This is a genomic window from Saccharomonospora cyanea NA-134, from assembly GCF_000244975.1.
Taxonomy (GTDB): Bacteria; Actinomycetota; Actinomycetes; order Mycobacteriales; family Pseudonocardiaceae; genus Saccharomonospora; species Saccharomonospora cyanea.
In genome coordinates this window covers 3156984-3270789 of record NZ_CM001440.1, presented here as the reverse complement: position 1 = coordinate 3270789, position 113806 = coordinate 3156984, and the positions used below count along the sequence as shown (strand labels likewise).

Below are 113806 nucleotides of genomic sequence, written 5' to 3'. Positions count from 1 at the left end.
TGAGCACCGAGGGGCCGACCATGGCCGCGGTCTGCCACGACAGCCACGCGAACGACGAGTCCACGAAGCTCACCCAGATCAGCAGCGCGCTGACCCCGGTCGCGAGCAGGGCGGCGCCGACGTAGTCGACCTGCACCTCGGCGCGTCCCCGTACGGCGGGCAGGTGCAGTGAGCGCTGCAGCACGCCGAGGGCCACGACGGCGAACGGAATGCCGACGAAGAAGCACCAGCGCCACCCGAGCCACGAGGTCTCGGTGATGACACCGCCGAGCAGCGGGCCGCTCACGGTGGCGACCGCCATGACGGCGCCGAGCAGGCCGTTGTAGCGGCCGCGGTCCTTCGGCGGGATCATCGCGGCGATGATCGTCTGCACGAGCGCCTGGAGCCCACCGACGCCGAGGCCCTGGAACGCGCGGGCGGCGATCAGCTGTCCCGCGTCCTGGGCGAATCCGCTGAGCAGTGAACCGACGAGGAAGATGCCGATCGCGATCTGGACGAGGGTCTTCTTGTCGTAGAGGTCGGCGAGCTTCCCCCAGATCGGGGTCGACGCCGTGGCCACCAGCAGAGTCGCTGTGACGACCCACGTGTACTGGGTCTGGCTGCCGTTCAGCGAGCCGATGATCTTCGGCAGTGCGACGGACACGACGGTGGAGCTGATCATCGCGACGAACAGCACGAGCAGCAGGCCGAACAGCGGCCGCAGCACGCTCGCGCGGTCGGTTTCACGCGGGGTGGGCAGGGTCGAGGAACTCACGCAGCCTCCGGGCTGTCGGTGTGGGGTGGGATCGGGCGGCAATCGAGACAGCAGACATCGTTGCCATAGGCAACTATCCTCGTGAACTTGCCCACTGTGCAAGTTTGCGCGTTGAGAATCATGTCACGTGTCGGCCTACCATCGCGGACGTGGAGACAGCGCTCGGGTTGCGGGAACGGAAGAAGATCGCCACGAAACTGGCGCTGCACGAGTCGGCGATGCGGCTGTCCGTGGAGCACGGCTACGACACCGTCACGGTGGAGGCCATCGCGGACGCGGCAGGCGTTTCACGGCGCACGTTCTCGAACTACTTCGCCAGCAAGGAGGAGGCCATGCTGCACGGCGACAGCATGCGCCTCTACGCGCTGCTCGACGCCGTGGCCGCACGCCCGGACGAGGAATCCGCGTGGACGGCCCTGCGCGAGGGGACCGCGACTGTGCTGCGCGAACTCCGGCAACGGCGACGCGACCGAAGCGACTCCCCCGACTGGCTCACCCGGGCGCGGGTGATCCGGTCGCATCCGGCGCTGCTGGCCGAACAGGTCGCCACCTACGCCTCCTTCGAACGCACCCTCGCAGTGGAGATCGCGCGGAGGACGCCGGAGGAGAGCCGGTCGGTCACCCGGGTCAGGGTGGTCGCCGCCTGCTTCCTCGCCGCCCTCCGGGTCGGCACCCAGGCATGGCTGGACCGCGGCGACGACACCTCGGCCGCGGAGTTCATCGACCAGGCTCTCGTCGAAGCGGGACAGGCCTTCCCGTGACCCGGCCCTCGTGGTGGGTACGCCTTTTCCGTGGGAGCAGTGAAGGGAGGACCGGCCATGGCGGAGTTCGCAAAGGGCGATCGCGTGCGGTGGGAGGCGGGCAACCAGAGCTCGGTCGGCACCGTCGAGGAGAAGATCACCTCCGACACCGAGGCGGGCGGACGCACGGTCAGGGCGTCGAAGGAACACCCGCAGTACCTGGTGCGCAGCGAGAAGTCAGGCAAGACGGCCGTGCACCACCCGGACAAGCTGCACCGGGTGGACTGACGCTCACGTCAGGAACGTGAACAGCGGGCTGTCCGGCTCGACCCGCTGGATGCGGTGGGGTGCGCGCTGCATCCGTTCCAGGATCGCGGCGAGGTTCTCCGCGGCACCGAGTTCGATGCCCACCAGCGCGGGCCCCGTCTCGCGGTTGTTGCGCTTCACGTACTCGAAGAGCGTGATGTCGTCGTCGGGCCCGAGCACGTCGTCGAGGAACCGGCGCAGCGCACCCGGCTCCTGGGGGAACTCCACCAGGAAGTAGTGCTTCTTCCCCTCGTGGATCAGGGCGCGTTCCACGATCTCGGCGTAGCGGCTGACGTCGTTGTTCCCGCCGGAGAGCACGCACACCACGGTGGCGCCCTCCGGCAGGCCGAGTCCACCGAGTCCACCGAGGTCACCGAGTCCCAGCGCGGCCGGGGCGAGGGCGCCCGCGGGTTCGCTGATGACGCCGTCCGACTGGTAGAGGTCCAGCATCTCCACGCAGATGCGCCCCTCCGGCACGGCGACGAGACGGGGAGCGTGGCGCGCGGCGAGCGCGTGCGTGTGTTCGCCCACCACCCGGACGGCCGCACCGTCGACGAACGGGTCGAGCGTGTCCAGTGGTGTGGGCCCGCCTCGTTCCAGTGCCAGCGCCATGCTCGTCGCGCCCTGCGGCTCCGCGCCGAGGACCTCCACGTCGGGGTACCGCTCCCGCAGCCAGGCCAGCGTGCCGCCGAGCAGTCCGCCGCCTCCCACGGGGACGACCACCACGTCGGGTGCGTACCCGAGCTGCTCGACGATCTCCTTCGCGACCGTGCCCTGACCCGCGATGGTGCGCGGGTCGTCGAACGCCGGGATGGGCACCGCGCCCGTGGCGGTCGCGTACGCGCGTGCCGCCGCTGCCGCGTCGTCGTAGGTCTCGCCCTCGACGACCACCTGGACGTGCTTGCCACCGAGCCAGGCCACCCGCTCGCGTTTCTGCCTCGGTGTCGTCCTCGGCAGGTACACGCGCGCGTCGACCCCGAGGGCCGCCGCCGCGTACGCGACACCCTGGGCGTGGTTTCCCGCGCTGGCGCAGACCACGCCGTGGGAGCGCTGTTCCTCGGAAAGGCGGCTCACCAGGTTGTAGGCGCCGCGCACCTTGTAGGAGCGGACGGAGTTCAGGTCCTCCCGCTTGAGCCAGACGTCGAGACCGTGGCGGCGGGACAACCGCTCGTTGCGGTGCAGGGGAGTGGGAGGAATCACGTCGGCGAGCCGCCGGGCCGCCGCCTCGACGTCGTGTGCGGTCACGCTCGGAGGCGTCGGTGTCTGCTCGACCACTTCCAACTCCCTGCGACTCGACAGCGGCGGCGTACCCGTCACCTGCTGTTTTTCACGCTAGCAGGAGCTCCATGGCCCCTCGTGCACGGATGAGGAAACCATGCGTGGTCGGCAACACGCGCACAGTGCCTACCCGCGCGTCGGATCGCCCGGTGGAGGGGATACCGTGCCAGGGCTGCATCAGCTCGGGTTGCGCGAGGCCGCCCGAGTAGGTACATGGGAGGACCTTCCGGCGATGACCACGTTGCGGGAACCCCTGCGGGAGGACAACGCGTCCGCGCCACCGCCGCCGCGACCACAACGCAAGTTCCGTCCCGAACTCCAGGGGCTTCGCGCCCTGGCCGCCGGGCTGGTGGTCGTGTACCACGTGTGGCTCGACCGCATCTCCGGAGGCGTGGACGTCTTCTTCTTCGTCTCCGGCTTCCTCATCACCGGCCAGTTGTTCCGCGCGAGCCTGCGCGGCCGTATCGAGTTCCGGCCCTTCTGGGGCCGGATGTTCAAACGGTTGTTCCCCGCGGCGCTGACGGTCATCGTCGTCTCGATGGGCGCGGCACTCCTCTGGCTGCCCGAGCACCGATGGGTCCAGACAGCCAAGGAAGTCGTCGCGTCGGCGCTGTACTACGAGAACTGGCAGCTCGCCGCCGACTCGGCCGACTACTTCGCCCAGCACAGCTCGGCCAGCATCATGCAGCACTTCTGGTCGCTGTCGGTGCAGGGGCAGTTCTACCTGGTCTGGCCACTGCTGATCGCCCTGCTCATGCTGGTCGTCCGTCGGCTGGGCTGGAGCATGCGGAAGACGTTGTTCGCCGCGATGGCGGTGTTGTTCGCGGTGTCGCTCGCGTACTCGGTGTGGCTGACGGCGGTGGACCAGCCGTTCGCCTACTTCAACTCGCTGACGCGGGTGTGGGAGTTCGCGCTCGGCGGACTGCTCGCCCTGACCATCGACCGGATCGCGCTGCCGCGCTGGCTGGCGATCCTGTGTGGCTGGCTCGGTGTGGTCGGGCTGGCCTCGTGTGGCCTGGTGCTGCAGGTCGGCACGATGTTCCCCGGGTACGTGGCGTTGTGGCCGATGGTGTCGGCCCTGCTCGTCCTGCTGGCCGGCGCGACCGGCAGCAGGATCGGCGCCGACCGTTTCCTGTCGTCGCGGCCCCTGACCTACCTCGGCAACATCAGCTACTCGCTCTACCTGTGGCACTGGCCGGTCCTGCTGTTCTACCTGGTGGTGCGCGGTCGGAGCGAGATCGGACTGGTCGGCGGCGCGGGTGTGATCGCGCTGTCCGTCGGACTCGCCGTGCTCACCTACCACCTCGTCGAGAACCCGGTCCGCAACTCCAAGATCGGCGTGACCACCCGGTGGGGCGCCTACCGGTTCGCGGTCATCGTGCTGGTACCCGTGATCGTGGGCGCGGTGGTGTGGCAGAACGTGACCAACCAGCGCGCCCAGTTCGAGTTCCGGGCCGACGACCCGAAACACCCCGGTGCGGGTGTCGTGGCGACCGGTGCTCCCGTCTACGATCCCGAGGTTCCGGTCATCCCGCCGTATGCCGCGCTGCCCTACGAGTGGATCGGCTGGAAGCCCGGCGAGTGCGTCGAACGCATGGAGCAGGGCGTCGAGGTCCGAACCTGCACGGTGAAGCCGCTGAAGGGCGCCGAGCCGACGCGGCACGTGGTGGTGGTCGGCGACTCGCACTCCATGCAGCTCATGGGGGCGTTGCGCCCGATCTCGGAGCGGCTGGACTGGCAGCTCACCGTGCTGGGCAGGCCGGGCTGCCCGCTCACCGCCACCGAGGTACTGCCCAACAACCAGGTGTGTGTCGACTGGAACCGCGTCGTCCTGCCGAAGATCCTCGATCTCCGGCCCGACGCCGTGGTCACCATGGCGACGCGGGACGTGCGCGTGGGCCTGCGGGAGTGGACCCCGGAGGGATACGTGCGGCAGTGGCAGCGACTTGACGAGGCGGGAATCCCGGTGGTCGCCATCCGGGACAACCCCCGGTTCGACTTCGAGCCCTCCGAATGTGTGCAGCTCAAGGGGCTGACCTCCGAGGAATGCGGCCACCCGCGCGACGAGATGTACCACGCGGTGCCTCCGTACGAGAGGGCGCCGGGGGTCCCGCCGAACACCGTGTTCGTGGACCTCAGCGACTACTACTGCACCTCGACGGCGTGCCCGCCGGTGATCGGCAACGTGCTCGTCTACATGGACGACAACCACGTCAGCGACACCTACATGAACACCCTCTCGCCTTTCCTGCAGGAGAAGATGCTGGCCGCACTGGGTTGGGAGGACCACTCCGCGCCCAGGTGACGGCTCGTCACAGCAGCGCGTCGAACAGCCCGAGGCGCCACGCGGCGTCTCGGGCCAGCAGGAAGCCCACAATCGCCAGGACCCAGCCCGTCGCCGACCGCGCGTGGCGGGTCAGGCGACGGTCGAACGCGGCGAGCCACGGGAGGACCCGGTCACCCCAGGCAAGCCGCGTGGCGAGCAACGTCCACGCCGGTGCGGTCATCACGAGGCAGTAGGCGGCGAGTGCGGCGGCCACGGCCCACCACGTGAGGTCCGCACCACCGAGAATGCTCAAGGCACCCAGGTAGGGCAGCATCGTCGCGAGTTCGACCGTGCCCGCGGCCAGTGCCAGCCCCACCACGGCGCCGGCGCCGCTTCGGCCGGTGGAGAGGCGGTGCCGCCACCGGACGAGCCGACCCGGTCTCCCGTCGTCGGCGCTCTTCCCGCTATCCCCGAAACGGAACGACCACGAGAACAGCAGCACGCCGGCGGCGAGTTCGGCCCAGAGCCCGACGTCGTGGTGGGCCAGTGTTCCGAGAAGGGGCGCGATGCCGGACATCCCTGCGGACAACGCGAGGCCCACCGCCCAGTAGAAGGCCGCGATCGTGATGAGGTAGCACACGATGCGGCGGGCGCGCAGCTCCCCGGGAGTGGTGAGCAGCCACAGCGGGACGAGCAGGGTGCCAACGCTGGTCGCATCGAGCAGCGACAAGCCCAGCAGTGGCAGGACGATGTCGAGGGTCACGTGAGCTCCCCGGCATCGTCAGGCGAGGAAACGGGGTGGCGCAGGGCGTGCTCGACGGCGGCGGCCAGGGCTCGTCGTCCCCAGTCGGCGTCGCACAGCCCCGGCATGGTGGCGAGTTGCGTGACCAGCCCGTCCAGGAAGGCCATCACGAGAGCGGCGGCTGAGTCGGCGTCCACGGTGGACTCGGCCTCGCCGGTGCGTTGCGCTGCTCGGACGGCCTCGGCGATCAGTTCCCGGCCGAGCCGGGTGGCGTCCTCGTGAGCGCGGGCGAGCACGGGATCGTGCTGGGTCTCGGCCAGGAAGGCCAGCCAGACGGCGGCCTCCGCCCTGCGCCACTCGTCGAGCGGCAGCAACACCGACAGGCTGTCGACGAGACGGGCCGTGACGTCGCCCGTACGCGGCCCGACCTCGGAGAGGCGCCGCATCGTGGCGTCGTGGAGGTGGGAGAACGCGAACCGGAGCAACTCCCGCTTCGTGCGGAAGTAGCGCTGCACGAGTCCGGCCGACACTCCGGCCTCGGCGGCGACCCGGCGAATACTCGCGGCTGCCAGCCCCTCGCGTGCCACGAGGCTGATCACAGCCTCGGCCACCTGACGTTTCCGTTCCTCGCTCGCCTGCTCGCCCGCCGTGATCATGATGCGAGAATACAACTGTATTTGTGGCGAGTGGTCGAGATGTCCGTAGGCTGGCCTCATGGGTGTACTGGGTTGGATCGTCCTCGGACTGCTCGCCGGCGCCATCGCGAAGCTGCTGATGCCGGGTCGCGATCCCGGCGGATGCCTGATCACGATCTTGCTCGGTATCGGCGGCGCGCTGCTGGGCGGCTGGCTCGGCAGGACGGCGTTCGACGTCGACCTCGGCACCTTCTTCGATCTCCGCACGTGGGGCCTGGCGATCCTCGGTGCCCTGGTGATCCTGTTGCTCTACCGGGTGGTGATCGGCGCGGGGCGCCGCCGCGACTGAAGCCGTGTCGGACACCACATCCGTGTCGCTGTGGTGAGCGCTTGCTCAGTAGAGTGCGGCCTGTCGCACCCCGACGAAGGAGTCACGCATGCGAGCAGCGCAGATCACCACACTCGACGGTCCCTCCGCGGTGAGGGTGACGGAGGTCGACGAACCGTGCGGCGGTGACGGAACGGTGGTGATCGACGTGCACGCGGCCGGGGTGACGTTCCCCGACCTGCTCCAGACGCGCGGGCTCTACCAGTACCGGCCGGAGCTGCCCTTCGTGCCGGGTACCGAGGTCGCCGGGGTGGTGCGCTCGGCACCGGACGGTGTGCCCGTACGGGCCGGTGACCGTGTCGCGGCCTTCCCCGGAATCGGCGGGTTCGCCGAGACGGTGGCCGTGCGGGCCGACGCCGTGTTCGGCATTCCCGACACGGTGTCCTTCGTGACGGCGGCGGCCCTGCCGATGAACTACCTCACCGTGCACTTCGCGCTGACGCGCCGGGGCGGGTTGCGGGAGGGCGAGACGGTGCTCGTGCACGGCGCGGGCGGGGGAGTGGGCACGGCCGCGGTGCAGCTCGCCTCGGCGCTCGGGGCGCGGGTGATCGCGGTGACGTCGTCGCCCGGGAAGGGCGAAGTGGCCCGTCGAGCCGGCGCGCACGATGTCGTGGCACCCGACGACTTCCGTGCGGCGGTGAAGGACCTGACCGGTGGGTCCGGTGTCGACGTCGTCGTCGATCCGGTGGGCGGTGACCGGTTCACCGACTCGCTCCGCTGCCTCGCGCCCGAAGGACGGCTGCTCGTCATCGGTTTCACGGCGGGGGAGATCCCCACCGTGAAGGTGAACCGCCTGCTGTTGAACAACATCTCGGTGGTCGGCGTCGGCTGGGGCGCCTTCTGGGCCACCCGGCCGGACTATCTGCGGCGGCAGTGGGCGGAACTGCGCCCGCTCGTCGAGCGGGGTGTCCTCGACCCGCCGATCGGAGCGACGTACCCACTGGACGACGTCACCACGGCCCTGACCGAACTGGACACCCGCTCGGCTAAGGGCAAGATCGTCCTGGCGGTCCGCTGACCCGAGACATCGTGTCCGCAGCCTGTGCACGCGTGTTCGCAGTACCGGTACGGGCATCGGCGAACCTGCGTACGCGAACCGCGAACACGCGTTCGCCAGGTGCGGACACGGCTGTGCCGGGTCGGGAGGGCGGCTAGCGTCGAAAGACATGGAGACCATCGAGGTGACGCCGCGCCTGCATCTGCTGAGGTTCGAGGTGGGGCAGTGCTACGTCTGGCGGGACGACGACGGCGCGACACTCGTGGACTCCGGACCGCGGGGGCACGGTGACGACATCGCCCACGCGCTCGACACCGTCCTGGGTTCCCGCGCCGCCCTGCACACCGTTGTCGTGACGCACTGCCACGGCGACCACACGGGCTCGCTCGCGGAGATCCGGCGTTGGAGCACCGCTTCCGTGTTCGCGCACGAACTCGACGCTGCCTGCGTCCGGGGTGAGCGGGCGCCCGAGCCACCCGTGTTGGAGGAGTGGGAGCGGCCACTGTTCGCGCAGGTCGGCGCCCACCTGGCCGGACCCCCGGCCGAGGTCGACGCCACCGTGGCGGATGGCGACGTCCTGCGTGGCGGGCTGCGCGTACTGCACGTGCCGGGTCACACCGACGGCAGCATCGCACTGTACGAGCCGGACGCCAGGGTGCTGCTGACCGGGGACACGATCGCGGGGCACGACGGTGGGGTGATCCTCGGAGTGTTCAACCGGGATCGCGCCCGCTTGGCGGAATCGGTGCGACTACTGTCCGCACTGGACGTCGAAGTCGCCTGCTTCGGTCACGGTGACCCGGTGGTCGCAGGAGCGGGCGAGGTACTGCGTGCACTCGTCCGCGACCTGTGACATGCCGTCAGCCGGACTCGCGGACGGCCTCGGAGCGAGCGAGTTCGGCCCCGTGCTCGTCGAGCGCCACCGCCACGAAGAACGGGCCCTCGTCACCCGCCACCACCGCCGTCTCGAACCCGCTGTAGCGTGCCTGCGCCACCGGGGTCAGCTCCGCCGGTGAGGCGCCCGCGAGCACGCGCCACTGCGCCACCTCCGTGGAACCGTTCCAGCTCGTGTACACGGTCCGCCCGCCCGCCTTGTTGCGGCCGACCGTGACGGCGGGCTTCTCCGCGGGCGTGCCCGTCCAGGCGAAGGTTCGCGCTCGGTAGGACTGGTCAGGCTCCGGGAAGCGACTGTCGAACACGAGTTCGCCGTCGGCGTCGAACTGGGACGTGTGTGGTTGCGAGCCCCAGCCCACCAGCGCGCCGCCGCTCTCCAGTAGCTGCATGCTGCCCTGGTTGTCGGCGCGCAACCTGGCGGGATGCACGAACTCCTGCTCCAGGCTCACCTCGCGGCGCCGGTGGTCCGCCCGCAGGACGAGCCCGCGGGAGTGCGGTCCCTGCGGGGGCGACGAGGAGTTGTCGAACAACGCCACCCGGTCGCCGTCGTGCAATCGGGCGTCGTGCTGCCACGAGAACCGAGCTCGTTCCGCCAGCGAGTAGTCGGACGCACGACCGCCCATCCGCCACTCGACCTCGCCCGTGGAGCGCGACACCCGGTACAGCGCCCACGTGTTACGAGCGGACAGGACCAGACCGTCGCCGTCGACCTCGATCGAGTTGAGGTGGATGTAGTCGAACGGGGCCTCCTCTGTGCCGGTGTCACCGAGCTCCTGATACGTCTCCTCGATTCCGACGTGGTCGAGGCTGTTCCACTCGAACAGGACCTCACCACTGGTGATGTCGACCTCCTGCACGACGCCGGCGTACACCCACCCGTCGTGAGGCCCGCCGATCGGCGTGAGGTCGGCGGGCGCGGGGTGGTAGGCCATCAGTAGCGCGGTGTCCCGCTCGGTGATCAGGAACTCGTGCAGGTCGGCCTGCATGCCGTTGCCCATGCGCACCTCCGCCACCTGGCGGTAGGAGCTGTCGTAGACGACACCGACCCCCTGGCCGTACCCGGCGAGCACACGGCCCTGCCACCAGGTGAGCACGGGCTCGCCGCGGTAGGTCTGAACCCGGAAGTCCATGGGCACCGACTCGGGTCCCTCGCTCGGCAGGAACCACACGGGACGCCCCTGCCGGTCGGCGATGAGGAAACCGGGTTGGCTCGGGCTCCGGTCCTGGTACGCCTTTGGGGAAAGGAAGAGGTACTCGGGCTCGGCCGGGCGTTCGCCGGCGTCGGTGACCGTGAGTTTCGGGGGCCTCAGGTCCGGGCGCGAGCGGAAGTGCCGCACGTCCTCGCCGGGTGGGGGCGGTGGCGCACTCGCCGGGGGTGCCGGTTCCGCTCTGGGAAGGCGGTAGCCGACGTATCCGGACGTCAACGGAACGGCGATTCCCGCGCCGACCAGTGCGGTCCTGCGCAGGAACCGGCGGCGGGTGAGGTCACCGTCAGCCACAGCGGTCCTCCTCAGCGTGTCACTCGTTCGGGGCGCCCGGCCGAGTGTCACATGGCCTGCGGAGGAAGGCGTCGGTGGGTGTTGGGGTGGACGAGAGTGTGCTCCCGCGCACGGGAGTGGGAACTGCGCGGGAAAAGCGGAACGGGTGTGGGCGATCCTGCCGCCCACACCCGTTCCGGTTTTTGTCTCGTCGTCCGCGCGGTCACTCCACGGCGGAGGCCACGTCGACGACCTTGTCGTGACGGACCCACACCGGTTCGGTGTCCTCTCCCGCGTCGTCGGGGCGCGTGGGGAACCACAGCACCGAGGTGTACGGGTCCGAGATCGGGTAGGCGACGACTTCTCCGTTGCGGAACAGTTTCTCCATCCCGACAGGCGTTCCCGCGAGGTATGTGATCCGGTCACCGACGACGATCTGGTCGGCAGTCTTGTTCATGACGGTCCCCTCCGGACACGTATCCGGACCCCAGGCTGCGCATTTCGTGCTTCTGACGGTTGAACCGTAGGACGGCAACGCGCGAGGTGAAAGTTGCATCACGGGGACGGGTGACCACCGAACGGGCGGATTCGGTGGGAGGCATGTAACGTCGCCGAGCCGACATCGGCCACAGAGGACTGACCGGGCCGGCTCGGCGGCCTGAGTGGACTCAGCGCAGCGGGTCGACCGGTCGCAGTGCCTCGGGCTGTTTGCCCGTGACGATCTGCTCCGCGAGCAGGCGGCCGGTGACCGGTCCCTGCGTGAACCCCCACATGCCGTGGCCGCCCGCGACGTACAACCCCGGAGCCGCGGTCGCACCGATCAGCGGCTTGCCGTCCGGGGTGACCGGCCTCGGACCCACCCACTCGTCGGTGCGCTCGTCCCAGCGAACCCCGTCGAGCAGGTTCCGTGCCGACGCCACGATGGCCTCGATGCGAGCACGGTCGAGCGCGTCGTCCGGGCCTCGGAACTCCATCGTGCCCGCCACGCGCAGCGCGCCACGGTACGGCGTGCAGGCGACGCGGACGTGAGGCAGGTACACCGGGCCCGGCACGGGCCGGTCGGTGGGCACGGTGAACGAGTACCCGCGGCCGGCGCGCACCGGCACCCGCACTCCCTTGCTACGTGCCAGGCGGTTCAGCCACGCGCCGGTGGCGACCACCGCCACGTTGCCGGAGACCAACTCGCCGGTTCGCGATTCGAGCGTGACGGCGTGCTCGTGCGGGCGGATGGCGGTGACGTCGAAGCCCGTGCGGATCACACCGCCCCACTGCCTGACCGAGTCGGCCAACGCGGCGACGAAAGCTCCGGGGTCGACGTAGCGCTGTCCCTCCAGCCGGACCCCCGCGCCGATCCGGCCGGAGGCCTGCGGTGCGGCTTCGCGCAGCTCCTCACCGGTGAGGCCGCGGTAGGCGATGTGGCCGCCGGACGCGTTGACGCGCCGCAGCTCCTTCAGCAGGCCGGTGGCCTGCTTCGGGGTCTCGAACAGAGCCGTGATGGGGGCGCTGACGGTCGGCGCGGTGACTCCGGCCGAGGTCAGCGTGTCGAACGCTTCGAGACATTCGGCGTTGAAGGGCAGGTTCGCCTGTGCGGCACGCTCCCACGCCCCCCACGTGCAGTGGGCGGCGAACCGGGTCAGAAAGCGCCACAACCCGACGTCCACCGTGAAGGGCACGTGCAGCGGAGCCTTCGGGTCCAGCAGGGTACGCAGGCCGTACTTCAGCACACTGGGTTCGTTGAGGGGGATCGCCAGGCCGGGGGAGAGCCACCCCGCGTTACCCCAGGACGCTCCCGCCGCGACGTCGTCGCGGTCCACCACGGTGACCTCGACCCCCCGGTCCTGGAGGAACCAGGCCGTCGACAGGCCCACGATGCCGGCCCCGACCACCACCGCCGTGCGGGGACCTCCGTCGATGCGCGTGTGTGCGTCCATGACCGCCTGCCTCCTTGTGGGCTGCTGTGCGTCGTTGCACTTCCAGGGTGACCGACCACACGCGTGATGCATTTGTCGGATCGGCACAATCTGGCCGACGCCCTTTGTTCGCGGACGGCCACGGGGGACACTCACGGCAATGGTGACTTTGGATCGGCTGATCAACGTCCTCGGCGGATACGGTGTGCGCCCGCTGGCCGCGGTGCCGTCACGTGCCGTCGAGTTGCACAGCGTGGTCGTGCACGACCCGGTCGCCTCGGAGGTCCCGGTCGGTGACGTACTGCTCGCGGTGGGTGTGCGCGACCCGCGGCGGGCGGTGGAGCTGGCCGTCACCGCGCAGGCCACCGTGGTGCTGGTGCACGCCCCCCGTGAGCCCCGCGAGCCCACCGAGCCCACAGCCTCACCCGGTGTCGAGCGGGAGGCGGTGGAGACGGCCACCCGGTGTGGGGTCGCGGTTCTGCTCGTGGACTCGGCCGTGGCGTGGAGCCAGGTCTGCGGCGTCGTCTACGGGCTGGTGCTGGAGGGCCGTGAGACCGAGGTGGGCCGTGGGCCGAGCGACCTGTTCGCGCTGGCCGACGCGATCGCCACCACGGTGGGCGGGCAGGTCACGGTGGAGGACCGGTTGTCGCGCGTGGTCGCCTACTCCTCGTTGCAACAGGACGCCGACCCCGCACGTCTCGACACCATTCTCGGCAGGCGGGTGTCGGAGCCCGTCCGGCGGCTGTTCGAGGAGCGCGGCGTGTTCCGCCACCTTGTGACCTCGTCGGAGCCGCTGTTCGTGGCGCCCTCGCCGGAGCACGGGTTACGCGGACGCATGGTGGCGGGTGTGCGCGCGGGCAGGGAGTTGCTCGGGTCGGTGTGGGTCACCTGCGACGAACCGCTCACCGGGCGGCGGCTGCGCGCGCTCCGCGACGGCGCCGAGGCGGTCGCGCTGCACCTGCTGCGGTCGCGGGTCAGCTCGGACCTGGAACGGCAGGTGGAGTCGGAACTCGTGATCCAGTTGCTGGAGGGCACCCCCGACGCGGCCCCGCTGTGCGGCAAGCTCGGCCTGCCACCCGAGACGTTCCGGGTGGTGGCACTGCAGGCGCACGCCGACGACGAGCGGCACGCCGCCGTGCTGCTCGCCTACGACCGGGCCACCACGGGATTCGGGTGGTCGCGTCCCGGCCGCAGCACGCTGTTCGGCAACACCGTCTACACGGTGCTGCCGTGCGGGGACGACCCGGCTCCGGCGAGGGCGTGGATCGCCGAGCTGGTGCGCGACCTGCCCGACCACGTGACGGTGGCGGCGGGGATCGGAGGCGTGTGCGAGGTGACGCAGCTGCCGGCGGGGAGGCAGGAGGCCGACGAGTGTCTCGCACTGCACGTCACCCGTCCGGGCGGTGAGCCGGTGGACTACGACGCCGCCTGGTCGGAGATCCTGCTCCAACGGCTCCGCACGGCCGCCGAGTCGGGCAGGCGGCCCCGGCGCGGGCCGATCGTGGAACTGGCCCGTCACGACGCCAGGCACAACACCCACTACGTGCCGACCCTGCGGGCCTGGTTGGAGGCGCAAGGTGATCTGGGCGCGGCCTCGGCCGCTCTGGGCGTGCACCCCAACACGGTTCGCTACCGCATGCGCAGGATGGGTGAGCTGGTGCGGTTGGAACTGGACGATCCGAAGACCCGGCTCGCGCTCGTGATCGCCCTGGCCGCCGCGGGGTGAGGAGACGTCGCGGTCAGCGGTCCTCGCCGCCCGCTGTCGGCTCGTCGCGTGGGCCCGGCGTGTGGTCGGGAAGCACGTGACGTGCCTCGGTCTCGCGGTGCAGGCGCAGGAACTCGAGGTGGCGCTCGTACTGGTCGAGGACGTCTCCGATGAGTTGGTCGCGCGTGTATCCCATGACGTCGTAGTCCTGACCGCCTTCCGGCAGGTGGACCTCCACCCGCCAGTAGGTGTCGTATCCGGCCACCGACCGCATGGCGAAGGAGGGAGTGGGGCGCTCCACCGGACGGAGCCGGTAGCCGAAGTGCTGTTCGGCTCCCATCGGAACGCGCAGGGTCAGGTGGGGCAGCTTGCTGTCCGGGTCGGTCTCCTCACTGACGGTGGCGGGCACGCCCTGATCCCGCAGTTCCTCCGCCACCTCGTGCAACGCGGGGCGGCACACGTCGTCGACGAAGTGCGTCGCCGCCCGCGTGCCGGGGTAGCTGAGCGCCCGAGCCAGCCGGTGGCGCCACGTTCCGGGTGCCTGCCCGGGCGAGGTGGTGGTGCGCACGGACAGCGACGACGGCAGTGTGGTGCGCAGAGCCTCCTCGCGGAAGCGTTCCACTCGTAACGCCCGGTACAGGCCCCAGATGATCAAAAACATCACCAGGGAGAACGGCAGGCCCATGATGATGGTGGCGCTGGTGAGCGCGTCCACGCCTCCGACGATGAGCATGGCCATGGTGAGCAGTCCGGTGGCGAGCGCCCAGAAGATGCGCAACCACGGCTTCGCGTCCGTGACCGGAGTCGGCAGGCGGGAACTCAGGTTGGCCATCACGAGAGCCCCGGAGTCCGCCGACGTCACGTACAGCAGCAGCCCCACGACGGTGGCGAGGCCCGCGCTGAACGTGACTCCCGGGTACTGGGCGAGCAGCCCGTAGAAACCCTGCTCCGGGGCGTTCATCGCGGTCTCGCCGAACGCGGCGTTGCCCCGCCGGACGACGCTGATGGCGCTGTTTCCCAGCACCGACAGGAACGTGAGGGTGAACAGGAACGGCACGACGAGGGTGGCCGCCACGAACTGCCGGATGGTCCGCCCGCGCGAGATCCGGGCCAGGAACAGCCCGACGAACGGCGCCCAGGCGACCCACCACGCCCAGAAGAACAGGGTCCAGTCGTTCAGCCACTCCACCGGCTGGTCGTAGGCGAACGTGTTGAGTGTCATCGAGGGGAAGCGGCTGACGTAGTCGCCGATGTTGAGGATCAGCGTGTTCAACAGCCGCGCGGGGCTCTCCAGCACGAGGACGTACAGCATCAGCAGCGCGGCGAGGATGATGTTGAGCTGCGACAGCCTGCGGATGCCCTTGTCCACACCCGACACCGCGGAGAGGGTGGCCATGAGCACGGCGAGCGCCACCAGCCCGAGCTGGGCGGCGACTCCCTCCGGGATGCCGAACATGAACCGCAGGCCGTAGTTGAGCTGCACCACGCCGATGCCGAGTGACACGGAGATACCGAAGATCGTGCCGATGACGGCCGCGAGGTCCACGGTGTCGCCGAACCTGCCGTGGATGCGCCTGCCGATGATCGGGTACAGCGCCGAGCGGATCGCCAGGGGCAGCCGGTAACGGAACGCGAAGTAGCCGAGCGCCATACCCATCAGCGCGTACATGGCCCACCCCGTGATGCCGTAGTGGAACAACGTCCACACGACCGCCTGGCGGGCGGCCTCGACGGTCTGTCCCGGCCCTTCCGGCGGGGCGAGGTAGTGACTCACCGGGCCCGCCACGGAGAAGAACATGAGATCGATACCGATCCCCGCCGCGAACAGCATGGCGGCCCACGAGAACACGCCGTAGTCGGGCGTCGAGTGTTGCGGGCCGAGTTTCACCCTGCCGTAGCGGGACAGCGCTACGTAGACGACGAACACCAGGTACAGAGTGGCGGCGAGGAAGTAGTACCAGCCGAAGCTCGACGAGATCCACGCGACGGCGCTGCCGATGGCGTTCGACGCTCCGGTGGGAGTCAGGATGGCCCAGACCGACAACGCCACGATGAGTGTTGCCGACCCGATGAAGACGAGTCGTTTGAGCCCGTGTTCCCCTGTCCCGCCGATGTCCGGCGTGGACGGCCTCGGAGGGTTCCTGTTGTCGTCGGTGGTCGCCAAGGCCGCTCCCGGCTCGATCGGGGACCGGCCGCCTCCACCGTGCTCTCGTGCTTGTGCTCTCACGCTACGACGGGCGCGGGTGACGGCCTCCATGTTTGCGGTGAGGGTGCTTCAGGGCACGTTTCCAACGTTAGCGAGGCCGACGGCACCGTGCTGGCTACGGCGAACTCCTCGGAAGGGTCCCCTCATGTCCACTCTGTTCATCGACGGCCGCTGGGTGCCCGCCTCGGCGGAAGCCACTCGGGACGTCCTCAACCCGTACGACCAGTCGGTGGTGAGCACCGTGGCGGAGGCCGGCGCCACCGACGCGGAAGCCGCCGTGCTGGCCGCGAGGAAGGCTTTCGACGGTGGTGAGTGGCGAGACTGGACGGCCCGGCGCCGCTCGCGCCTGCTGCGTCGCATCGCGGAGCTGTTGCAGCGGGACCGAGCCGAGATCGCCAGGACGGAGACCCTCGACACCGGCAAGACGCTGGTGGAGGGAGGCATCGACGTCGACGACGTGACCTCGGTCTTCGAGTACTACGCCACCCAGGCGGAGTCCGACCCCGGCAGGCTCGTCGACGCGGGCAACCCGGCGGTGCGGAGCCGGGTGGTGTTCGAACCGGTGGGGGTGTGCGCGCTGATCGCGCCGTGGAACTACCCGCTGTTGCAGATGGCGTGGAAGGTGGCGCCCGCGCTGGCGGCGGGCAACACGATGGTGCTCAAACCCAGCGAGACGACACCGCTGACCACCGTCAAGATGGTGGAGCTGATCGAGGAGGCGGGTGCGCCCGCCGGTGTCGTCAACCTCGTGCTGGGTGCGGGGGACCCGGTGGGCTCGACGCTCGTGGAGCATCCGCAGGTGGACCTCGTGTCGTTCACGGGCGGCCTGGCCACCGGCCGCGCGATCATGGCGTCGGCGGCGGGAACGGTGAAGAAGGTGGCGCTCGAACTCGGCGGCAAGAACCCCAACATCGTGTTCGCCGACGCCGATTTCGAGGCCGCCATCGACTACGCCCTCATCGCGGTGTTCTTCCACGCCGGTCAGGTGTGCTCGGCCGGGACCCGGTTGGTGGTGGAGGATTCGTTGCACGAGCGGTTCGTCGCGGAACTCACCGAGCGTGCCGAGCGCATCAGGTTGGGCAACGGACTCGATCCCGACACCGAGAGCGGACCACTGGTGTCGGAGGAACACCGTGCGAAGGTCGAGCGGTACGTGAGTGTCGGAGTCGAGGAGGGCGCGCGCCTGCTGACGGGCGGACGCAGGCCCGACGATCCCAAGCTCGGGAGGGGATTCTTCTACCTGCCCACCGTGTTCGACGACTGCCACGGAGGCATGCGGGTGGTGCAGGAGGAGACCTTCGGGCCGATCCTGACGGTCGAGCGGTTCTCCGAGGTCGAGGACGCGGTGCGGATCGGTAACGACACCACGTACGGCCTGGCGGCGGCCGTGTGGACGGCCGAGGCGCGCAGGGCCGAGTACGTGGCCCGTGCCCTGCGGCACGGAACCGTGTGGATCAACGACTTCGGCCCGTACCTGCCGCAGGCGGAGTGGGGCGGGTACAAGCGCTCCGGCGTCGGCCGGGAGCTCGGCCACGCCGGGCTCGCGGAGTACCAGGAGGCCAAGCACATCTACGAGAACACGGCCCCCGAACCGCAACGCTGGTTCGCGCGCTGACGAAAGGGCGGTGACACGGCGGGGTGAAGCGTGACACCATGAGGGTGTGGAACGGCCGGACTGTCCGGTAAGGACGGTCCGGCAGGCCCCGGCCCCCGGGGCCGCACTGGTGGACGTGCCCCTTCCCCTCCCTCGTCGGAGGTCACGTCATGCGCGCAATCCACCGCAGGTTCTACTCTCTCGTCGTCGCTGTCGCGATCCTCGTCCTGGGTTCGGGGGCCTGCCTGCCACTGCACGTGGCCCTCGACGAGCACGTGCCGTCCCGCCCCGCGCCGATGCCACCACTGCACGGTGTCGTGCTCGGCGACGGGGTGAAGGCGTTGCGGGCCCTCGGAATCGACGAGGTCACCACCGTGCCGATCGACGGTCATCTGTTCGTGCTCAACCGCGACAACTGGATCGTGGTGCGGCAGGCGCCGCGGGCCGGTGAGACCGTCCCTCCGGGTGGGGAGGTGACACTCAGCGTGCGGAAGACGGACGCGGCGGAGTCGCGATTCTGCTTCGACGGTGACTGTTGACCCGCGCGGGGATGACCGCCGTGGGTCAGTGCAGGGCCACCGTCAGCAGCAGCGTCGCGTCGGTCAGCGCGTAGACCGAGTGCCGTTCCGGCGGCAGCGGCACGAGGTCGCCCTCCGCCAGTTCCCACTGCCTGCTCGGTGTGCGCAGCAGCACGCTGCCGCCCAGCACGTGCAGTGTCCCGGCCTGCGGTGAGTCGTGCTCGGCCAGTTCGGTGCCCGTGAGCATCGCGATCAGTGTGGACCGCAGCGAGTTGCCCGACACGAGCGTGCGTGCGGTACGGCGCGCGCTGTGGCTCTCGGCCTCGTCAAGCAGTTCGGCGGCCAGGGCGTCGACGGCTGTCACGGTGGGGTGTTCGCTCAACGTGTCCTCCGGTCATGGGCCGCTCGTGGGCGATGTGCTCGCCTGCCTGCCGCCATCGTGCTGCCCGGTGCGGCCCCGCGCCACTCACGGCGGGATCCCGCGGCCGCTCGTCCGCGCCGCGTTCGGGACGAAAGCCCCTCCCCGGCGGGCCGGGCGCGGGCGACACTCGACGCGAGAGGCGATCGACATGGAACACACGACGACATGGACGATGAACATCGTCATAGACGAACGGGACGGGCAGACCCGTGCCGAGGCGCTGCTGCGGAAGGACGACGGCACCGCCCTCACGGGAGCCGGTGTGGCCAGACGGAACCCGCGCGACACCGACGTCCCCTCCATCGGGGACGAGCTCGCGGTCGCGAGGGCGCTGGCCGAGCTGTCGCACCAGTTGCTCGAGGCCACGGTGACCGACATCGAGTCGGTGACGCACCAGCCCGCGCATCTCGTCCGCTGAGAGTCTGTTCTGCTGACCCTTCTCCGCGCGCAGGTAGCTGAGGGATCGCAGAACAGGATCTGAGGCAGGGTGCCGGACCGCAGACCCGGTGGTCGCCCCTTGTGGCGATTCGAGGCGGCCTGCGTGACCAGCGGATTGACGCCCGACCGCCCGGGTACACGCCCGTTATGCCGAGTAGCGCCGAATCGGGAGGCCGGGAGCCGGACACGCTGCGGTCCACGTCGGCCACCGGGCGGTTGGCCGGGCTCAGGCTGGACGAGCTCCTCGCCGGAGTGCAGACCCGGCTCACCGAGATCTCGCGCACGAGCGACCGCCTGCAGTCGCTGCTCGACGCGGTGCTCGCGGTCAGCGGTCAGCTCGAGTTCGACACCACGTTGCGGCGCACCGTGCGGGCCGCGCTCGACCTGGTGGACGCGCGCTGCGGCATGCTGACGGTGCTCAACTCGGAGGGCGGCCCTCCGGAACGGGTCTCCGTGGACCTCGACCACGACACCGACACCGACACCGACACCGTGGTGGAGGTGCCGCACGCCCGCGCCCCCGAGTCGCGGACGGCGCTCGCCGTGCCCGTACGGGTGCGGGAGGAGACGGTCGGCACTCTGTACGTCAACAACAAGCGCGGCGGTGGCGAGTTCAGCGCGGACGACGAGATCGTGCTGCGGTCGCTCGCGGCCTCGGCCGGGGTGGCGGTGGAGAACGCCCGGCTCTTCGAGCAGACCCGGGTGCGTGGCCGGTGGCTGGAAGCCGTGGCCGCGGTGAACGCGGAACTGCTCGCCGGTGCGTCCCCCGACCGGTCGCTGCGGCGTCTCGCCGAGGTGGCCGGGGAGTTGTCCGGGGCCGACGCGACCGTGGTCCTGCTCGACGAGGGTGGCGGCGCGTTGTCCGTCGGCGCGGTCTCCGGACCGGTGTCCCGGCTCGCGGTGGGTGAGCTGATCGCGGCGGGTGGTGTGCTCACCGACGTGCTGCGCACCGTCGAACCGACGGTTCTCGACGACCTCCGCCGCGCGGACACACCCCTGCCCACATCGTTCACCACGGCGTTCGGGCCCGCGGTGGTGGCCCCGCTGCGCAGCGCCGAAGGTGTCAAGGGAGTGCTGTTGGCGCTGCGGGGCCGCGACGCCACCGGATTCTCCCGCCGCGAGAGGTCGCTGGTGACCTCGTTCGCCACGCAGGCCACGGTGGCTCTGCGGTTCGCCGACAAGCAGGAGGGCGAGCGCACCATCGCGCTGCTCGCCGACCGGGACCGTATCGCGCAGGACCTGCACGACCATGTCATCCAGCGCCTGTTCGCCGTCGGCATGAGCCTGCAGGGCGTGCTCAGGGACCTGCGCGACCCCTACGCGGCCGAACGTGTCCGTGACGCCGTGCAGCGGCTCGACCAGACGGTACGGGAGATCCGCACGTCGATCTTCAACCTGCACTCCCTGGGCACGTCGGGAAACGACAGTCTGCGGCGCAGGCTGCTCGACATCGCGTCGAGTCCGCCGGACGGTGCGGAGGTGCCTTCGGTCCGCATCGGAGGAGCGCTCGACACTCTCGTGCCCGAGCGGCTCGGTCGTGACATCGAGGCCGTGGCCCGGCAGGGCATCGGGCAGCTCGCCCGGCAGGCCACCGACCGTGGCAGCACGCCGGAGATCGTGCTCGACGTCAACGTCGGTGACGCGGTGACCGTCGACATCGACGTCGAGGGGGCGGGTCACGTTCCCCCGCAGAGCCCCTGGCTCGAGGAGATCCGCCGCCGGGCCGACGACCACGGTGGTGAGGTGGACGTGCACGCCAGCGGCGGCGCTGTGCGGCTGGTCTGGACGGTTCCGCTGCCGGACGCCGACACCGCCCCGCCGTAGGGAACCAGGACCTTCGACTCTTCACCGTGCCGAACACACAGAGGACGCTTTTGGACCAACGGTCGGGGGAGGGAAACATGACGACAGGCGACACCGGGGACCTCGCGGAGCACGTGGCGCGGCAACTCGCGGCGGTGGTCATCGCCGCGCTACGGCCGGACACGACGTCACCCGACACGGGCCCCGATCCCCGGGTGATCGGGGCGGCCGTCAACCGGCTCGGTGGTGAGCTCGGGTCACTGCTGCGCCAGCTCGAACCCCGGCCCGCGCGTGCGGACGACACGCTGCCGGACGTGACCGGGGCGGACAGCGCTGTGGCCAGGGCGGTGAAACTGGCCGGCCAGATCATGTTGTCGGGCACGCACGACACCGGCCCGACCTGACCCGGCCCGACCTGACCCGGTTCGGCCGGCGACGTGGCGTCACCGGGACGCCGTGGGCACACGGGCCGCGAGGTACTCCAGTACGGGCCTGCTCACCACCGAGGTGTGCGTGGGCAGATGGCCACGGCCGGGGACGAGCACCAGCCGGCAGCCGGGAATCGCCGCGGCGGTGCGCTCGTACTGCGACCGGTCGAAGAAGCCGTCGTGGTCGCCTGCGACCAGCAGGGTCGGCGCCTTGATGTCACCGAGTCGGGGAGCCACGTCGGCGGAGTCTTCGGCCTCCAGCGTGGCGACCATGTCCTCGTCGCCTCGGCCGAACGCCACGGAGCCGAGGACGAACCCCAGCGCCGCCAGCAGAACCCGGGAGCGCGGGGTCGCGCCAAGGGGTGCGAACATCGCGCTGCTCATGATGCGTGGTCTGCCGCAGCGAACGGATTCCGCCACCACCCGCTGTGCCGCCCGCCCGAGTGGAGAGAGGCGGTGCGCGGCCGAGACGACCACCAGCCGCCGCACGACGTCCGGGTGTTCGGCGGCCAGCCACAGCGCCACCGACCCACCGGTGGAAAGGCCGACGACGTCCACCGGTGCGTCCAGGCGGTCCCTGACGAACTCGGCGTAGTCGCAGGCCAGGTCGGACAGCGTCACCTCACCGCGGAGGTGAGTTCCGCGGTTGACCCACCACACTTCGTGAGCGCGGGTGTAGGGGGCGATCTCGGCGAGCTGGAACCACCGGTCGGGGCCTGTGGGTAACCGATGGGTCGTCGTGATGCCGGGCAGGTACAGCAGCCGTGCACCCGAACCCGACACGAGGTAGGGCAGCCGGCCCTGCCAGGTGCCTTCGTCGCGCACCGGCGCGAGGCCCATCGTGTCTCGTACGTCCATGGGACCACCGTGTGACGGGAGCCCGGCTGGGGGGAGGGCCGGAAAGCCCCGCTGTCGTGGGACCACGAACCGGTGGTCTCGTGCGGGGTAATTCCACTGTGGACTGGTTTGGGTCGACGTCGAGGCTGTCGAAACCGCGTGGTCGCTGTGTTCCGGCGGGTGCATCGAACGTGCCGTCGCCCTGCGAACGCGGTCGGCCGGGCCGACGATGGAATGATGAGTACTTCGGCCGACGACGCGTCGCGCGGCGTGAACGACAAGGGGCCTCGCGCACCGGCGGTGCAGCGCACCAGGGTCAGCGGTGCCTGGGCGAGTGCGGTCGTGGCGATGCTGCCGCTCGTGTTCCTGCTGGTGTTCATCCTCCAGAACACCGAGTCGGTGACCGTCCAGTTCCTCTCGGTGTCCGGCGCGCTCCCGCTCGGTGTGTCGATGTTGTTGTCCGCCGTGGTCGGTGCCCTCGCCGTCGCCGCGTTGGGAGCCGCCCGCATCGCCCAACTCCGGCGTACGGTGCGCCGAAGCTCCGACGATCGGCGTGGTCACAGATGAGGAGGGACTTTCGGACCAAGTCCCTCGCTCCGGGAACTGCTTAGGTGGTGCCATGCGCAGGACGAGCACGCTCACCGTGCCGGTGGGACAGGGATGGCACGATCACACCTGCTGGTTCCACGCGGGCCCCCAGAGTTGGCGCGAAGTGCTCGTGCCGTTCTTCGCCGAGGGCGTCGCGCGCCGGGAAGCACTGCTCTACATCTCCGACAAGAGCCTGGAGGAACTGACCGAGGACTTGGAAAGGCTGCCCGACCGCGACGAGTTGTCGCGCACCGGGCAGCTGACCCTGATGTCCATGGGGCCGGCCCGGGGGATGGCGGGCGAGCAGCTCCTCGCCGATCAGATGGACACCGTGCGCCGCGCGGCGGACGATGCCGTCGCGGCCGGGTACGAGCGACTGCGACTCGCCGCCGAATCCGCACACCCCATCCAGGGCAGAGCCGACGCCGTGCGGTTCGTGCAGTCCGAGTTGGTCATGGACGAACTGGTCGCGCGGACCCCGGTGGTGTTGCTGTGCGGCTACGACGGCCGCTACGTCGACCACCGTGCTGCGGCGGCGCTCGCCTTCGTGCACCCGTTGAGACAGCGTTCGACGTTCGGGGCGGGCTCGGGCCTGTACGCCGACCCCAAGGACATCGAAACGTGGCGTGTGCACGGCGAACTCGACCTCGCCTCCCGTGAGGTGTTCGGAATCGCGCTCGACGCCCTGCCCGTGCGTGGTGACCTGCACATCAAGCTCGACGAACTCGACTTCATCGACGTGGGAGGCGTGCACGCCCTCGCCGAGCTCGCCGAACGCATCGCACCGCGCCGACTGGTGTTGCACGACCCTCCGACCGCGCTGCGACGCATCGTCGAACTCTCCCGCGACGAGTTTCCCGCGATGCGCCGGGTGGTCGCGGAAGGCTGAGACCCGCCGTCACACCGAGGCGACCGCGTCGCGGATCACGGCGATGTCGATCTTCTGCATGGGTCGCAGGGCCTCCTGCGCACGTTCGGCCTTGGCGGGGTCCGGATCGGTGAGCAGGCGCGGCAGCTCCTCGGGGACGACCTGCCAGGTGAGGCCGTAGGCGTCGGTGAGCCAGCCGCACCGCAGCTCGGTGCCGCCGTCGGTCAGGGCGGCCCACAGCCGGTCGACCTCGGCCTGGTCGGCGCAGGGGACGTAGATCGACACGGCGGGCGACAGCCTGTATTGAGGACCTCCGCTCAACGCCAGGTAGCGCTGGCCTCGCAGCTCGAACTCCACGACGAGGGCCGAGCCGTCGGGGTTACGAGAGACGTCCTCGACGCGCAGGTCGGGAAAGACCGTGCCGTAGAAACGGACGGCTTCCTCCACGTCGGTGGAGAACCACAGGCAGGTGGCGACGCGGTCCATGTCGGAATCCTCTCGGGTGGGTGAACGAAAGGCCGTGGCTCGGTGTGCGGCGTACCCCGGACGGGTTCGGCCAACCACGGCGTGCGCGCTGTGCGTATGGACGAGGACGTCACCCGGAGCGTGTGCTGGTGAACAGCACGGAAGGGAGACGCCCATGACCACGACCGACACCTCAGCCGTCGACGCCGAACGCCTGGAGGAGCTACTGCATCAGGTGGTCACCGACGTGGGCGCGGCGATGACCGTGCCACTCGCACTCATCGGTGACCGGTTGGGACTGTTCACAGCACTGGCGAAAGGCGGCCCGATGAACGCCGGCCAGCTCGCCGAGCGCACCGGACTCGACGCACGCTACGTTCAGGAGTGGCTGCTCGCCATGGCCACGACCGGCTACGTCACCCACGACGGGAGCACCGACGGCTCGTCGGACCCTGCCCAGGCGCGCTACCGTATGTCGCCCGAGCAGGCTGAGGCGTTCACCAACCCGGAGAGCCCCGCCTACGTCGCGGGTGCCTTCCAGAACCTCACCGCGGCCACCCGGATCCTCGACCGGCTCACCGAGGCGTTCCGCACGGGCGAGGGAGTGGGCTGGCACGAGCACCACGAGGATCTCTTCCTCGGCACGGAGCGGTTCTTCCGGCCGAGCTACCTGGCGAACCTGACGTCGACGTGGATCCCGGCGTTGACCGGCGTCGAGGACAAGTTGCGGACCGGTGCGCGCGTGGCGGACGTCGGCTGCGGGCTCGGCGCGTCGACGATCATCATGGCGAAGGAGTACCCGAACAGCACGTTCGTGGGTGTCGACTACCACGGACCTTCCATCGTGCTGGCGCAGCACCGCGCGGCGGACGCGGGCGTCGCCGACCGGGTCTCGTTCCGCACGATGGGGGCGGCCGATCTCGACGGCAGCTTCGACTTCATCACCTTCTTCGACTGCCTGCACGACATGCCCGATCCCGTGGGAGCGCTGCGAGCGGCATCCTCCGCGCTCGCCGACGACGGCACGGTGATGCTCGTCGAGCCGATGAGCTGGGACAGCATCGAGGAGACGCTGAACCCGCTGGGGCGGTTGCTGGCGGGCGCGTCGGCCTGGATCTGCCTGCCGAGCGGGTTGTCGGCGGAACCGGCCTACGGCCTCGGCAACCAGGCGGGTCCGGCGAGGACGTGCGCACTCGCCCGTGAAGCGGGTTTCGGCGTCGCGCGTGAGGCGGTGGCCACGGACTTCAACCGGGTGTACGAACTCCGGCGCTGACGAAGAGGATGCCGGACGGTGGTGGTCAGCCCAGTACGCGGGCGACCGCCGCTGTCCGGCCGTCGACCCGGAGTTTGCGGTAGACGTGTTCCAGGTGTTTGGCGACCGTGCGCGGGCTGAGCGCGAGTTCGTGGGCGATCGCGACGTTCGTTCTCCCCAGCGCCACGAGGCGCACGATCTCCTGCTCACGCAGGGTCAGCTCGCCGTCCCGCAGAGCCGGGTCGACGAGGTGATCGGAACGGACACGCCGCAGCATCGACGCGATCGGTTCGCGCAGCAGCTCGCACACGTCGTGTTCGACATCGGAGAAGGGGCGTGCGTGGCGTGAGAAGACCACGGTGGCGTGCAGGGTCGGGAAGGGTTCGACCGACAGCGTGACGCGGTGGGGGCGGAATCCGTTCTCCGGCGGCCCGGACAGGCGCCGGAACTCGACGTGGTGGGCCTTCCCCGTGTGGAGGTCTTTCACGTGGTAGGTGACGGAATCGGACGCGAGGAGGTCGCACATCGAGTGCAGGCATGACTCGGGGAAACGCTGCGGGTCGGTGATCCCGGCGATGGCGTCTACAACGGACAAGAGTTGTCGCACTGTGTGCAGCGAAAGGTACATGGCCGAGGTTGCTCGGGAAGGACGCGTGGCGTGCCTTTAGACCGTGCGCCGTGACCGGCGGAAAAGTCAAGCGGCGCCGACATCGGAACGGAGAACGACGATGACACGGAAGTACGTGGACTGCCGGGAGACACCCAGCGTGTCCGGCTGCACGCTGACGATGAGCGGGGAGGAGGAGGAACTGGTCCGCGCGGCGGTGAACCACGCGGTGGACGTGCACGGGCACACCGACGACGACGAACTGCGCGAGGGAGTCCGGCGGGGCCTCAAGGACGCTCCCGTGGCCGACACGCGGCCGGGCGCGTTCGTGCAGTTGATCGAGTTCCACACCGACCGGATCGACGAGGTCGAGCGGATGGCGCGGGAGTGGGCCGAGGCGATGGGAGCGAACCGCACCGCCCGGTGGGCGGTCGTCGGCGCCGACCGCGATCGCCCGGACACCTACGTGGAGATCGTGGAGTTCCCCGACCACGCCGCCGCGAGGGCCAACTCGGAGAACCCCGTCACCACGCGGTTCGCCGAGAACGTGCGCAAGGTGTGTGTCGACGAACCCCGGTTCGTGAACCTCCAGGTGCGCTACACGACCGACTTCACGTCCTGACTCCCGCGCGTCGGAGGCATTGTGATCGGGTCTTTCAGCTCGATCGTGGTGTCCGTTAGCGGAAATGGTTGGATCTTGACGGTAAGACATCCGATCTATAACCTCCGCGTGACCTGCACCATACGTACCGCTCTGAGCCGTGTGCTCGTGACCGCCCAGAGCGCCTCCGACGCGAGGGGACGGGATGATCGAACGAGGACGTGCACGACCAACCAGACCACCGTGGTACCGCGCTGCCGTGACAGCGACGACGTTGACCGTGGCAACGGCGGGTCTCCCGGCACTCGGTATGACCGCCGGTGCCGAGACCTCCGACGTCCGGGAGTCCCACGAGGACCTCACTCTCTGGTACGACGAACCCGCCTCCGACTGGGAGTCGGAGATTCTCCCGATCGGCAGCGGGGCACTCGGCGCGGGCGTGTTCGGCGGGGTGGCCACCGAGCGGCTGCAGTTCAACGAGAAGACGCTGTGGACGGGCGGACCCGGGTCGGCCGGGTACGACTTCGGCAACTGGAAGGAGCCGCGACCGGGAGCCATCGAGGAGGTCCAGGAACGCATCGACGCCGAGCAGCGGGTCGACCCGGAGTGGGTCGCGAGCAAGCTCGGGCAGCCGAAACAGGGTTACGGCGCGTACCAGACCTTCGGCGAGGTGCGCGTCAGCGGAGCCGAACCGCAGGAGGTCACCGACTACCGGCGGTACCTCGACATCGCCGACGCCGTGGCGGGCGTGTCGTACGAGGCCGACGGTGTCCGCCACACCCGCGAGTACTTCGCCACCGCGGCCGATGACGTGATCGTCGCGCGCTTCTCGGGTGACGAGACGGGGGCGGTGGACGTCACGGTGGGTGTCACCGCGCCTGACAATCGGTCGAAGAACGTCACCGCGAAGGACGGCCGCATCACCTTCGCGGGCGCGCTCGACGACAACGGCCTGCGCTACGAGGCCCAGCTCCAGGTGCTCACCGAAGGGGGTTCACGCACCGACAACCCCGACGGATCGGTCACCGTGGCCGACGCCGACACGATGACACTCGTGCTCGCGGCGGGCACCGACTACTCCGACGAGTACCCGGCCTACCGCGGTGACGACCCGCATGCCGCCGTCACCGAACGCGTCGACGCGGCGGTGGCCGAAGGCTACGACGCGCTGCGCGCCGCGCACGTCGCCGACCACCGCGAGCTGTTCGACCGGGTCTCGCTCGACCTCGGCCAGCGGATGCCCGACCTGCCAACGGACGAACTACTCGCCCGCTACCGCGACGGTGGACTCGCCGCCGAGGAGCGGAGGGCGCTGGAGGCACTGTACTTCCAGTACGGGCGGTATCTCCTCATCGCGTCGTCGCGCCCCGGCTCGTTGCCCGCGAACCTGCAGGGGGTGTGGAACGACTCGACGTCCCCACCGTGGAGCGCCGACTACCACGTCAACATCAACCTGCAGATGAACTACTGGCCAGCCGAGGTCACGAACCTCTCCGAGACGACGGACCCGCTGTTCGACTACGTCGACTCGCTGGTGGCACCCGGCGAGGTCACGGCGAGGGAGATGTTCGACAACCGGGGCTGGGTGGTGCACAACGAGACCACGCCCTTCGGCTACACGGGTGTGCACGACTGGGCGACGGCGTTCTGGTTCCCTGAGGCGGGGGCGTGGCTGGCCCAGAGCTACTGGGAGCACTACCTGTTCACTCGGGACGAGACGTTCCTCCGGGAGCGCGCCTACCCGATGCTGAAGTCGCTGTCGCAGTTCTGGATCGACGAACTCGTCACCGATCCCCGTGACGGCAAGCTCGTGGTGAACCCCAGCTACTCGCCCGAGCAGGGTGACTTCTCGGCAGGGGCGTCGATGTCGCAGCAGATCGTGTGGGACCTGCTCACCAGCACCGCCGAGGCCGCCGAGCTGGTCGGCGGCGAGGAGGCGTTCCGCTCCGAGCTCGCGGGCACACTCGCCGAACTCGACCCGGGACTGCGGGTCGGCTCGTGGGGCCAGTTGCAGGAGTGGAAGGAGGACTGGGACGACCCGAACAACCAGCACCGGCACGTGTCGCACCTGTTCGCCCTGCACCCGGGACGCCAGATCGACCCGTACTCCGAGCCCGAGTACGTTGAGGCCGCCGAAAGGTCCCTGATCGCCCGTGGTGACGGCGGAACGGGATGGAGTAAGGCATGGAAGATCAACTTCTGGGCGCGGCTGCTCGACGGTGACCACGCCCACAAGATGCTGTCGGAGCTGCTGTCCCACAGCACGCTGCCGAACCTGTGGGACACGCATCCGCCGTTCCAGATCGACGGGAACTTCGGTGCCACGGCGGGCGTCGCGGAGATGCTGGTGCAGAGCCACCGGGGTGTCGTCGACGTGCTGCCCGCGCTACCGGGTGAGTGGAGCACGGGTTCGGTGTCGGGGCTGCGGGCGCGTGGTGACGTCACCGTGGACGTCGACTGGGCGAACGGAGTGGCGACGCGGGTCGCGCTGGAAGCCGGGCGGGACGGTCAGCTCAAGGTCCGCAGTGGACTGTTCGCCGGCCGGTTCCGTGTCGTCGACGCCGAGACCGGCCGGACCGTGGACGTGAAGCGCGACGGCCAGGAGATCACGATCGACGCGAAGGCCGGACGCACGTACGTGGCGACGACCCGCGTCGAGGTGGCGCTGTCCGCGCCCGACCGGGTGGAGGACGGCACGCCGTTCACCGTCACGGCCACGGTGGCGGCCGCCGACCGCACGGTGCCGGCGAGCAGGCTCGGGCTCACCGTGCCGGAGGGGTGGACGGTCACGCCCGCCGAGCACGCGCTGCGGCCCGTCAAGGCCGGACGGTCGACCACCGTGTCGTTCGAGGTCGTACCGAAGGCGGGGGAAGGCGACACGGCGAGGGTGCGTGCGGTGCTGCACGGCGACGGCTGGCAGGCCTCGGCGGCCCGAATCGTCCACATCGAACCTCTGCCGCCGTGCACACCAGCGTCCGGGGGTGTGCTGCTGGTGGCATGGGACCCCGAGAAGGGGGCGGTGATGACCGACGCCTCGCCGTACGGGCGGGACGCGCGGGTGGAGGGCGAGGTCACGTACACCGAGGAGGCCCCGACCGAGAGCGGGCTCGTGCTCGACGGGCGAACCCATCTCCGGTCGGAGCCCATCACGCTCGGTTTCCTGCGGGAGGCGACCTTCGCCGCCGAAGTCAAGGTGACGTCGTCGGGCTCGTATCGCAGGCTCTTCGACTGGCAGCCCAGTGGCGATCCCGGTGACGACGGGGTGCTGGTGGACCTGACCCCCGCGAACACCGTGCGGTTCATCGGGGCGGGCCGTAACGTGACGACCGACGCGGTGGTGCCGACCGGCCGCTTCGTCGACCTTGTGGTCACGATGAGTGACAACGGGGAGATCGTGGTGTACGTCGACGGTGAACGGGCCGGTTCGGCGCGCGTGCCCGACGACGGGATCAACGGCTGTGCGACCCGGGAACTGCGGTTCGCGGCGGACCAGAACGGTGGTCAACGACTGACGGGCGTGGTCGACCGCATGGCAGTGATCGCCGAGAGTCTGTCCGTTTCCGAGATCGCGTCCTGGAAGGAGCGCGCGTTCGGCTGAGTGTGAAACCCCGGTGAGGCGGGGATCGCGGGAGACGGTCGTCCTCGTGATCCCCGCCTCTTCGTGTGGCGATCGGCTGTGTGGTCTAGACCGTTTGGCCTAGCGACTTCTGCTTTTTTACGTCGGAAGTTGGACGTTTTTGACCGTAGATATTTACGTCCACGTCAGAAGTGTTTACCGTCCCGACGGAAACCCATGTCGCTGGAGGCACAGACCCATGACTGGTAGGCAGGCACGGTTCCCCCGGGTAGGACAGGTGTCCCGTCGTTCGATGCTGGCCGGTGCCGCGGCCGGTGTGGTCGCACCCGTGGCCGCCGCGGCGCTCGGCGGCCCCTCCGCCGCGGCGGCTCCGGGCAGGAGCAAGCCGGGTGGCCAGGGAGAGACCAAGCGCATCACCGTCTACGCCGAGGAGCTTCCCAGCGGCCTCTACGGTTACGGACTGGAGCCGGGCAAGGCGACCGTTCCCGGGCCGACTCTGGAGATCTGGGAGGGTGACACCCTCGAGATCGAACTCGTCAACAACACCGACCGTCGGCTGTCCATCCACCCGCACGGTGTGGACTACGACACCGCCTCCGACGGCAGCCCGATGAACGACTCGTTCAACGAACCCGGCGAGACGCGCACCTACGTATGGCGGACACGTCCGCAGTCACAGGGGCCCGACGGCTTCTGGCGACCCGGCAGCGCGGGCTACTGGCACTACCACGACCACGCTCTCGGAAGCCCGCACGGCACCGAGGGCATCGCGAAGGGACTCTACGGCGCGCTCGTCGTGCGGCGAGAGGGCGACCTCCTGCCGGACCGGCAGCACACGGTCGTCTTCAACGACATGACGATCAACAACAAGATGGCGCCGCACGTTCCCGTGCTGGAGGCCAACCTCGGGGAACGCGTGGAGTTCATCGCCATCGGGCACGGCAGCAACTTCCACACCTTCCACCTGCACGCCCACCGCTGGGCCGAGAACCGCACCGGCTACCTCCAGGGCCCGGACGACCCGAGCCGCATCGTCGACAACCGCGACCTGAACCCTGGCGACTCGTTCGGGTTCCAGGTGATCGCCGGTGACGGCGTGGGGCCGGGCGCCTGGATGTTCCACTGCCACGTGCAGAGCCACTCCGAAGGCGGGATGTCCGGTGTCTTCCTCGTCCGCAACGCCGACGGCAGCATGCCCGAGGGCGCTCAGGAGGCGATCGACCGCTACCACCAGCACGGCGGTGGCCATCACACGGCCACCGGTCGCTGACATGTCGAACTGGCCTGCAACACCCTTTCAGTGAGGAGTAGAGATGGGTCGAAGGAGATTGTCAGCTCTACCCCGCAACGGGCGTGCGAGACCGACGCCGTTGCGGCGCACGATGGCGGTCGCCACGGGGATGGCGCTGGTCTTCGGACTCGCGTCGGCCCCGAGTTTCGGAGCGCCCGCGCTCCAGGAACAGGCCGCGAAGCCCGGGAAGACCGCGGACACCGCCGAGGCGGCGGCGTCGGTGCTCGTCTTCCACGGTGCCGCCGACGAACAGGACGACCCGGTGGAACGCGCCGCCGAGGCCATCGGTGAACTCGGCGCCGTGAGCGGTATCGAGGTGGACGTCACGACCGACCCGGCCGCGTTCACGAGCGAGAACCTGAGTGACTACCGCGGTGTGGTCTTCCTCTCGGCCCACGGCTCCGAACTGGACCAGTCGCAGGAAGCGGCCCTGCGGGACTACATCGGTAACGGTGGCGGCTTCCTCGGCATCCGCGACGCGGCGAGGGCGCAGGAGCGGTCGGAATGGTTCACCGGCCTCGTCGGCGCGCGACCCGCGGGCGCCCGCCCCACCCCCGCCGAGGTCGCGAACGTCAGCGCCAGCGGGGAGAACGCCCCCAACGAGTCCGCGGCACACGCGGTGGACGGCAAGGACGACACCAAGTGGCTGGCGTTCGACAGCTCGGCGTGGTTGAGCGTCGAACTCGCCGAACCCGCGGCCGTGTCGCACTACGCGCTGGTCTCGGCGAACGACTTCCCCGGCCGGGACCCGAAGGACTGGACGCTGCAGGGCTCGAACGACGGGCAGACCTGGACGGACCTGGACTCCCGGTCCGGGGAGGACTTCCCGAACCGGTTCCAGCCGAAGCAGTACCGCTTCGACAACGACACCGCCTACGCCCACTACCGGCTGAACATCACGGCGAACGACGGCGAGGACGCCACTCAGCTCGCCGAGTTCGAGCTCTACACGGGGAACGAGACCCCGCCGGAGGAGATCCGGGCCCAGGAAGCGGTGGTCAGTGTCGTCGACCGCCAGCACCCGGCCAACAAGGGTCTTCCGCTGACGTGGAAGCGCACCGACAAGTGGCTGAACTGGGAGACGAATCCGGTCGGTGAGGTCCACACCGTCGCGCAGGTCCAGGAGCACACCTACGACCCCGGCAACACCGCCAACGGGCCTTTCCACCCGATCTCGTGGTGCCACGACTACGAGGGCGGCCGGTCGTTCTACACCGCCATGGGTGGCACCGAGGACAGCTACGGCGAGAAGAACTTCCGAGGGCATCTGCTCGGCGCTCTCGAGTGGACCACCGGACTGGTCCGCGGTGACTGCCAGGCCACCATCGCGTCGAACTACGAGATCGAGCGGTTGACCGAGGAGAACCTCCCCGGAAGGCTCAACCAGATCGGTGAGCCGCACGGCCTGACCATCGCCGACGACGGCACGGTCTTCTACGTCGGCAAGGCCGCGTGCGCCACGGGCCCGATCCCGAGCTGGGAGGACGAGAACGTCGGCCTCGGCTGCGGGACCATCCACCAGTGGGACCCGGAGACGAAGCGGGTGAAGCAGCTCGCCTCCCTCGACGTGTTCGGCAACCGCGGCAGCGGTGACGAGCTCGTCAAGACCGAGGAGGGCCTGCTCGGCATGGAGCTCGACCCGGACTTCGCCTCCAACGGCTGGATGTACGTGTACTGGATGCCGTACGAGTCGATCGACACCGACAAGCGTATCGGCGAGCGTACGGTCTCGCGGTTCACCTACGACCACGACACCGCCACCATCGACCTGGACAGCCGCAAGGACCTGCTGGCGTGGGACACGCAGATCCACTCGTGCTGCCACGCGGGCGGTGGGATGGCGTTCGACGACGAGGGCAACCTCTACATCGCCACCGGTGACAGCAACTCCTCCCAGGGGTCCGACGGCTACTCGGGAAACAACTGGACCAAGGAGTACAAGGGCGTGTCGTTCCAGGACGCCCGCCGCACCTCCGGTAACACCAACGACCTCAACGGCAAGATCCTGCGGATCCATCCCGAGGACGACGGGACCTACACGATCCCCGAGGGCAACCTGTTCCCCGAGGCCGAGGACCCCGGTGACAAGACCCGCCCCGAGATCTACGTCATGGGTGTGCGCAACCCCGCTCGCATCCAGATCGACGCCAAGCACGACTGGCTGACCGCGGCCTGGGTGGGTCCGGACGCGTTCGAGCCGAACCCCGACCTGGGGCCGGCGAAGTACGAACACGCCACGATCATCACCTCCGCGGGCAACCAGGGTTGGCCGTACTGCATGGGCGACAAGCAGCCGTACCGCGACCGCAGCAACGAGGACGCGAACGTGCTGACGGGCTGGTACGACTGTGACAACCCGAAGAACACCTCGCCCCGCAACACCGGCCTGGAGGACCTGCCGCCGGTCAGGAACAACATGATCTGGTACTCGCCGCAGGGCGGCGGTCCGGTGTTCCCCGACCGGGAGGACGGCAGCGGTGTGCCGACCTACGAGCTGGACGATGCCACGTACACGTGGCCGTACCTGAAGGGCGGCGGCCAGGCGGTCATGTCGGGCCCCACGTACTACAGCTCCGAAGTGGACACCGGAAGCGGTGTGGCGTGGCCGTCGTACTGGGACGGCAAGTGGTTCATCGGGGACCAGTCGAACGCGAACAACCGCATCGCGGTGACCGTCGACCCGGCCACGGTGGACGACGGGACTCCGCCGCCGTTCGCCGAGGACCTCCGGAAGATCATCCCCGGTGGCGGGGGACCGAACGAGTTGCAGCAGTGGATGGACGCCGAGTTCGGTCCGGACGGTGCGTTGTACCTGCTCGACTACGGCGGCGGTTTCTTCAGTCTGACAGACAACCAGAAGCTCGTCCGGGTGACCTACCACGGCGGTCCGGCGACACCGGCTCCGGCGGCGCAGGCGTACACGGTGCAGAACAAGCCGCTGACGATCGGTTTCAACGGAGCGCGTTCCGGTGGCGTGTCCTACAAGTGGGACTTCGGTGACGGTGCCACCTCGACCGAGGCCAACCCCAGGCACACCTATGCCGAGGTCGGCAACTACACCGCGACCCTGACGGTGACCTACGCCGACGGGGAGAAGGCCACGGTGAAGACCGACGTGGCGGTGGAGTGCGCGGTGCCGGACACCGGCCGCACGGTTCGCTACCGGGACGACGACACGGGTGTGACCAACCACGAGGCCGCGGGAGGCTGCACGGTCGACGACCTGATCGACGACGAGAGCGGCTGGTCGGACAACGGCGCGTTCGTCGCCCACGTCCGGGACGTCACCAAGAAGCTCGATCAGGACGGCGTCATCAGCAAGGCCGAGGCGAACACCCTCGTCAAGGCGGCCAGGAACTCGGGGATCGGTGCCGACGGTGACACCGGTTACGTGGCGCTCTTCGACGGGACCCCGCAGTCGCTGCAGGGCTGGCAACAGGCACCCAGTGGCGAGTTCGAGCTGCAGCCGGACGGGTCCCTGCGCGCCGACGGTGGGCTCGGCATGCTGTGGTACTCGAAGAAGGCGTTCGGGGACTTCTCGCTGAAGCTGCAGTTCCGGGACGTCGCACCGGGCGATCATCGTGCCAACAGCGGTGTGTTCGTGCGGTTCCCCGACCCGCGGACTCCGCTGAAGGACAGGCCTGCGACCAGTTGTGGAACGCGTGGTTCCGCCAAGGACTCGCAGGCGTGGGTCGCGATCTACTGTGGACATGAGATCCAGATCTACGACGGGAAGTCGGGCGAGCCGCAGAAGACCGGGTCGGTCTACAACTTCGACCAGGTCTACCACGGGCGCGCCGGTGTGACACCGAAGGAGCAGTGGAACGACTACGAGATCCGTGTGGAGGGGCAGCACTACACGATCATCCGCAACGGCAAGGTGATCAACGAGTTCGACAACACCCCGGGCAAGCAGTCCTCCCGGGACGGCGACCCGGCGACCGGTCTGCGCCAGTTCGTCGACGGGTACGTCGGGCTCCAGAACCACGGTGGTGACGATGTGATCGAGTTCCGCAACATCCGGGTGCGGGAACTGTGAGACGCGCGGCCCGAGAAGTGGAGTCAACGATGATCCGGCGGTTAGTGACGAGCCTGCGGGCTCGACGCACGAGTTCGGTGCGCGGGGCGGTGGTCGCCGCCCTCGCCACCTCGTTGATCGCCCTCTGGCTGGTGCCGGCGGGTGCGGTTCCGGGGGCTGGCGGGGCTGGCGGGGAGGACACAGCTTCCTCCTCGGCCCAGCAGGTGCTCACCTGGACCGCGGACGACAGCGTGACGGAGTACGCCTCCGCGCCGACGACGGCGGCGCCGGGGCCGACGACCATCGTGTTCGAGAACAGCGCGGCCACCGGCAACACGACCGGCATGTCGCACACGCTGACCTTCGACACGTCGTCACCGGAGCACAACAACGACGTCCAACTGAACATCGTCGCCAGTCCCTTCGACGCCAACGGGGGCCGGTACGAGGTGGACGTGGTGCTCTCACCCGGGACCTACCGGTACTACTGCACGATCCCCGGACACGGGCAGATGCAGGGCGTGCTCGTGGTCACCGAGGGCGGCGGTAGCGAGGACACCACTCCACCTTCGGTGACCTCGGAGGTGGCCGGTGACCGGGACGGGGACGGCAACTACGTCGGTTCCGCCACGGTGAAGGTCACGGCCGAGGACCCGGAGTCCGGTGTGGAGAGTGTCGAGTACGAGCTCGACGACACCGGTTTCCGGCCCTACACCGAACCCGTGACCGTCACCGAGCCCGGTGACCACACCGTGCAGTACCGAGCCACCGACGGCGCTGGCAACACCTCGGAGACCGGATCGGTGACCTTCACCGTGGTCGCGGGTGATCCGAACGACACGGCACCTCCGGAGGTGTCCGCCTCGGTCAGCGGTGACCGGGACGGGGACGGCAACTACGTCGGTTCCGCCACGGTGGAGGTCACGGCCGAGGACAGTGGGTCCGGTGTGGACACCGTCGAGTACGATCTCGACGGTGCCGGTTTCAAGCCCTACACCGAGCCGTTGACGGTGGCCGAGCCCGGTGATCACACGGTGCGATACCGGGCCACCGACCACGCGGGCAACACCTCCGAGGAGGGATCGGTCACCTTCACCGTCGTGGAAGTCGACGAGGGGGACACCACGCCGCCCGAGGTCACGGTACAGCTCACCGGATCCATGAACTCGGAGTGGAAGTACGTGGACTCCGCCACGGTGTCGCTGTCGGCCAACGACCCCGACTCGGGTGTGCGGTTCCTGCGCTACTCCCTCGACGGCGGTTCCTACACGCCTTACGGGGAGCCGGTCGTGGTCAACACCCCGGGTGAGCACACGGTGCTCTACCACGCCATCGACCATGAGGGGAACCGGTCGGAGGACGGCAAGGTGACGTTCACCGTCGTCGCCGCCGAGGGTGACGCCTGCCCGGCTTCGGACATCCGCTCCACGGTGATGATCGGTGGACACGACAGCACCGTCGAGAACGTCGACACCGGTAACGGCTGCACGATCAACGACATGCTCGCCTCACACACCGGGCACCACGGTCACGGCGGTCCGGCTGAGCGCGCGGTGGAGCTGGCCGGTCAGCTCGCCGCCGACGAGGTGATCTCCGACGCGGAGAAGCGGCGCATCCTCCGAGCCGCGGAGCACGCACGTAGCCGGTAACGGTCGGCACACCGCGGGTACGCGGACCGTGCCCGTCGCAAGCACCGCGTTCCCGAGGCGACCCGACGCCTCGGGAACGCGGTGTACTCGCGTCCGGAAATGATGTTGCCGTCGCCTGCGGCGATCGGGGATGGTGAACGTCGTAACGGACGTGAGGTGGTGAGCGTGTACACGACGATCAAGGGCGCCAGGACGGACATTCGCCTGTGGACCGACCCGGAGACGGTGGAGGAGGCCGCGATGCGGCAACTCCGTAACGTCACCACACTGCCGTGGATCCACGGGCTCGCCGTGATGCCCGACGTGCACTACGGAAAGGGCGCGACCGTCGGCAGCGTCATCGCGCTGCGCGACGCCGTGTCTCCCGCGGCCGTGGGCGTGGACATCGGCTGTGGGATGTCGGCCGTGCGCACCTCGCTGACCGCTTCGGAACTGCCCGACGACCTGAGCACGCTACGGAGGCGGATCGAAGCCGCCGTGCCGGTGGGCTTCGATCTGCACCGCAGGCCGGTGGATCCGGCGAAGGTCCCCGGCCTCGGCGGCTGGAACCCGTTCTGGTCGGCGTTCTCGTCACTGCACCCTTCGGTGCACAAGCTGCTCGACCGTGCGCGGCGGCAGGTCGGCACGCTCGGCGGCGGAAACCACTTCATCGAGGTGTGCCTCGAACAGGGTGGCGAGGACGAGGGACGGGTGTGGCTGATGCTTCACTCGGGGTCACGGGGCATCGGCAACGAACTCGCCAAGCGCCACATGGACATCGCGAGGTCGTTGCCTCACAACGCCGACCTGCCCGACCCGGACCTGTCCGTGTTCGTGGCGGGCACTCCGGAAATGGACGCGTACCGTCACGACCTGTACTGGGCGCAGGAGTACGCGGCGCGCAACCGGGCCACCATGTTGGCGCTGGTTCAACGGGCGTTGGCCGAAACCGTGCCGGGTGTGCGGTTCGAGAAGCCGATCTCGTGTCACCACAACTACGTCGCCGAGGAACGCTACGACGGCGTCGACGTGATGGTGACCCGCAAGGGGGCGATCCGCGCGGCCGAGGGTGACCTCGGCATCATCCCCGGCAGTATGGGCACCGGTTCCTACATCGTGCGTGGACTCGGCAACGAGGCGTCCTTCCGGTCGGCCTCCCACGGCGCGGGCCGCAGGATGAGCCGGACGAAGGCGCGCAAGCAGTTCAGTGCCGCGGATCTCGCCGAGCAGACGCGGGGTGTCGAGTGCCGTAAGGACGTCGGCGTCGTCGACGAGATCCCCGCGGCGTACAAGGACATCGATTCGGTGATCGCGGCGCAGACCGACCTGGTCGAGGTGGTGGCACACCTCAAGCAGGTGGTGTGTGTGAAGGGCTGACCGCCCCTGACGACGGTCCGTGCCCGGTCGTTGCCTCTGGCGAGCGGCTCACCCACCCATGTGGGTGGTTGGTTGCGAGGCTGGTTTTCCCTGCCGGTGAGGGGTGAACGCCTGACGCAGGGTTGGACGGTTCCGCAGTTCGATCCTCCCCGTGATCACACCAACGTGAAGGGAGGCAGCGATCGTGGCAACGACACTGCGTCCGGAGGAACTGGTCGACAATGCCGTTGTCGACGTCGATGGCCGCAAGATCGGTAAGGTCGGCACGGTCTATCTGTCGGACGAGTCACGGCAGCCGGAGTGGGTCACCGTACGGACCGGCCTCTTCGGACAGAAGGAGAGCTTCGTCCCCCTGCAGGGCGCCCACATGGAGTCCGACGGTGTCCACGTGTCGGTGTCCAAGGACCAGGTCTCCGACGCTCCGCGCACCGACACCGACACCGACCTCACCGGCGAGGAGAGCGCAGAGTTGTATAGCCACTACAACCTGCCTGCCCCCAGGGCCGCGATGCCGGAGGAGACCGGCACCTCCGGAACGGCCGAAACCGCCGGAACGACCGGTGAGGGGGGCCGACCCGGTGACACGGGTATGCCGCGTTCCCGCGCGGAAGGCGAGTCGATGACGCGTTCCGAGGAGCGGCTGCGCGCGAGCACCGAGAACGTGGAGACCGGCAGGGTACGCCTCCACAAGTACGTGGTGACCGAGGAACAGCAGGTGACCGTGCCGGTCTCGCACGAGGAGGTCCGCCTCGAACGGGAGCCGGTGACGGGGGCCGAGCGCGGCACGACGCACGACATCGGTGAGGAGGAGCAGGAGGTCACCCTGCACCGCGAGGAACCGCATGTCACGAAGGAGAGCGTGCCCGTGGAGAAGGTCCGTCTCGGTAAGGAGAAGGTCACCGAGGACGAGACGATCTCGGGCGAGGTCCGCAGGGAGAAGTTCGACATCGAGGAGGAGCGCGGGCGAGGCGGCTCCGAGCGCTGACGCGCTCCGACGACGTCGTCCGGTGACGGCCACAGGCGTGACTTCCCTCCTCCGCATGTGGCCGTCGCCCCTCCCGTCGTGTCCGCGGTTCCCGCACGCGTGTCCGCACTTTCCGTACGCGTCTCGCGCTCTCGTAGAAGCGCCAACACGAGCACGTACAGGTAGGTTCGCCGCTCCCTCGGTTCCGGCGGTTCCCTCTCGGCTGTGAGCCGTCTCGCGTGGTTGCCCGGACCGTCCGAGGGAGGGCCCGCGCCGTAGGCCGCGGGCACGTGACGGTGCGTCTCGCGCTGCCGGGGTTCGCCGTGTCCGGTCGATCACGAGGGGTCCGGGTGGTACCGCCCGTAGCGGGTTGCCCCCTTGTCCGGAAACGACTGAGGTGGCCTCCGGCACGTTCGTCCCGGTCTAAACCTGATTGTTGGCATCGCCACACAGGGGAAGTGAGGACACGTCCGGGAGCCGCTGGGTAGCGTGATGACGCCGATGGCCGGCGAGTGCTCGACGACGACACCGCTCGGCCGGGTTCACACTGCTGTCGATGCGGTGGACGCCGTGCCCCTCGCGCCCCCGACGCGCGAGTGCGGGCCGCGCCCGCCCGGAGGGATTGAACATCTTGCGGCGAGATCTGCCGCCGATGCTGCGTGCGTTCTCCAACCGGAACTACCGGCTGTGGGCACTCGCGGACCTGGTGTCGGTCACGGGGACCTGGATGCAGGTGCTCGGCCTGAACTGGGTCGTCATGGAACGCACCGGATCGGCGACGTCCGTGGGGCTGTCGGTGGCGCTGTCCACGCTGCCCGCGATGGTGTGCGGCCCGTGGGCCGGCGCGCTGGCCGACCGGGTGTCGCCGCGACGCATCATCCTGGCGGGCGAGAGTCTGCACGTGATCATCGCGGTGTCGCTGGCACTGACCGTGTGGAGCGGTCTGCCGCTGGCCGTGTTGTTCGGCCTGACGGCCGCGGCCGGACTCGTGGGAACGTTCGAGGGGCCCGCGCTCGGCCGGTTCGCGAGTCAGGTGGTGCCCCGGTCCGACCTCGGCAACGCTCTGGCCTGGAACTCGGTGACGAACTCGGTCGGCCGCGTGCTGGGGATGAGCCTGGCCGGGGTGCTGGCGGCGGTGATCGGTGAGCCCGCGCTGTTCTGCCTCAACGCCGTGAGCTTCGCGGCCGTCATCGCCACCGTGCTCCTGATGCGCCCGGCGCAGTTCCACCCCCTCGCCGTGAGCGCGCCGGAGCACGCCGGGGTGCGGGCAGGCCTGCGGTACCTGCGGACGCAGCACGTGTTGCTGGTGCTGTTCGCCCTGGGTTTCGTGCTGTCGTCGCTGGGACGCAACTACCAGGTGACGATGGCCGCCATGGCGGAGGGACCGCTGAGCGCGGGATCCGCGGGCTACGGCACCTTGTCGTCGGTGTTCGCCGTCGGCACGGTGCTCGGCGGGCTGGTCGCGGCCCGCATCGGAAACTTCACCCTTCCCGTCCTGCTCGTGGCGGCGGGGGTGACGAGTGTTCTGCAGGCGATCAGCGGTTACGTCCCCGGTCTGGCCGGGTTCGCGCTGGTGCTGGTGCCGATCGCGGCCGGGGCGGTGGTGATCGACACCGTGAAGAGCACGCGCCTGCAGTTGGACGCCGCCGACAGCATGAGGGGCCGTGTGTTGGCGGTGCAGGGGACAGTCGCCGGGGGCGCGGGAGCACTCGGGGCACCCGCCCTCGGCTGGCTGTCCGAACGGCTCGGCCCGCAGGAGGCCCTTCTCGTCGCCGGTCTGGCCACCCTGCTGGTGACCGGGGCGGCGGCGCTGGTGCTGCGGTCGCTGTCGCGGCGGCCCGACGCCGTCCCGGAGCCCGCCCCGCAGCCGGTTCCGGTGCCTGCCATGGCCGCAGCGGACGAACCGGACGGCAGGCCGGGGCCTGCGCAGCCGCTGACCCCGGCGTGAGCTCAACGGTTCGTGCGGCGGGACTCCCGCCACGTGCGGACGACCGCCTCGATGTCCAGCGGGCCGAGCCGCAGCAGCGGGCCGACCTGTGGTGCGGCGTGCGCCCGGCGGATGCGTTCGTCGGGCGCCTCCACGAGCCTGCGGACCTCGCGTTCGTCACGTTGCCGCACCAGCCGCTCCGGAAGCCGTTCGACCTCTTTCGGCAGTGCGAGCGACGGCGGTAGCAGGGCGGTCGCGTCGAGGTTCTCCTTCTCCAGTTTCCGGGCCACCCATCCGAGTTCACCGTCGTTCCTGCGGGGCAGTGGCTTGCCCGCGCCGGGCAGGTCGTCGAACTCCCCGCGCTCGACGGCCCGCCGGATCTGCCGCTCCACCCACGTGTCGAACGACATACCGGGAGGCTTGCGTTCGGTCATGGGACGACGGTAACGCGGGCGCGCGGGTTCCCCGCCCTTTGGCGGGTTCCTACAAACTCCTGTGACGCGTCGTGGTGAGTCCGATCATTCCCGCGAACGGCCCCCGGCCGGGAGAGTGGTAGAGGCCGGTCGTCTCCGTCGGAGCGTCCGTGCCGGTCGCGTGTCGTCCAGGAGGGTAAGGGGAGTTCGGTGTTCCGTCGGGTCGCCATCGTCAACCGCGGAGAAGCCGCCATGCGGCTCATCCACGCCGTCAGGGAGCGCAACGCCGAGGGCGGGCCGCGGCTGGAGACCGTGGCGTTCTACACGGACGCCGACCGGGGCGCCACGTTCGTGCGGGAGGCCGACGAGGCGTACTGTCTGGGGCCGGCGTCCGCTCGGCCGTATCTGGATCTTGGGGTACTGGAGCGGGCACTGGTCGAGACGAAGGCCGACGCCGTGTGGGTCGGCTGGGGATTCGTGGCCGAGGACCCGGCGTTCGCGGAGCTGTGCGACCGGCTGGGCGTCACGTTCGTGGGGCCCAGCGCGGAGGCGATGCGCAGGCTCGGTGACAAGATCGGCGCGAAACTGCTGGCCGAGGAGGTCGGCGTACCCGTCGCACCGTGGAGCAGGGGACCGGTCGACGACCTCGACGCCGCCCGCGCCGCCGCGGAGCGTATCGGTTACCCGCTGATGCTGAAGGCCACCGCGGGAGGCGGGGGCCGGGGCATCCGGGTGGTGTCCTCCGAGGCCGAGCTGGCCGACGCCTACGAACGCACCCGCATGGAGGCGGAGCGCGCCTTCGGCAGTGGAGTCGTGTTCCTCGAACGCCTCGTGACCGGGGCTCGGCACGTCGAGGTGCAGGTGATCGCCGACGGACAGGGCACCGCGTGGGCACTCGGCGTGCGTGACTGCTCGATCCAGCGGCGTAACCAGAAGGTCATCGAGGAGTCCGCGTCGCCGCTGCTGACCCCCGAACAGACCGGGGAGCTCAAGGCGTCGGCCGAACGGCTGGTACTCGCGGTGGGTTACCGCGGTGCGGCCACGGTCGAGTTCCTCTACCACCCCGGCGAGAAGCTGTTCGCGTTCCTGGAGGTCAACACCCGCCTCCAGGTGGAGCACCCGATCACCGAGGCCACCACCGGGATGGACCTCGTGAAGGCCCAGCTGCACGTCGCGGCGGGCGGAAAGCTGGAAGGCGAGAGGCCTCGGGAGCTCGGGCACGCGGTGGAGGCCCGGCTCAACGCCGAGGACCCCGACCGGGACTTCGCGCCCGCGCCCGGCCGCATCAGCCTGCTCACGTTCCCCGCCGGCCCAGGTATCCGGGTCGACACGGGGGTGAGCGAGGGCGACACGATCCCCGCCGACTTCGACTCCATGATCGCAAAGATCATCGCCTACGGGCGCGACCGGGACGAGGCGCTGGCCCGCCTGCGCCGCGCGGTGGCCGACACGAGCGTGCTCATCGAGGGCGGCTCCACCAACAAGAGCTTCCTGCTCGACCTGCTCGACGCGCCCGAGGTGGTCGAAGCCAGCGCCGACACCGGTTGGATCGACCGGGTCCGTGGAGAGGGGCGGCTACGGGCCACCCGGCACGCCGGCATCGCGTTGGCGGTCGCGGCCATCGACTCCTACACCGAGGCCGAGCACGCCGAGCAGCAGCACCTGCTGTCGACCGCGCACGGCGGCAGGCCACAGGTCCGCCACGTCGGCAGCCGCACGGTGGACCTGAAACTGCGGGGCACGACCTACCGGGTGACCGTGGCCCGTACGGGGCCCCGGTGGTTCGGGGTGGCCATCGAGGACGGGCCCGCGACCCACAGGGTGGACCTGGAGATCGAGCGGCACGGCGAGGCGACGGGCCAGCTCGTGGCGCACGGCAGGCGGTACCGCTTCGTCACGGGCACCCACGGGCCGGTCCACGTCGTCGAGGTCGACGGCACCGTGCACCGCATCAGCCGTGACGAGGGCGGCGTCGTGCGGTCGCCGGCGCCCGCTCTGGTCGTGGCGGCCCCCGTGGAGGTCGGAGCCGAGGTCGAGGCAGGCGCGCCCGTGCTCGTGTTGGAGAGCATGAAGATGGAGACGGTGCTGCGGGCGCCGTTCCGGGCCGTGTTGCGGGAGCGGCCCGTGTCGATCGGCAGTCAGGTGGAGGCCGGGGCGCCGTTGCTGCGGCTGGAGCCGCTCGACACCGGAGACGCCGGCGGGGCCGAGGTCGCGGCAGCGGGGGAGGACCTCGAACTGCCCGCGTGCCCGACCGGCGCCGACGCCGCCGAGCGCGCCGAACGGGCCCTCGCCGACCTGCGCAGCCGGCTGCTCGGCTACGACCTCGACCCGCACGACGAGGGCCGCGCGCTGAACGACTACCTGGCCGCGCGCGCCGAACTCGTCCGTCGCGGCGGGCGTCCGGTGGAGGCCGAGCTGGAGCTGTTGCGGCTCTTCGCCGACCTCTCCGAGCTCAGCCGCAACCGACCCGTCGACGGCGAACGCTCGCCCGACACCCACGTGCACAGCCCGCGTGAGTACTTCCACACCTACCTGCAGAGCCTGGACGTCGACCGGGCGGGGCTCTCGGAGGTCTTCCAGGAGCGGCTGTCCCGGGCGCTGTCCCACTACGGCGTGACCGACCTCGAACAGAGCCCCGAGTTGACGGAGGCCGTGTTCCGGCTCTTCTGCGCGCAGCAGCGCGCGGCGAGCGACATCGGTGTGGTCACCGCGCTGCTGCGGCAGTGGTTGACCGAGCCCGCGCCCGAGCAGTCCGTGCGGGAGCCGGTCGGCCACATGCTCGAACACCTGGTGGTGGCCACCCAGGTGCGGTTCCCGGTCGTGGCCGACCTCGCCCGCAGCGTCGTGTTCCGGTGGTTCGCCCAGCCGATGCTGCGCCGCAGGCGGGCCGAGACCTACGTCGGGGTGCGCGCGCACCTCCGCCATCTCGACGCGCACCCGGACGCTGCCGACCGCGTCGAGCGGATCGCCGAGATGGTCGCGTGCACCGAGCCGTTGGTGCGGTTCATCGGCCAGCGCATCCACCGCGAGGGCGCCGACCTCGGCCCGCTGCTCGAGGTCATGACGGGCCGGTACTACCGCGAACGGTCGCTTTCGGACGTGCGGGTCCGCCCGGTGTCGGGCTTCCCGTGCGTCACGGCGGAGTACGAGCTCGACGCCGAGCGGGTGCGGTTGGTGTCCACGGCCGCCGACCCGCGGAACCTGACCGGTGCGCTGCACGCCGCCGCCGAGGCCGCCGCCGACACCGCGGGCGGCGTCGGCACGGAAGTCGATCTCTACCTGGCGTGGTCCGACGAGTTCGCCGACGACGACACGGCCGCCGCGAAGCTGCTGGCGACGCTCACCGAGGTGTCGTTGCCCTCCCTGGTGCGTCGGGTCACCGTGACCGTGGCCGGTCGCAGCGGGTCGGTCATGCACCACCACTTCACGTTCCGGGCCTCCCCGCAGGGGCTCGCCGAGGACCGGCTGATCCGCGGCATGCACCCGCTCGTCGCGCAGCGCTTTCAACTGCACCGGCTCCGCGAGTTCGACCTCACCCGCCTGCCGTCGGCCGACGAGGAGGTGCACCTCGTGCGGTGTGTGGCCCCGGACAACCCGTCCGACGAGCGGTTCGTGGCGATGTCACAGGTGCGCGACCTCACCCCGCTGCGCGACTCGGAGGGGCGTGTGCTCGCGCTGCCCGACGTGGAGGGCACGCTGGCCGCCTGCCTCGACGCCATCCGCGAGCAGCAGGTGCGCCGTCCCGCCAAGAAGCGGCTCGACACGAACCGCGTCGTCATCTACGTGTGGCCGACGATCGAGCTCACGACCGACGAACTGCGCGCCGTGGCCCGGCGCGTGGTGCCCACCACGGCGGGCGCGGGTGTCGAGCTGGTCGAGTTCCTCGGCAGGCGTCGCGATCCCGTCAGCGGTGACACGCGGGACGTCGCGGTGCTCATCACGCACACCCCCGGTTCGGGGGTGAGCGTGCGGATGACGAGCCCGTCCACCGAGGTGATCCGGCCGCTCGACGCCTACGGCCAGAAGGTGCTGCGTGCGCGACGGCGCAACACGGTCTACCCGTACGAGCTGGTCGACCTGCTCACCGGGCCGGAGGGCACGTTCGTGGAGCACGACCTGGACGGCGACGGCGCGCTCGTGCCCGTCGACCGGCCGAGGGGCGGCAACACGGCGGGCATCGTCGCCGGTGTGGTGACCACACCCACCACCCGCCATCCGCAGGGGGTGACACGGGTGGTGCTGCTGGGCGACCCCACGAAGTCGCTCGGCGCGCTCGCGGAACCGGAGTGCGCGCGGGTCATCGCCGCGCTCGACCTCGCCGACCGCATGGGCGTCCCGCTGGAGTGGTTCGCGCTCTCGGCCGGTGCGCGCATCGCCATGGACTCCGGTACCGAGAACATGGACTGGGTGGCGGCCGCGCTCAAGCGCATCGTCCACTTCACCCAGGACGGTGGGGAGATCAACGTCGTGGTGGCGGGCATCAACGTCGGCGCCCAGCCCTACTGGAACGCCGAAGCGACCATGCTCATGCACACCAAGGGCATCCTCGTGATGACACCGGACTCGGCGATGGTGCTCACCGGCAAGCAGTCGCTGGACTTCTCGGGCGGGGTGTCCGCCGAGGACAACTTCGGTATCGGCGGCTACGACCGTGTGATGGGGCCGAACGGCCAGGCCCAGTACTGGGCGGCCGACCTCGCGGGCGCCCGCGACGTGCTCATGGCGCACTACGACCACACGTACGTCGCGCCGGGCGAGACTGGGCCGCGCCGTGCCGAGACCACCGATCCGCGCGACCGTGACGTGTGCTCCTACCCGCACAACGTCGTGGGCAGCGACTTCACGTGCGTCGGGGAGATCTTCTCGCCCGAGACGAACCCCGACCGCAAGAAGGCGTTCGACATCCGCACTGTGATGCGCGCGGTCGCCGACGCCGACCATCCCGTCCTCGAACGGTGGGCCGGTATGGCCGACGCGGAGACGGCCGTGGTGCAGGACGTGCATCTCGGCGGGTGGCCGGTGTGCCTGGTGGGCATCGAGTCCCGGTCGGTGCCGCGGCGCGGTTTCCCGCCCACCGACGGGCCCGACACCTACACGGCCGGCACGCTGTTCCCCCGCTCGTCGAAGAAGGTGGCGCGGGCGATCAACGCCGCCAGCGGCAACCGCCCGGTGGTGGTGCTCGCCAACCTGTCCGGTTTCGACGGCTCGCCGGAGTCGATGCGCAAGCTCCAGCTGGAGTACGGTGCGGAGATCGGTCGCGCGATCGTCAACTTCGAGGGCCCGATCGTGTTCTGCGTGATCTCGCGTTACCACGGTGGTGCGTTCGTCGTCTTCTCGAAGGCGCTGAACCCGAACATGACCGTGCTGGCGGTCGAGGGTTCGTTCGCCTCCGTGATCGGTGGTGCTCCGGCCGCGGCGGTGGTGTTCTCCGGGGAGGTCGCCGCGCGCACGGCCGCCGACGAGCGCGTGCGGGAGCTGGAGGCACGCCTGGCGGAGGCGGGCGACTCCGAGCGGGCCGAGTTGACGACACAGCTCGCGGACGTGCGCGCGTCGGTGCGTGCGGAGAAGCTCGGCGAGGTGGCGGCGGAGTTCGACGGGATCCACTCGATCCACCGTGCTGTGGAGGTGGGGTCCGTGGACGCTGTGATCGCGCCCGAGGCTCTGCGTCCGGAACTCATCGCCGCCGTGGAGCGCGGCCTCGAACGAGGTTGATCGTGGCCGGTGCCGTGCTCGCCGCGGGCACGGCACCGGTTGGTCAGGGGGCCACGTCGTCGGAGCCGGATGCCTTCCGGTCGAACGCCGGGGGTTGGGAGGCGATGTGCCGGAACAGCTCCGTGGGCGAGGAGCCGTCGAGGTAGTCGTCGAGGTTCCCGCTTCGCAGGAGCGTGGCGAAACCGTGTGCGACGGACCAGACGGCGAGCACACCGGAGCGCACCGCCTCCTCGTGCTGGTTCCTGGGCATGGGCGACACACCCGCGCGGAAGACGCGCCGCGTCCAGAGCCTGGCGGCGAGCAACTCGGGATCGTCGCGGTGGTAGACGTCAGGGTGGTACATGACCTCGAAGTGGCCGGGATGCTCTACCGCGAACCGCACGTATCGCGTACCCAGTTCCAGCAGCGGCAGGGACGCGGTGTTCAGCGCCTCCTCCAGCGAGTCGGCGAGCATCTCGAAACCCTCGATCGCGATGGCGGTGAGCAACCCGGCCTTGTCCTTGAAGTGGTGGGCGGGTGCGGCGTGGGAGACGCCCGCCCGCCGGGCCAGCTCGCGGAGGCTGATGGCGCCGATACCGTCACGGGCGATGACCTCCACGGCGGCGTCGATGACGGCGCGCCGGAGGTGACCGTGGTGGTAGTGGCCTCGATCGGGCATAACCGGCAATTCTACGAACGATCCGGGTGGTGCACAGGCGACGACGATCCTGGCTGACCGGGTCGGGTGAGGCGGGGGAGGCCCTGGGGAGCCACTCGGCCGGGCATACTCTCGATCAAATCGGGTACGTCCTCGACCATGAGGGACTTCCAGGACGACGAGGTGCGCGGAGCGGGACCGCCGGTGGTGTGGCAGGGACCGGAGCGGGCTCCCGTGGTTCTCGTGCTCGACCCGGCAGGCGAGGCGAAGCACGACACGTTGCCCGCGACGTGGCGGCCGCTGGCCGAACACCTGCGCATCGGCTGGTGTCGGCTGCCCGCCGAGGTCGGTGACGCGCCGTCGGTCGAAGACCTGCTCGCGGGCATCACCGAGCGCGTGCACCTGGTGGCCGCGGCGACGGCCGCGGAGGCCGCTCTGCGCCTGGCCGACGAGCACACGGACCGGGTGCGCAGCGTGGTCGTCATGGACCCCGCGCCCGGTGTCGAGGGCGGTGTGGAGGCCGACGCCGCGGGCTCGTACGCGGACTGGTGGGACTCCGACACGGCGGCGGCCCGGCAGCGACTGCTCGCGCGGGGAGTGCGGGTGGCGGCGTTCGTCAGCCGGGCCTCCGACCCCGCGGTGCGTGTGGAGCCACCGGTGCCGCTCGGCCATCCCGACGTGGTCGGCAGGGTGGTGCAGTTGCTGCTGTCGTTCCAGGGTGACCGCGCCGACCCGGAACCCGTGGAACCCGAACGCGGCGAGATCGTGCAGGCGTGGCGTGCCGTGCGGGAGCGTTTCGGCCCGGCGCTGGAACGTGCGCGGCGGTCGGGCGGTTGAGCGGCGGGTTCCTGTCGGTCCTCGGCGCTAGCGTGCCGGAATCCCGACCGGAAGGAACAGACGATGGCCCACGCCCAGGCAGCGCTGACCGGCGAACGCGCCGACCTGGTGGAGACGCTCGCCCTGCACCGCGGATTCCTGCGCCACACGGTTCAGGGACTGAGCGACGAGCAGGCGGCCGCGAGGCCCACCACGAGCGCGCTCTGTCTCGGCGGACTGATCAAACACGTCGCGCACACGGAACAACAGTGGCTTCGCTTCGCGCAGGGCGACGCCGAGGCCATGGCGTCGCCGAGCACGGAGGAGGGCATGCGGGTGGCCAGGCGGGAGCGCGAGGAGCAGTTCCGGATGCTGCCGGGCGAGACGCTGGCCGACGTGCTGGCCCACTACGACGGGGTCGCGGCCGAGACCGAGCGGATCGTCGAGGGACTGCCCACCCTCGACGTGTCCTACCCGCTGCCCGACGCGCCGTGGTTCGAGCCCGGCGCCCACTGGTCGGTGCGGCGCGTGCTGCTGCACGTGATCGCTGAGACGGCACAGCACGCGGGTCACGCGGACATCATCCGCGAGAGTCTCGACGGTCAGAAGACCATGGGCTAGAGGCCCTGCCGGACGGTGTCGGCGATGGCGGCCGTCACCTCGGTGGGCCGCTCCATCGACGGCAGATGACCGACACCGGGCAGATCGAGGCGGTGGGCGTGCGGCACCCCGTCGCACAGCAGGTCGGCCACGTCCTGGATCCACGGTGCGTCCGCCAGGCCGTTCACCACGGTGAGCGGCACGGTCAGTTCGTGGAGCCGGTGTACGGCTGGGGGATGGAGCACAGTCTCCTCGTGCGCGGGTGCCGTCCACAGTCGCCGGAACACACCGTGCAGCATCGTGATCGCGCGGTCCCACACCTCCGCGGCCACCGTGCTCGGATCCCGGTCCGGTCCGGCGACCAGGAACCGAGCCTGCGCGAGAGCCATGGCCTCGACGTCGGCGGGGTCGATTCGGTCCGCGGTACCCGCGCGGTACCGGGTGAGCCGTTCGGCGGGCACAGCACTGTGGACGCGGTCGCGCACGGCGGCGAGCATGGTGTCGGGCCAGGTGTGGCCCGACAGCCCGGAGCCGAGTACCACCAGCCCGGACACCCGGTGGGGGGCCGTGAGCGCCGCGTCGACGGCGTAGGCGCCGCCCATGGACGCTCCCACGACCGTGGCCCGCTCGATGTCGAGCGCGTCGAGCAGACCGAGCAGGTCCCGGTGGTGGGCGAACCGGCCCCGGGCGTCACCGGACTCGCCGTATCCACGCCAGTCGTAGCGCACCACCCGGTGAGTCGGGGAGAGCGCGTGAAGCTGGGCGTCCCACATGCGCCGGTCGGCGATGCCCGCGTGGACGAGGACGACGGCGGGGCCGGACCCGACGTCGTCGTAGGCGATCCGCGCATCGTTGATCAGGATGTTGGCCACCGCGTGAGCTTAGAGCCCCTGACACATTGGCCTGTTCGGCTCGCGACGCCCAGACGGCGCCTCGCTGCGTTGGAGGACCGCCCACGCACCCTCCGCCTTACGATCCATCCGTCTGGCCGCCGCTCCCTGATCGAACGCCGATGTGTCAGGAGCTCTCAGGGCTCGCAGTGCTCCGGCACCGGCGAGTTCGCTGGCAGCGCACACCACGGCCGGGGAGTCCCTCAACTCACGCGCGCCTCGTCCACTTCCCGGGCAGCGGCGTGCCGTTCGACGCGTACCGAGCGGACGGCGGTGACGAGCCCGGCGGCCCAGAGGGCACCGACGGCGGTGAGCGTGAGCGTGACGACGCCCGCGCTCGCCCCCGAGGTGTCCAGCAGGCTCCGCGCGTTGGTGAACACGATCAGCCCGCCCGCCGCGGCGCCGAGCACCCTGGGCGGCAGTTTGCGCACCAGCCAGGCTGCCGCGGGAGCGGCGAGGATGCCGCCGAGCATCAATCCCGCCACGACGGTGTAGTTCAGCTCGTCCTCCTGTGACAGGGAGAGCAGGAAGCCGAGGCTGGCCGCGAGGGCGACGATGAACTCGGACGTGTCCACCGACCCGACGACCTTGCGCGGTTCGAGTCTGCCGGAGGACAGCAGGCTCGTCGTCGCGACCGGCCCCCAGCCACCGCCTCCGCTCGCGTCGACGAAGCCCGCGACGAGTCCCAGCGGGGCGAGGAACCGGACTGCCGGACGGCGCTTCGTCACCAGCGCACCGAGCCGCCGGAACGCGAAGCGGACCAGCACGTACAGCCCGAGCAACAGCAGTACCGCGGTGATCCAGACCTCGGCGAACTCCATCGGCAGGGACGTCAGGACGTAGGCTCCGAGCACCGCGCCGAGTGCGCCCGGGGCGGCGAGTGCTGCGACGGTGGGCCAGTCGATGTTGCGGAACCGCCAGTGTGCGGCGCCCGAGGCCAACGCGGTGCCGACCTCGGCGAGGTGTACCGCGGCGGAGGCGACCGCGGGTGTGGTGCCCACCGCGACCAGCGTGGTGGTGGCCGTCACACCGAACGCCATTCCGAGCGACCCGTCCACGAGTTGGGCGAGAAACCCGGCCAGGCCGAACAACAACAGCGTTCGCATGAAAGTCCTCGATTCCCCGGTGTCTGCGCCTCGCTGGCCCCGGCTGGAAGAACACGACGTCAGAAGGATTTCGATCATCGCAGCGGAATGGCGACGCGGTCACGCGATTCTCACGTTCTGAGCTGGAGGGCATATCGATCGCGATTAAGGAAAACGCTGAAAATAAATACCGAGCCCGCCTCGTGGAATGTGTTGACGACCATTGCCGTCGTCCGGTGGTCTGTAGGTGGGAGTGAGGTCGGTGTGGCGGGGAGGACGCTCGGCATGGTGGGCGCGCCGTCGGGAACGGGTGGCGGCGTCCGTGAGGCGAACGCGGCGGCGGTCCTCAACGCGGTCCGAGCGCACGGTCCGCTGTCCCGAGGAGCCGTCGCGCGGCACACGTCGCTCAGCATGCCCACCGTCAGCAGGCAGATCTCGACGTTGATCGACCTCGGGCTGCTCTCCGAGTCACCGAGCCCGCAGCCGACGGGAGAGGTCGGCAGGCCCACGGTGCCGGTGGACCTCAACGACGACGTGATCGCGGCGTGCGGGGTGCACGTCGGTGTCACCACGACCACGTACGGGCTGACCACGCTCCGCGGTGTCCTGCTCGACAGCGTGCGCATTCCGACCCCGCCGGGAACACCGGAGGAGGTTCTCCAGCGGATCGCGCGTGAGGTGGGGGGTTTCCTGGGGAACTGGCCGGAGCGGCGGATCATCGGTGTGGGGCTGGCGATCGGCGGTCAGGTCGACCCCGAACGGGGACTGCTCGACCACGGCCCCCTCGACTGGCGCGGGGTGCCCGCCAGGGCGATCGTCGAGGCCGTCACGGGACTGCCCGTCCACCTCGACGGGCACGTGCCCGCCATGGCCACCGCCGAGCTGCTGTTCGGTGAGGCCGTCCACACGCGCAGCGCGCTCTACTTCTACGCCCGGGAGATGGTCGGCGTGGCCGTGGCCGCAGGCGGCGTACTGCATCGGGGGCCAGGCCAGTCCGGCAACATCGCGCACCTGCCGGTCGGAGGTGACGTGCCGTGCCCGTGCGGCCGCACAGGGTGCCTCGAAGCGGCCGTCGCGGAGCGCGCCGTGCTGGAACGGGCGGTGCGAGCGGGGGCGCTGCACAGGCCCGACATCCGCGCGCTGCGATCCGCGGCGCGCGACGGCGACGCGACGGCGGATCGCATCCTCACCGATCGGGCTCGCGCGCTGGGCACCGCGGTGGCGCTGCTGCGGGACATCGTCAACCCCGAACTCGTGATACTGGGCGGACAGGCGTTCACCGACGCCCCGGAGCACCTGGCCGTGGTGCACGACGCGTACCGGGCGACCACCGTGCTGCCCGGCGCCGACATCGTCACGATGAGCCGGTTCGGTCCGGACGTGCAGGCCATGGCCGCCTGTGCGGGACTGCTCACCCACCTCTACGCCCACCCGTTCTCGCTGCTCCCTCCGCGGATCTGAGCCCGATCGCTCCGGCACGGGTCCGAAGTCCCGACGTGGACGGGACCAACGGCGGAGGTGCCCGCCTCGCTCACGGCCTTACGGTCGGCTGTGCCTGTCGGTGCATGGCGACGCCCGTGGGGCGAGGGGAGCGGACATGGCGGGTGAGGACGAGCGGGACGCCATCGTGGTGGGGGTCGACGGGTCGGAGACGGCCACGCGGGCTCTGAGATGGGCCGCGGAGCGGGCCGCGCACCGGAGGGCCCCGTTGCACGTGGTGTACGCCTACGGTCTCGTGGCGCGGTACTTCGCCGTCGAGGCGCCGGTCCCGCCCAGCGTCATCGAGTCCCTGCTGGAGGAAGCACAGACCATCGTCGACAACGCGGTGGACGAGGCGGTGGCGGTCGCGCCGGGTCTCGCCGTGTCACCGGAGGCGGTGGACGAACCGCCCGTCCCCGCGCTGACCCACCGGTCCCGGACCGCGGCACTGGTCGTGCTCGGAGCGTCGGGGCTCGGTGGGTTCACCGGGATGCTCGCCGGGTCGACGGCGGTCGCGGTGGCCGCGCACGCCCACGCACCGGTCGTCGTGGTGCGGTGCGGCGAGGGCCGGACCGAACCGCCCTCGACCGGGCCGGTCGTCGTCGGCATGGACGGCAGCCCACTGGGTGAGCGCGCCGTCGCCCACGCGTTCGAGGAGGCGCGACGGCGGTCGGCACCCCTGGTGGCCGTACACGCGTGGGCCGACGTCGAGGACGAGAGCGTGCTCCGCCGCGCCAGACTGTTCTTCACGAACTCGCCCGAGGAGGACGAGCTCCGAGCGAAGCTCGACGAACAGCTCGCGGGCTGGCAGGCGAGGTACCCCGGTGTCCCCGTCGAGCGCGTCCTGGTGCGCGACCGGCCCCGCAGGCAGCTCCTCGACCGGTCGGCCACGGCCCAACTGGTGGTCGTCGGCAGTCGCGGCCGTGGCGGCTTCACCGGATTGCTCCTGGGTTCCACCAGTCAGGCGTTGATCCACCACGCACAGTGCCCTGTGATGGTCGTACGGCCTCCGGGCGGTGAGAGCTGACGAGGGAGTGGCGATGCGAGCCTTTCGGATGCGGGACTGGCAGACCGATCCCGTGCTGACCGAGGTGGACACACCGGAGCCGGGTGCCGGGCAGGTGCTGGTGCGCGTCGGGGGTGCGGGTGTGTGCCACTCCGACCTGCACGTCATCCACGAGTTCCCACCGGGGCAGATGCCGTGGGAACTGCCGTTCACGCTGGGGCACGAGAACGCGGGCTGGGTCGAGTCCGTCGGTGCGGGGGTGACCGGGCTGGAGCCCGGCATGCCGGTGGCGGTGTACGGGCCGTGGGGCTGCGGTGTGTGCGACCAGTGCCTGCGTGGTGTGGACACCTACTGCGAGCGGCAGAGTGAGGCTCCGGTGGAGCGCGGCGGCGCGGGGCTGGGGCTCGACGGCGGCATGGCCGACTACCTGCTCGTGCCTCACGCCAGACACGTCGTACCGCTGCCCGACGGACTCGATCCGGTGACCGCCGCGCCACTCACCGACGCGGGGTTGACGCCGTACCACGCCGTGCGGCGTTCGTGGCCGAAACTGACTCCCGCCGCCCTGGCCGTGATCATCGGCATCGGCGGGCTCGGGCACCTGGCGGTACAGATCGTCAAGGCGACGACCGCCGCGCGCGTGCTGGCCGTCGACACCCGGGCGGAGGCGCTGGAGCTGGCACGGCGGTTCGGAGCGGACCTGACCGCTGAGCCGGGTGACGGGGTGACCGCGCTGGTACGGGAGGAGACCGGCGGCCGAGGCGCCGATGTCGTCATCGACTGTGTGGGAAGCGACGGGACGTTGACGCTGGCGTCCTCGGTGGGCCGGGTGCTCGGGGACCTCACGATCGTGGGGCTGGGGGGAGGTCAGCTTCCCGTGTCGTTCTTCTCCCTGCCGTATGAGATGTCGGTGCAGACCACCTATTGGGGGAGTCGTCCGGAACTCGGGGAGGTGCTCGACCTCGCCGCGAGGGGACTGTTGCAAACCGAGGTGATCCGGTTCCGGCTCGACGACGTGGCGGAGGCGTATCGGCACCTGGAGGAGGGGACACTCACCGGACGTGCAGTCGTGACACCGTAGTCGTTGCTCCCATGTGGATTGAAGGGGGTGGTTCGATCATCTGTTCACAACGGACAGAGCAAGCCACTGTGGACGATCGGTCGACTCGTCGACGGTGGCGGAAGCGTTCACGTCACACGATCGGGGACTCGTTCTCAGGGTTGCGGAAGAACCGTTACGCCATAGCATCTCTTCCGGTGGACGCGGAAGCCAGAAAGGACCGGAGTCCGGACTACGTCACCGGACCCGAGTCGGTCGGGACCACGGCCGAGGAGTTGCCCTCGGCGCGGGTCCGGGCCGACAATGAGACATCCCAGATGCCGACGCTCGGCCAACCCGCCGAACGGGACGAGGCGAGGCCCATGCACGCCGAAGCAGCACAGGCGTCACCGCCCCTGGAGCGGTTGCGCGCACGGGCACGACACGAGAACTTCCCGGTCGCCCTTCGCGTGCTGCCGCCCCGGTACCGGCGGCACCTGCTCACGCTCTACGCGTTCGCCCGGATGGTCGACGACATCGGTGACGCCGCCCCCGGAGACCGGCTCTCCCTTCTGGACGGCGTGTCCGCTCAACTCGACCGGGTGTACTCCGGAACCGCCGGTGACGATCCGCTGTACCGCGGGCTTGCGCACACCGTGTCGATGTGCGACCTCCCGAGGTCGGAGCTCGAACGGCTTGTCGAGGCCAACCGTCGCGACCAGGTGGTGTACCGCTACCGCACCTTCGACGAACTCCTCAGCTACTGCGCGCTGTCGGCCAACCCGGTCGGCAGGCTGGTACTGCGCGTGTTCGACTCCGACTCCGAACGGCGGCGACTGCTGTCCGACCGGATCTGCAGTGCCCTGCAGGTGTTGGAACACTGCCAGGACGTCGTCGAGGACGCCTACGCGGGCCGCGTCTACCTCCCGACCGTGGACCTCGAACGGTACGGCGTGGCGGAGGACGACCTCGTGGCCGCGCGGGCCGGTACGGGTGTCCGGGCGGCCGTCGCGCTCCAGGTGCAGCGGGCCGTGCGACTGCTGGACGAGGGTGCCCCGCTCGTGAACGACCTGCGAGGAGCGGCGAGGCTGGCCGTCGCCGGCTACGTCGCGGGCGGCCGGGCCACGGCGCGCGCGCTGGCCGACGCGGGATTCGACGTGCTCGCCCGCACACCGCGCCCCCGGCGCTCCCACGTCGCCGCCTCGCTGCTGACCTCGCTGGGGTCCGGTGGTGTGCGATGAGGACGGAACAGGCCTACGAAACCTGTGTACGCATCACCCGGGAACAGGCCCGCAACTTTTCGTACGGCATCCGGCTGCTGCCCCCGCCGAAACGCAACGCCCTCAGCGCGGTCTACGCCTTCGCCCGCAGGATCGACGACATCGGCGACGGCGACCTCTCTCCCGAGGTGAAGCTGAAGGGGCTCGAGGACGCGAGGTCGGACCTGCGGGCGGTGGAGTCGGGGCTCGACACCGGCGATCCCGTGGCGTTCGCCCTCGCGGACGCCGCCCGCCGGTTCGACCTGCCGCTGGACGCCTTCGACGACCTGATCGACGGTTGCCGCGCCGACGTGCTCGGCGTGGAGTACGCGAGTTTCACCACGCTGCGGCGGTACTGCCAGCGCGTGGCCGGGTCGATCGGGAGGCTGTCGCTCGCGGTGTTCGGCAGCCCCGACCGGGCACGCGACGAACCGATCGCCGACGACCTGGGCGTGGCGTTGCAGTTGACCAACATCCTGCGGGACGTCGTGGAGGACCTCGACAACGGCCGGGTGTACCTCCCCGCCGACGAGCTCGAACGATTCGGCTGCACGCTGAAGCGCGACGGGAACGGGGAGTTCGTCGACGACACCGAGAACCTGCTGGCACTGCTCGAGTTCCAGGTCGCCCGCGCACAGGAGTGGTACGAGCGGGGTCTGCGGCTGCTCGATGTGCTCGACGGGCGCAGCCGAGCGTGCTGCGCGGCCATGGCAGGCATCTACCACCGGTTGCTGACGCGGATGGCGTTGCGGCCGTCGCTGGTACTGCGGGGCCGAACCGGCCTGCCCGACTGGGAGAAGGCACTGGTGGCCTGTGTGGCGCTGGCGGGAGGCACACCATGACAGCCCCGTGTGTCCAGCCCCGGGCGCGTGGGTCGGGCCGGAAGGACGTCCGCGTGGTCGTCGTCGGCTCCGGGCTGGCCGGGCTCACCGCGGCCTGCGACCTCGCCGACGCCGGGATCGCGGTGACGGTGCTGGAAGCGCGCTCCCGGTTGGGGGGCGCGACGTTCTCGTTCCAGCGCGACGGTCTCACCGTCGACAACGGGCAACACGTGACGTTGCGCTGCTGCACCGCCTACCGGGCCCTGCTCGAACGGCTCGGCAGCTCCGAGGGCCTCGAGACGCAGGAGCGCTTCCGGGTGCCGGTGCTCGCGCCCGGCGGCCGGTTCACCGAACTGCGGCGTACGGACGCGCGGGCACCCCTGCACCTGGCACCCGCGATCGCCCGCTACTCGGCGTTGAGCCCGCTCGACCGGTTCCGGGTGCTGAGGGCCGCCGTGGCCCTGCGCTCGCTCGATCCGGACGACACCGCGCTCGACGCCCACAGTTTCGGCGACTGGCTCGCCCAGCACGGTCAGAACGACGCCACCCGCGACAGGTTGTGGAACCTCATCACCGTGGCCGCGCTCAACGGCGACGTGTCCCAGGTGTCGCTGGCCTCGGCGGCGATGGTGTTCCGCACCGCACTGCTGACCTCGTCCGACGGCGCCGACATCGGGATCCCCCGCTGGCCGTTGGAGGACCTGCATGTCCGTCCCGCGGAGAAGTACCTGCTGGAACGCGACGGACAGGTGCGCACCCACAGCCCGGTCCGGGGCATCACACCCGTGCGTGAGCGGTTCCTCGTGCGGATGGACGACGAGGTGCTGGACGCCGACGCGGTCGTCCTCGCCGTCCCGCCCGAGACCGCGATGCGAGTCGCTCCCGGACGGGCGGGGCTGCAGCGGTGGCGGCTCGCCGGGCTCGGAGCGGTGCCGATCGTGAACGTCCACGTCGTCTACGAGCGGCCCGTCACCGAGCTGCCGTTCGCCGCGGCCGTGGGATCACCCGCCCAGTGGGTGTTCGACCGCACCGCCGCGGCGGGACTCACCTCGGGGCAGTACCTCGCGGTGTCGCTTTCGGCGGCCGAGACCTGGCTGACCACCCCCGCGTCGGCGTTGCGTGACGTGTTCCTCGCCGAACTCGGCAGGCTCTTCCCCGCCGCCGCCACCACACCGTGTTCCCGGTTCTTCGTCACCCGGCAGCGGCGGGCCACGTTCCGCCAGGGACCGGGATCGAACAGTTTGCGCGCGGCCCAGCGCACGGCGTTGCCCGGCCTTGTCCTCGCCGGATCCTGGACCGCTACAGGTTGGCCCGACACGATGGAGGGAGCCGTGCGAAGTGGACACCGAGCCGCCGATCTCGTCACCGCTCACCTGGCGGGGGGTGTGAGCGGATGACCATGACCCTGCCGTCCGAGGTGAGCGCCACCCGGTTGCTCGTGCGACCCGCGTTGCGGGAAGCGGTCGACACCCTGGACCCCGCGATGCGACGCATCGTCAGCTACCACCTCGGCTGGACCGACGAACACGGCGCGGCCGTGGAGGGCGGTGGTGGCAAGGCGTTGCGCCCGGCACTGGCCCTGCTCGCGGCGCAGGCGGTGCGGGCGCGGCCGGAGACCGCGCTGGCGGGTGCCGTGGCCGTGGAGCTGGTGCACAACTTCTCCCTGCTGCACGACGACGTCATGGACGGGGACACCGAGCGGCGGCATCGCCCCACCGTGTGGGCCCTGTTCGGTACACCCGCCGCGATCCTGGCGGGTGACGCCCTTCTGACACTCGCCGTCGAGGTACTGGAGGCGACGGGCCTGCTCTCGGCCGGCCGTTACCTGACCCGCGCGGTGCGAAGGCTCATCGAGGGGCAGACCGCCGACATCGACTTCGAAAGGCGTGCCCTCGTCGGGGTCGAGGAGTGCCTGCACATGGAGGACGGCAAGACCGCCGCGCTGATGGCGTGCGCCGCCGAGCTGGGCGCGTTGCTCGGTGGTGGAGACGACGCCTCCGTCGCGGCGCTCGGACGGTTCGGGCGCAACCTCGGCATGGGGTTCCAGCTCGTGGACGATCTGCTCGGCATCGTCGGCAGTCCCGAGGTCACCGGCAAGCCCGTGCTCGCCGACCTCCGGGTGCGCAAGAAGTCGGTCCCCGTCGCGGTGGCCCTGAACTCGGGAACAGACAGCGCGCTGGCGCTGCGCGAGTTCTACCGCAGGGAGGATGCGCCGAGCGAGGACGACGTGCGCACGATGGCGGCGCTGGTCGACGACACGGGCGCGATCGCCTGGACCCGTGACCGCGCCCACCGCTACATCGCCGAGGCCGAGGCATCCCTCGCCGCGGTGGACCCGCCCTCGGACATTCGGGCGGCGCTGGTCGATCTCACCCGTTTCGTCGTGGAGCGTGACCGATGACCGACGTCCTGACGCGCGAGGCAACCCTGACGCAGGAGCGGGTGCGCCGCTGCGCCGACTCCGCTCGCCGCCACCTGTTGTCCCTGCAACACGCGGAGGGCTGGTGGAAGGGAGAGCTGGAGACCAACGTGACGATGGAGGCCGAGGACCTGCTGCTGCGACGGTTCCTGGGGATCTCCGACGCCCGCGTGACCGAGGAGACGGCGCGGTGGATCCGTTCGCGGCAGCGGGAGGACGGCACGTGGGCGACGTTCCACGACGGGCCCCCAGACGTGTCCACGAGTGTGGAGGCCTACACCGCGTTGCGGCTCGCGGGCGACCCGCTCGACGCCGCGCACCTGCGGCGTGCCCGCGAGTACATTCTCGACAGCGGAGGCATCGAGGCCACCCGGGTGTTCACGCGGATCTGGCTGGCTCTGTTCGGGCAGTGGTCGTGGCGCAGGCTTCCGGTGCTGCCTCCGGAACTGGTGCTGTTGCCCGACTGGTTCCCCCTCAACATCTACGACTGGGCCTGTTGGGCCCGGCAGACGGTGGTGCCGTTGACGATCGTCGGCGCCGCGCGACCCGCTCGGCAGCTGGGATTCAGCCTGCGGGAGCTGCGCACGGGAGTCGAGCGGCGGGGAGACGACTCCGTGATGTCGTGGGCGGGCGTGTTCCACGGCCTCGACGCCGTGCTGCACCGGCTGGAACGGCTGCCCCTGAAACCGTTGCGCAACATCGCACTCGATCGCGCCGAGCGCTGGATCCTCGACCGGCAGGAGGCCGACGGCGGTTGGGGCGGCATCCAGCCACCGTGGGTGTACTCGATCCTGGCGCTACACCTGCGGGGTTATCCGGTGGATCACCCGGTGCTCCGCAAGGCCCTGGACGGGCTGGAGGGCTTCACCGTCCGGGAGCACACCGAGGACGGGTGGGTGCGCAGGCTGGAGGCATGCCAGTCGCCGGTGTGGGACACGGCGCTCGCGATGACCGCACTGCTGGACTCGGGCACACCGGCCGACGATCCGGCGTTGGTCGCCGCGGCGGACTGGATCCTGCGGGAGGAGATCCGCACCGGCGGCGACTGGCAGGTACGCAGGCCGGACCTGTCGCCGTCGGGCTGGGCGTTCGAGTTCGCCAACGATCACTACCCGGACACCGACGACACGGCCGAGGTGGTGTTGGGCCTGCGGCGGGTGCGCCATCCCGAGCCGAGCCGGGTCGATGCGGCCGTGGAGCGGGCCACCGAGTGGCTCGTGGGCATGCAGTCCTCGGACGGCGGCTGGGGAGCGTTCGACGCCGACAACACCCGCGCACTGTGCGAGAAGCTGCCGTTCTGCGACTTCGGTGCCGTGATCGACCCGCCGTCGGCCGACGTCACCGCGCACGTCGTCGAGATGCTGGCGGCGCGTGGCATGGTCGACTGCGAGGCCGCACGCCGCGGTGTCCGGTGGCTGCTCGACGCGCAGGAGGCCGACGGGTCGTGGTTCGGCCGGTGGGGCGCGAACCACGTCTACGGCACGGGTGCCGTGGTGCCCGCGCTCGTCGCCTGTGGCGTGCCCCGCGACCACGAGTCCGTGCGCGCGGCCGTTCACTGGCTCACCGCCCACCAGAACCCCGACGGCGGCTGGGGCGAGGACATGCGCTCCTACGTCGACCGCGCGTGGGTGGGCAGGGGCACGTCCACGGCCTCGCAGACGGCGTGGGCACTGCTCGCGCTGCTGGCCGCGGGGGAGCGCGGTGACCTCGTGACGCGGGGAGTGGAGTGGTTGGTGACCACGCAACGCCCGGACGGCGGCTGGGACGAACCGCAGTTCACCGGCACGGGGTTCCCCGGAGACTTCTACATCAACTACCACCTGTACCGGCTGGTGTTCCCCCTCACCGCCCTCGGCCGGTACCTGGAGAGCGGCCGTGCTGCCGGGCCGGGCTGACGAGGTTCTCGTCCTGTGCCCGCTCACCGTGGAGGCGGTGAGCGTGCGGTGCGGGCTGCGCGGCGGCCGTGTCGTCCGGGCGGGGATGCGCGCGCGGCGGCGCTCGGCCGTGCGCGCGGCACTGCGACACAGTCCCGGGGTGCCCGTGGCCGTGGTGGGCGTGGCGTGCGCACTCACCACCCGCGCACGTCCGGGAGACCTCGTGGTGCCCGACGTGGTGCGCTCGCCACGCGGTTCGCGCCGGTGTCCGGCGGCGGCGGTGCTGGCCTCGGCGTTGCGCCGCGGCAACCGGACCGTCCACACCGGAGAGGTGACCGAGGCCGACCACATCGTCGGGCGCGTGCCCGAGGAGACGCTCGGCGCCGTGGCGCTCGATCTGGAGTCGGGCCTGCTGCTGGATCTTGTGGACGACGGACGACACGTCGTCGTGCTGCGCGCTGTGGTCGACACGCCGGCGCGGCCCCTGCTGAGCGCGGCGACCGTGCCGGGCGGTGTCGCGGCACTGAAGGCGCTGAAGGCATCCGGCCCGGCGCTGCGGAGCTGGGCGGCGACCGTCGCCCGAGGCAAGAACGACAGCGTTGTGAAGGAGGTGCGGCACCCATGAGCATGCCGTGGCACCAGAGTCTGCGCATCGCGCGCTATCTGCTGGCCCAGAAACTGAGGAGACGCTCGAAGTTCCCGCTCATCGTGGAACTGGAGCCGTTGTTCGCCTGCAACCTCAGCTGCCCGGGTTGCGGCAAGATCCAGCATCCGGCGAACGTGCTGAAGCAGCGGATGCCCGTGGAACAGGCGGTGGCCGCCATCGAGGAGTGCGGCGCGCCGATGGTGTCGATCGCGGGTGGCGAGCCGCTGATGCATCCCGACATCGACACGATGGTGAACGAACTCGTGCGCCGCAAGAAGTACGTCTTCCTCTGCACCAACGCCGCGCTGGTCCGCCGCAAGATCGACAAGCTCGATCTGCGACCGTCGCGGTACTTCGCGTTCGCCGTGCACGTCGACGGGATGCGGGAACGCCACGACGCCGCCGTCGACAAGGAAGGCGTGTTCGACGAGGTGATCGAGGCGATCGCCGAGTTGAAGCGCCGGGGCTTCCGGGTCACCACCAACACGACGGTGTTCAACACCGACACCCCGCAGACCCTGATCGAGGTGCTCGACTTCCTCAACGACGAGGTCGAGGTCGACCAGATGATGGTCTCGCCCGCCTACGCCTACGAGAAGGCACCCGACCAGGAGCACTTCCTCGGTGTGCAGGAGACCCGGGAGCTGTTCCGCAAGGCGTTCGCGGGTGGCAACCGCAAACGCTGGCGGCTCAACCACTCGCCGCTGTTCCTCGACTTCCTCGAGGGCAAGGTGGACTTCGGCTGCACCGCGTGGGGAGTGCCGTCGTACTCGCTGTTCGGGTGGCAGAAGCCGTGCTACCTGATGAGCGACGGCTACGCGAGCACCTACGCCGAACTTCTGGAGACCACCGACTGGGAGGCCTACGGGCGGGGCAGGGATCCCCGGTGCGCGAACTGCATGGCGCACTGTGGTTACGAGCCGACGGCCGTACTGGCCACTCTCGGTTCCCTGAGGGAAAGCCTCCGCGCCGCGAGCGGAGCCTGACTCAGCCGAACCGGCGTTGCAGCGCGTCGGTGAGGCCGGGCGCGGCACCGCGCAGCCGCGCGGGCAGCCGCAGCCACCGGGGTACGAAGACCTCCGTACGGCCGCGGTCCACCGCGCGGACGATCCCGGCGGCCACCGCGGAAGCGGGCACCGGGCGCGGGAGCCGCCGGGTGTAGGGCACGCCCCGGCGCGCGAAGAACGGTGTGTCCACCACACCGGGCACCACCACCGACACCCCGACCCCGTGGTCGGCGACCTCGTGTCGCACGCTCGCGGCGAGCACGTTCACGGCTGCTTTCGTGGCCGAGTAGACGGCCTCGTGCTCCACCGCCATGTGCCCGGCGATGGACGACACGAACACCAGATGACCGCGCCTCCGCCGCACCATGCCGGGCAGCACCGCGCGGGTGAGCCGCATCGGAGCCAGCACGTTGACGCGCACGAGCGCGTCGAGTTCGTCGGCCGCCATGTCGGTGACGTGGCCCGCCCAGCCGAGGCCCGCCGCCGCGACGAGCACGTCGACCTCGCCGACCTCCTCCACGAGGAGGGTGACCGTCTGCGGATCGGCCAGATCGGCCACGTGCGGGGTCGCGCCGGTACACCGGGCGACGTCGTCGAGCGCTCGCGCGTCGCGGCCGACCGCGACGACCCGGCAACCGCGGGCGGTGAAAGCCTCCACCGTGGCGGCACCGATGCCGGAGGAACCACCGGTGACGAGCACCCGCGTGCCGGGCCCGATCACGACGTCTCCCGCACGACGGAGCCGGTGACGAGTTCCGCCATCCGATCGGCCAGCGCGTCGGCCGTCCCGGCGGCGTCGGCGCGGGCCGTGACGCACACCGTGATCCACGGCCCCCAGGTGAGCGCACCCCACGCGAGCCCGGTGCCGGGGGCGAGCGCCAGCACGGGATAGGCCCGTGACATCACGGCGTCGTGCCAGCGCACCTCCCGCCGTGGCCCGGGCATCACTGTGCCGACGGCATTGAACCAGTCGCTGCGGTACACGCGCCGGGCCGCCGACCGGTGCAGGGGCGGCGGGAGCGCGCCGAGCGCCTGCACCACGAGGTTCGCGGCCTCGGGCACCCCGGCTTCGGTGCGCGAACGCAGGGCTTCGGCGACGCGCCGGACCCGGTCGGCGAAGTCCATCGGCCCCACGGGCAGGTCGACCGACACGGCTCCGGTGTGGTTGCCCGCCGCCCGGAGACTGTCGGTGCCGCGTACCGACCACGGCACCATGAGCCGGAACCCTCTCCCGGGCGCGCCGCCGACGTCGTGCCACGCCTGCGCGAACGCCGCGAGCACGTAGTCGGCCGCGCTGACGCCCGCGGCGCGAGCCCCCGCCCGCACCGCCCGGCCCGGCAGGAGGCCGAGGGCGTGACGCCTGCGGGGGTCGGGAACGGGTCCGTCCGTCGGGACGTCGGGGGCACGGCCTGCCGCGGCCAGTCGCCGCAGCCCCGAGAGGACGGGACGGAGCCCGGCTCGCAGTCCTGGTACCCCGCTGCCGCCCATCGGCAGTACGGGACGGCTCGCCCACGACAGCCGTCCGGCGTCGTCGGTGTCGGACAGCAGCGCCTGCAACACGGTCATGCCGTCACCGAGCGCGTGGTGCAGCTTCACCAGCAAGGCGCTTCGCCCGTCGGCCAGTCCCGTGACGATCCGGGCGGCGCCCACGATGTGGTCGGCGCGTAGCGGGGCGGAGAAGAACGCGTCCACCGCGGACGACAGGTCGGCCGCTGTCACCGCGTCGACGTTCGCCGAAGCCTCCCGGCCGGGTACGGGCACCCAGCGGGCGGGTCGTGCCGCGGTGGCGGGGGTGATCCGGCCGAGCGCGCCGGGCACCGAGGCCAGCATGGCCGCCGCCCGTTCGAGCGTGGGCGTCGGGCCAGGGTCGAACACGAGTGCCGTGCCCACGTGCTGGGGCACGGCCGGGGTGTCGACGTGCGCGAAGAGGGCGTCGGACGCCAGTAGCCTGCGGGGTCCCGGCCGGGGCGGGGTGGTGGCGAGGAGGCGCATCGCCCGGTCGAGGCCGGTCGCTCCGGTGACGGGGTCCCACGAGGCCGTGGGAAGGCCGAACCCGCGTCGCCGTCGCAGCCAGGCGAGTCCCGCGGTCACCACGGGGTGGGTGGAGAGCACGAGGTCCGGACGCACCTCGTCGAGCAGCCGGCCGAGTGCCCGCCCCGCCCGCGCGCCGACGACCGGACTCGGTGAGACGACCTCGGCGATCACGTCGGCGTCCGGCCAGACCCGCTGCGCCGCTTCGGCTGTCAGGGGCAGCAGCGGGCTCGCCGTCCCGGCGGAGACGACGAGAAGCCGAGGCGCAGTCGGGGTCCGCACCACCCCAGCCTGCCACGCGCCGCGCTCCGTCGCGGGCCGTGACGTACGGACTCACCTGCCCGGACGAGGCTGGGGAACGCGCGTGCCGCCGTGCCCGTGGTGTCGTTGCCGCGTGCTCAGCGACCGGCTGCCGGGCTCGCCTGCGTGTCGTCGCACGAGTCGAGACGGCGCACGGCCAGCAGCCCGAGCGTGAACAACAGCCGGTCGCGGGCGTTCGACATGGACCGGCCGGTGACCGACTCGACACGCTGCAGCCGGTAGATCACGGTGTTGCGGTGGCAGTAGAGCCGCTGTGCCGCACGGGTGGGGGAGCCACCGCTGTCGATCACCGCGTTCAGCGTCGTCAGCAACGTCTCCCGCTCCTGTTCGGACAGGCGGAGCAGGTCGCCGAAGGCCACCTGGGCCAGCCTGCTCGTCAACTCGGGACTGCCGACGAGCAACGCCTCGGGCAGGTTGTCGTCGAGGAGCGCCACTCCCGGAGCGCTCAGCGTTCTCGCCGCCGTGCGGGCCAGGGTGTAGGCGTCGCCGACCTGCCCGAGTGTGGTGATCACCGGTGACGCGCCCACGCGGCCCGCCACCACGGGACGCAGTGCCTCCACGGTGTCGGCCGGTGTGCGGTCGGCGAGCGCGATCAGCCCCACGACGTCGGTCGGGCGCACGTGCCACGACGACACGAGACCGTGTGCGGCGAGTGTGTCCCTCGGAGACCGGAGCGGCTCGTCGGTCGGAGCGTCGACAGGGGCCACCACGCACAGCATCGGTCCGCACGTCGGCAACCCGAGCACCGTGGAGGCCTCCTGCGCGACGGCCGCGTCCTTTCCCCGGCCGTCCAGCAGGGCATTGAGGAAAGCGTGACGTTTGCTCAGCTCCTGGCTGCGCAGGCGCGACTCCTCCAGACGGTAGGCGTCGACGAGCGCCGCCGAGCCGGCGTCGATCACCCGCCAACCCCATCCCGAGGCGTCCAGCAGCTCCCGGTCGTAGCGACCCCGGAACACCTCCCGCGAGGTCGACAGAAGTCCTTCCCAGATCACCTGGCCGCCCAGCCGGTACGCGTGCAGGACGGCTTCCAGCGGCACGCCCTCCCTGGCGCGCTTGCGGCCGGTCTCGCGGGAGGTGTCGTTGGGATCGACGCCGTCCGGGACGAACCCGCCGAGTGCCTGGACGCCGCGTTCGAGGTTCGCCCTGAGGTTCTCCCGCAGCGCGTCGGGGGCCGACACGCCGAGTTCCGCGTAGGAGGGCTCGGCACGCAGCACCATCAGGGTGAGCCGGTCGGCGAGGGCGTCGAGGTCTTCCAGCATCGCGGTGGTGAGGACGCGCAGGGCGGTCCTCGCCGACGAGGGGACCTCGTCGTCCACCGGGTGGCCCGCTGCCGTCGTCATTCGAGTGACCATGGCACGGCCGGTGGCACCGCGTCCAGCACTCTCGTGCGCCGCGCCCAAACGGAGTCGACAACTCTTGCGCGCTCGGCCCTGTGCCCCGGCTGAACTCGCGCCATACGGGTTCCGGTCCGCGTCCGTGACCCCGTGGTCCGGCCGTTGCCGGAATCGGGCGATCCGCCCAGTTCTCCGGGCAAACGCTGGGCGGTGCGCCTATGGCCGTCGTTGGGCGTTCGGCACGAGGCTGTTGCTGCCCCGACCGTCAGGCGAACGGGGCGGCGACGGGGCTCAAGCGGCGGGAGGTGTGGACGTGCGACGCGAGGACACGGTCGACACCGGCGGGACACCGCCGGAGCAACCCCTGTTCGAGCTCCAGGGAGTCACGGTGCGGTTCGGTGGCCTCACCGCGTTGTCGGACGTGTCGCTCACGGCGTGGCACCGGGAGGTGCACGGCGTGATCGGACCCAACGGCGCGGGCAAGACCACCCTGTTCAACGTCTGTTGCGGGTTCGTACGACCCGAGGCGGGGGAGATCCACGTCCGGGGTGAGCCGGTGCCCCACCCCCGCCCGCACCGACTGGCCTCTCTCGGCATCGCCCGCACGCTCCAGGGGCTCGGCCTGTTCCGAGGGCTCACGGTGCTCGAGAACGTCATGGTCGGTGCCGACCGGTTCCGCCGGTCGGGTTTCGTCTCGGCGCTGCTGGGACTGCGGCGTTCGGTGTCCGACGAGCGGGCCCTGCGAGCGAAGTCGGAAGCGGTGCTGCGGGATCTCGGTATCCACGCCCACGCCACCGCGTTGCCCGACAGCCTGCCGTACCCCGTGCGCAAACGCGTGGCACTGGCCCGCGCCCTGGTGTCGGAGCCCGAACTGCTGCTTCTCGACGAACCGGCGAGCGGGTTGGGGCACGACGACATGGGCGAGCTCGGAGAGCTCGTACGCGCGTTGTCCGACCGGATGGCGGTCGTGCTCGTCGACCACCACATGGACCTCGTGATGTCGGTGTGCGACCGGATCACCGTCCTCGACTTCGGCAGGGTGATCGCGTCGGGACCGCCCGACGCGATCGCCGAGGACCCCGCCGTGGTGTCGGCGTACCTGGGGGAGGAGGCTCGCGCATGAGCGGCATGCCGGACGACCGGGCCTCCTGTGAGGACGGTGCGCAGCGGAGCGGGTTGCGCGTGCGGGGGCTGACCGCGCACTACGGTCCGGTCACCGCGCTCGACGACGTCGACCTCGCCGCACCTGCGGGGCGGGTCACCGCCGTCCTGGGGGCGAACGGCGCGGGCAAGACGACGTTGCTGCGCACGGTGTCGGGACTTCTGCGGCCACAGGCGGGACGGGTCGAGCTCGGCGAGGTGGACCTCACCGGGGCGAGTGCCGAGGACGTCACCAGGGCCGGCCTCGCCCACGTTCCCGAAGGCCGAGGGGTGATCACGGAGCTGACGGTGGAGGAGAACCTGCGACTCGGGGCGCTGCTCGGTGCCGCCCGCTCGTCGGTACGGACCCCGCCCGCGATCGCCGACGTGTACTCGCTGTTCCCGTCGCTGCGGCGGCGTGAGAAGCAGGCCGCGCACTCGCTGTCCGGCGGCGAGCGGCAGATGCTCGTGATCGGCCGGGCGCTGCTGTCGGCGCCCGAGGTGTTGTTGCTGGACGAGCCGTCGCTCGGCCTCGCCCCTCGGGTCGTCTCCCGCATCTTCGCGGTGCTGCGCGAGCTGGTCGACACCGAGGGGATCGCGGTGTTGCTCGTCGAGCAGAACGCGCGCAGCGCGCTGTCCATCGCCGACACCGGTGTGGTGCTGAACCTCGGCAGGGTGGTGGCCCGGTCGGACGCCGCCACGCTCGCCGAGGACGACGAACTCCGCCACGCCTACCTCGGCTTCTGACCTCCCCACACCATTGCCGACCGCGGGAGAACCGCATGCAGCGATTCGTCGACCTCACCCTCAACGGCATCAGCCAGGGCGCGATCTACGCCGCCTTCGCGCTGGCACTGGTGCTGATCTGGCGTTCCACACGCGTCGTCAACTTCGCGCAGGGTGCGATGGCCATGCTCACCACCTACCTCGCGCTGGCCGTCATCGAGAGTGGCCAGCCGTACTGGGTGGGGTTCGCGGTCGCGCTCGCCGCCGGATTCGTGCTCGGAGCCGTGCTGGAGCGCGTGGTCGTCCGGCCCGTCGAGGGCGGCCCCGAGCTGAACGCCGTCATCGTCACACTCGGGTTGTTCGTCGCGCTCCAGGCGCTGGCCGCGGTGCTGTTCGGTTCAGCCTACGAGTCCTTCCCCGCGCCGTTCTCACTCACCGGGTTCTCCGTCGGGGGAACCACGGTGGCGTTCACGCCGTTCAACGCGTTCGTCGTGCTCGCGGTGCTCGTGGTGATGCTCGCGCTCGTGGCGCTGTTCCGGCTCACCGACCTGGGGTTGCGGATGCGCGCCTCCGCGTTGCACGAGGAGGTGTCGCGGCTGCTCGGGATCCGCGTGGGGCGCATGCTCACGCTGGGCTGGGCGCTGGCGGCCGTGGTGGGTTCGCTGGCCGGTCTGCTCATCGCCGGTGGGAGCCTGATCCACCCCGCGTACATGGAGCCGGTGATCGTGTTCGGGTTCGTGGCCGCGGTGCTGGGTGGGCTCGACAGTCCTCCCGGCGCGGTGGTCGGTGGGCTGCTCACCGGACTCGCACTGTCCTACGTGTCCGGCTACCTCGGCAGTGAACTCGTGGCGCTCGCGGCACTCGCGATCCTCGTCGTGGTGCTGCTCGCCCGGCCTCGAGGACTGTTCGGCCGTACGAGCGAGAGGAAGGTCTGAATGAGTCAGCCGACCGCGACGGCGGGTACCCTGCGCCGGTTCGTCCCGGTGTCGTCCCCGGCGCGCCACCTCCTCGTCACGGCCCTCGCACTGGTGGCCGTGGTGCTGGTGTGCGAGAACGTCTCCGCGTTCCGGCACGCGCAGCTCGCGGCCGTGGCCTACTACGCGATCGCGGCAGCGGGCCTGACCGTGCTCACCGGGCTGAACGGCCAGATCTCACTGGGGCACGGTGCCCTCATGGCGGTGGGCGCGTACACCACCGCGTTGCTGCTGCGCGACGGTGCTCTGCCGTTCGGGATCGCCATGCTCGCCGCCACGGTGTTCACCGCGCTCGTCGGAGTGGTCGTCGGCGCGGCCGCCGCTCGGCTGAAGGGTCCGTACCTCGCCGGGGCCACCCTCGCACTCGCGGTCGGGCTACCGGGGCTGGCGGTGCACTTCGACGGTGTCCTCGGTGGCGAGCAGGGACTCGCCGTGAACACGCCGGAGCCCGCGCGGTGGTTCGACGACGCGTTGTTCTTCGTCACCGGAGCCGAACTGGGACACCAGAAGTTCCTCGCCTACGTGGCGTGGGGAACCCTGCTGCTCGTCCTCCTGCTGCTGGCCAACCTCGCGGCGAGCCGGTACGGGCGGACGTGGCGCGCCGTGCGGGACGACGAGGTGGCCGCCGCGCTGGCCGGCATCCATCTCGGCAGGGCCCGAGTCCTGGCTTTCGTGGTCAGCGCAGCCTGCGCGGGACTCGCGGGCTCCGTGCTGGCGATGGTGGTACGGCTGGCCGCTCCCAGCGGGTTCACGCTCGTGCTGTCGCTCTCACTGCTGACGGCGGTGGTGGTCGGCGGGCTCGGCAGTCTCACCGGTGCGGTGCTGGGCAGCGCCCTGCTGGTGTTCCTCCCGCCCGCGGTGACCGATCTGGGGACCGAGCTCGGCCTGACCGCCGTGCGGGCGGCGCAGCTCGCCCCCCTCGTCTACGGGATCGTGCTGGTGGCCGCGATGCTCGTCGCTCCGTCGGGAGTGGCCGGCCTCGGTCGCCGCGTCTGGAACCGGGTACGAAAGCGGAAAGGATGACGGATGAGAGCGACACCGAGACCACGGGCGGTACTCGCCGGACTGACCGTGGCGATGATGCTGTCGGCATGTGGGGCGGGTGGGCGAGGTGACGCGGAGGCAGGCGGTGCGGAGACCGGCGTCACCGCCGACACGGTGACCGTGGGTGCCCACTTCCCGCTCACGGGTGTCGCCGCGCCCGGTTACAGCGAGATCCCCACCGGCACCAAGGCGTACTTCGACTTCGTCAACGCCCAGGGCGGCGTCCACGGCCGCACCATCGAATACCTCTACAAGAACGACGCCTACAACCCCACCAACACCAGCCAGGTGACGAACGAGCTCGTGCTGAGCGACGAGATCTTCGCGATGGTCGGCGGGTTGGGCACCCCCACCCACAGCGCGGTGCTCGATCTCCTGCACGACAACGGGGTGCCCGACCTGTTCGTCTCGTCCGGATCACTGCTGTGGGACCAGCCCGACCGCTACCCGGGCACGTTCGGCTGGCAGTCGGACTACGAGATCGAGGGCAAGATCCTCGGCAGGTACCTCGCCGAGAACCACGCGGACGCGAAGGTGGGTCTGCTGCTGCAGGACGACGACTTCGGGGACGACGGGGAGAAGGGCATCCGGGCCTACGTCGACTCGCAGATCGTCGCCGCTCAGCGGTACGCCCCGACCGCCAACGACGTCACCCCGCAGATCAGCGCGTTGAAGGACGCCGGTGCGGAGGTCGTCGTGGGATTCACCGTGCCGTCCTTCACCGCGTTGAGCCAGCTCTCCGCGCAGCGCCTGGACTACCGACCCCAGTGGGTCTACAGCAACGTGGGCTCCGACTCCCAGCTCGTCGGATCGCTGCTGGCCCGGTTCTCCGAGGGGAAGGTCGAGGACGCGAGTTCGCTGGAGGGCGCACTGACCACCGAGTACCTCGCCGGAGTCGAGGACACCGACGACCCGTGGGTCCGGCTGTGGCAGCGGGTGTGGGACGCCCACGGGGGCGACGGTGAACTCACCAACTACCGGATATACGGGATGGCGCAGGCGTACACCTTCGTGCAGGCGTTGCAGGCCGCGGGCCCGGAGCCGACCCGCGAGGGCCTGGTGCGGGCACTGGAGACGGCGGGCGGTGACTTCACCGGTCCCGCCCTCGCGCCCTTCCGCTACTCGACGGACTCCCACGCGGGCGTGTCCGGGGTGCGGGTCGTGGAGATCGGCAAGGACGGTACCGAAGCGTTGACGCCCGTCCTGCTCACCGACAACGGTGACGCGCCCATCACCGCGTCGGACGCCGAGCACGCTCCACCGCCGGAGGACGGGATTCCCGACGTCGCACCGGTGAACTGAGCGGTCAGGCCAGGCCGAGGGCGGCGGTCAGCACGCGCGCCGCGGTCCCGCCGCGTTCGATGGCGACGTCGAGTGCGGCTGGCACGTCGAGGTCGGTGCCGAGCAGCCGCCGCATGCGCTCGATGCCGGGCTCGTCGGTGTGCCCGCCTCGCCTGCCCGCGGCCTGGTGCAGGTCCTCCAGCCTCGCGGCGGCGACGTCCAGGACCCCCGGGGCGTACTCCCACGAGGCCGCCCACGGCCGGTCGAGGATCGCGAGCCGCACCACCGGAGCCGAGTGATCGCGTAGGAGGTCCTGCACGAGCACGTAGTTGCCGTGCGACTTGGACATCTTCGCGCCGTCCACCAGCACCGTGCCGACGTGGAACCACGCCCGCGCGTACGGGGACACGCCCGCGTACGCCTCGGCCATCGCCGCGTGGTAGGCGTGGTGCGGGAAGCGCAGATCGGCGCCGCCCGCATGGATGTCCACGCAGGGCCCGAACGTCGACACCGACATGGCGACGCACTCCGCGTGCCAACCCGGTCTGCCCGGGCCCCACGGCGAGTCCCACACCGGATGGCCCGGCTCGGCGGGCTGCCAGACGGCGACGTCGAACGGGTCGTCCTTCGTCTCGTCGTCGGGTCTGCCGCCGTACTCGCGCGCCAGGCGCAGCGCCGTCTCCTCGTTCAGCCGCGACCGTGCGACCACGTGTCTGCCCCGGAAGTACACGCCGCCGTCGCGCACGTAAGCCGCACCCGACGCGGCGAGCGCACCGGCCAGCCGGATCACCGCGTCGACGTAACGGTGCGCCCTCGGCTCGTGGTCGGGCATGCGCACCCGCAGTGCGGACATGTCCTCGTCGAAGCGGAACTCCTGCAGCGCCGCGAAGTGGTCGTACCGCACACCCGCCGTGCGTGCGGCGTCGTCGATCACGTCGTCCACGTCCGTGACGTTGCGGCACAGGATCGGTTCCACGCCGAGGACCCGCAGGACCCGCCGCAGCGTGTCCACCCACACGAACGTCGCGGCGTGCCCGAGGTGGGTCATGTCGTAGGGCGTGATCCCGCACGCGTAGACGCGGGCGCGGTCGAGCAGCGTCGTCGAACGCCCGTCGAGGGTGATCGCCGTGGCCCCGGTGGAGGGGCGCCAGCGGGTCATCGATTCGAACGTCATGGCCCCATCGTCGCGCCTGCGGCGTTACCCCGCGTCCTGACGGGAGGGACCGGGTACGCGTGCACAGGATGCGAACACGCGTGCACCGGCCGCGGACACGCCGGAGTGGTTACCAGTCGCGGTTCTGCAGGCTCACGAGGATGCGGTCGACGACTCCCGGCTCGGGGCCCGTGGCCTCGCCCGGCGCGGGTTCGGGCACCGTTCGTGTCCGGCGCTCGTCGCGCCGGGGCAGCCGTACCTGCTCGGCCGTCACCCCGCTGGGCAGCGGCACCTCGCACCACACCAGCTTGCCCCGGCCCTCCAGGGGCACGGCGCCGGTCGGGTAGCCCTCCACCACGGGCGCGTCGTCGTGGATGTGCGTGAGCTGGTCGTCCTCCACCTCGACGACGAGGCAGTTGCCCGACAGACGCAGCCGCACGGTGACGAAGCCGGGGGAGGACGGGTCGGTCCTGTCCACCACGGCGCCGACCAACTGCCGCGCCACGTCCGCCGCCTCGTCGAACAGGTCGCGCAGCGACCATTCGGTGAGCGAGAACCGGACGAACAGCTCGGTGCACTTGATGGCACTGGGCAGCGCGACCAGACGGAGGTCGTCGAGCTGGGCGGTCTGGGAATTCACGAAAGATCCTTCCACGGTCGCTTCCCATCGGGTGCCGGCTGGTCGGCGAGGCCAGTATCTTGCCGCATCCGCCCGTCCGAGTCGAGCCCCTCCAGCCGGTGGGACATCACACACCGCGACGGCGCGGAGACCAGCCGTGGACACCCTACCGCGCGCTTTCCCAGAGTTGGCGGACGGTCAATTCCGGTCGGCCGGGGAGGGCGGAGCGGTGGCTCCGTCGGGTCGCAGCCGAGGGCCGGTGGCGGGAGGCTGCGGGGCCGTGCGGGCACGCACGGCCGCCCCCAACTGCGCGCCCAGCTCGGTGTAGGCGGCGAACTCACCGTGACCGAACCACTGATCGCCGGTGCTGTCGTTCGGGAACTCCGGGTGGTGGACGGCGTACGACTGCAGCGTGTAGGGCAGATCGGGCCACAACACGCCCCTGGCCACGATCAACTCTCCCGTGACCCCCTCGTCGAGCCCGCTCTCGGGCGGGTAGTGCACGGTGCCGACCACGACTGGTGAGGTGGCCATGCGGTCGGCCAGCGGGTGGCCCGGCAGCGCGGACCGCGCCGAGCCGGGATCGACACACCACGGCTCGTGCAGCTCCACCCGGACCCCCAGCTCCTGGCGGGCGAGTTCGAGCGCCTCGGCGAGCGTGCGTGCCGACGGAGGATGGTCGTTGCTCGCGTCGATGCAGTAGATGCGGGTGCAGCGGCGGCGGAACAGCTCCACCAGCCCCAGGTTGTCGTAGTGGGCGCCGTCACTGATGTGCAGCAACCGGTCGTGGTGCGGGTGACTGCCGAAGACCTCACGCACCAGGTAGGGCAGTCGCCGCGTTCTCGGCAGCCACGGATACGCCCAGTCGCCCCGCCGCGCCGCCTCCCTCGCCTGCCGCACGAAGCCGGGATTCGGCAGCCACGCGCCGAGCCGGGCACCGGACACCGCGAGCAGCACCTGGAACCAGCGGCTCAGCCTCCCCATGGCGGACGCGAACGCGGCACCGCTCAGCGCCACGGCACCCTGGACTGTGAGGTCGCGCCGGATGCGGCTGCCCACAACGCGTTCGAGGTCGTCGGTACGGACCCACCCGACGTCGGGGCCACCGGTCCACTTCGCGCTCATGGTGAACGACACGGCGCCCAGCCCCGGCGGCGTGCGGTGCTCACCCTTCAGGTTCGCGGCGGCGGCGAAGACGACCTCGGGGAACCGGACGCCCTCGGCCACGACGCCGTACGCCGACAGCGTGGTGCTCTCACTCGGGTCGTAGGGCACGGCCACCACCTGGCCGTCGGAGTGCCTGCGCACGACGCGCACCGCGAAGGCGCGGGCCAACCGCTCGCGGTAGAACGGGTGCAGGCTGAGCGAGGTCACGTCGAACAGGCCGCCGAGCACGACGACCAGCACGAGCGTGGCGGCGGCCGTCCACAGTGCGTCGGCCCGGCCCTCGGTCATCACGGCGGCGCCGAGCAGCAGCAGCCACAGCAGGGCGAGTACACCGGTGGTGAGGATGACGAGCAGCCGTTGCAGCAGCCCGTCGGGCACGGCCGCCGTGGGAGCGGAATCGGCACGTCGGCGGAGGAAGCCGAACCGGCGGCGCAGCCGCGCCCGGTGCCGCCACGCCATCGCGGACACGGCGCTGAGGTAGGTCAGCACCACCGCCCCCACCGAGGCGCCGACGTCGACGGCCAGGTCGGTGCGCGACAGCAGCCACGACGAAGCCCAGGCGAGCGAGGGCACGACCACCGCGACCCCGGCCACGATCCAGGCGAGCGTCGCGAAGTCGGTGGCGAGCCGGGAGACGATCCCGCGCCGGGTGTGTTCGTCCCGGGACACCAGTCCGAACAGAAACGCGCACAGCGCGAGCACGACCACGGCCACGGCCGCCCCGAGGCGGGGAGTGGGATAGCTGATCGGGTCGGAGGACAGCGAGGTCAGCGGCACGCGCTGGTAGAGCCACCCGGCGGCGACGCCGAGTACGAGCGCGGGTCCGAACAGGACGGTCAGGGACAGCACCAGCCCCCTGGCGACGCGGCCGAGCGCGGCCAGGACTTCGCCCGGGGTGTCGGCGAGGTAGCTGGAGTGGCGCCGGATGTGGTTGAGTTCGGCGGTTCCGTCGGTGAGGACCGTTTCGGGGTCGCGCTCGACGGTGCCGCCCGGGGGTGGCGAGCCCGCGCCCGTGAGGGCCTGTTGCAGTGCCCCGGCCGTGAAGCCGCCACCGGACACCGACACCAGGTAGCGTGCGCCGAGCAGTTCCTCCCGCAGCGAGGACAGCGCGCCGAGCGCCACACTCGCGGCCCGGATGCCGCCGCCCGACAGGCAGAAGCCGGTGGTGTGCTCACCCTGTCGCCAGCGCCTGCTCACGACGTCGGGGCGGACGTCGGGGACGGTGTACGCCTGTCGCCAGCGGGTGGCACGGGTGTCCGAATCGGTGGGCAGCGGAGGGTCGTCCGGTTCGATGGGGCGTGGGGGAACGGTCTCGATCACATGCTCGGCACGCTGACCCAGCTTCGCGGCCGAATGGGTCACGCACCGGCACACCAGCACCGCCGCCCCGGTCACCGCGACGACCGCCGCGGGGACCAGCGCAGAGTACTTCACCACGGCGAGCGCGGTGAGGCAGTGTGCGAGCACGGATTCCGCGGTGATGGCGCCGCCCGAGAGCAACAGCGTCGTGTTCTCGACGAGGTGGGTCACCACGGCGACGACGGTGGCGGTCATCCCGAAGCGGACGACGGCTCTGGCGGGCGGGGTGCGCCACACCCAGCCCGCGGCGGCCGTGCCCAGGTACAGGCCGGCCCCGTAGCAGGTGGCGAGCGCGAAGCCCCAGGCGGCGGCGGACGTGACGGCGTCCGGGTCGCTCGGTCTGCCGGGGGTGGGAAACTCCACGGCGATGAGTGCGCTGCCGGTGTGCCACCAGCCGCCCACCACGGTGAGCACGATGGCAGCCAGTGCCAACCCGGCCGCGACCGGGCGCGACGGGACGTCTCGGCGGACGGGACCCGGCACCGACATACCTGCCACCCTCCTCGGCTCGTCTGCTCCAGTGTCGATCATGCGGGCCACGCCCTCGTCACCAGGTCTGGTGGGGATGATCTCACCGACGGGGCGGCCGTGGACACGGCCGATCGAGCGGAACCGCGCCCCGACGGGGTGGCTCGCCCGTGGTCTCCGGAGCCGCACCTACTCGTATAACGGCCTATACGCTCGGGTTTCGGATCTGGTGCGACGGGGAAGCGCGGTGGGGAAGTCGACGATGAACGGAGACCGCATGGCGAGGAAGGCGAACAAGCCGATCGTGGTGGGTGTGGACCGTTCCTCGGCCGCGCGCGACGCGCTGGAATGGGCCATCGACGAGGCGCTGGTGCGCGACTGCTCCGTGCGAGCTGTCGTCGTGTGGTCGGTGGACCTCGCCAAGGAACCGCCGTGGCAACCCGTCGAGAGGATCCGCGCGCGTCACGTCCGCGAACTGGACGACACGATCGCGGAGGTGACCCGTGGCCGGGACCGGTTGCCGCGAATCGTCCCGGTGGTGCTCGAAGGCGCACCCGCCGCCGGGCTGATCGAGGCGTCGAAGGGTGCGGCCATGCTCGTGGTCGCGCGCCGGGCCGGCCAGTGGGTGCGTCGCGCTCTGCTGGGTTCGGTCAGCAGCGCGTGCGTGAAGCACGCCAGGGTGCCGGTGGTCGTGGTGCCGCCTGCCACGGAGTCCTGGGGGGACACGGACGAGTGGCCGGTGGACGAGAACGCGTCGTCCGAAGGCGTGCCGCGTGCCACCTGACCGGTGTTTCCCCGGCCGGTGTTCGCGGCGACCCGGGAAGAGACTGCGACGTGTGCTGGCGTGTGCTCCGGCTCAGGACTCCCCGACCACGCGGAGAGTCCCCTCGGCGAGCAGGTGGGCCGGCAGGAACTCGTGGTGGTTGTCGATGTCCGAGTCGCTCACACCGACGGTCGTGCCGCGGAACCGCCGGTCGAGGGCTCTTCTGCTTCCTCGTCGCTTGAACGTGTGCGGGGTTTCCGCCGTGGCGGGGCTCAGTCGTGTCGCACGCGGATCTGCCGCCTGCCCTCCTCCGGTTTGCTCAGTTCCACGCGGATGGTGAGGATGCCGTTGTCGTAGGAGGCGTCGATGGCGTCCTCCTTCGCTCCGGTCGGTAGCGCCACCGTGCGTGCGAACGAGCCGTAGCGGAACTCGGACCGGCCGCTTTCCGACTGTTCCTCCGTGCGTTGCGCCTCGATGGTCAGCAGGCCGTTGTGGACGGTGATGTTGAGGTCGCTGTCCACATCGATCCCCGGCAGTTCGGCGCGCAGCACGTAGGCGTCGTTCTCGATGCGGTCCTCGATGCGGATGCTGTGCAGGTCCAGGGCCGGGCGCAGCCCGCTCATCGTGGGCAGCATCTCGAGCAGATCGCGGAAGTCGGGAATCAGGGGGCGTCCGTGGGAGCGTTCGGGTTGGCTCATGAGGTGCCCTTCCTACGCGGTTTCCTCCATCGCAGCCCGGCGGGCTCGGATGCCGCGAGAGCCCTCCGCACGTCCCGTCGAGGGACCTAAGTCCCTTCGCGGCCCGCCGCCCGCACGAGGACGCTGGGAGACGACCCTGCCGAGCGAGGAGACAGCCCATGCGGGCATGGCGCGTGACGCGGCCGGGTCCGATCACATCCGGGCCGCTGACGAAGCACGACGAGCCGGTGCCGAGACCGGCACCGGGCGAGCTGCTCGTGCGTGTGCTCGCCTGCGGGGTCTGTCGGACCGACCTGCACGTCGCCGAGGGGGACCTGACCGTGCACCGGCCCGCGGTGGTGCCGGGGCACGAGGTGGTCGGCGAGGTCAGTGAGGTCGGGGGGAGTGCCGAGGCGGGGAGCGGAGCGGAGTTCGCACCGGGCGAGAGGGTGGGCGTGCCGTGGTTGCGGCACACGTGCGGAACGTGCCGCCACTGTGCGCGCGGTGCGGAGAACCTGTGTCCGGACTCGCGCTACACGGGGTGGGACGCCGACGGCGGGTACGCCGACTACGTCACCGTACCCGCGGACTACGCGATGCCGTTACCGCCCGGATACTCCGACGCCGAGCTCGCGCCACTGCTGTGCGCGGGCGTCATCGGCTACCGCGCCCTGCGCCGCGCCGCGTTGCCCTCGGGCGGACGACTCGGTGTGTACGGCTTCGGCGGCAGTGCCCACCTCACCACACAGGTGGCGCTGGCGGAGGGTGCCCGTGTGCACGTGATGACGCGTGGTGCCGCGGCGCGGGAACTCGCTGCCGACCTCGGAGCCGCGTCGGTGCAGGGCGCCGCCGATCCGCCGCCGGAGCCACTCGACGCGGCCGTGCTGTTCGCACCCGCCGGTGAACTCGTGCCGGTCGCTCTCGCCGCGCTCGACCGGGGTGGGACGCTCGCCGTCGCCGGCATTCACGTGACGGTTATCCCACCACTGGACTACCGCGCCCACCTGTTCCAGGAACGCCAGCTCCGCAGTGTCACCGCGAACACCCGCGAGGACGCCCGCGCGTTCCTGCGGTTCGCCGGGCGGCATCGGTTGCGGGTCTCCACCACGCCGTACGCTCTGGACGAGGCCGACTGCGCGCTCGCCGACCTCGCCGCGGGCCGGATCGTCGGTGCGGCCGTGCTCCAGCCCGACGGGTCCACCACGAGGAGATGATCCGTGTGCCGCGCAAGGGCCCGCTGGCCGCGTTCGCCGTACTGCTCTGCGCCGTGCTGGGTGCCGTCGTCTGGGTGTCCGTGTCCGACGGGGATTCCGGTGACGCCGGTGAGTCCGATGGGTCCGGTGAGTTCACTGCCCGCCGGCCGGCGACCGAGCCCGGCAGGTCCGAATCCGCCGCCGCTTTCGTCCCGATCACTGTGGTGAAGATCGACAACGTGCCCGCGGCCCGCCCTCAGAGCGGGTTGGAGGACGCCGACGTCGTCTACGTCGAGCCGGTGGAGGGCGGGTTCACACGGCTGGCCGCCGTCTACTCGTCGCGGTTTCCCGAGGTCTCCGGCCCAGTACGCAGCGCGCGGGAGTCCGACGTCGAACTGCTCGCCCAGTACGGCGAACCGGCACTCGTGTTCTCCGGGGCCGCGCCCGAGATCGAGCCCGCGCTCGCGGAGTCGTCGGCCATGCTGGTGCGGCAGCGGGACAACCCGGACGCGTTCTACCGGGAACCCGGCAGGGCCGCCCCGCACAATCTCTACGCCCGGCTGCCCCTCCTGCCCCGGGGCAGTGGCCCCGGTCCCGACGAGGTCCTGCCGCGCGGGGAGGCGCCGCCCGACGGCAGGCAGGTGGCCGGCCACACCGTCGCCTTCGAACGTGGTGAGTACCGGTTCACGTGGTCGCCCGACGCGGGTCGCTGGCTGGTGGCGCTGAACGGAACACCGGTGACCTCGACGGGAGCGGGCGAGGTCGGTGCCACCAGCGTCGTCGTGCAGCGGGTGAGCCTCGTCGAGGGCACCGGGGTGCGCGACGCGAGCGGTTCGCCGTCCCCCGTGGTCCGCAGCGTCGGCACCGGACCGGCCACGATCCTGCGCGAGGGAAGACTGTTCGACGGCACGTGGTCACGGCCGTCGGCGGTTGACGGCACCCGGTTCACCACCTCGTCGGGACAGCCGCTGCGGCTCACCGACGGCCCGGTGTGGGTGCTGCTCCTTCCGAGCTGATCAGCTCCGGCCCTGGTGTTTCTCCGGGCGTACGACCATGACCGGGCAGGACGCGTGGTGGATGAGCGCCTGGCTGGTGGAGCCCAGCAACATCCCGCGGAACCCGCCGCGCCCCCGGCTGCCCACCACCACCAACTGCGCCGACCTGCTGTGTTCCAGCAGTTCGTGCCGCGGCCGGTCCTTCACGACCTTCCGCTCCACCCGCACGTCCGGGTACTCCTCCTGCCAGCCCGCGAGGCGTTCGGCGAGCACCTGCGCCTCGTAGTCGTGGATGGGCTCCCAGTTCTCGAACATGCGCCGTTCCTCCAGCAGCGTCGTGGTGGTGTCGCTCCAGGTGTGCACGGCGATCAGATCGACGCCCCGGGACGAGGCCTCCGCGAACGCGTGGCCGACCGCTCGCACGCTCAGTTCGCTGCCGTCCACACCGACCACGATCGGGCGGGCGTCGTCGGCCACGGCGTCGGGGTAGTCCTGGCGCACCGAGACCACGGGCGAACGGGCGTGGGAGACCAGTGCCAACGTGGTCGAGCCGACCATCAGCCCCGCGAGCCCCGTCCGCCCGGACGAACCGACCACCACCATCCGGGCCGTGTGGGAGGCGTGCAGCAGGAAGGGGATCGCCGCGTCGGTCTCGAAACGCGCCTCCACCGACGGAGCGCCCACCTCCGTGGCGATCTCCTCCGCGGTGCGCAACGCCTGCCGTTTTCGCTCCTGGAGTTCCTCCTTGAACGCCTCGGGCGGGGGCACGGTGAAACCGATGAGGTAGGGGTCGTTGAACCCGGAGGCGTGCACGAGGTGCAGCGGTACACGGTGCTTCTTCGCGGTCAGGGACGCCCATCGGACGGCCCGCATGGCGGCCTCCGTGTCGTCGACGCCGACCACGATCGGTGCGTTGTCGCTGTGGGGACTGGTCATCCGGCCTCCCTGGTACGCAGCCGGCCACCTGACGTGTTCGAGCCTAGGTTTTCCGGTCCCGGCCCGCCATGGACGTACGTCCTCCGGCCGGGCGGCTACGGGGTGACGGTGTCCGCGCCGGCCGCGGTGGCCTCCACCGTCCTGGTGCTGAGCAGGACCCAGCCCGCGACGGCGCCCCAGATCGCGACGAACTGTCCGAAGAGGACCACCGCTGCCGCGCCGCACGCCATGAGCACCCCGCCGAGCACGCGCCCGCAGCGGCGTGCCACCCGGTCGGCCCGGTCCCGGTCGCGGGTGCGCGACCACACCGCGGCCCGCACGAGGCGCCCGCCGTCCAGCGGAGCTCCCGGCAACAGGGCGAACACCGCGAAGGCGAGGTTCGCCAGGCCGAGCCACAGCAGCGACGCCAGCGCCGTCGCCGACAGCAGTGGCTCGAAGGCGAGCACGACGGCCCAGCACGCGAGCCCCACACCGGCGCTGGCCACGGGGCCCGCCACGGCGATCACGGCGTCGGCGCGGGGACCCGGTGGGAACGTCTCCTGCTCGGCCGTGCCGCCCAGCAGCCACAGCACCACACGGCGGGTGGCGACCCCGTACCGCAGAGCGGTCACCGCGTGCGCGAGTTCGTGCAGCACCACGGAGGCGAAGAACCCGACCGCCACGGCCAGCCCTCCCAGCCAGTACAGCGCGGCGGGTTGGGCGGGCGCGGTGACGGGCAGTAGGCCGAGAGCCAGCACGGACGTCAGCACCACGACGGTCACGGCAGCGGAGGCGTGCACGTCGAGCCGTACACCACCGGCGCTGCCCAGAGAACGGCACGCCATCACGAGCCTCCCGGATTGACGAGCCGGGCCAGGTCCAGCAGGCGGTTGGCGTAACCCCACTCGTTGTCGTACCAGCCGAAGACCTTCACGAGACCGGCACACGTGGTGGTGAGCCCCGCGTCGAACACGCACGACGCGGACGACCCCACCACGTCCCGCGACACCACCGGCGTCTCGGTGTAGTGCAGGTGGGAGCGGAGCCGTCCGGCCGCGGCGTCGGCGAACGCCCGGTTGACCTGACCCGGCGTGACGGGTGAGCGGACCACGACGGTGAGGTCGGCCAGCGACCCGTCCTCCACCGGAACCCGTACGGCGACCGCCTCGGTGGCTCCGGCCAACTCCGGCAGCAGCGCGCCGAGGGAACGGGGAGCCCCCGTGGAGGTCGGCACGATGTTGACGGCGGCCGACCGTGATCGGCGCAGGTCGCTGTGGGGTTGGTCCAGCAGGGACTGGTCGTTGGTGTAGCTGTGGATGGTCGTCAGCACCCCGTGCCGGACGCCGAACGCCCGGTGCAGCACGAGCAGCATCGGCGCCACGCAGTGTGCCGCGCCGGACGCGGCCGACACGACGTGGTGGCGGCCGGGGTCGTAGTCGTCGTCGTTGATACCGACCGCGATGGTGGCGTCGGCACCGGGGTGGTACGCGGCGACGATCACCTTGCGGGCCCCCGCGTCGAGGTGGAGGCTCGCGTCCCGGCGTGCGGAGGCGGGGCCGGTGGTCTCCACGACCACGTCGGCCCCGGAAGCCCGCCAGTCCACGTCGCCGGGCCGCTCGCCCGCCGTCACGTGAACACGGTGCGATCCCACGCACAGGGTGCGTCCCCGTACGTGCACGGGATGTTCCAACCGTCCGTACGTCGAGTCGTACTCCAGCAGGTACGCCAGGGCGGCCAGGTCGGCGGGGTCGTTCACGGCCACCACCTCGACCGGCTCCGCGCCGGTGGGCCTGGCGAGCACGCAGCGGAGCAACGCCCTTCCGACGCGACCGAACCCGTTGATGCCCAGCACGAGGGTCATGTCGAGTTCCTTGTCCCCGGCACATCCTGATCCTCGCCGTGAACGGTGGCCCGTGGGCAGAGTCGAACGGCCCCGACCGGACGAGGACCAACGGTGCCCTGGCGGTGGCTTCCCGGCCCATTCCCCGCCGGGCCAGGGGCTTTCGACTCCTGTCCCGCCATGCCCCGGGCCGTCACCCTGGTCAGCGGAAGAAGGCCGGAGGGAGCTGCCGGATGACGAGCGCGGGTGCCACCGCGAGCATCGTGGTGGGAGTGGACGGTACGAAACCGGCGTTGCGGGCCACGGCGTGGGCGGCGCTGACCGCGGCCCGGCGGCACAGACCGTTGCTGCTGGTGACCGCGATGGACCCGCCCACGCCGTACGGCACGGGGATCGGTCTGAGTCCGGACCACTTCGTGGAGCTGGAGGCCGAGGGCCGCACCTGGCTGGAGCGGGCACGGGCGGTGGCCGAAAGCGAGGGCGGATCGGTACGGATCGACACCGAACTGGTCGTGGGAAGCGCGGCGTCGGCGCTGGCCGAGCGTTCCCACCACGCGGCCTGCGTGGTCATCGGTGGGCACGAGGTGCAGGGCCAGGGTGGCAGGCTCGGCGCGGTGGCCACGAGTCTCATGGGTCACGCACCGTGCCCGGTCGCCGTGGTGCGCTGGCGGGACGACACCGAGAGCCCTCGGGGACACGGCCCGGTCGTTGTGGGGGTCGACGGGTCACCCACCAGCGCGGAGGCCGTCGTCGTCGCGTACGAGGAGGCCGCCCTGCGTGGTGCGCCGCTGGTCGCCGTGCACGCCGCGAGCGGATCCCGGCGCGGTCTGTTCCACCACCGGAGTGGTGGGCCGTGGGGTGAGAGCGAGACGGCGGAGGCCATCACGCTCGCGGAACGTCTGGCGGGTATGCGGGAGTGGTACCCCGAGGTCGAGGTCGAGCGTGTGGTGGCACGGGACGGGCCGACGCCCGCCCTGCTACGCCACGCCGGGCCAGCGCAGCTCCTCGTCGTCGGCAGCACCGGTCACCGGGAACTGAGCGGCCGGTTGCTCGGGTCGACGAGCCACGCGCTGGCGCGGTCCGCGCCGTGCCCGTTGCTCGTGGTACCGGGCCGGACCGGAACGCAGACCCGGGCAAACCGTAGTCGACGTCGGGAGAAGACAGGATGAGCATGATCGTCGTGGGTGTGGACGGGTCGAGGTCCGCTGTCGACGCCGCCCACTGGGCCGCCGAGGAAGCCGCCGCCCGCGGTGACACCCTGCGGTTCGTTCACGCCTACGTCGTGCCGATGTACGGGTACCCGGAGTCCGCCGCGACCTTCCCCCAGCTCCGGGAGGGCATGCGGCACCAGGGCACGGAGTGGCTCGACGAGGCGAGGGAGGCGGCCGGGAAGGTCGCCCCCGGCGTCACCGTGGAGACCACACTCGCCGAGGGCGAGCCGGTGAGCGTGCTCGTCGAGGAGTCCAGGCGGGCACGGATGACGGTGCTCGGCTCCCGGGGCCTCGGCGGGTTCACGGGCATGCTGGTCGGGTCGGTGGCGGTGGGGCTCGCGGCTCACGGTCACTCGCCCGTGGTCGTGGTACGTGTCCCGCAGCAGCCGTTGCCGCCGGAGGCGCCGGTCGTGGCGGGCGTGGACGGCTCCGAGGCCAGCACGGCGGCGTTGCGGTTCGCGTTCGCCGAGGCCGCCGACCGGCGTGCGCCGCTGACGGTGGTGCGGACCTGGCGCGGCATCTTCCTCGACGAGGCCGTACCCCGCTATCCACTCCGGGTCGACCCCCACGAGATCGAGGCAGGAGAGCGTGCCGCCCTCACCGAGCAGGTGGGGCCGTTGCGGGACAGTCACCCGGACGTCGCCGTCGAGACCGTCGTGGTGAGGGGGCGGCCCGTGCGCACGCTGTTGGAGTACGCCGAGGGCGCGCGGCTGCTCGTGGTGGGCAGCCGGGGCCGCAGCGGCTTCAAGGGCATGTTGCTCGGTTCCACCAGCCGGGCGCTGGTGGTCCACGCACCGTGCGCCATCGCCGTGGTCCGATCGACACCGGGGGAGTAGATGCGCGCCAAGGACATCATGACCAGCCCCGTGGTCACCGCTTCACCGGACGACTCCGTGAAGCGGGCGACGCGCCTGCTCGCCGAGCACGGCTTCACGGCGCTGCCCGTGGTCGACGACGCGGGCCGGGTGGTCGGCGTCGTCACGGAAGCGGACGTCATGACCGGCCGGGTGCCGCACGACGCGCGCTACCGTTCCGGTTCCTCCACGGGGCCGGTCGCGGGGACGGTGGGTGAGGTGATGACGCCCGCACCCACGTGCACCCAGCAGGGCGCGGACGTGGCCGATCTGGTGGGGACACTGCTGGAGGGACACCACCGGGCGGTCCCGGTACTCGCGGGGGAGAAGCTGGTCGGCATCGTGACCCGCAGGGACATCGTGCGCGCGTTGTCGCGCGACGACGCCGACATCGCCAGGGACGTACGCCGCCGGCTGATGATCTACGGCGGTCCCGACCGGTGGAGCGTCCAGGTCACCGGTGGCACGGTGACGATCGAGGACGACCACGACGACGCCACCGATCGCCACGTCGCGACGGTGCTCGCCGAGTCGGTCCCCGGCGTGGTCCACGCGGCGGTCCGCCACCGCGGCCGTGACCCCGACTGACACCGGCCGACACCGGCCGACACCGCTGACCCCGGCTCACACCGGGCTGGACGCGGCCGGGACTACCGGGCCGGAGCGGCGGGCACCAGCACCAGCGGGCACACCGCACGCCGGATGCACTCGGCCGCCACTCCGCCCAGCGGGACGGTGCTGAGCGTCCGGTGCCCGTGCGTGCCCAGCACCAGCAGGTCGGCCTCCCTGGCCGCGGACAGCAGCTCGTCCGCGGGTTCCCCCGTGACGACCAGCTCGCGCACGGGCGCCGAGGTGGTGACCATGCTGACGTCCCGGTGCAGGGCGGCCCGCACGGCGTCGTGGTCGCGCCACGTGCCACGCTGGCGCAGCGCGAACTCCGACCCCGGCAGCAGTCCCGTCTCCTCCCTGACCGAGATCGCGAGCACGCTCCCGTCCGTGATCTCCGCTTGGAAGCACGCCCACCGCAGCGCCTGACTCGACGCGGGGGAGCCGTCGATGCCGACCACGATCGTGCCGCCGGTCGGGGCGTCACCGGGCATGGCTCCAGGGTCGCGGCAACGGCGAACGGCGGTGAAGGGCCGGAGGTCCCGAGTGATCCGACTCCGGGACCAAAGACCCTGCCGGAGCAGGACGAGCGCCGCTGTCACGTCGGGTCACGGACCACCACACTCAAGGCCATGACCGACACCGAGACCGGAACGGTGGCCGGTGCCTTCGGCGAGGCCGTCGCGGAGGCGCTGCGGGCGGGCACTCGGGCGCCCTCGCCGCACAACACCCAGCCCTGGCTGTTCGCCACGCGCGACGCGGAGATCGACGTCGTGCTCGACGAGAGCCGTGTGCTGGCGGTGTGCGACCCCGACGGCAGGGAGGCGGTACTGGCGTGCGGCGCGGCCGTGCTCAACATCCGGCTCGCGCTCGCCCGGGGCGGCCTGTCCTGCGCGGTGTCGGTGCTGCCGGACCGGCGGCACCCCGAGTTGCTCGCCACGCTGCGGGCCGGCGTCGGCAGGCCGCCGTCCGCCGACGACGTGCGGCTCGCCGACGTGATCGAGACGCGGCACACCAACCGCCGCCCCTTCGCGGAGTCACCGGTGCCCTCGGCCGTACGGCACGCGCTGACGCGTGCCGCGAGTGAGGAGGGCGCGGGACTGGCGCTGCTCACCGACCCCGCCTCCTTCGACACGTTCGCCGCTCTGCTGCGCCGGGCCGAGCACGTGCAGCGCCACGACCCGGCGTTCACCACCGAACTGGCCGCGTGGAGTCACCACGGCGAGCGGCGCGACGGGGTGCCGTTGTCCGCGGGCGGGCCGCGAGGGAAGGACGAGGCGGCCCTGGCGCTGCGCGATTTCGGTGGGGCGTTCGGTGGGGACACGGACAAGGCGGCACGCGAGTTCGAGCGGCAGCCGCTCGTCGCCGTGCTCACCACCCCGGGTGACACGCGCCGCGACGCGGTCAGGGCCGGCCAGGCTCTCCAGAGGGTGCTGCTCACGGCCACCGCCTCCGGCCTCCAGGCGTCGTTCCTCGCGCAACCCCTCGAAGTGCCCCGCACCCGCGCCGAACTGCGCACGCTGCTGGGTGGGGCGCACCACCCGCAGGCGGCGCTGCGGCTCGGCTACGGACATCCGGGCACTCCCACTCCGCGGCGCGGTCTCGACGACGTGCTGCTCGGTGTACGGGAGGCACGAGGGTCGTGACCGTCGGGCCACCCGTTCTCTCGCTCGCGGGCCACACGTGGTCCGAGCAGGAGAAGGGTGTGCTCTCCCGCGCCGCGACGCACGCCCACCGCTGTGGTCTCGCCGAACCGTGGACGGTTCGCGTACACGGTCACCGGGTCGAGATCGCGGAGAACCTGCCCGCGCCGCTGCGGGACCACGCCGGGGCCAACCGCAACGGGGTCATCGCCTGCGGTTGCGCGCTGACGGTCGTGGTCTGTGCCGTGCGGGTCCTCGGCTGGGCACCGGAGGTGGTGTTCTTCGGCGACCCGGAGCGGGCCGAGCTGGTGGCCACCGTGGTGGCGAACCGGCGGCATCGGCCCTCGCCGGTCGACATCAGCCAGTTCCGCGCGGTGTTCGAACAACGCAGGCACCACGCTCCGCTCGACCCACGCGACCCGGCGGCACTGGACCCCGCCGTGTGTGACGCGATCGTCCGCGCGGCGTCGACGGCCGACGCCAGGGTCGTCCCCGTCGCGGCCGTCGTGGCCGCGCACCGCAAACGCGGCCTGGAACCGGGGCTGCTCGTGCTCACCGCGACCGACGGCAGGCGCGGACAGCTCGTGGCGGGTGTGGCACTTCAGCGTGCCTGGCTGGCGGCCACCGTGTTCGGGCTCACCGCGCACCCGGTGGTGGAGCCGTTCGAGATGCGTGAGTTCCGGCAGCGCATGGTCCGCCACACCGGCGTGGACGGCAGCCCGCAGTCGCTGCTCGTGCTCGGTCGACCACCGTCCACATCAGGGGCTTGAGGCCCGTCTGTCCAGGGAATACGGACTGGCGAGGACAGCCCCCGAGCGGAGAGGCCGATGGCAGCGGAGGAGCCCACGGACGGACGCACCGACGACGACCGCCTCGGAACGCATGCACTGACCGGACTGCGCCTCGACGAGCTGCTGCACGAGGTGCAGGACCGCATCGGTGAGATCGTCAGGACGCGCGACCGCCTCCAGGGCCTGCTGGACGCGGTGCTCGCGGTGGCGTCCGGACTCGAACTGGACTCGACGTTGCAGCGCATCGTGCAGGCGGCCACCGAGCTCGTCGACGCCCGTTACGGAGCCCTGGGAGTGCTCGACGACGAAGGCGGGCTCGCCGAGTTCGTGCACGTGGGCGTCGCCGAGGAGATCAGGGAGAAGATGGCGCACCTGCCCGAGGGCAAGGGGTTGCTCGGACTGCTGATCGAGGAGCCGCGACCGGTGCGGCTCGCCGACCTGGCCCGGCATCCCGCCTCGGTGGGCTTTCCCGAACACCATCCGCCGATGCACAGCTTCCTCGGTGTGCCGGTGCGGGTACGTGACGAGGTGTTCGGCAACCTCTACCTCACGGAGAAACGGGGCGGCGCCGAGTTCACGTCCGACGACGAGGTGGTGTTGCAGACGCTCGCCGCCGCGGCGGGCGTCGCCGTGGACAACGCCCGCCTGTTCGAGCAGTCCCGGACGCGGGAGCGGTGGCTTGGTGCCGTGGCCGACATCAACGGCGAACTGCTGGGCGGCGCCTCGGTGGAGGCGACGCTCGAACTCGTCGTGCGGCGGGTGTGTGAACTCGCCGATGCCGACGACGCGTTCATCCTTCTGGCCACCGACGAGACGGCCGGAAACGTGTCGGTGGGCGTGTCCACCGGCCGGCACAGCTCCGCACTCGCCGGGCTGGTGGTGGACACCGGTGGTGACTCGCCCGTCGCCGAGGTCATGCGTGAGGGCACCCCGCGCCTGTTCGCGGACCTGACGTCGGCGCTGCCCGACGAGCCGGGTGCCGGCTCGGCCGGTCTCGGGCCCGGCGCGGTGTTGCCGCTCGTCGGTGCCGCGGGCACCGGCGGGGCGCTCGTCACCGCGCGGGCCAAGGGCGCGCCGGCGTTCGAGCGGGAGCACCTGCCGATGCTCACCTCGCTGGCCGACCAGGCGGCCGTCGCCCTGGAGTTCGCCGACAAACAGCGCAGCCAGCGGTTGCTCGACCTGCTCGCCGAACGCGACCGTATCGCCCAGGACCTGCACGACCACGTGATCCAACGGTTGTTCGCCACCGGCATGAGCCTGCAGGGCACCCTGCGTCGCATCGGTGACGACCACGCGCGGCTGCGCGTGGAGCAGGCCGTCGAGCAGCTCGACAACACGGTGCGCGAGATCCGCACGTCGATCTTCGACCTGCACACCTCCGGCGCCCCGGGTGAGGCCAGCCTGCGCAGGCGGCTGCTCGACATCGTGGAGCAGCTCACCACGCAGACCGACGTCACGCCCACCATGAAGCTGTCGGGCACGGTCGACACGTTCGTCCCGCCGCACGTGGGCGAGCATGCCGAGGCCGTGCTCCGGGAGGCGTTGAGCAACGTGCTGCGGCACTCGGGCGCCGACGCGGTGCGCATCGTGGTGGAGGCGTCCGAACGACAGCTGGTGGTCGAGGTCGCCGACAACGGCGTGGGCATGCCGGGCGACGTTCAGCGCAGTGGTCTGGACAACATGGACAAACGCGCCCGCCAGTGCGGCGGGGAACTCACCCTGCTGGACGAGCCCGGCGGCGGAACGTGCGTGCTGTGGCGCGTCCCGCTCTCAGCGCCCCTGACACGTTGACCTGTTCGGCCCGCGCCGTCCAGTCGCCGCTCCCCGATCGAACGCCGATGCGTCAGGAGCTCTGACCGTGCTTCGGCGGCCGGGCCGGGTTCTGCTTGCGCAGTTCGGTGGCGAGCACGGCGGCCTGGGTACGGCGCCGCATGCCGAGCTTGCCCAACAGCCGTGAGACGTAGTTCTTCACGGTCTTCTCGGCCAGGAAGAGGCGCGCGGCGATCTCCCGGTTGGTCAGGCCCTCGCCGATCAGCTCGAACACCGCCCGTTCCTGTTCGGACAACTCGGCCACCGGATCGGCGTCGTCCCGTTCCTTCCGGATACGGTTCATGAGCGCCGAGGTCGTCTTGCTGTCCAGCAGCGAGCCACCGGAGCCGACCGTGCGCACGGCCGAGACGAGGTCGGAACCCAGCACCTGCTTGAGCACGAACCCCGACGCCCCCGCCATGATCGCGTTGAACAACGCCTCGTCGTCGTGGTACGAGGTCAGCATCAGACACCGCAGACCCTCTGTCCCGGACAGCAGTTCCCGACACAGCTCCACGCCGTTGCCGTCGGGCAGCCGCACGTCGAGCACGGCGACGTCGGCACCGGAACCCGGGATGCGCGTGAGCGCCTCGCCCACCGACGCCGCCTCGCCCGCGATCCGCATGTCCGGTTCACTCTCCAGCAGATCGGCGAGGCCGCGGCGAACGATCTCGTGGTCGTCGACGAGAAAGACGCTGATGGTCATCCCGGCAGGGTAGTTCTCCACCGTCGCCGCCGCAGGGCGTCGAGGTCACCCGTGGTGGGGGCTTCGGCCCCGGTGACCCGGCCGGGTGGTCCCGAGTCGCCGGGCGAGGCCGTTCGACCCTCGCGCGCGGGCTCTTCGGCCGGTGTCGTGAGGCCCCCGAGTGGGAATCGTCGAACCATGACGAAGCGCGAGTGGTCGGCCGGTGAGACCGACGTGCTCGCCAGGGCCGTCGTCCGTGCGCCCTCGGTGCACAACATCCAGCCGTGGCGGCTGGAGTTGCCCGACGGTGAGGCGGTGCTGTTCGAGCGCGCCGACCTTTCCCTGCCGCACCACGACCCACGCGGCCGGGACCGCACGATCTCGTGCGGTGCGGCCGTGGCCAACCTGGAGATCGCCGCGCGCGTGCTGTCGCTGGAGTCCCGGGTGCGACTGTTGCCGGACGGCCCCGACGCCGACCTCGTGGCCCGGCTGACCGTCGAGGGCGAACATCGGCCCCGTGAGACCGAGCTGCATCGGTACTCCGCCATCTCCCGCAGGCGCAGCTACCGCAGACCGTTCGCGGGCCCGGTGCTGTCCCGCGAAGACGTGGCCCGCCTCGTCCCGGAGGCAGGTGACGAGGACGTGCGCGTCCGTCCGTTGAACGGTCCGGTGGAGATCGACGCACTGGCCGACCTGCTCGAATACGCCGGAGGCGTGTTGAAGCAGGACCGGGGCTACCAGCGTGAGCTGGCGATCTGGACGATCCGGGACGAACGCTCCCGCGCGCACGGCGCCGGTGTCGCAGGCAGCGCGTCCCCACCGTCCTCGCTGCCGTGGGCGGGCCTGGTGCGTACTCAGACCGCGCTACCCCACCGGCAGGCGCTGGCCGACCGGCTCGCCGAGGAGACCGTGTTGCTGTTCGCCACCGAAGCCGACGACAGGGACGCGCACGTGCGCATCGGGCTGGCCATGCAGCGGCTGTGGCTCGCCGCCGTGGAACGCGGTTTCGTGGCGGCCGTGCAAACGCACCCGCTGCACCTGCCGGAGGCTCGGCGACGCTTCGGCGAGCAGCTGTCGCTGACCGGGCACCCGCAGTTGCTCATGCGCGTCGGCAGGCCGTCCGGGGTGGTGCCGCAGAGCCCGCGCCGGCACCAGAACGAGCTGCTCTCCCGCCGAGAGTGACGCGGGAGTCCTCAGACCGGTGTGCTGATCACCGAGGCGCCGGGCACGAGGGGCGGTTCGGCCCGCACGACGTCGTGCACCACGAATCCGTGTGCGACGAGGTGACGCGTGAGCGTGTCGACGGCCTCGTCGAGCCGCTCGGCCGTCGGCGGCTGCTCGACGAGCACGAGCCGACCACCGGGCGCGAGGTGGTCGCGTACGACGGTGAGTTCCCGCGTCGGCTCACCGCGGGAGAAGACCCCGACACGGACGGCGAAGACCACGTCGAACCGCTCGTGGTCGAAACCGGCTTCGGCCAGCGGGGTCGTGCGGACGTCGGCGCGACCCTCGGCGATGTGCCGCGCGTTGCGGCGCGCGGCCGCAGCGGTCATGGCCTCCGAGCGGTCGATGGCCGTGACGTGCCCGTCGGTCAGCAGTTCGCACACCAGCGACACCGCGACACCGGGTCCGCAACCGACCTCCAGGACCCGGTCGGTGGGCCTCAGGCCGAGCGTTCCCACGGCCCAACTCAACCGGTCACTCGCTCCGGTGCCCATGGCCTCAAGCGTAGAGGCGCCCGCTCAGCGGGGCAGCCGCCGCCAGATCGGGCGGGGAAGCAGGCGCATCAGCGCGAACACCGGCCGTAGCACGGTGGGCACCCACACGGTGTGGCGTCCCGACCGCAGTGCCGCCACGGTGGCGTCGGCCACCGCCTCGGGCGTGCTGGAGAACGGGGCGGGCTTCATGCCGTGGGTCATCCGGCCGATGACGAAGCCGGGCCGCACCAGCAGCAGCCGCACCCCGCTGCCGTGCAGGGCGTCGGCGAGGCCGGAGGCGAACCCGTCGAGGCCCGCCTTCGCGGAGCCGTAGACGTAGTTGGCGCGGCGCACGCGCACGCCCGCCACCGAGGAGAACACGACGAGCGCGCCGTGTCCCTGAGCGCGGAGCAGGTTGGCGGCGTGGGTGAGCACGCTGACGTGCGCGGTGTAGTCGGTGTGCACGATGGACACGGCGTGGGCGGCGTCGCGCTCGGCCCGTGCCTGGTCGCCCAGGATGCCGAACGACGTCACCACCACCGAGACGGGACCGTGCTCGGCGACGATGCCGCCCAGCACCCGTTCGTGCGAGGCGAGGTCGTCGGCGTCGAACTCCACGCGCGTCACCGTCTCGGCCCCCGCTGTCCGCAACGCGTGTTCCTCGGTGTCGAGGTCCGCGCTGCGCCGCGCGGCGAGCACGAAGGACCGTGCGCCCTGGCGGGCCAACCGCGTGGCCACGGCCAATCCGATCTCGCTGCGCCCACCCAGTACCACCACTGTCCCGTCCATGGCGTCATCCTGCCGCACGCGTGTCCGCAGTCTGCGTACGCGTGTCCGCATCGTGCGATGCGAGGACCCGTGCACGTGTGTCCGCAGTTCCCGTACGGCCGAGGGGTTACCATGCGGCGCATGTCCGAGCGCTTGTACTTCCGGCAGCTGCTGTCCGGGCGGGACTTCGCCGTCGGCGACCCCGTGGCCACCCAGATGCGCAACTTCACCTATCTGATCGGTGACCGCGACACGCGCGAGGCAGTGGTGGTGGATCCCGCCTACGCGATCGACGACCTGCTCGGCGTGCTGGCGGACGACGACATGCGGCTCGTCGGCGTGCTCGCGACCCACCACCACCCCGACCACGTCGGCGGCGACCTGCTCGGTTTCTCCCTGCCGGGCCTGGCCGAGTTGCTGGGGCGCGTTCAGGTGCCGGTGCACGTCGCCGCCGCCGAGTTGGAATGGGTGCGCCGCACCACGGGAGTGTCGAAGACCGACCTCGTGGCCCACGACCACGACGACCGTCTCGACGTGGGTTCCGTCACCATCCGCCTGCTGCACACGCCGGGTCACACGCCGGGCAGCCAGTGTTTCCTGCTCGACGGCGCGCTCGTGGCGGGTGACACGTTGTTCCTCGACGGCTGTGGCCGCACCGACCTGCCGGGTGGGGACGTCGACGCGATGTACCGGAGCCTGCGCTGGCTGGCCGGTCTCCCGGGTGACCCGGTGGTCTACCCGGGGCACTGGTACTCGGCGGAGCCGTCGGCTTCGTTGTCGAACGTTCGCCGTGACAACGTCGTCTTCCGGCCCCGCTCGCTGGAGGAGTGGCGCACGTTCTTCGGCGGCTGACCGGTTCGCGCCGCCGACCGTCACCATGGCGCCGCGTTCCACGTAGCGGGCGGGACGCGAGGTCGTTGCCGGACGCGAGGAACGGTCGTCCGGTCACGCGGTAGGTCGCGCCGGGACCGAGCGCGTCCCCAGTCACCCGGTGCGCGACCCGGTGGCTGACGCCACCCCGGCCCCTACGACTCTCGTTCCCCGCCGGAAACGGGTGCCGGTGCGATCGTCCACGCGAACGACCGCGGGAACCGGAGTATCCCGGGGAGCCGCCCGGCGGCGTGTGGTTCAGCCCGCTTCGCCGGGGCCGGACAGTCCCCAAGCCGCGTGCAGTACGTCGGGGGACAGCACCGCCTCCGGTGATCCGGCCGCGAAGACCGTGCCCTGCCGCAGGACGACGCAGTGGTCGGCCTGCCGTGCCTGGGCGAGGTCGTGCGTGGCGTGTACGACCGTGGTGCCTTCGGCTCGCGCGTCGCCGAGTGCGCGCAGGATCGCCGCGCTCGCCGAAGTGTCCAGTGCGGACGTCGGCTCGTCCAGGAGCAGCAGTGTGGATTCCTGCGCGAGCGCCTGTGCCACCAGCGTCCGTTGTCGCTGACCACCGGACAGGGCCGACAGTGTCCGTGTCGCGAGGTCACCGATGCCGAGCAGGCTCAGGCAGCGGTCCACCACGTCCCGGTCGTGGCGGGACAGCCGCCGCCATGGGCCGCCCCGGGCCGCCCAGCGGCCCATGTTCACCGTGTCGCGCACCGTGAGCGGCAGCAGTGTGGGCACAGCCGTGTGCTGCGCTACGAGTGCGGGGCGTCGGGGCGCTCGTACCGTGCCCGCCACCGGACGCAGCAGTCCCGCCAACACACCGAGCACTGTGGACTTACCCGACCCGTTGGCGCCCACGAGGGCCGTGATCCGGCCGTGCGGGAAGCGGACGGAAACGTCGTGCAGCACCGGACGTCCCGTGTAACCCGCTGACACGGTGTCGAGTTCGGCATCGGCCTGTGTGGTGCATACCATGGCAACTCACCCCTTGAAATGAAAATCATTTCCAATATAGGCTCCGCTGTCATGGAGTGGCTGATCGCCCCGTTCGAGGTGGGCTTCGTGCAGCGGGCGCTGTGGGGTGGCGTGCTCGTCTCGGTGGTCTGCGCTCTCGCCGGCACCTGGGTGGTGCTGCGGGGAATGGCGTTCCTCGGCGACGCGCTCTCGCACGGCATGCTTCCCGGCGTGGCCCTGGCATCCCTGCTGGGTGCGAACCCGTTCGTCGGCGCGGCGCTGAGCGCCGGTGTGCTGGCCGCGGGTGTCACCGTTCTGGGCCGGTCGGGAAGGCTGTCGCACGACACCGGCATCGGGTTGCTGTTCGTGGCCATGCTGTCGGCCGGAGTCATCATCGTTTCGCGCTCGGAGTCGTTCGCCGTGGACGTCACGGGATTCCTCTTCGGTGACGTGCTCGCCGTCCGGAACGCCGACCTCGGGGTACTGGCCGTCGCGGTGCTGGTGGCGGTCGTCGTGTCGGTACTCGGCTACCGCGCGTTCGTCGCGCTCACACTGGACGCGCGCATCGCGCACACGCTGGGGCTGCGACCGGGCCGCGCGCACGCGGCGTTGCTGGCGCTGATCACGCTCGCCACGGTGTCGTCGTTCCATGTCGTGGGCACGCTGTTGGTCTTCGGCCTGCTGGTCGCGCCTCCGGCTGCGGCACTGGCGTGGGCTCGGCGGATTCCCGCCGCTTTGGTCGGTGCGACGCTGCTCGGTTGCACGGCCACGGTGCTCGGGTTGCTCGTCTCGTGGCACGCCGGAACGGCCGCCGGCGCGACGATCGCCGCCGTCGCCGTGGCCCAGTACTTCGTCTCGTCGGCCCTGGCACGCCTGCGCGACCGGGTCCGGCCCCTGCTGAATCCAGAGTGGACAATCCAAGAGAAGGTCGAGACTCCGACGTGAGACATCCGAAGAACCGGGGACCGCGCCTGCTGGCCTCCTTGCTGGTGACCACGTCACTGGCGGCCTGCGGTACCACCGCGACCCCCGCCGAACCGTCGCCGACTGCGACGCCCCACGGGTACGTGCCCGGGGCGACGGAGGCTGCCGAACCGCGCCCTCGCCTGGTCGTCGCCGACTCCGGCAGCGGCGAGGTTCGGGCGCTGGATCTGCTGACCGAGGACGTCGTCGAACTCGGGAAGGTGGAGCCGCCGCGAGCCGTCCACACGGACGGCCGTTTCGCCTACCTGGCCACTTCCTCGGGAGTGCACGTGGTGGACGGGGGAGCGTGGACGGTGGATCACGGCGACCACCGGCACTACTACCACGCCGATCCGGCGATGGTGGGAGCCGTTCGGATCGGCCCGGTGGACGACGTGCACGGAGCGGATTGGGGGACCACTTTGTCCGGCCCCGACGGACCGACTGCGGTGCTCGACAGGGCAGTGCTGGACGACGGCACGGTGCCCGAACCGGTCTCCGTCGAAGCAGGGCCGGGAGTGCCGGTGGGTGACGGCCTCGTGTTCGTGGTCGACGGCTCCGTCGAGGTGCGCGACCTCGACGGGGAGCTCCTGGCGGAACCGGACACGAGGTGTATCGACCCTGGGGACGCGACCGCCGTGCGGTCCGACGTCGCGATGGTCTCCTGCGCCGACGGAGCGGTGATCGTGTCCGAGGATGACGGCCAGTACCGCGCCGAACACGTTCCCCACCCGGAGGGCGCCACCGAGGTGGCCGGGGAGTTCGCCCACCGTCGCGGCAGCGCCGTCCTCGCCGCGGCGGCGGGGGAGAGCGGAGTGTGGGTGCTCGACACCGCGGAATCCGCGTGGAACCTGCTGGACATCGGCCCCACCGTGGCGACGACGGCGGTGGGCGCTGACGGTCCCGTGCTCGCGCTCGATCCCGAAGGGGTGCTGCGGGCGTTCGACGCCGAGACGGGTGAGGAGCTGGCGGAGACGTCGTTGTTCGAGGACGCGGTCGAGCAGGACACACCACCCGTGATCGAGGTGGACGCCGAACGCGCCTACGTCAACGAGGCGGCGACGCAGACCGTGTACGAGATCGACTACCGCGACGGACTCCGCGTGGCGCGGACGTTCGAACTGGACATCGCACCGACCCACCTCGTGGAGACGGGGCGATGAGGACGCCGCGCACGCTCGGCTGCGTGCTCCTGGGCCTCGGGCTGCTCGCGGCAGGATGCGCGGGCGGCGAGGACCGCTCGGGCAGCGTGGTGGTGACCACGAACATCCTCGGCGACATCACGCGAGAGATCGTCGGTGAACTGGCCGAGGTGACGGTGCTGATGCCGCCGGGAGCCGATCCCCACTCGTTCGCCGTGTCCGCGCGGGAGGCGGCGACGCTGGAGCACGCCGATCTGGTCGTCGCCAACGGACTCGGCCTGGAGGAAGGCGTGGCGCGCCACGTGGAGGCCGCCGAGGAGACAGGGGTGGCGACCGTGTCCGTGGCCGAGCACGTGGACCCGCTCGACTACTCCGGCGGTGACAGCCGGGGGCGTCCTGACCCGCACTTCTGGACGGACCCTGCGCGGGTACGCGCCGCCGTCGACGTGATCGCCGAGCAGGTGGTCGACCACGTCGGCGGGATCGACGCGGAGGCCGTCCGCGCCAACGCCCGGCGATACGGGCGGCAGCTCGTCGATCTGGATTCGTGGATGAGCGGACGGTTCGCGGAAATCCCGGCCCAGCGACGCACACTCGTCACCAACCACCACGTCTTCGGCTACCTCGCCGCCCGCTACGACTTCGACGTCGTGGGTACCGTCGTGCCGAGCGGCACGACCCTGGCCTCGCCGAGCCCCGCCGACCTCGCGGAACTGGCCGACACCATCCGCGCCGCGGGGGTGCCCGCGATCTTCACCGACTCGTCGCAACCCGACAGGCTCGCCCGCGTACTCGCCGACCACGTCGGCGTCCGGGTGGCCGTGGTGCCGCTGTTCTCCGAGTCGCTCACCGGCCCCGAGGGCGGCGCCGCGACCTACCTGGAGCTCATGCGCGCCAACACCGACGCGATCGTCTCCGGCCTCGCCCGGAGCTGACCCGAGAAGGAGAAACGTATGACCACACCATCCGGCCGCCGACACGTGGCGGCAACGCTTACCGCGGTCGCCACCGTGGCCCTGAGCGGCGCGTGCGCGGCGGGTGACCCCGGTACGACCAGAGCGGAGCCGCTCATCACCGATCCCGTCGTGGTGACCTACGACGGAGGGGTGTCGGTACTGGACGGCCGCACGCTGGAACCCCGCGCCGAGGTACCGTTGCCGGGTTTCCTGCGGGTCAATCCCGCCGGTGACGACAGCCACGTCCTCGTGTCGACGTCCGAGGGGTTCCGCGTGCTCGACGCGTCGCGGGGCGAGCTCACCGACGTCGTGTTCCCCGGACCGGAGCCGGGACACGTCGTCCGCCACGCGGGCCGCACCGTGTTGTTCGCCGACGGCTCCGGCACGGTGACGTCGTTCGATCCGGCGGACCTCGGCGAGGGCAAGTCGGCCACCGAGACCTACCGGACGGCCGAACCGCACCACGGGGTCGCCGTCGCCGTCGAGGACGGCGGACTCCTCGTCACGCTCGGCGACGAGGAGGAGCGGCGCGGCATCGCGGTACTCGACGCGCAGCGCAAGGAACTCACCCGCAACGAGGACTGCCCCGGTGTCCACGGTGAGGCCACGGCGCAGGGCGGTGCCGTGGTCGTGGGCTGTGAGGACGGCGTGCTCGTGTACGCGGGCGGCGAGATCACGAAGGTCGACAGCCCCACCGAGTACGGGCGTATCGGCAACCAGGCAGGCTCGGACGTCTCGCCCATCGTGCTCGGCGACTACAAGCAGGACCCGGACGCGGAGCTGGAACGCCCCGAGCGGATCTCGCTCATCGACACGAGGGACACCTCACTGGAGCTGGTCGACCTGGGTACGAGCTACACGTTCCGCTCTCTCGGCCGCGGTCCGCGGGGGGAGGCGCTCGTCCTCGGCACCGACGGGCGGTTGCACGTCATCGACCCCGAGAGCGCCGAGGTCACGAAGACCATCCCGGTGCTCGAACCGTGGGAGGAACCGCTGGAGTGGCAGCAGCCGCGCCCGGCCCTGTTCGTGCGTGGTGACGACGCCTACGTCACCGACCCGGCGACGAAACGGGTGCACCGGCTGAACCTCGCCACCGGCGAGAAAGAGGCGACCACGACCCTGCCGCACGTGCCGAACGAGCTGAGCGGCGTGGCGGGCTGACCTCGGGTCCACGTTTCACCCCACCGGGAAAGGGCTACTTCTCGGCGGAGTGTGCGTCGGCCGAGAGGGGAGTGCGCATGGCCAACCAGACGGTGGCCGAGCAGTTGGTGGACATGCTGGTGCAGGCCGGGGTACAGCGCGTGTACGGCGTCGTGGGCGACAGCCTCAACCCGGTCACCGACGCCGTTCGGCGAAACCCCAAGATCGAGTGGGTGCAGGTGCGGCACGAGGAGGTCGCCGCGTTCGCCGCGGGGGCCGAGGCCCAGATCACCGGCAGGCCGACCGCGTGTGCCGGTAGCTGCGGGCCCGGCCACGTCCACCTCATCAACGGCCTGTACGACGCGCACCGCAGCTCGGCTCCCGTGCTCGCCATCGCGGCCCACATCCCGAGCGAGGACATCGGCACGTCGTACTTCCAGGAGACGCATCCCGAACGGTTGTTCGCCGAGTGCAGCCACTACTGCGAGATGGTCTCGACGCCCGACCAGATGCCGCAGGTCGCGCAGATCGCCATCCAGACCGCGATCGGCCGGTCGGGGGTGTCGGTGCTCGTTCTGCCCGGCGACGTGGCGGGCATGGACCTCCCACGCAGGCGCACCGAGATGGCGCTCCCGATCGGCGGCCCGACCGTGCGGCCGGGCGAGGCGGAAGTCGACCGGCTCGCCCAGATGGTCGACGAGGCGCAGCGGGTGACCCTGTTCTGCGGTCGCGGCGTCGCCGATGCGCACGACGAGGTGATGGAATTCGCGGGCAAGGTGCTCGCCCCGGTCGGGCACGCCTTGCGGGGCAAGGAGTGGATCCAGTACGACAACCCGTTCGACGTGGGCATGTCGGGGCTGCTCGGCTACGGCGCGGCGTACGAGGCGATGCACGAGTGCGACCTGCTGATCCTGCTCGGGACCGACTTCCCGTACCGGCCTTTCCTGCCCGACGACGTGCGGATCGCGCAGGTGGACACGCGCCCCGAGGCGCTCGGCAGGCGGTCCCGGCTCGACCACGGCGTGTGCGGCGACGTCCGGGAGACGCTGCGGTCGCTGACACCCCGGGTGAACCGCAAGACCGATCGGCGGTTCCTCGACCGGATGCTGCGCAAGCACGCCGACGTCCTGGAGAACGTCGTCTCCGCCTACACCACCGACGTGGAGCGACACAAACCGATCCACCCCGAGTACGTCGCCTCGGTCCTGGACGACGAAGCCGCCGACGACGCGGTGTTCACGGTGGACACCGGAATGTGCAACGTCTGGGCCGCCCGCTATCTCAGCCCCAACGGCCGACGCCGCATGATCGGTTCGTACACGCACGGTTCGATGGCGAACGCCATGCCCCAGGCCATCGGCGCGCAGCTTCCCGACACCGCGCGGCAGGTGATCGCCATGGCGGGCGACGGCGGGTTCTCCATGCTCATGGGCGACTTCCTCACCATCGTCCACTACGGACTTCCCGTGAAGATCGTCCTGTTCAACAACTCGTCGTTGAGCATGGTCGATCTGGAGATGCTCGTGGCGGGGCTGCCCCCGCACGCCACCACCTACCCGGACACCGACTACGCGGCGATCGCGAGTGCGGCCGGAGCGTACGGCGTGCGGATCGACGATCCCAGGGACGTGCGCAGCGGTATCCGCGCCGTCCTCGACCACGACGGTCCCGCGCTGCTGGACGTCGTCACCGACCCGAACGCGCTGTCCATCCCGCCGCGCATCACCGGTCAGCAGCTCACCGGTTTCGCCCTGGCGACCAGCAAGATGGTGTTGCAGGGTGGTGTGGGGCGCATGATCCAGCTCGCGCGGTCGAACCTCCGCAACATCCCGAGGCCCTGAGTGGGGATCATGGCGGTAGGTTCGACGCCATGACGACATCTCACAGGTCCGTGCGCGTCGAGCGGGAGTCCGAGGGCCGCTACGTCGCGCACAACGGGCGGGGCGGCAGCCTCCGGTTCGGTAACTCCGACGACGAGTTCAGCCCGGTGGAACTGCTGCTCGCCGCGATCGGCGGGTGCACCGCGATCGACACCGACGTCGCCACCAGCAGGCGTACCGAACCCGACGAGTTCACCGTGACCGTGAGCGGCGACAAGGTGTCGGACAAGGAGGCCGGCAACCGCATGGAGAACCTCACCGTCACGTTCACGGTGCGGTTTCCGGAGGGCGCGCAGGGCGACGCCGCCCGCGCGATCCTGCCCCGCACGGTCGCCCTGTCGCACGACAAACTCTGCACCGTGAGCCGCACGATCGAGCACGGCACGCCCGTGCGCATGGTCATCGAATAGCCGGCAGCCCGGTGGCGGAGCCGGTGGCACGGTCCGCCCACAGGTGGGTAGCGCGATCAGGCCGGTTTTCGCGCACTCGGGCGGTGGCCTGCGGGCCGCGCCGTCCGAGGCGCGCTGCCGTCACCCGGGACGCCGAGGACCTATGGCCCCACCGCGAGGGCCGACGTGCCGTCGCCGGAAGACGGTGTGCCGGAAACGCTGGCAGTGTGGTTGCGACCCGAGAGGTGCCGGCGGGTGACATCGGGCGGGTTAGGCGCTCCGACGCGGAGTGGCTCACCGGGTTGGACGCGTGGTGGCGCGCCGCGAACTACCTCGCGGTGGGGCAGATCTACCTGCTGGACAACCCCTTGCTCGGCGAGCCCCTCGTGGCGGAACACGTCAAGCCCCGCTTGCTCGGCCACTGGGGGACGGTGCCGGGCCTGACCCTCACCTACGCCCACCTCAACCGCGTCATCCGCGAGACCTCGGCGAACGTTCTGTTCGTCGCGGGCCCGGGACACGGGTCCGCGGCACTCAACGCCGCCGCGTGGCTGGAGGGAACCTACTCGGAGTGCCATCCCGACGTCGCGCGTGACGAGGAGGGCATGCGGCGGTTGTTCCGCCAGTTCTCCTTCCCCGGCGGGGTGCCGAGCCACGCGTCACCTCATGTGCCCGGGTCCATCCACGAGGGCGGAGAGCTGGGATACGCGTTGGCCCACGCCACGGGTGCCGCTCTCGACAAGCCCGGCCTGGTGGTGGCCTGCGTGATCGGGGACGGAGAGGCCGAGACCGGTCCGTTGGCGGCGAGCTGGCAGGCACCTGCCTTCCTCGACCCGGTCGAGGACGGCCAGGTGCTGCCGATCCTGCACCTGAACGGGTACAAGATCGCCAACCCCACGGTGCTGTCGCGGTTGCCACGCGAGGACCTCCGGTCGTTCGTCCGCGGCCACGGCTGGGAGCCGATCGAGGTGGAGGGCACCGACCCGACCGCCGTGCACGAGGCCTACGCGGCGGCGCTCGACGAGTGTCTCGTCCGGATGGCGGAAGGGCGGCGGCCCGTGGTCCTGCTCCGCACGCCCAAGGGGTGGACCGGCCCGGCCCTGCGCGACGGGGAGCCGGTGGAGGGCACCTGGCGCTCGCATCAGGTGCCGTTGCCCGGAGTCCGCCACGACCCGCGGCAGCTACTGCAGTTGGAGCGGTGGTTGCGTTCCTACCGACCCGACGAGTTGTTCGACCGGGACGGTTCCCCGGCTCCGCTGGTGGAGGCACACTGTCCGGAACCCGAGCTGCGCATGAGCGCCAACCCCCTGGCACACGGCTGGGTGCAGCGGGAGCTGCGCCTGCCGCCGGTGGCCGCGCACGCCGTCGACGTGCGCGCGCCCGGCGGGCGCGACGCCGAGTCGACCCGCGCGCTGGGGCGCTACCTGCGCGACGCGATGCGCCTCAACGCAGGCCGCGGGAACCTGTTGCTGTTCTCGCCGGACGAGCACGCCTCCAACCGGCTCGACGCGGTGTTCGAGGTGACGGGCCGCCGCTGGCGGTTGCCCACGCTCCCCGGCGACGATCACCTCGACCCCGATGGCCGGGTGTTCGAGATCCTGTCCGAGCACCTGTGCCAGGGTTGGTTGGAGGGCTACCTCCTGACCGGTGGGCACGGGTTGTTCTCCAGTTACGAGGCGTTCACGCACCTGGTCGACTCGATGGTCGCCCAGCACGCGAAGTGGCTCCACATGGCGGCCGAAGAGCCCTGGCGCCGCCCGGTGCCGAGCCTCAACTACCTCCTGACCTCCCACGTCTGGCGGCAGGACCACAACGGCGCCTCGCACCAGGACCCTGGCTTCATCGACCACATCCTCAGCAAGCGCGCCGAGATCACCCGGGTCTACCTCCCTCCCGACGCGAACTGCCTGCTGCACGTCGCGGAGCACTGCCTGAGGTCACGGGGACTGGTGAACGTGATCGTCGCGGGCAAGCAGTCGGAACCGCAGTACTTGGACTCCGACGCGGCGCGGGCTCACTGTGAACGCGGGCTCGGCCTGTGGGAGTGGGCGAGCACGGACCACGAAGGGGGAACCGACGTGGTGCTCGCCTGTGCGGGAGACGTGCCGACCCAGGAAACCGTCGCGGCGGTGCACGTCCTCCGGGAACTCGTGCCGGATCTCCGGATCCGCGTCGTCAACGTGGTGGACCTGACCCGCCTGCCGGTTCCGCACAGGCACCCCCACGGGATGTCCGACCGGGACTACACGGCGGTGTTCACCAGCGACACGCCGGTGATCTTCGCGTTCCACGGCTACCCGTGGTTGATCCACGAACTCACCTACAACCGGCCCAACCACGATCACGTGCACGTCCGCGGCTTCTCGGAGAACGGGGGGACCACGACTCCGTTCGACATGTGCGTGCTGAACGCGATCGACCGTTTCCACCTCGCCCTGGCCGCGCTCGAACGCATTCCCAGAGTCGCCGATCGCCTCGGCACCCTGCGGCAACGGTTGCTCCACCACCTCGACCGCCACCACGACCACATCCGGCGTACCGGTGAGGACCTCCCGGAGATCCGCGACTGGAGGTGGGTGGGCTGATGCGGGTTCTCACCGTCAACCCCGGTTCGTCGAGCCTCAAGCTCGCCGTGGTGGACGGCGGCGTGGTGGCCGCCGAAGAGCACGTCGCGGAGTGGGACGGCGTGACCCGGGACGAGCTGGAGGGCTTCGCGGCGGCACATCCGCCCGTCCACGCGGTGTCGGTCCGTGTCGTACACGGCGGGGACCGGACAACCCCGACGGTGCTCGACGAGGGGAGCCTCGCCGAACTGCGGTGCCAGGTGCCCCTGGCGCCCGTGCACCAGCCGCGGTCGCTGACGCTGGCCCGGCACGCTCTGGACCTGCCTGCCGGCGTTCCGGTGGTGGGGTGTTTCGACACCGCCTTCCACGCCGGCCTGCCCGCGCACGTGGCCACGTACCCGCTGCCTCGGCGGTGGCGGGACCGGTACGGTCTCCGCCGGTACGGCTTCCACGGGCTGTCGCTCGCCCACGCGACCCGCAGGACCGCCGAGCTGCTCGACCGTCCGGTCCGGCGACTGCGGTTGGTGTGTTGCCACCTCGGTGCGGGAGTGTCGGTGACGGCCGTCGTCGGCGGGCGAAGCCTCGACACCTCCATGGGCTTCACCCCGCTCGAGGGCGCCGCCATGGCCACCCGGTGCGGATCGATCGACCCGGGCATACCGCTGTACCTTCTGCGCGAGCACGGGCTGTCCGTGTCCGACGTGGAGGCCGCGCTCAACCGGAATTCCGGGCTCGCGGGGCTTTCCGGGACGAGCGGAGACGTTCGGGAGGTGTTGCGGTCCCGCGCCCGGGGCGACCCCGAGGCGCGGCTGGCTCTCGACGTGTACCTGCACCGGCTTCGCCGGGAGATGGCGGCGCAGGCGGTGTCGGCGGCGGAACCGGACGCCGTCGTGTTGACGGGAGGAGTGGCGGAGCACCAGCCGGGGTTGCGTGCGGAACTCTTCGACGGTGCGTTGCTCGGCGCCCGGGTCGACCCCGCGCGCAACCGCGCGACCGGTGACCGGCTGATCAGCGCGGAGTCCTCCCGGACGGCGGTCGTGCTGGTGACCTGCCGGGAGGAGAACGAACTCGCACGCCTGTGCGAGGAGACGCTGTCCGTGGGGCCGACGGGTGCTCCGGCACCCTCGTGAGGCGATCGAGAGGTCGATCCGATGACCACATCCCGAGTGGAGCCGGTGCGGGTACGGGCGAGACTCGACGCCCCGCTGTCGCGGTGGCTCTGGCTGGTGAAGTGGCTGCTCGCCCTTCCGCACTACCTCGTGCTGTTGTTGCTGGGGATCGCCTTCGTGGTGCTCACGTTCGTGGCGTTCGTGGCGATCCTGGTGACCGGCCGCTACCCCCGCGCGCTCTTCGACTTCAACGTGGGCGTGTTGCGGTGGAGCTGGCGAGTCCAGTACTACTCCTACGCGGCCCTGGGTACCGACCGCTACCCTCCGTTCACGCTCGCCGACGTACCCGACTACCCGGCGCGGCTGGAGATCGACTATCCCGAACGACTGTCCCGCGGACTCGTTCTCGTCAAGTGGTTGCTGGCCTTCCCGCACTACCTCGTGACGGGGTTGTTCCTCGGAGGCGGTCTGTGGGCGCTGTGGCCGGGAGAGGACCAGCCCGGATGGGCGGGGGCAGGGCTGGTCGGCCTGCTCGTGCTCATCGCGGGAGTGGTGCTGCTGTTCACCGGCGACTACCCGCGAGGGGTGTACGACTTCGTCCTGGGCATGGACCGCTGGGTGATCCGCGTGGGCGCCTACGTCGGGCTGCTGACCGACCGTTATCCGCCGTTTCGTCTCGACACCGGTGGTGACGAGCCCGGCCCGGAGGGGGAGCCGGACACGCCCCCACCGGGGCCAGCCGCCACCAGTGGCCGTTCCGGTGGCCATTCCGGTGGCTGGACGGCGGGCCGGGTGGCGTCCGTGATCGTGGGGGCGCTCGTGGCTCTGGCTGCCCTGGGCCTGCTCGTCGGTGGCGCGGTGGCGCTCTGGGCGGACCGGACCCAGCGAGACGACGACGGGTATCTCACCGCGTCGACGACGTTGGTGACGGACACCTACGCCGTGCGCACCGAGCCGGTCGAGTTCGGGGAGGGCGTCGGCGGTTGGTTCGAGTCGGGCCTCGGGGCGGTGCGGGTGAGTGTCACGCCCACGCAGCCGGGGCAGGGCGTGTTCCTGGGGCTGGCGACGGCCGACGACGCCGCGCGGTACCTGCGGGGCACCGGCCACGCGTTCGTCCGCGGCACCACCGGAGACCACGTCGTCACGGAGGTCGTGCGGCCCGGCGGGCCACCCGCCGCGCCCGAGTCCGCCGACATCTGGGTGGCCAGTGCGTCCGGGCCGGGCACCCGGACCGTCGAGACCGATCTGCCGCGTGGTGACTGGGTGCTCGTCGCCCTGAACGAGGACCGCAGCCCCGGTGTGAGCGTGCGTGCCGAAGTGGGCGCCACCGCGCCCATGCTGCCGTGGGTGGCCGGTGTGGCGCTCGGAGCCGGGGCACTGCTTCTGGCCCTCGCCGCGCTGCTGATCGCGATCGCCGCCCGGCGCGCGTCGTCCGGTGCCCGCTCCGACCGCGTCATCTGAGGTCACGGTCGCCGGTGACCATGATCAACCGGATGTCGGCGAAGGAGGCGCTGAGCCGAGGTCGCCGAGGACACCACGGCGAGCGGTGCGGCCAGCCACAGCGGTAGGGCAAGGGGCGAGTGAACTGGCGGGCGAGTCGTCTCGGCCAGTCGGTGCGTCGTTTCCGCCGTAGTTCGTTCGGTCCGTAGATCTCCAGCCGCCGAGCTGCCTTCTCGGCGGGCAGGCCGCCCGGCCTGCTCCGCGGATCTCGCAACAGCAGCGTGACGGATTCCCTCGGATCGCTCTCCGACACGTTCCCAGCCCGACAGCGGGGGTATGCCGGAGGTAGAGCCGAAGGGCCACGTGAGGTGATGGTTCCACGCAGTCGACAGGGGTGACGCGGATGTGTGGCGCGCTGCCGTGATGTCCCGGCATACATGGACGCTGACAGCGGTGTCCGCGCTTCTCGTGGCGGGGTTCGCGGCATGGCCCGCGGGTCTCGGTGTGGAACGGTGGCTGTGGGGAGCGGCGACCGCCGGGGCGCTCGTGCCGTCGGTGGCGCGGGTGGTCGCGGACCTGCGCAGGCGCCGCTACGGGGCGGATCTGCTCGCCGTGCTGGCCCTCGCGGGAACGTTGGCGGTGGGGGAGTACCTCGCCGGTGCGGTCGTCGCGCTCATGGTCGCCACGGGACAGGTTCTGGAGGCCGCCGCGGCCCGCCGGGCGGCGCGAGACCTCTCGGGGCTGCTGGAACGCGCGCCGCGCCAGGCGCACCGCCGTGCGGCGGGCGGGCTCGTGACGGTTCCGGTGGACGAGGTCGGGGTGGACGACGAGGTCGTCGTCCTCTCCGGGGAGATCGTTCCGGTGGACGGGACGCTGCGGGCCGAGGGCGTCCTCGACGAGTCCGCCCTCACCGGGGAGCCCGAACCCGTGGTGCGGCCGTCGGGCGAGACGGTCCGCAGCGGGACGGTCAACGCCGGGCCCGCGGTGGACCTGACGGCGGCGGCGACCGCGGCCGACAGCACGTACGCGGGGATGGTCCGGCTGGCGGAGGAGGCCGCGGCGGAACGCGCGCCCATCGCCCGGCTCGCCGACCGGGTCGCCGGTTGGTTCCTGCCACTCGCGCTGCTCATCGCCGGGAGCGCCTGGCTCGTGTCACGGGACGCCGTCATCGCCGTGGCGGTGCTGGTCACCGCGACCCCGTGCCCGTTGCTGCTCGCCGTGCCGATCGCGGTCACCGGTGGGATGTCCAGGGCGTCGCGGGCCGGGATCGTCGTCCGGGACGGCGCCGCGCTGGAACTGCTGGGCCGGACCACCACGTTGCTCCTGGACAAGACGGGCACGGTGACGGAGGGAAGGCCGGAGATCACCGATGTCGTGTGCGCTCCCGGGGTCACACCGGAGCATGCGCTCCGGCTCGCCGCCGCGGTGGAACAGTACTCCCTGCACGTGCTCGCCGCCGCGGTACTGCGCGCGGCGAGCCGGGCGGGCGTCGAGGTCCACTCCGCCGAGGACGTCTCCGAGAGTCCCGGGCGCGGCGCCACCGGCCGTGTCGGGGGCGAGACGGTCCAGGTCGGACGGATACCGGCCGGAGCGGAGGTTCCCGAGTGGGCCTCGGCGGTGCTGCGCCGAGGACGACTGGACCTGGCGACCGTCATCTGGGTGACCGTCGACGGCGAGCTCACCGCCGCCCTGCTGGGACGCGACCGTATCCGACCCGACGCGGTTCGCACGATGCGGCGACTGCACGCCGCCGGGGTGCGGCGCGTCGTCCTGCTCACCGGTGACCGGGTGGACACCTCGACGGAGGTCGCGGCGATGCTCGGCCTCGACGAGGTACAGGCCGAGGCCACCCCGGAGGACAAGATCAGCCGGGTGCGGCGGGAGGGGGAGCACGGAACCGTCGTGATGGTCGGTGACGGGATCAACGACGCTCCGGCCCTCGCCGTGGCCGACGTGGGAATCGCCCTCGGTTCGCGCGGGTCCACGGCCGCGGTGCAGTCGGCGGACGCGGTGATCGTCGACGACCGGATCGACCGCCTCGCGGACGCCATGGAAATCGCGAGACGGGCACGTCGCGTGGCTTCCCAGAGTGGTGTCATCGGCACCGCACTGTCCCTCGCGGCCATGATCGTGTCGGCACTGGGGGCCTTGGTGCCCGTGGCGGGCGCACTCGTCCAGGAAGCCATCGACGTGGCGGTCATCGTCAACAGCCTTCGGGTGTTGCGCTCCGGAGCACGACGCGGAACCCATCCCGAGGCCGACACCCTCCTGGGACGTTTCGCGGCCGAGCACGAGAGCCTCCAGCCGGTGCGGGCGTCGGTCCGGCAGGCGGCGGACGCGCTCTCGGCCGGTGCGACGCCCGCGGCGGACGCGGCCGTCCGGCGCGCGCACCGGCTGCTCGTCGACGAACTCCTGCCGCACGAGAACGCCGAGGAAACCGAGTTGTATCCCGTGCTGGGCGGGGTGCTCGGCAGCCCGGAGGAGACCGTGACGATGAGCCGGGGCCATGCCGAGATCGCCCGCCTGTGCCGGCGGCTCGGGCGGCATCTCGACACCGCGTCCGACGGAATCGCTCCCGAGCAGATCGACGATCTGCGCGCCACCCTCTACGGCCTCGACGCCGTGCTCACACTCCATTTCGCCCAGGAGGAAGAGGGATACTTCGTCCTACGGGAAGGCGAGTGAGTGACGGGACGGTCGGGTGGCAGCCCCCTTCCGGTGGGATCCGGCCCGGCTCGCGGCTCACCGTGAGGTGGCGAGCTTCGCGGGAACGATCACGACTGGGCAGCGTGCGTGCCGGACGCAGCTCGCCGCGACGCTGCCGAGCAGCACCTCCGACAGCGCGCCGCCCCGGTGACTGCCCACGACGAGCAGGTCCGCGTCCGCCGATGCTTTGATCAGTTCGGTGGCCGGGTCGCCCGTGGCGACCGTCTCCGTCAAGGTGACGTCACCGACCGGCGAAACCGTGTGGGAGACCACGTCGTGCAGGTGAGCCCGCACGCTCTCCTCGTCGGCGACCGGCCGGTGACCGTGAGGTTGGAAGGCGTAGGACGTACCGGGCAGGAACTCGTCCCGCTCCCTGACCGCGATCACCTCCACGTCGCCGCCACGGGACGCCGCTTCCTCCGCGGCCCAGCGCAGGGCGTGTTCGGCCGTGGCCGAGCCGTCGAGACCCACGACGAGCCTGCGAGGCGCTGCCGGGTCGAGGTGAGCCATGCGGTGCCTCCTCCTTACGAGGTCATCGTGGATTCGTGGGGGTGCCGCCTGTAGGGCCCTTGGTCATGTCGTGATCAGGGATTGCGGTCGTCGGTGGACGGCTCGAACCGCCGGTTGGCGGTGTCGGCCAGCGAGTCACGGCGCGCGAGCAGGTCGGCCAGCAGCTCGTCGATCACCTCCAGCGCGTCCTGCGGGTGGCCCGCGTTCAGGTACGTCAGCACGTCCTGACCACGCGTCCGGAGCGCTTCGGGCCAACGCTGCCAGGACACCGCCGCGAGGGTCTCGTCCGGCCGGAAGGTGTCGTCGGGCATGGCGGGAGGCTTCCCCGTACCCGGCGAGCCGTAACGACGCGGGCGGACCCGCTCCGGATTGACGGGGATCACAGCCTTACGGTGGCGATCTGTGACTGCCACATGACCGGCGTGATCGAGGGGTTTCTCGTACTCGCCTGCGTGGTCCTCGTGGGCTACGCGGTGGGGCGAGCCGGTGTGCTCGGTCCGTCCGCCACCGAGGTGCTGTCCCGCACCGCGTTCTTCGTCGCGAGCCCGGCACTGTTGTTCACCACGCTCGCCCGCGCGGACGTCACGGCCGTGTTCTCCGCGAACCTGCTCGTCACCGCCGCGACCAGCTCCCTGGCGTGCCTGCTGTACGTGCCGGTGGGTCGGCTGTGCCGGAGACCGGCGGGGGAGACGGCGATCGGCGCGATGGCCAGCGGCTACGTCAACGCGGGCAACCTCGGCTTGCCGGTCGCCGCGTACGTGTTCGGTGACGCCACGGTGGTCGCCCCCGTGCTGCTGTTCCAGCTCGCGGTCCTGACCCCGGTGTTCACCACGGTGTTCGACGTGGTGTCGGCGCGGCGGGAAGAGAGCAGACCGACGTTGGGGCGCACGGTCACCGCGCCGCTGCGCAACCCGCTCGCCATCGCCTCGGTGCTGGGGCTCCTCGCGACCACGACCGGTCTGACGTTGCCACAGTCGGTACTGGCTCCGGTGGAGCTGCTGGCTGACCTGGCGGTCCCCGCGATGCTGCTGGCGTTCGGCATCTCCCTGCACGGGTCGAGCAGGCCGGGACGCGAGCGGGAGGTCAGGCTGCCGCTCGTGGTGATCGTGTCGTTGAAGAACGTGGTCCACCCGCTGCTGGCACTGGGACTCGGGCTGCTGCTGGGACTGGACGGCACGGAACTGCTGGCCGTGGTGGTCTGCGCCGCGCTGCCCGCCGCGCAGAACGTGTTCGGCTACGCCGTGCGGTTCGGCCACGGCGTCACGCTGGCGCGCGACGCCGTCCTCGTGAGCACCCTCCTGAGCCTCCCGGTGATCTTCACGGCGGTGGCTCTCCTGCTCTGACACCGTGTCCGCAGCCCACGCACGCGTGTCCGCACTTCCCGCACGGGTGTCCGCACTTCCCGTACGTGGGCGTGACCTACCGGAAAGCCGCGAGGCCGGTCCTCACACGTTGTCCGGGCCTGCCGTTCGAGGTGCTGCCGCACTGCGCCGGTCGTCACTCCTCGACGTGGATGGCCAGTGCCGGGCACACCGAGGCGGCGTGCCGGACGTCGGCAGCCACTTCGGCTGGCGGTGCGGCGTCGAGCAGCACCACGACGCCGTCCTCGTCGCGCTGGTCGAACACTTGTTCGGCGGCGACGACGCACTGTCCGGACGCGACGCACTTGTCCTGGTCGACGGTGATCTTCATGACTGTCCTCTCCTCGGGTCACCAGGTCACGGGAAGCTCGTACACGCCGTACACCGAGCCGTCGTGCTTGAACGGCACGCGATCCAGCTCCGTCGCGAGCCGCAGGGTCGGGATGCGCCGGTAGAGGGTGCCGTAGACGACGCTCAACTCCAGCCGCGCGAGTGGCTGGCCGAGGCACTGGTGCACCCCGAACCCGAACGCCACGTGGTGACGGGCGTCGCGGCGCAGGTCGAGTCGATCGGGCTCGGGGAAGGCCTCCGGGTCGCGGTTGCCGATGTCGTTGGGGAAGACGACACCGTCGCCCGCGCGGATGACCTGCCCCGCGAACTCGATGTCGGCGAGCGCGACCCGCCGCCTGCCGTTGTGGGTGATGTGGAGGTAGCGCAGCAGTTCCTCCACCGCCGAGTCGACCACGGCGGGGTCGTCGGCGTCGCGCAGCAGTGCGAGCTGGTCCGGGTGTTCCAGCAGGGCCGCCGTGCCCAGAGCGATCATGTTCGCGGTCGTCTCGTGCCCCGCGATGAGCAGCAGCACGCCCATCCGCGCCGCGTCCTCCCGGGCCAGTTCGCCGGCACGCACGCGTTCGGCGAGCCCGGACAGCAGGTCGTCCTCGGGACCGGCGAGCTTGTCACCCAACAGCCGGTCGAGGTAGGTGGCGAGTTCGCCGAGGGCGGCCATGCGCTCCTGCTGCGAGGAGGTCCGCTTGATGACGACCTTGCTGCGGTCCTGGAAGAAGTCGTGGTCGGAGTACGGGACGCCGAGCAGCTCGCAGATCACCAGCGACGGCACCGGGAGCGCGAACGCCTCCACGAGGTCCACCGGCTTCGGACCCGCCAGCAGGTCGTCGATCAGGCGGTCGACGATGGCCTGTACCCGCGGCCGCATCGCCCGCACCCGGCGGACCGTGAACGGCGCCGTCACCATGCGCCGCAGCCGGGCGTGCTCCGGGTCGTCCATGAGGATGAAGCTGATCGACGAGCCACCGCCTTCGGGGCGCGCTGCCGGGCTCGGGTAGCCGGGCTTCGTGACGTCGGAGCTCATGCGGGGGTCGGCCATCAGTGTGCGCTGGTCGGCGTAGCGCGTGACGAGCCACGGGGTGCTGCCGTCCCACAGCCGCACCTTCGCCAGTGGCGTCCGCTCCTGGAGTTCCCCCAGCTGTGGCGGCGGGTCGAACGGGCAGCCGGGTGCCCGGGACATGGGGTAGTCGGGGATCGCGGTCTCGTCGTGGTCTTCCGCGACGGTGTGTGTCATCGATGTCTCCAGTGATGAGTCGTTCAGACCGCCCGCAACGCGGCGGCGGAGAACGCGTCGGCGACCTCGCCGCGGCGCAGCCGGGTCTGCTTGGGCATCCGCCAGCCGATGACGCCGGTGACGACGCCTGCTCTGGTGCAGCGGACCACGAACCGGCCGTCGGCGGGATCGCCGTCCACCACCGCGATCTCGTCGGCTGCCGAGGGCAGCCCGAACACCTGGATTCTGGTGTCGAACTGGTCGGTCCAGTAGTAGGGGACCGGCGCGTACGGGCGGTCCTCGCCGAGGATGTTCGCGGCGACGACCTGCGCCTGCTCGGTGGCGTTGGTGCGGTTCTCCAACCGCACGGGTGCGCCCAGGCCCGGGTGGTGCCAGCGGGCCACGTCACCGACGGCGTAGACGCCGTCGGCCGCCCGGCAACGGGAGTCGCACACGACGCCGTCGTCGATCGTGAGGCCGCTGCCGTCCAGCCACGCGGTCGCCGGTGCCGCTCCGACGGCCTCGACGACGACCTCGGCGGGCACGACCCGGCCGTCGTCGAGGCGCACGCCCGTGACGTGGCCGTCCTCGCCGACGAAGCCGTCGACGGCGTGCCCGAGAGCCAGCTCGACCCCGTGCTGAACGTGCAGGTCGGCCAGGAGGCCGGACACCAGGGGACCGAGCTGGTTCGCGAGTGGGGCGGGCTGCGGGCCGACCATGGTGACGGCCGCGCCGAGGGTTCGGGCGGTCGCCGCGACCTCGGCCCCGAGGACACCCTCGCCCACCACGACGACCCTGGAGGCCGCGGTCAGCGCGGCACGCAACGTGAGCGCGTCGTCGAGGGTGCGCAGGACGTGCACCCCGGCGAGGTCGCTCTCACCCCGCAACCGTCGCGGCTCGGCACCGGTGGCGAGCACGACGGCGTCGGCGCGCAGTGTCCCGCCGGAGGCGGTGCGCACGACACGGTCGGTGGTGTCGAGCGCCACGGCCGGG

At 71.0% G+C, this 113806-nt stretch carries 100 protein-coding genes (2 of these 100 only partly in view); 63 read left to right on the top strand and 37 right to left on the bottom strand.

Annotated features, from left to right (window positions below; genetic code table 11):
• Positions 1-754, bottom strand: partial view of an MDR family MFS transporter gene (locus SACCYDRAFT_RS15300; protein ID WP_005457444.1) — the 5' end (the start) only. Its footprint begins 809 nt before the window's first position; the window shows 754 of its 1563 coding nt (coding positions 1-754); it begins with the start codon at positions 752-754; its stop codon lies off the left edge, out of view.
• A 149-nt stretch (positions 755-903) separates the two neighbouring features.
• Between SACCYDRAFT_RS15300 and SACCYDRAFT_RS15295 the strand changes: the two genes are divergently transcribed.
• Both SACCYDRAFT_RS15295 and SACCYDRAFT_RS15290 read left to right on the top strand, forming a co-directional pair.
• Positions 904-1515, top strand: a complete 612-nt coding sequence (locus SACCYDRAFT_RS15295; RefSeq protein WP_005457442.1) for a TetR/AcrR family transcriptional regulator — start codon at positions 904-906, stop codon at positions 1513-1515.
• A gap of 57 nt (positions 1516-1572) precedes the next feature.
• Positions 1573-1782, top strand: a complete 210-nt coding sequence (locus SACCYDRAFT_RS15290; RefSeq protein ID WP_005457440.1) for a hypervirulence associated TUDOR domain-containing protein — start codon at positions 1573-1575, stop codon at positions 1780-1782.
• Between the two features lie 3 nt (positions 1783-1785).
• Here SACCYDRAFT_RS15290 and ilvA read toward each other — a convergent pair whose 3' ends face one another.
• The gene (ilvA, locus tag SACCYDRAFT_RS15285) at positions 1786-3075 is read right to left on the bottom strand and encodes a threonine ammonia-lyase IlvA (RefSeq protein ID WP_005457438.1); all 1290 of its coding nucleotides are present in this window, start codon (positions 3073-3075) and stop codon (positions 1786-1788) included.
• 235 nt (positions 3076-3310) lie between these two features.
• Between ilvA and SACCYDRAFT_RS15280 the strand changes: the two genes are divergently transcribed.
• On the top strand, positions 3311-5383 hold the full coding sequence (locus tag SACCYDRAFT_RS15280) for an acyltransferase family protein (protein WP_005457436.1): 2073 nt from the start codon (positions 3311-3313) through the stop codon (positions 5381-5383).
• Positions 5384-5390: 7 nt separating this feature from the next.
• Here SACCYDRAFT_RS15280 and SACCYDRAFT_RS15275 read toward each other — a convergent pair whose 3' ends face one another.
• Both SACCYDRAFT_RS15275 and SACCYDRAFT_RS15270 read right to left on the bottom strand, forming a co-directional pair.
• Positions 5391-6107, bottom strand: coding sequence for a GAP family protein (locus SACCYDRAFT_RS15275; protein ID WP_005457435.1), 717 nt, complete (start codon positions 6105-6107; stop codon positions 5391-5393).
• Positions 6104-6742, bottom strand: a complete 639-nt coding sequence (locus SACCYDRAFT_RS15270; RefSeq protein WP_005457432.1) for a TetR/AcrR family transcriptional regulator — start codon at positions 6740-6742, stop codon at positions 6104-6106. The genes SACCYDRAFT_RS15275 and SACCYDRAFT_RS15270 overlap by 4 nt, the downstream gene beginning before the upstream one ends.
• Positions 6743-6800: 58 nt before the next feature.
• On the opposite strand from SACCYDRAFT_RS15270, the gene SACCYDRAFT_RS15265 reads away from it, so the two are divergent.
• The 3 genes from SACCYDRAFT_RS15265 to SACCYDRAFT_RS15255 all read left to right on the top strand — a co-directional run bounded on the left by SACCYDRAFT_RS15265 (position 6801) and on the right by SACCYDRAFT_RS15255 (position 8959).
• Positions 6801-7070, top strand: a complete 270-nt coding sequence (locus SACCYDRAFT_RS15265) for a GlsB/YeaQ/YmgE family stress response membrane protein (RefSeq protein ID WP_005457430.1) — start codon at positions 6801-6803, stop codon at positions 7068-7070.
• An 88-nt stretch (positions 7071-7158) separates the two neighbouring features.
• On the top strand, positions 7159-8127 hold the full coding sequence (locus SACCYDRAFT_RS15260; protein WP_005457429.1) for an NADPH:quinone oxidoreductase family protein: 969 nt from the start codon (positions 7159-7161) through the stop codon (positions 8125-8127).
• A gap of 148 nt (positions 8128-8275) precedes the next feature.
• Complete coding sequence (locus SACCYDRAFT_RS15255) at positions 8276-8959, top strand: MBL fold metallo-hydrolase (RefSeq protein ID WP_043536526.1); 684 nt, start codon at positions 8276-8278, stop codon at positions 8957-8959.
• A 7-nt stretch (positions 8960-8966) separates the two neighbouring features.
• Here the strand turns inward: SACCYDRAFT_RS15255 and SACCYDRAFT_RS15250 are convergent, their stop codons facing one another.
• From SACCYDRAFT_RS15250 to SACCYDRAFT_RS15240, 3 genes are all read right to left on the bottom strand, one after another.
• Positions 8967-10499: an arylsulfotransferase family protein gene (locus tag SACCYDRAFT_RS15250; RefSeq protein ID WP_005457425.1), complete on the bottom strand. Its 1533-nt coding sequence runs from the start codon at positions 10497-10499 to the stop codon at positions 8967-8969.
• 202 nt (positions 10500-10701) lie between these two features.
• Positions 10702-10935 carry a hypothetical protein gene (locus SACCYDRAFT_RS15245; RefSeq protein WP_005457423.1) on the bottom strand — a complete coding sequence of 78 codons (234 nt, stop codon included), beginning with the start codon at positions 10933-10935 and terminating at the stop codon, positions 10702-10704.
• Positions 10936-11146: 211 nt separating this feature from the next.
• Positions 11147-12409 (bottom strand): NAD(P)/FAD-dependent oxidoreductase, encoded by a 1263-nt coding sequence (locus tag SACCYDRAFT_RS15240; RefSeq protein WP_005457422.1) that lies wholly within the window; start codon positions 12407-12409, stop codon positions 11147-11149.
• A gap of 139 nt (positions 12410-12548) precedes the next feature.
• Between SACCYDRAFT_RS15240 and SACCYDRAFT_RS15235 the strand changes: the two genes are divergently transcribed.
• Entirely contained in the window at positions 12549-14114 is a 1566-nt protein-coding gene (locus SACCYDRAFT_RS15235) for a PucR family transcriptional regulator (protein ID WP_005457420.1), read from the top strand.
• Between the two features lie 13 nt (positions 14115-14127).
• On the opposite strand, the gene betT is transcribed toward SACCYDRAFT_RS15235, so the two are convergent.
• Entirely contained in the window at positions 14128-16257 is a 2130-nt protein-coding gene (betT, locus tag SACCYDRAFT_RS15230) for a choline BCCT transporter BetT (RefSeq protein ID WP_005457418.1), read from the bottom strand.
• 187 nt (positions 16258-16444) lie between these two features.
• On the opposite strand from betT, the gene SACCYDRAFT_RS15225 reads away from it, so the two are divergent.
• Positions 16445-17914 (top strand): aldehyde dehydrogenase family protein, encoded by a 1470-nt coding sequence (locus SACCYDRAFT_RS15225; RefSeq protein ID WP_005457416.1) that lies wholly within the window; start codon positions 16445-16447, stop codon positions 17912-17914.
• A gap of 149 nt (positions 17915-18063) precedes the next feature.
• A complete protein-coding gene (locus SACCYDRAFT_RS15220) occupies positions 18064-18432 on the top strand; it encodes a PASTA domain-containing protein (protein WP_005457414.1) in 369 nt (122 codons plus the stop codon).
• 25 nt (positions 18433-18457) lie between these two features.
• Here SACCYDRAFT_RS15220 and SACCYDRAFT_RS15215 read toward each other — a convergent pair whose 3' ends face one another.
• Positions 18458-18793 carry a cupin domain-containing protein gene (locus SACCYDRAFT_RS15215; RefSeq protein ID WP_005457412.1) on the bottom strand — a complete coding sequence of 112 codons (336 nt, stop codon included), beginning with the start codon at positions 18791-18793 and terminating at the stop codon, positions 18458-18460.
• 187 nt (positions 18794-18980) lie between these two features.
• Between SACCYDRAFT_RS15215 and SACCYDRAFT_RS15210 the strand changes: the two genes are divergently transcribed.
• The 3 genes from SACCYDRAFT_RS15210 to SACCYDRAFT_RS15200 all read left to right on the top strand — a co-directional run bounded on the left by SACCYDRAFT_RS15210 (position 18981) and on the right by SACCYDRAFT_RS15200 (position 21477).
• Entirely contained in the window at positions 18981-19250 is a 270-nt protein-coding gene (locus tag SACCYDRAFT_RS15210; RefSeq protein WP_005457410.1) for a DUF1876 domain-containing protein, read from the top strand.
• A 167-nt stretch (positions 19251-19417) separates the two neighbouring features.
• Entirely contained in the window at positions 19418-21094 is a 1677-nt protein-coding gene (locus tag SACCYDRAFT_RS15205) for a sensor histidine kinase (RefSeq protein WP_005457408.1), read from the top strand.
• A 77-nt stretch (positions 21095-21171) separates the two neighbouring features.
• The gene (locus SACCYDRAFT_RS15200; protein ID WP_005457406.1) at positions 21172-21477 is read left to right on the top strand and encodes a hypothetical protein; all 306 of its coding nucleotides are present in this window, start codon (positions 21172-21174) and stop codon (positions 21475-21477) included.
• Positions 21478-21516: 39 nt separating this feature from the next.
• On the opposite strand, the gene SACCYDRAFT_RS15195 is transcribed toward SACCYDRAFT_RS15200, so the two are convergent.
• Entirely contained in the window at positions 21517-22359 is an 843-nt protein-coding gene (locus SACCYDRAFT_RS15195) for an alpha/beta fold hydrolase (RefSeq protein ID WP_005457404.1), read from the bottom strand.
• A 216-nt stretch (positions 22360-22575) separates the two neighbouring features.
• On the opposite strand from SACCYDRAFT_RS15195, the gene SACCYDRAFT_RS15190 reads away from it, so the two are divergent.
• Both SACCYDRAFT_RS15190 and SACCYDRAFT_RS15185 read left to right on the top strand, forming a co-directional pair.
• Entirely contained in the window at positions 22576-22905 is a 330-nt protein-coding gene (locus SACCYDRAFT_RS15190) for a LapA family protein (protein ID WP_005457402.1), read from the top strand.
• 52 nt (positions 22906-22957) lie between these two features.
• The gene (locus tag SACCYDRAFT_RS15185) at positions 22958-23815 is read left to right on the top strand and encodes an MEDS domain-containing protein (RefSeq protein ID WP_005457400.1); all 858 of its coding nucleotides are present in this window, start codon (positions 22958-22960) and stop codon (positions 23813-23815) included.
• Between the two features lie 9 nt (positions 23816-23824).
• Here SACCYDRAFT_RS15185 and SACCYDRAFT_RS15180 read toward each other — a convergent pair whose 3' ends face one another.
• Complete coding sequence (locus SACCYDRAFT_RS15180) at positions 23825-24280, bottom strand: VOC family protein (protein ID WP_005457398.1); 456 nt, start codon at positions 24278-24280, stop codon at positions 23825-23827.
• Between the two features lie 154 nt (positions 24281-24434).
• Between SACCYDRAFT_RS15180 and SACCYDRAFT_RS15175 the strand changes: the two genes are divergently transcribed.
• Positions 24435-25532 (top strand): class I SAM-dependent methyltransferase, encoded by a 1098-nt coding sequence (locus tag SACCYDRAFT_RS15175; RefSeq protein WP_005457396.1) that lies wholly within the window; start codon positions 24435-24437, stop codon positions 25530-25532.
• A 25-nt stretch (positions 25533-25557) separates the two neighbouring features.
• On the opposite strand, the gene SACCYDRAFT_RS15170 is transcribed toward SACCYDRAFT_RS15175, so the two are convergent.
• Positions 25558-26139: a response regulator transcription factor gene (locus SACCYDRAFT_RS15170; protein WP_005457388.1), complete on the bottom strand. Its 582-nt coding sequence runs from the start codon at positions 26137-26139 to the stop codon at positions 25558-25560.
• 100 nt (positions 26140-26239) lie between these two features.
• Between SACCYDRAFT_RS15170 and SACCYDRAFT_RS15165 the strand changes: the two genes are divergently transcribed.
• The 8 genes from SACCYDRAFT_RS15165 (at position 26240) to SACCYDRAFT_RS15130 (ending at position 41522) form a co-directional block, all read left to right on the top strand.
• Complete coding sequence (locus SACCYDRAFT_RS15165) at positions 26240-26740, top strand: DUF1059 domain-containing protein (RefSeq protein WP_005457386.1); 501 nt, start codon at positions 26240-26242, stop codon at positions 26738-26740.
• Between the two features lie 238 nt (positions 26741-26978).
• On the top strand, positions 26979-30317 hold the full coding sequence (locus SACCYDRAFT_RS15160) for a glycosyl hydrolase family 95 catalytic domain-containing protein (RefSeq protein WP_232283684.1): 3339 nt from the start codon (positions 26979-26981) through the stop codon (positions 30315-30317).
• Positions 30318-30534: 217 nt separating this feature from the next.
• Positions 30535-31566: a multicopper oxidase domain-containing protein gene (locus SACCYDRAFT_RS15155; RefSeq protein ID WP_005457382.1), complete on the top strand. Its 1032-nt coding sequence runs from the start codon at positions 30535-30537 to the stop codon at positions 31564-31566.
• Between the two features lie 43 nt (positions 31567-31609).
• Positions 31610-35626 carry a ThuA domain-containing protein gene (locus tag SACCYDRAFT_RS15150; RefSeq protein ID WP_005457380.1) on the top strand — a complete coding sequence of 1339 codons (4017 nt, stop codon included), beginning with the start codon at positions 31610-31612 and terminating at the stop codon, positions 35624-35626.
• Positions 35627-35655: 29 nt separating this feature from the next.
• A complete protein-coding gene (locus SACCYDRAFT_RS15145) occupies positions 35656-37254 on the top strand; it encodes an OmpL47-type beta-barrel domain-containing protein (protein ID WP_005457378.1) in 1599 nt (532 codons plus the stop codon).
• A gap of 165 nt (positions 37255-37419) precedes the next feature.
• Positions 37420-38610, top strand: a complete 1191-nt coding sequence (locus tag SACCYDRAFT_RS15140) for an RtcB family protein (protein ID WP_005457376.1) — start codon at positions 37420-37422, stop codon at positions 38608-38610.
• 184 nt (positions 38611-38794) lie between these two features.
• Positions 38795-39595 carry a DUF2382 domain-containing protein gene (locus SACCYDRAFT_RS15135; protein WP_005457374.1) on the top strand — a complete coding sequence of 267 codons (801 nt, stop codon included), beginning with the start codon at positions 38795-38797 and terminating at the stop codon, positions 39593-39595.
• 631 nt (positions 39596-40226) lie between these two features.
• The gene (locus SACCYDRAFT_RS15130) at positions 40227-41522 is read left to right on the top strand and encodes an MFS transporter (RefSeq protein WP_005457372.1); all 1296 of its coding nucleotides are present in this window, start codon (positions 40227-40229) and stop codon (positions 41520-41522) included.
• A gap of 2 nt (positions 41523-41524) precedes the next feature.
• On the opposite strand, the gene SACCYDRAFT_RS15125 is transcribed toward SACCYDRAFT_RS15130, so the two are convergent.
• Positions 41525-41935 carry a DnaJ family domain-containing protein gene (locus SACCYDRAFT_RS15125; protein WP_005457370.1) on the bottom strand — a complete coding sequence of 137 codons (411 nt, stop codon included), beginning with the start codon at positions 41933-41935 and terminating at the stop codon, positions 41525-41527.
• Between the two features lie 189 nt (positions 41936-42124).
• Between SACCYDRAFT_RS15125 and SACCYDRAFT_RS15120 the strand changes: the two genes are divergently transcribed.
• Positions 42125-47626: an ATP-binding protein gene (locus SACCYDRAFT_RS15120; RefSeq protein ID WP_005457368.1), complete on the top strand. Its 5502-nt coding sequence runs from the start codon at positions 42125-42127 to the stop codon at positions 47624-47626.
• Between the two features lie 43 nt (positions 47627-47669).
• On the opposite strand, the gene SACCYDRAFT_RS15115 is transcribed toward SACCYDRAFT_RS15120, so the two are convergent.
• Complete coding sequence (locus SACCYDRAFT_RS15115) at positions 47670-48284, bottom strand: TetR/AcrR family transcriptional regulator (protein WP_005457366.1); 615 nt, start codon at positions 48282-48284, stop codon at positions 47670-47672.
• Between the two features lie 138 nt (positions 48285-48422).
• Between SACCYDRAFT_RS15115 and SACCYDRAFT_RS15110 the strand changes: the two genes are divergently transcribed.
• Both SACCYDRAFT_RS15110 and SACCYDRAFT_RS15105 read left to right on the top strand, forming a co-directional pair.
• Entirely contained in the window at positions 48423-49100 is a 678-nt protein-coding gene (locus SACCYDRAFT_RS15110) for a hypothetical protein (protein ID WP_005457365.1), read from the top strand.
• A 63-nt stretch (positions 49101-49163) separates the two neighbouring features.
• Positions 49164-49700, top strand: coding sequence for a DinB family protein (locus SACCYDRAFT_RS15105; RefSeq protein ID WP_005457364.1), 537 nt, complete (start codon positions 49164-49166; stop codon positions 49698-49700).
• Here the strand turns inward: SACCYDRAFT_RS15105 and SACCYDRAFT_RS15100 are convergent.
• Both SACCYDRAFT_RS15100 and SACCYDRAFT_RS15095 read right to left on the bottom strand, forming a co-directional pair.
• Complete coding sequence (locus tag SACCYDRAFT_RS15100) at positions 49697-50551, bottom strand: alpha/beta fold hydrolase (RefSeq protein ID WP_005457363.1); 855 nt, start codon at positions 50549-50551, stop codon at positions 49697-49699. The two genes, SACCYDRAFT_RS15105 and SACCYDRAFT_RS15100, sit on opposite strands and share 4 nt — an antisense overlap.
• 221 nt (positions 50552-50772) lie before the next feature.
• On the bottom strand, positions 50773-51675 hold the full coding sequence (locus tag SACCYDRAFT_RS15095; protein ID WP_005457362.1) for a sulfite exporter TauE/SafE family protein: 903 nt from the start codon (positions 51673-51675) through the stop codon (positions 50773-50775).
• A 264-nt stretch (positions 51676-51939) separates the two neighbouring features.
• On the opposite strand from SACCYDRAFT_RS15095, the gene SACCYDRAFT_RS15090 reads away from it, so the two are divergent.
• The 10 genes from SACCYDRAFT_RS15090 to hpnH all read left to right on the top strand — a co-directional run bounded on the left by SACCYDRAFT_RS15090 (position 51940) and on the right by hpnH (position 63183).
• Positions 51940-53115 (top strand): ROK family transcriptional regulator, encoded by a 1176-nt coding sequence (locus SACCYDRAFT_RS15090; protein WP_005457361.1) that lies wholly within the window; start codon positions 51940-51942, stop codon positions 53113-53115.
• A 136-nt stretch (positions 53116-53251) separates the two neighbouring features.
• A complete protein-coding gene (locus SACCYDRAFT_RS15085) occupies positions 53252-54160 on the top strand; it encodes a universal stress protein (RefSeq protein ID WP_005457360.1) in 909 nt (302 codons plus the stop codon).
• A 13-nt stretch (positions 54161-54173) separates the two neighbouring features.
• Positions 54174-55220 carry an NAD(P)-dependent alcohol dehydrogenase gene (locus SACCYDRAFT_RS15080; RefSeq protein ID WP_005457359.1) on the top strand — a complete coding sequence of 349 codons (1047 nt, stop codon included), beginning with the start codon at positions 54174-54176 and terminating at the stop codon, positions 55218-55220.
• A 296-nt stretch (positions 55221-55516) separates the two neighbouring features.
• Positions 55517-56419, top strand: a complete 903-nt coding sequence (gene hpnC, locus SACCYDRAFT_RS15075) for a squalene synthase HpnC (protein WP_043537313.1) — start codon at positions 55517-55519, stop codon at positions 56417-56419.
• On the top strand, positions 56416-57279 hold the full coding sequence (hpnD, locus tag SACCYDRAFT_RS15070) for a presqualene diphosphate synthase HpnD (RefSeq protein WP_005457357.1): 864 nt from the start codon (positions 56416-56418) through the stop codon (positions 57277-57279). The genes hpnC and hpnD overlap by 4 nt, the downstream gene beginning before the upstream one ends.
• Complete coding sequence (hpnE, locus tag SACCYDRAFT_RS15065; RefSeq protein WP_005457356.1) at positions 57276-58655, top strand: hydroxysqualene dehydroxylase HpnE; 1380 nt, start codon at positions 57276-57278, stop codon at positions 58653-58655. Before hpnD ends, hpnE begins: the two co-directional genes overlap by 4 nt.
• On the top strand, positions 58652-59659 hold the full coding sequence (locus SACCYDRAFT_RS15060) for a polyprenyl synthetase family protein (RefSeq protein WP_043536524.1): 1008 nt from the start codon (positions 58652-58654) through the stop codon (positions 59657-59659). The genes hpnE and SACCYDRAFT_RS15060 overlap by 4 nt, the downstream gene beginning before the upstream one ends.
• Positions 59656-61572: a squalene--hopene cyclase gene (gene shc, locus SACCYDRAFT_RS15055; RefSeq protein WP_005457354.1), complete on the top strand. Its 1917-nt coding sequence runs from the start codon at positions 59656-59658 to the stop codon at positions 61570-61572. The genes SACCYDRAFT_RS15060 and shc overlap by 4 nt, the downstream gene beginning before the upstream one ends.
• A complete protein-coding gene (locus SACCYDRAFT_RS15050; protein ID WP_005457353.1) occupies positions 61553-62176 on the top strand; it encodes a nucleoside phosphorylase-I family protein in 624 nt (207 codons plus the stop codon). The genes shc and SACCYDRAFT_RS15050 overlap by 20 nt, the downstream gene beginning before the upstream one ends.
• Entirely contained in the window at positions 62173-63183 is a 1011-nt protein-coding gene (gene hpnH, locus SACCYDRAFT_RS15045; protein WP_005457351.1) for an adenosyl-hopene transferase HpnH, read from the top strand. The genes SACCYDRAFT_RS15050 and hpnH overlap by 4 nt, the downstream gene beginning before the upstream one ends.
• 1 nt (position 63184) lies before the next feature.
• On the opposite strand, the gene SACCYDRAFT_RS15040 is transcribed toward hpnH, so the two are convergent.
• The 3 genes from SACCYDRAFT_RS15040 to SACCYDRAFT_RS15030 form a co-directional block, all read right to left on the bottom strand.
• Positions 63185-63925, bottom strand: a complete 741-nt coding sequence (locus SACCYDRAFT_RS15040) for an SDR family NAD(P)-dependent oxidoreductase (protein WP_005457349.1) — start codon at positions 63923-63925, stop codon at positions 63185-63187.
• Positions 63922-65517, bottom strand: coding sequence for a WS/DGAT domain-containing protein (locus SACCYDRAFT_RS15035; protein ID WP_232283682.1), 1596 nt, complete (start codon positions 65515-65517; stop codon positions 63922-63924). The genes SACCYDRAFT_RS15040 and SACCYDRAFT_RS15035 overlap by 4 nt, the downstream gene beginning before the upstream one ends.
• A 116-nt stretch (positions 65518-65633) precedes the next feature.
• Complete coding sequence (locus SACCYDRAFT_RS15030) at positions 65634-66896, bottom strand: PucR family transcriptional regulator (protein ID WP_005457346.1); 1263 nt, start codon at positions 66894-66896, stop codon at positions 65634-65636.
• Positions 66897-67203: 307 nt separating this feature from the next.
• On the opposite strand from SACCYDRAFT_RS15030, the gene SACCYDRAFT_RS15025 reads away from it, so the two are divergent.
• The 5 genes from SACCYDRAFT_RS15025 to SACCYDRAFT_RS15005 are packed head-to-tail and all read left to right on the top strand — an operon-like array spanning position 67204 to position 72076.
• The gene (locus tag SACCYDRAFT_RS15025; RefSeq protein ID WP_005457345.1) at positions 67204-68013 is read left to right on the top strand and encodes an ABC transporter ATP-binding protein; all 810 of its coding nucleotides are present in this window, start codon (positions 67204-67206) and stop codon (positions 68011-68013) included.
• Positions 68010-68777, top strand: coding sequence for an ABC transporter ATP-binding protein (locus SACCYDRAFT_RS15020; protein ID WP_005457344.1), 768 nt, complete (start codon positions 68010-68012; stop codon positions 68775-68777). Before SACCYDRAFT_RS15025 ends, SACCYDRAFT_RS15020 begins: the two co-directional genes overlap by 4 nt.
• A 35-nt stretch (positions 68778-68812) precedes the next feature.
• Complete coding sequence (locus SACCYDRAFT_RS15015) at positions 68813-69691, top strand: branched-chain amino acid ABC transporter permease (RefSeq protein WP_005457343.1); 879 nt, start codon at positions 68813-68815, stop codon at positions 69689-69691.
• Positions 69692-70753: a branched-chain amino acid ABC transporter permease gene (locus SACCYDRAFT_RS15010; protein WP_005457342.1), complete on the top strand. Its 1062-nt coding sequence runs from the start codon at positions 69692-69694 to the stop codon at positions 70751-70753. It abuts the gene before it with no gap.
• Between the two features lie 3 nt (positions 70754-70756).
• On the top strand, positions 70757-72076 hold the full coding sequence (locus SACCYDRAFT_RS15005) for an ABC transporter substrate-binding protein (RefSeq protein WP_005457341.1): 1320 nt from the start codon (positions 70757-70759) through the stop codon (positions 72074-72076).
• Between the two features lie 4 nt (positions 72077-72080).
• On the opposite strand, the gene SACCYDRAFT_RS15000 is transcribed toward SACCYDRAFT_RS15005, so the two are convergent.
• From SACCYDRAFT_RS15000 to SACCYDRAFT_RS14990, 3 genes are all read right to left on the bottom strand, one after another.
• On the bottom strand, positions 72081-73229 hold the full coding sequence (locus tag SACCYDRAFT_RS15000; protein WP_005457340.1) for a class I tRNA ligase family protein: 1149 nt from the start codon (positions 73227-73229) through the stop codon (positions 72081-72083).
• A 109-nt stretch (positions 73230-73338) separates the two neighbouring features.
• Complete coding sequence (locus SACCYDRAFT_RS14995) at positions 73339-73848, bottom strand: hypothetical protein (RefSeq protein WP_005457339.1); 510 nt, start codon at positions 73846-73848, stop codon at positions 73339-73341.
• Between the two features lie 177 nt (positions 73849-74025).
• Positions 74026-76842 (bottom strand): patatin-like phospholipase domain-containing protein, encoded by a 2817-nt coding sequence (locus SACCYDRAFT_RS14990; protein ID WP_005457338.1) that lies wholly within the window; start codon positions 76840-76842, stop codon positions 74026-74028.
• A 256-nt stretch (positions 76843-77098) separates the two neighbouring features.
• Here SACCYDRAFT_RS14990 and SACCYDRAFT_RS14985 point away from each other — a divergent pair, with 256 nt between their 5' ends.
• Positions 77099-77605: a universal stress protein gene (locus SACCYDRAFT_RS14985; RefSeq protein WP_005457337.1), complete on the top strand. Its 507-nt coding sequence runs from the start codon at positions 77099-77101 to the stop codon at positions 77603-77605.
• A 251-nt stretch (positions 77606-77856) separates the two neighbouring features.
• Here SACCYDRAFT_RS14985 and SACCYDRAFT_RS14980 read toward each other — a convergent pair whose 3' ends face one another.
• The gene (locus SACCYDRAFT_RS14980) at positions 77857-78282 is read right to left on the bottom strand and encodes an Hsp20/alpha crystallin family protein (RefSeq protein WP_005457336.1); all 426 of its coding nucleotides are present in this window, start codon (positions 78280-78282) and stop codon (positions 77857-77859) included.
• Positions 78283-78440: 158 nt separating this feature from the next.
• On the opposite strand from SACCYDRAFT_RS14980, the gene SACCYDRAFT_RS14975 reads away from it, so the two are divergent.
• A complete protein-coding gene (locus tag SACCYDRAFT_RS14975; RefSeq protein ID WP_005457335.1) occupies positions 78441-79475 on the top strand; it encodes a zinc-binding alcohol dehydrogenase family protein in 1035 nt (344 codons plus the stop codon).
• The gene (locus SACCYDRAFT_RS14970; protein WP_043536522.1) at positions 79472-80470 is read left to right on the top strand and encodes a DUF3048 domain-containing protein; all 999 of its coding nucleotides are present in this window, start codon (positions 79472-79474) and stop codon (positions 80468-80470) included. The genes SACCYDRAFT_RS14975 and SACCYDRAFT_RS14970 overlap by 4 nt, the downstream gene beginning before the upstream one ends.
• Here SACCYDRAFT_RS14970 and SACCYDRAFT_RS14965 read toward each other — a convergent pair whose 3' ends face one another.
• The 3 genes from SACCYDRAFT_RS14965 to SACCYDRAFT_RS14955 all read right to left on the bottom strand — a co-directional run bounded on the left by SACCYDRAFT_RS14965 (position 80471) and on the right by SACCYDRAFT_RS14955 (position 83225).
• On the bottom strand, positions 80471-81385 hold the full coding sequence (locus SACCYDRAFT_RS14965) for a universal stress protein (RefSeq protein ID WP_005457332.1): 915 nt from the start codon (positions 81383-81385) through the stop codon (positions 80471-80473). It abuts the gene before it with no gap.
• A 95-nt stretch (positions 81386-81480) separates the two neighbouring features.
• A complete protein-coding gene (locus SACCYDRAFT_RS14960; protein ID WP_005457331.1) occupies positions 81481-82209 on the bottom strand; it encodes a site-2 protease family protein in 729 nt (242 codons plus the stop codon).
• Positions 82209-83225: a type I glyceraldehyde-3-phosphate dehydrogenase gene (locus SACCYDRAFT_RS14955; RefSeq protein ID WP_005457330.1), complete on the bottom strand. Its 1017-nt coding sequence runs from the start codon at positions 83223-83225 to the stop codon at positions 82209-82211. The genes SACCYDRAFT_RS14960 and SACCYDRAFT_RS14955 overlap by 1 nt, the downstream gene beginning before the upstream one ends.
• 212 nt (positions 83226-83437) lie before the next feature.
• Between SACCYDRAFT_RS14955 and SACCYDRAFT_RS14950 the strand changes: the two genes are divergently transcribed.
• From SACCYDRAFT_RS14950 to SACCYDRAFT_RS14940, 3 genes are read left to right on the top strand one after another with little or no spacing between them, the layout of a single operon-like run.
• Positions 83438-84373: a universal stress protein gene (locus SACCYDRAFT_RS14950; protein ID WP_005457329.1), complete on the top strand. Its 936-nt coding sequence runs from the start codon at positions 83438-83440 to the stop codon at positions 84371-84373.
• Positions 84370-85251, top strand: a complete 882-nt coding sequence (locus SACCYDRAFT_RS14945) for a universal stress protein (RefSeq protein ID WP_043536520.1) — start codon at positions 84370-84372, stop codon at positions 85249-85251. The genes SACCYDRAFT_RS14950 and SACCYDRAFT_RS14945 overlap by 4 nt, the downstream gene beginning before the upstream one ends.
• Positions 85252-85857: a CBS domain-containing protein gene (locus tag SACCYDRAFT_RS14940; RefSeq protein WP_005457327.1), complete on the top strand. Its 606-nt coding sequence runs from the start codon at positions 85252-85254 to the stop codon at positions 85855-85857.
• A gap of 62 nt (positions 85858-85919) precedes the next feature.
• Here SACCYDRAFT_RS14940 and SACCYDRAFT_RS14935 read toward each other — a convergent pair whose 3' ends face one another.
• Positions 85920-86369, bottom strand: a complete 450-nt coding sequence (locus tag SACCYDRAFT_RS14935; RefSeq protein ID WP_005457326.1) for a universal stress protein — start codon at positions 86367-86369, stop codon at positions 85920-85922.
• Between the two features lie 138 nt (positions 86370-86507).
• Between SACCYDRAFT_RS14935 and SACCYDRAFT_RS14930 the strand changes: the two genes are divergently transcribed.
• Genes SACCYDRAFT_RS14930 through SACCYDRAFT_RS14920 form a run of 3 tightly spaced genes read left to right on the top strand, consistent with a single transcriptional unit; the run spans position 86508 to position 90100 of the window.
• Positions 86508-87521 (top strand): Acg family FMN-binding oxidoreductase, encoded by a 1014-nt coding sequence (locus SACCYDRAFT_RS14930; protein ID WP_005457325.1) that lies wholly within the window; start codon positions 86508-86510, stop codon positions 87519-87521.
• Positions 87518-88288 (top strand): hypothetical protein, encoded by a 771-nt coding sequence (locus SACCYDRAFT_RS14925; RefSeq protein ID WP_005457324.1) that lies wholly within the window; start codon positions 87518-87520, stop codon positions 88286-88288. Before SACCYDRAFT_RS14930 ends, SACCYDRAFT_RS14925 begins: the two co-directional genes overlap by 4 nt.
• A gap of 57 nt (positions 88289-88345) precedes the next feature.
• The gene (locus SACCYDRAFT_RS14920; RefSeq protein WP_005457323.1) at positions 88346-90100 is read left to right on the top strand and encodes a sensor histidine kinase; all 1755 of its coding nucleotides are present in this window, start codon (positions 88346-88348) and stop codon (positions 90098-90100) included.
• A 52-nt stretch (positions 90101-90152) separates the two neighbouring features.
• Here the strand turns inward: SACCYDRAFT_RS14920 and SACCYDRAFT_RS14915 are convergent, their stop codons facing one another.
• Positions 90153-90824: a response regulator gene (locus SACCYDRAFT_RS14915; protein ID WP_043536517.1), complete on the bottom strand. Its 672-nt coding sequence runs from the start codon at positions 90822-90824 to the stop codon at positions 90153-90155.
• 177 nt (positions 90825-91001) lie between these two features.
• On the opposite strand from SACCYDRAFT_RS14915, the gene SACCYDRAFT_RS14910 reads away from it, so the two are divergent.
• Positions 91002-91985: an Acg family FMN-binding oxidoreductase gene (locus tag SACCYDRAFT_RS14910; RefSeq protein WP_005457321.1), complete on the top strand. Its 984-nt coding sequence runs from the start codon at positions 91002-91004 to the stop codon at positions 91983-91985.
• A gap of 11 nt (positions 91986-91996) precedes the next feature.
• On the opposite strand, the gene SACCYDRAFT_RS25495 is transcribed toward SACCYDRAFT_RS14910, so the two are convergent.
• Both SACCYDRAFT_RS25495 and SACCYDRAFT_RS14900 read right to left on the bottom strand, forming a co-directional pair.
• Positions 91997-92521 (bottom strand): SAM-dependent methyltransferase, encoded by a 525-nt coding sequence (locus tag SACCYDRAFT_RS25495; RefSeq protein ID WP_005457320.1) that lies wholly within the window; start codon positions 92519-92521, stop codon positions 91997-91999.
• Between the two features lie 24 nt (positions 92522-92545).
• Entirely contained in the window at positions 92546-93289 is a 744-nt protein-coding gene (locus SACCYDRAFT_RS14900) for an SDR family NAD(P)-dependent oxidoreductase (RefSeq protein ID WP_005457318.1), read from the bottom strand.
• Between the two features lie 120 nt (positions 93290-93409).
• Between SACCYDRAFT_RS14900 and SACCYDRAFT_RS14895 the strand changes: the two genes are divergently transcribed.
• The gene (locus SACCYDRAFT_RS14895; RefSeq protein WP_043537309.1) at positions 93410-94120 is read left to right on the top strand and encodes an MBL fold metallo-hydrolase; all 711 of its coding nucleotides are present in this window, start codon (positions 93410-93412) and stop codon (positions 94118-94120) included.
• 276 nt (positions 94121-94396) lie between these two features.
• Here SACCYDRAFT_RS14895 and aztA read toward each other — a convergent pair whose 3' ends face one another.
• A complete protein-coding gene (gene aztA, locus SACCYDRAFT_RS14890) occupies positions 94397-95116 on the bottom strand; it encodes a zinc ABC transporter ATP-binding protein AztA (RefSeq protein ID WP_005457315.1) in 720 nt (239 codons plus the stop codon).
• Positions 95117-95167: 51 nt separating this feature from the next.
• On the opposite strand from aztA, the gene aztB reads away from it, so the two are divergent.
• From aztB to SACCYDRAFT_RS14845, 9 genes are all read left to right on the top strand, one after another.
• Complete coding sequence (aztB, locus tag SACCYDRAFT_RS14885; protein ID WP_005457314.1) at positions 95168-96040, top strand: zinc ABC transporter permease AztB; 873 nt, start codon at positions 95168-95170, stop codon at positions 96038-96040.
• Positions 96037-97221, top strand: a complete 1185-nt coding sequence (locus SACCYDRAFT_RS14880) for an outer membrane protein assembly factor BamB family protein (RefSeq protein WP_005457312.1) — start codon at positions 96037-96039, stop codon at positions 97219-97221. The genes aztB and SACCYDRAFT_RS14880 overlap by 4 nt, the downstream gene beginning before the upstream one ends.
• Positions 97218-98135 (top strand): zinc ABC transporter substrate-binding protein AztC, encoded by a 918-nt coding sequence (aztC, locus tag SACCYDRAFT_RS14875; RefSeq protein WP_005457310.1) that lies wholly within the window; start codon positions 97218-97220, stop codon positions 98133-98135. Before SACCYDRAFT_RS14880 ends, aztC begins: the two co-directional genes overlap by 4 nt.
• A gap of 18 nt (positions 98136-98153) precedes the next feature.
• Positions 98154-99317, top strand: a complete 1164-nt coding sequence (gene aztD / locus SACCYDRAFT_RS14870; RefSeq protein WP_005457308.1) for a zinc metallochaperone AztD — start codon at positions 98154-98156, stop codon at positions 99315-99317.
• A 77-nt stretch (positions 99318-99394) separates the two neighbouring features.
• Positions 99395-101137: a pyruvate dehydrogenase gene (locus tag SACCYDRAFT_RS14865; protein WP_005457307.1), complete on the top strand. Its 1743-nt coding sequence runs from the start codon at positions 99395-99397 to the stop codon at positions 101135-101137.
• 29 nt (positions 101138-101166) lie between these two features.
• The gene (locus SACCYDRAFT_RS14860) at positions 101167-101586 is read left to right on the top strand and encodes an OsmC family protein (RefSeq protein WP_005457305.1); all 420 of its coding nucleotides are present in this window, start codon (positions 101167-101169) and stop codon (positions 101584-101586) included.
• Positions 101587-101810: 224 nt separating this feature from the next.
• Positions 101811-104150: a phosphoketolase family protein gene (locus tag SACCYDRAFT_RS14855; RefSeq protein WP_005457303.1), complete on the top strand. Its 2340-nt coding sequence runs from the start codon at positions 101811-101813 to the stop codon at positions 104148-104150.
• Positions 104150-105259: an acetate/propionate family kinase gene (locus SACCYDRAFT_RS14850; RefSeq protein ID WP_005457302.1), complete on the top strand. Its 1110-nt coding sequence runs from the start codon at positions 104150-104152 to the stop codon at positions 105257-105259. The genes SACCYDRAFT_RS14855 and SACCYDRAFT_RS14850 overlap by 1 nt, the downstream gene beginning before the upstream one ends.
• Positions 105260-105280: 21 nt before the next feature.
• Positions 105281-106699: a DUF4389 domain-containing protein gene (locus SACCYDRAFT_RS14845; RefSeq protein ID WP_005457300.1), complete on the top strand. Its 1419-nt coding sequence runs from the start codon at positions 105281-105283 to the stop codon at positions 106697-106699.
• Here the strand turns inward: SACCYDRAFT_RS14845 and SACCYDRAFT_RS25935 are convergent.
• A complete protein-coding gene (locus tag SACCYDRAFT_RS25935) occupies positions 106692-106991 on the bottom strand; it encodes a cation-transporting P-type ATPase (RefSeq protein ID WP_232283680.1) in 300 nt (99 codons plus the stop codon). The genes SACCYDRAFT_RS14845 and SACCYDRAFT_RS25935 overlap by 8 nt on opposite strands.
• A gap of 110 nt (positions 106992-107101) precedes the next feature.
• On the opposite strand from SACCYDRAFT_RS25935, the gene SACCYDRAFT_RS14840 reads away from it, so the two are divergent.
• Complete coding sequence (locus tag SACCYDRAFT_RS14840) at positions 107102-109363, top strand: heavy metal translocating P-type ATPase (RefSeq protein ID WP_043536513.1); 2262 nt, start codon at positions 107102-107104, stop codon at positions 109361-109363.
• Positions 109364-109420: 57 nt separating this feature from the next.
• On the opposite strand, the gene SACCYDRAFT_RS14835 is transcribed toward SACCYDRAFT_RS14840, so the two are convergent.
• Positions 109421-109894 (bottom strand): universal stress protein, encoded by a 474-nt coding sequence (locus SACCYDRAFT_RS14835; protein WP_005457297.1) that lies wholly within the window; start codon positions 109892-109894, stop codon positions 109421-109423.
• Between the two features lie 74 nt (positions 109895-109968).
• Positions 109969-110205, bottom strand: a complete 237-nt coding sequence (locus SACCYDRAFT_RS14830) for a hypothetical protein (RefSeq protein ID WP_005457295.1) — start codon at positions 110203-110205, stop codon at positions 109969-109971.
• Positions 110206-110307: 102 nt separating this feature from the next.
• Between SACCYDRAFT_RS14830 and SACCYDRAFT_RS14825 the strand changes: the two genes are divergently transcribed.
• Positions 110308-111237 carry an AEC family transporter gene (locus SACCYDRAFT_RS14825; RefSeq protein ID WP_005457294.1) on the top strand — a complete coding sequence of 310 codons (930 nt, stop codon included), beginning with the start codon at positions 110308-110310 and terminating at the stop codon, positions 111235-111237.
• A 154-nt stretch (positions 111238-111391) separates the two neighbouring features.
• Here the strand turns inward: SACCYDRAFT_RS14825 and SACCYDRAFT_RS14820 are convergent, their stop codons facing one another.
• The 3 genes in view from SACCYDRAFT_RS14820 to SACCYDRAFT_RS14810 are tightly spaced (at most 23 nt apart) and all read right to left on the bottom strand, a layout consistent with a single transcriptional unit that may run on beyond the window.
• The gene (locus tag SACCYDRAFT_RS14820; protein WP_005457293.1) at positions 111392-111586 is read right to left on the bottom strand and encodes a ferredoxin; all 195 of its coding nucleotides are present in this window, start codon (positions 111584-111586) and stop codon (positions 111392-111394) included.
• Positions 111587-111604: 18 nt separating this feature from the next.
• The gene (locus tag SACCYDRAFT_RS14815) at positions 111605-112834 is read right to left on the bottom strand and encodes a cytochrome P450 (protein WP_005457292.1); all 1230 of its coding nucleotides are present in this window, start codon (positions 112832-112834) and stop codon (positions 111605-111607) included.
• A gap of 23 nt (positions 112835-112857) precedes the next feature.
• A protein-coding gene (locus SACCYDRAFT_RS14810; protein ID WP_005457291.1) for an NAD(P)/FAD-dependent oxidoreductase crosses the window boundary here: on the bottom strand, positions 112858-113806 show its 3' portion. The gene runs 242 nt beyond the window's last position; the window shows 949 of its 1191 coding nt (coding positions 243-1191); the start codon falls outside the window, past its right edge; its stop codon occupies positions 112858-112860.

Bases quoted from the DNA above. Each gene is read 5' to 3' on its own strand.
- SACCYDRAFT_RS15290 (WP_005457440.1), top strand. From the start codon at position 1,573: ATGGCGGAGTTCGCAAAGGGCGATCGCGTGCGGTGGGAGGCGGGCAAC.
- SACCYDRAFT_RS15280 (WP_005457436.1), top strand. From the start codon at position 3,311: ATGACCACGTTGCGGGAACCCCTGCGGGAGGACAACGCGTCCGCGCCA.
- SACCYDRAFT_RS15270 (WP_005457432.1), bottom strand. From the start codon at position 6,742: ATGATCACGGCGGGCGAGCAGGCGAGCGAGGAACGGAAACGTCAGGTG.
- SACCYDRAFT_RS15265 (WP_005457430.1), top strand. From the start codon at position 6,801: ATGGGTGTACTGGGTTGGATCGTCCTCGGACTGCTCGCCGGCGCCATC.
- SACCYDRAFT_RS15260 (WP_005457429.1), top strand. From the start codon at position 7,159: ATGCGAGCAGCGCAGATCACCACACTCGACGGTCCCTCCGCGGTGAGG.
- SACCYDRAFT_RS15255 (WP_043536526.1), top strand. From the start codon at position 8,276: ATGGAGACCATCGAGGTGACGCCGCGCCTGCATCTGCTGAGGTTCGAG.
- SACCYDRAFT_RS15245 (WP_005457423.1), bottom strand. From the start codon at position 10,935: ATGAACAAGACTGCCGACCAGATCGTCGTCGGTGACCGGATCACATAC.
- SACCYDRAFT_RS15240 (WP_005457422.1), bottom strand. From the start codon at position 12,409: ATGGACGCACACACGCGCATCGACGGAGGTCCCCGCACGGCGGTGGTG.
- SACCYDRAFT_RS15235 (WP_005457420.1), top strand. From the start codon at position 12,549: ATGGTGACTTTGGATCGGCTGATCAACGTCCTCGGCGGATACGGTGTG.
- SACCYDRAFT_RS15225 (WP_005457416.1), top strand. From the start codon at position 16,445: ATGTCCACTCTGTTCATCGACGGCCGCTGGGTGCCCGCCTCGGCGGAA.
- SACCYDRAFT_RS15220 (WP_005457414.1), top strand. From the start codon at position 18,064: ATGCGCGCAATCCACCGCAGGTTCTACTCTCTCGTCGTCGCTGTCGCG.
- SACCYDRAFT_RS15210 (WP_005457410.1), top strand. From the start codon at position 18,981: ATGGAACACACGACGACATGGACGATGAACATCGTCATAGACGAACGG.
- SACCYDRAFT_RS15205 (WP_005457408.1), top strand. From the start codon at position 19,418: ATGCCGAGTAGCGCCGAATCGGGAGGCCGGGAGCCGGACACGCTGCGG.
- SACCYDRAFT_RS15200 (WP_005457406.1), top strand. From the start codon at position 21,172: ATGACGACAGGCGACACCGGGGACCTCGCGGAGCACGTGGCGCGGCAA.
- SACCYDRAFT_RS15195 (WP_005457404.1), bottom strand. From the start codon at position 22,359: ATGGACGTACGAGACACGATGGGCCTCGCGCCGGTGCGCGACGAAGGC.
- SACCYDRAFT_RS15190 (WP_005457402.1), top strand. From the start codon at position 22,576: ATGAGTACTTCGGCCGACGACGCGTCGCGCGGCGTGAACGACAAGGGG.
- SACCYDRAFT_RS15185 (WP_005457400.1), top strand. From the start codon at position 22,958: ATGCGCAGGACGAGCACGCTCACCGTGCCGGTGGGACAGGGATGGCAC.
- SACCYDRAFT_RS15180 (WP_005457398.1), bottom strand. From the start codon at position 24,280: ATGGACCGCGTCGCCACCTGCCTGTGGTTCTCCACCGACGTGGAGGAA.
- SACCYDRAFT_RS15175 (WP_005457396.1), top strand. From the start codon at position 24,435: ATGACCACGACCGACACCTCAGCCGTCGACGCCGAACGCCTGGAGGAG.
- SACCYDRAFT_RS15170 (WP_005457388.1), bottom strand. From the start codon at position 26,139: ATGTACCTTTCGCTGCACACAGTGCGACAACTCTTGTCCGTTGTAGAC.
- SACCYDRAFT_RS15165 (WP_005457386.1), top strand. From the start codon at position 26,240: ATGACACGGAAGTACGTGGACTGCCGGGAGACACCCAGCGTGTCCGGC.
- SACCYDRAFT_RS15155 (WP_005457382.1), top strand. From the start codon at position 30,535: ATGACTGGTAGGCAGGCACGGTTCCCCCGGGTAGGACAGGTGTCCCGT.
- SACCYDRAFT_RS15150 (WP_005457380.1), top strand. From the start codon at position 31,610: ATGGGTCGAAGGAGATTGTCAGCTCTACCCCGCAACGGGCGTGCGAGA.
- SACCYDRAFT_RS15145 (WP_005457378.1), top strand. From the start codon at position 35,656: ATGATCCGGCGGTTAGTGACGAGCCTGCGGGCTCGACGCACGAGTTCG.
- SACCYDRAFT_RS15130 (WP_005457372.1), top strand. From the start codon at position 40,227: ATGCTGCGTGCGTTCTCCAACCGGAACTACCGGCTGTGGGCACTCGCG.
- SACCYDRAFT_RS15125 (WP_005457370.1), bottom strand. From the start codon at position 41,935: ATGACCGAACGCAAGCCTCCCGGTATGTCGTTCGACACGTGGGTGGAG.
- SACCYDRAFT_RS15115 (WP_005457366.1), bottom strand. From the start codon at position 48,284: ATGCCCGATCGAGGCCACTACCACCACGGTCACCTCCGGCGCGCCGTC.
- SACCYDRAFT_RS15110 (WP_005457365.1), top strand. From the start codon at position 48,423: ATGAGGGACTTCCAGGACGACGAGGTGCGCGGAGCGGGACCGCCGGTG.
- SACCYDRAFT_RS15105 (WP_005457364.1), top strand. From the start codon at position 49,164: ATGGCCCACGCCCAGGCAGCGCTGACCGGCGAACGCGCCGACCTGGTG.
- SACCYDRAFT_RS15095 (WP_005457362.1), bottom strand. From the start codon at position 51,675: ATGCGAACGCTGTTGTTGTTCGGCCTGGCCGGGTTTCTCGCCCAACTC.
- SACCYDRAFT_RS15090 (WP_005457361.1), top strand. From the start codon at position 51,940: ATGGTGGGCGCGCCGTCGGGAACGGGTGGCGGCGTCCGTGAGGCGAAC.
- SACCYDRAFT_RS15085 (WP_005457360.1), top strand. From the start codon at position 53,252: ATGGCGGGTGAGGACGAGCGGGACGCCATCGTGGTGGGGGTCGACGGG.
- SACCYDRAFT_RS15080 (WP_005457359.1), top strand. From the start codon at position 54,174: ATGCGAGCCTTTCGGATGCGGGACTGGCAGACCGATCCCGTGCTGACC.
- hpnC (WP_043537313.1), top strand. From the start codon at position 55,517: ATGCCGACGCTCGGCCAACCCGCCGAACGGGACGAGGCGAGGCCCATG.
- hpnD (WP_005457357.1), top strand. From the start codon at position 56,416: ATGAGGACGGAACAGGCCTACGAAACCTGTGTACGCATCACCCGGGAA.
- hpnE (WP_005457356.1), top strand. From the start codon at position 57,276: ATGACAGCCCCGTGTGTCCAGCCCCGGGCGCGTGGGTCGGGCCGGAAG.
- SACCYDRAFT_RS15060 (WP_043536524.1), top strand. From the start codon at position 58,652: ATGACCATGACCCTGCCGTCCGAGGTGAGCGCCACCCGGTTGCTCGTG.
- shc (WP_005457354.1), top strand. From the start codon at position 59,656: ATGACCGACGTCCTGACGCGCGAGGCAACCCTGACGCAGGAGCGGGTG.
- hpnH (WP_005457351.1), top strand. From the start codon at position 62,173: ATGAGCATGCCGTGGCACCAGAGTCTGCGCATCGCGCGCTATCTGCTG.
- SACCYDRAFT_RS15030 (WP_005457346.1), bottom strand. From the start codon at position 66,896: ATGACGACGGCAGCGGGCCACCCGGTGGACGACGAGGTCCCCTCGTCG.
- SACCYDRAFT_RS15020 (WP_005457344.1), top strand. From the start codon at position 68,010: ATGAGCGGCATGCCGGACGACCGGGCCTCCTGTGAGGACGGTGCGCAG.
- SACCYDRAFT_RS15015 (WP_005457343.1), top strand. From the start codon at position 68,813: ATGCAGCGATTCGTCGACCTCACCCTCAACGGCATCAGCCAGGGCGCG.
- SACCYDRAFT_RS15010 (WP_005457342.1), top strand. From the start codon at position 69,692: ATGAGTCAGCCGACCGCGACGGCGGGTACCCTGCGCCGGTTCGTCCCG.
- SACCYDRAFT_RS15005 (WP_005457341.1), top strand. From the start codon at position 70,757: ATGAGAGCGACACCGAGACCACGGGCGGTACTCGCCGGACTGACCGTG.
- SACCYDRAFT_RS15000 (WP_005457340.1), bottom strand. From the start codon at position 73,229: ATGACGTTCGAATCGATGACCCGCTGGCGCCCCTCCACCGGGGCCACG.
- SACCYDRAFT_RS14990 (WP_005457338.1), bottom strand. From the start codon at position 76,842: ATGTCGGTGCCGGGTCCCGTCCGCCGAGACGTCCCGTCGCGCCCGGTC.
- SACCYDRAFT_RS14985 (WP_005457337.1), top strand. From the start codon at position 77,099: ATGGCGAGGAAGGCGAACAAGCCGATCGTGGTGGGTGTGGACCGTTCC.
- SACCYDRAFT_RS14980 (WP_005457336.1), bottom strand. From the start codon at position 78,282: ATGAGCCAACCCGAACGCTCCCACGGACGCCCCCTGATTCCCGACTTC.
- SACCYDRAFT_RS14975 (WP_005457335.1), top strand. From the start codon at position 78,441: ATGCGGGCATGGCGCGTGACGCGGCCGGGTCCGATCACATCCGGGCCG.
- SACCYDRAFT_RS14970 (WP_043536522.1), top strand. From the start codon at position 79,472: ATGATCCGTGTGCCGCGCAAGGGCCCGCTGGCCGCGTTCGCCGTACTG.
- SACCYDRAFT_RS14965 (WP_005457332.1), bottom strand. From the start codon at position 81,385: ATGACCAGTCCCCACAGCGACAACGCACCGATCGTGGTCGGCGTCGAC.
- SACCYDRAFT_RS14960 (WP_005457331.1), bottom strand. From the start codon at position 82,209: ATGGCGTGCCGTTCTCTGGGCAGCGCCGGTGGTGTACGGCTCGACGTG.
- SACCYDRAFT_RS14955 (WP_005457330.1), bottom strand. From the start codon at position 83,225: ATGACCCTCGTGCTGGGCATCAACGGGTTCGGTCGCGTCGGAAGGGCG.
- SACCYDRAFT_RS14950 (WP_005457329.1), top strand. From the start codon at position 83,438: ATGACGAGCGCGGGTGCCACCGCGAGCATCGTGGTGGGAGTGGACGGT.
- SACCYDRAFT_RS14945 (WP_043536520.1), top strand. From the start codon at position 84,370: ATGAGCATGATCGTCGTGGGTGTGGACGGGTCGAGGTCCGCTGTCGAC.
- SACCYDRAFT_RS14940 (WP_005457327.1), top strand. From the start codon at position 85,252: ATGCGCGCCAAGGACATCATGACCAGCCCCGTGGTCACCGCTTCACCG.
- SACCYDRAFT_RS14935 (WP_005457326.1), bottom strand. From the start codon at position 86,369: ATGCCCGGTGACGCCCCGACCGGCGGCACGATCGTGGTCGGCATCGAC.
- SACCYDRAFT_RS14930 (WP_005457325.1), top strand. From the start codon at position 86,508: ATGACCGACACCGAGACCGGAACGGTGGCCGGTGCCTTCGGCGAGGCC.
- SACCYDRAFT_RS14920 (WP_005457323.1), top strand. From the start codon at position 88,346: ATGGCAGCGGAGGAGCCCACGGACGGACGCACCGACGACGACCGCCTC.
- SACCYDRAFT_RS14915 (WP_043536517.1), bottom strand. From the start codon at position 90,824: ATGACCATCAGCGTCTTTCTCGTCGACGACCACGAGATCGTTCGCCGC.
- SACCYDRAFT_RS14910 (WP_005457321.1), top strand. From the start codon at position 91,002: ATGACGAAGCGCGAGTGGTCGGCCGGTGAGACCGACGTGCTCGCCAGG.
- SACCYDRAFT_RS25495 (WP_005457320.1), bottom strand. From the start codon at position 92,521: ATGGGCACCGGAGCGAGTGACCGGTTGAGTTGGGCCGTGGGAACGCTC.
- SACCYDRAFT_RS14900 (WP_005457318.1), bottom strand. From the start codon at position 93,289: ATGGACGGGACAGTGGTGGTACTGGGTGGGCGCAGCGAGATCGGATTG.
- SACCYDRAFT_RS14895 (WP_043537309.1), top strand. From the start codon at position 93,410: ATGTCCGAGCGCTTGTACTTCCGGCAGCTGCTGTCCGGGCGGGACTTC.
- aztA (WP_005457315.1), bottom strand. From the start codon at position 95,116: ATGGTATGCACCACACAGGCCGATGCCGAACTCGACACCGTGTCAGCG.
- aztB (WP_005457314.1), top strand. From the start codon at position 95,168: ATGGAGTGGCTGATCGCCCCGTTCGAGGTGGGCTTCGTGCAGCGGGCG.
- aztC (WP_005457310.1), top strand. From the start codon at position 97,218: ATGAGGACGCCGCGCACGCTCGGCTGCGTGCTCCTGGGCCTCGGGCTG.
- aztD (WP_005457308.1), top strand. From the start codon at position 98,154: ATGACCACACCATCCGGCCGCCGACACGTGGCGGCAACGCTTACCGCG.
- SACCYDRAFT_RS14865 (WP_005457307.1), top strand. From the start codon at position 99,395: ATGGCCAACCAGACGGTGGCCGAGCAGTTGGTGGACATGCTGGTGCAG.
- SACCYDRAFT_RS14860 (WP_005457305.1), top strand. From the start codon at position 101,167: ATGACGACATCTCACAGGTCCGTGCGCGTCGAGCGGGAGTCCGAGGGC.
- SACCYDRAFT_RS14850 (WP_005457302.1), top strand. From the start codon at position 104,150: ATGCGGGTTCTCACCGTCAACCCCGGTTCGTCGAGCCTCAAGCTCGCC.
- SACCYDRAFT_RS14845 (WP_005457300.1), top strand. From the start codon at position 105,281: ATGACCACATCCCGAGTGGAGCCGGTGCGGGTACGGGCGAGACTCGAC.
- SACCYDRAFT_RS14840 (WP_043536513.1), top strand. From the start codon at position 107,102: ATGTCCCGGCATACATGGACGCTGACAGCGGTGTCCGCGCTTCTCGTG.
- SACCYDRAFT_RS14835 (WP_005457297.1), bottom strand. From the start codon at position 109,894: ATGGCTCACCTCGACCCGGCAGCGCCTCGCAGGCTCGTCGTGGGTCTC.
- SACCYDRAFT_RS14830 (WP_005457295.1), bottom strand. From the start codon at position 110,205: ATGCCCGACGACACCTTCCGGCCGGACGAGACCCTCGCGGCGGTGTCC.
- SACCYDRAFT_RS14825 (WP_005457294.1), top strand. From the start codon at position 110,308: ATGACCGGCGTGATCGAGGGGTTTCTCGTACTCGCCTGCGTGGTCCTC.
- SACCYDRAFT_RS14820 (WP_005457293.1), bottom strand. From the start codon at position 111,586: ATGAAGATCACCGTCGACCAGGACAAGTGCGTCGCGTCCGGACAGTGC.
- SACCYDRAFT_RS14815 (WP_005457292.1), bottom strand. From the start codon at position 112,834: ATGACACACACCGTCGCGGAAGACCACGACGAGACCGCGATCCCCGAC.